This window comes from Erwinia aeris (genome assembly GCF_041224955.1).
In the GTDB taxonomy this organism is placed as follows: domain Bacteria; phylum Pseudomonadota; class Gammaproteobacteria; order Enterobacterales; family Enterobacteriaceae; genus Erwinia; species Erwinia aeris.
On record NZ_JBGFFX010000005.1, the window covers coordinates 115,344 to 230,686 of the forward strand.

The window sequence follows — 115,343 nt, forward strand, 5'->3', positions numbered from 1 at the left end:
TTACGCCGCTGCACCATCTGCTGATGCAGGCCTGCCGGGTGCCGCTGGTGATGACTTCCGGCAACGGCGCCGACCGCGCGCCGGCGCTGACCAACGAAGAGGCGCTGAGCCAGCTTGCTGGCATTGCCGATATCTGGCTGCTGCACGACCGCGATATCATCCAGCGCGCCGATGACTCTCTGGTTCGTCTGGGGCCGCAGGGATTGGAAATACTGCGCCGCGCCCGAGGCTATGTGCCGGATGCCGTCACGCTTCCTCCCGGCCTGACGGCCCGCTCGCCGCTGCTGGCGATGGGCGGCGACCTGAAAAACACCTTCTGCCTGGTACAGGGCGATCGGGCTATGCTCAGCACGCATTTCGGATCGCTGGCAAACAGCGATATTGCGTGCCAGCGGCAGCAGGCCGTTATCCATTTTCAGCAGCTGTATAACTGCACGCCCGCAACGATCGTGCAGGATGCGCATCCTGCTTACGTCGGCAGCCAGCAGAGCGAACGGCCGGTGCTGGAGGTGCTTCATCATCATGCGCATATCGCCGCCTGCCTGGCGGAACATCGCTGGCCGCTGGCGCACGGCCCGGTCATCGGCCTGGCGCTGGACGGGCTGGGCTACGGCGAAAACGGCGCGCTCTGGGGCGGTGAATGCCTGCTGGCAGACTATCACCGCTGTCAGCATCTGGGAGGGTTGCCCGCCGTCGCGCTGCCGGGCGGCGACCGTGCCGCGCGGGAACCCTGGCGCAACCTGTTGGCGCACTGGCTGGCCTTTGTCCCGGACTGGCAGCAGCGGCCAGAGTCTAAGGCGCTGCTGGGCAAGCCCTGGCAGCCGCTTGCGCGCGCGGTGGCCGCTGGCGTTAACTCCCCTTTGGCTTCTTCCTGCGGCCGGTTGTTTGACGCGATAGCCGCCGTGCTCGGCTGCGCGCCTGCCGTGCTTAGTTGGGAAGGAGAAGCCGCCTGCCGCCTGGAGGTTCTGGCCAGGCAGGCAGCAGACATAGCGCATCCCGTTACGCTGCCGCTGCGCCATACGGCAACGGGCACGCGGCTGGACCTGGCGGTGTTCTGGCAGCAATGGCTGGACTGGCAGGCAGCCCCTGCGGCGCGCGCGTTTGCCTTCCATGACGCGCTGGCGCGGGGATTTGCCGCCCTCGCCCATTATCATGCCGGACAAACGGGTCTGGATACCGTCGCGGCTGGCGGCGGCGTCCTGCAATCGCGCCTGCTGCGCCAGCTTTTACAACGCTATTTATCGCCTCTTCATGTGCTGATGCCGCAGCATATTCCCGCTGGCGACGGCGGGCTGGCGCTGGGCCAGGCCGTTATTGCCTGCGCCCGCTTGCACAACGCGGCTCCTCATACTGTTACCAGGGATTGTTATGACTAACTCTGCTTTTTTTCGTACTCATCGCCGGGCTTTCTGGCTGTTAAGCGCCCTGCTGATGGCCAATCTGCTGGCCTGGGGCTGGGCGCTGGTGCTTTTCCGCCACCATGCCACGCTGATTGCGGCGGCCGTGCTTGCCTATGGTTACGGCCTGCGCCATGCGGTAGACGCTGACCACATCGCCGCCATTGATAACGTCACCCGTAAACTGATGCAGCAAAATCAGCGGCCTGTGGCGGTCGGCGCGTTTTTCTCTCTCGGCCATTCCAGCATCGTGGTGTTGGCGTGCGTGGCGATTGCCGCCGCCGCTCTGCTCTCCGGCAGCGAAATCAGCTGGCTGCATCACTATGGCAGCGTTATCGGCACGCTGGTTTCCGCGCTGTTTTTGTTGCTGATGGCGCTGCTGAATACGCTGATCCTGCGTGATGTTTATCACCGTTTTCAGCAGGCGAAACAGAGAAAAACCTTCAGCGATCGGCCTCCCCTGCCGGGCGCTGTAATGAGCAGGCTGTTTGGCCGCGCCTTTACCCTGGTTAATAAAAGCTGGCAGATGTATCTGGTGGGTTTTTTGTTCGGTCTGGGCTTTGATACGGCTACGGAGATCGGCCTGCTGGGCCTCTCTGCGGCAGGCGCTTCCAGCGGGATGTCGGTCTGGAGCATTCTGGTGTTCCCGGCGCTGTTCGCCAGCGGCATGGCGCTGGTGGATTCCCTGGACAATTTTATGATGGTGGGCGCCTATGGCTGGGCGTTTAAGCAGCCGGTACGCAAGCTCTACTACAACATGATGATTACGGCGACCAGCGTGCTGATTGCCTTGCTGATCGGCGGACTGGAAGCGCTGGGATTACTGGCGGATAAGCTCGATTTACACGGCGGGATATGGACGATCGTCAACAATCTGAACGGCAATATGGGCAGCGTTGGCTACCTCTGCGTGGCAATTTTCGTCGCTGCCTGGGGCTTCTCGGTGCTGAACTATCGCCGTAAAAATTATGATGCGCTAAATATTACCCAGCCGTAACCGGGAGCGGCATTGCCGACAGCGGTCGAAAGGCTCGCGCTATCGGCAATGCTGTGAAAACAGCGGCCTCGGCCTCGCCGCCACGCGCTGACCGTAAAGCCAGGCATCATGCCGGTATCTTCATGCTCCAGCAGATGACAGTGCGCCATACAGGCCCGGTCCCTGTCCGCAAGATTTTCTAAGCTGCCTGTACGGCAGTGAACGGTCTTTAGCAGCATGAATCAGCACGCACTAATTTCTAAGCTGCCTGTACGGCAGTGAACTTACTTCGTCCAGGTGATCGCGATGCTTAATTTTTCTAAGCTGCCTGTACGGCAGTGAACATTCACATCGCCGAATGACACGCTATTCAACTTTTCTAAGCTGCCTGTACGGCAGTGAACAGCCATTTCCAGCACTGATTCAATAACTGCCGTTTCTAAGCTGCCTGTACGGCAGTGAACTTCTGCGGCCCGATTTTTATGCCGCCCGCCACTTTCTAAGCTGCCTGTACGGCAGTGAACATTAAAATTGGGTGCGTAATTGGTACTTTCACTTTCTAAGCTGCGCCTGTACGGCAGTGAACTTTACCCACGATCTGACCGTTCTGACGGAACATTTCTAAGCTGCCTGTACGGCAGTGAACTGAAGGGCTGGCGCTATACATTGCCGGTAGCTTTTCTAAGCTGCCTGTACGGCAGTGAACTTAAACGCCGAGTTCAGATCTACGACGTTGGTTTTCTAAGCTGCCTGTACGGCAGTGAACGCCTACACCGAAATCCAGCATGCCACCACGGCTTTCTAAGCTGCCTGTACGGCAGTGAACCCAGTACCCGCCACCCGTTTCTTTTGAGCGTTTTTCTAAGCTGCCTGTACGGCAGTGAACGTTCATCGCCCGAGGCGCAACAGAAAATCGCTTTTCTAAGCTGCCTATACGGCAGTGAACATTAGCGTATACCGACGCCACCCCTACTGTACTTTCTAAGCTGCCTGTACGGCAGTGAACTATTACTGCTGCAATATCTGGCGCTGCTCGACTTTCTAAGCTGCCTGTACGGCAGTGAACACGTCATGGCAGGCGGAGGTTTAGAGGATATCTTTCTAAGCTGCCTGTACGGCAGTGAACCGCACGCCTGAGCGTCAGCGCGAGCTGAAAGCTTTCTAAGCTGCCTGTACGGCAGTGAACACCGCCTGCACGTCGATCGAATTGATGCTGTCTTTCTAAGCTGCCTGTACGGCAGTGAACCGCGCTGTTCCAGCTCGCCCGGATTTTTTAACTTTCTAAGCTGCCTGTACGGCAGTGAACCTCTTCCAGTTGGGCGATCTGCTCTTTCAGCTTTTCTAAGCTGCCTGTACGGCAGTGAACGGCATGCACATAAATCCCAAACCTGGTCTCCATTTCTAAGCTGCCTGTACGGCAGTGAACAGAGCAAGGAGCGACCATATGCCGTGCTCACTTTTCTAAGCTGCCTGTACGGCAGTGAACATTTGCTGCTCTGTGACTCCGTACCTGCCGAGTTTCTAAGCTGCCTGTACGGCAGTGAACATCTTCATCACCGGCACGCTTGCCGACTGGCATTTCTAAGCTGCCTGTACGGCAGTGAACGCAATGGAGCAGCACGGCGCAATAGGCTGCGCTTTCTAAGCTGCCTGTACGGCAGTGAACAGTTGCCTCTTTAGCTTAACCCAATATTTTTTCAGCGAAATTGACCTTAGCCCTGTAAAAACCCTTTTTCAGCCACGTGATTCAATGCATTTGCAATCAATCACTTAAGCAAGCCACCAAAAAAAGGGTGCCGTCCGTCAGCCGCTACGCGCTGACCGTAAAGCCAAGCATCATGCCGGTATCTTCATGCTCCAGCAGATGACAGTGCGCCATATAGGCCCGCTCTTTGTCCGCCAGATGGTCAAAGCGCACCAGCACTTCGCTGCGCCAGCCTTCCACCCGAACCGTGTCTTTCCAGCCGCTGCGGTGCGGCGCGGGCGGCTTGCCGTTTTCAGAGATAATACGAAACTGCGTGCCGTGAATATGGAATGGATGCAGCATCTCGTCGCCCTCGCCGGAAATCGTCCACTTTTCCGTCACGCCCTGCTTTACATCGAAAGCGGGTTTGGTCATATCGAAAGCGACCCCGTTGATCTTATTGCCGTTATGAAAATCGTACTGCTCAGGCTGCTGATGCGCCATCGAGTGGTCTGCGCCGCCGTCCATAGCGTGGCCCTGCATTCCCGGCATTGCCGCGTGGTCTCCGCCCATGTCCTGCATTGATTCGCCGTCGTGCGCATCGCCGCTCATACCGGCCATCGCCGCGTGGCCGTATCTTTGCATCAATGCCACCATGCCGCGACGATCCAGCTCGGGATCCATCGACAGCTGTAGCCAGCGAGTTTTCAGGTCGGCCTGGGCGGGCAGCGGCGGCACGTCCACCAGCTTATCCGGCAGCGACCCGCTGGCCATCACCCGGAGTGGCTGAATGCTCAGCAGCGGCAGCGGCTGGTTGAACGGCGCCAGCGACATGCCCATCTGCCGCACCGGCAGCGTCTGCAAATCAAACGGCTTGCCGTCCAGCGTGTCGACCAGCACCTCAAAGCGCTCGCCCGGCATCATCGACAGCTCGGTCACTTTTACCGGCTCGCTCAGCAGGCCGCCGTCGCCGCCAATCACATAAAGCGGGCGCCGATCGCTGGCGGCAATATTCAGCGAGCGGGCGTTACAGCCGTTGAGCAGCCGCAGCCGCAGCCAGCCGCGCGGCACGGCGTGTTGTGGATAAATCGCGCCGTTGGTCAGCATCGTATTGCCAAACCAGCCTACGGCAGCGCTCATCACGTCCAGCTCGTAGTCAATTTTGCTGCCGTCCACCGACAGTTTTTTATCCTGGAGGATCACCGGAATATCGTCGATGCCCCAGATTTTCGGCAGCAGCAGTTTCTCCGTTGCGTCGTCTTTCAGGATAACCAGACCGGCCAGGCCCTGGGCGACCTGATAGCCGGAGCGGCCATGCTGATGAGGATGGAACCAGCAGGTCGCGCCGGGCTGATCGGGGGTAAAGCTGACGGTGCGCGTGGCGCCGGGGGCAATCTGCGCCTGCGGGCCGCCGTCTACGCCGCCAGGCAGCTCCAGCCCGTGCCAGTGAACCGTGGTGGCTTCCGGCAGCTGATTCCGCAGGTTGATGGTGACCGGCTTGCCGCGCTCCAGCTGGATCGCCGGGCCGAGCAGGCTGCCGTTATAGCCCCAGGTCGGCACCGCTTTATCCAGCCAGCGGGTGCTGCCCTGCTGCGCCGTTACGGTCATCTCGCCACGCGCATCCGGCGTTAATAAGGCCGGAATGGGCAGCGCGGGACGTGGCTGCGCGGCCATCAGCGATCGGCTCCACAGGGGTAGTGCGCTGGCCGCGCCCAGCGCGGTGCTCAGCTTTATAAAATCACGACGTTGCATCAGTCTTCCTCGACCCGGCTCTTATTTATTGCCTGCAGCATAAACCCTTCCCCCAAGGGAAGGTCAAGTTTCACCGCGCCCTGCTGGAAAATTGCGTTTTACGGACATTTCTCTGCTGAAATTGACTGTCGGCCGACGGTAACTGTGCTAACGTCAGAGTATTGACACCCTTTGAGTACAGTTATGAAGAAAAGCATCAAGGCTCTGTTGTTACTGGGCCTGTTTGGCTTCTCATCGACAAGTTTTGCGCTGAGCGAGTCGGAAGCGGAAGATCTGGCGGATCTGACCGCTGTTTTTGTTTACCTGAAAAATGACTGCGGCTATCAGGATCTTCCGGACGGACAGATCCGTCGCGCGCTGGTCTTTTTCGCCCGGCAGAACCGCTGGGATCTGAGCAACTACAGCAGTTTTAATATGAAATCGCTGGGCGCGGACAGCTATCGCGATTTAAGCGGCATCGCCGTGCCCAACGACACCAAATGCAAATCACTGGCCCGCGATTCGCTCAGCCTGCTTGCCTACGTGAAGTAACCCCCGCCGTTTTCCGCCGCCAGTTTGACCGTGCAAGCACGGTCAGAGTTGGCTATCATATCGCGCCCATTTTTCGTGGCTGCTACAACCAGGAGAGCCGTACCATGGCCGAAAAAGAGATGTGGTATGAAACGCTTCATACCGGTTTTGGGCAGTATTTTGCTGTCGATAAAATTTTATACCGCGAACAAACCGGACATCAGGATCTGGTTATCTTTGAAAACGCCGAGCTGGGTCGGGTGATGGCGCTGGACGGCGTGGTGCAAACCACCGAGCGCGATGAATTTATCTATCACGAGATGATGACCCACGTGCCGCTGCTGGCGCACGGCGCGGCGAAGCGCGTGCTGATTATCGGCGGCGGCGACGGCGCAATGCTGCGTGAAGTCAGCCGTCATCAAAACATTGAACAGATTACGATGGTAGAAATCGACGCGGGCGTGGTGACGTTCTGCAAAGAGTATCTGCCGAATCATAATGCGGGGGCTTATGAAGATCCGCGCTTCAGGCTGGTAATCGATGACGGCGTCAATTTCGTGCGCCAGTGCAATGAAAAATTCGACGTCATTATTTCTGACTGCACCGATCCGATTGGACCGGGCGAAAGTCTGTTTACCTCGGAATTTTATGAAGGATGCCGGCGCTGCCTCAATGAAAACGGCATTTTTGTGGCGCAGAATGGCGTCTGCTTCCTGCAGCAGGACGAAGCGGTCAACAGCCATCGCAAGCTGAGCCACTATTTCCGCGACGTCAGCTTTTACCAGGCGGCCGTACCGACCTATTACGGCGGCATCATGACCTTTGCCTGGGCAAGCGACAACCCGGCGCTGCGCCAGCTGGATACGGCCACGCTTGCGGCGCGTTACCAGCAGGCCGGCCTGACCTGTCGCTATTACAATCCGGCGATCCACACCGGCAGCTTTGCCCTGCCGCAATATCTGTTGAATGCGCTGGCTGACCAGCCGGGCATTTTAAGGGGGTGAACGAAATTGCAAAAGCTTAAACTACATGGCTTCAACAACCTGACGAAAAGCCTGAGTTTTTGTATCTACGATATCTGTTACGCGAATACCGATGCGGAGCGTGACGGCTACATTGCGTACATTGATGAGCAGTACAATGCCAACCGTCTGACGGAGATCCTTAGCGAAACCTGCTCGATTATCGGCGCTAACGTGCTGAATATTGCGCGCCAGGACTATGAGCCACAGGGCGCCAGCGTCACCATTCTGGTGAGCGAAGAGCCGATCGATCCGAAAGATATCGATAAGTCGGAGCATCCTGGCCCGCTGCCGGGTTCGGTGGTCGCGCACCTGGATAAAAGCCATATCTGCGTGCATACCTATCCGGAGAGCCACCCGGAAGGCGGACTCTGCACCTTCCGCGCGGATATTGAGGTGTCGACCTGCGGCGTGATTTCGCCACTGAAAGCGCTGAACTATCTGATCCACCAGCTGGAATCGGATATCGTCACCATCGACTATCGCGTGCGCGGCTTTACCCGCGACGTGAACGGCGTGAAGCACTTTATCGATCACGAGATCAATTCGATTCAGAATTTTATGTCGGAAGATATGAAGTCGATGTACGACATGATGGACGTCAACGTCTATCAGGAGAACATCTTCCATACCAAGATGCTGCTGAAAGATTTTGATTTAAAACATTATCTTTTCAATACCCGCCCGGAAGATCTGACACCGCAGGAGCACAAGCGCATTACCGACCTGCTGTGGAAAGAGATGCGGGAAATTTACTACGGCCGCAATATTCCTTCTGTAGGCTTTAAAACGCTGTAAGAAGCTGGTCTCTACCACGGGCGGCCTGCGGGCGGCCCGTTTTGCTCAGGGTTTCGCCAGCGTCAGCGTAAACGGCTGCCCGCTCAGCGTCTTCACTTCCTGCTCGCCCAGCAGCTCGTCGGTAATGATATCGGTCAGGCTTTGCAGCGGCGTGGCGCAGAACAGCGACCAGGAACCATATTTGCTGCTGTCCGCTAACAGCACCCTGCGTCGCGCGTTGATCAGCAAATCCTCTTTCAGCCCCGCTTTTTCTTCGGTCGGCGTGGTGATGCCCTTCTCCAGGCTCCACGAGTTACAGCTGACAAACGCGACGTCCGGGTAGATATTCCGCAGCAGCCTGCGCCCGTGCTCGCCAATGCAGGACTGGCTGGAGTCGTCGATGCGCCCGCCGATAATCGTCACCTCAATCTGCCTGAACTCCGACAGAAACAGCGCGATATGCAGGTCGGCGGTGATCACCCGCAGCGGCAGATGCGTCAGCTGACGCGCCAGTTCCAGCATGGTGGTGCCGGCATCCAGCACCACCGCGTCGTTGGCTTTCACCAGGCTGGCCGCCGCCAGGGCGATAGCCTGTTTTTCCGTGAGATGACGCTGCATCTTTTCCAGCGTGGTGGGCTGAGCGGGAATAAAGCGGTTAAGGGTAACGCCGCCGTGCGTCCGGCTGATTACCCCTTCCCGATCCAGTTTGATCAGATCCCGTCGGATCGTAGCCGGCGACGCGGAAATCGCCGCCACCAGCTGATCGACAGTCACCAGATTATGGCTTTTCAGATAGTCCATGATCTGGTCCAGGCGACTTTGTCCCTTCATAGGTCCTTATGCAAGCTGCATCGCTAGCTGAATGGAAATCGCCATGCTCTCAGACTTCGCTTTACCTGTCCAGGCAATATCAAACGCCGTGCCGTGGTCAGCCGAGGTGCGGATAAACGGCAGGCCAGCGGTAATATTCACGCCGTCGTAAAAGCCCAGCAGCTTAAGCGGAATATGCCCCTGGTCGTGGTACATCGCCACCACGATGTCGTACTGGCCTTCATAGCACTGCAAAAACACCGTATCCGGCGGGCACGGGCCGAAGGCGTTGACGCCCTGCGCTTTCATGGCTTCTATGGCCGGGCCGACGATGGCGATCTCTTCGTCGCCGAACAGCCCGTTTTCGCCCGCGTGCGGATTAACGCCCGCCACCGCGATACGCGGCTTATCATAGCCGACGCGCCTGAGGAAGGTTTCCGCCATGCCGATTACCGTCTCCACCCGCTCGCGGTTGAGCGTATCCAGGAACTTACGCAGCGCGATATGCGTGGTGACGTGGATCACCTTCAGGCGATCGGTATAAAGCACCATCGCGTAGTTTTTGCTGTCGGTCAGCTTCGCCAGCAGCTCGGTATGGCCGGGATAGAGATGGCCCGCCGAATGCAGCGCCTCTTTGTTCAGCGGCGCGGTGGCGATAGCCTGCACTTCGCCCGCCAGCGCCAGTTCGGTTGCGCGCTTCACGCAGCGGTAGGCCAAATCGCCTGCGGCTACCTGCACCACGCCGGGCTTTAACGCATCAGGATCGGCCAGCGGCTCGTCGATAACGTTAATAATGCCCGGCGCAAAGCGCGCTTCGGCCACGCTGTTAACTATCCGCAGCTCCGCCTGCGGCGTAATGCCCATCGCCATAATTCGCCGCAGCGTGCTGGCGCAGCCCACTACCACCGCAGGCGCGCCGGAAAGCTCGCCCTCCGCCAGGGATTTGATGATTATTTCCGGGCCAATACCCGCCGGATCGCCCATGGTAACCGCAATAATTTTACTCACTCGCCTTCTCCTCAATAAAACGAAAAACTTCTACCAGGGTGTTTTCATCACCAAAACCGCCAGCCTTGGTAAGCACCAGCAGGTTGTCGTTACCTTGCAGCAGATGGCCGTAAGGCACGCAGCCCGCCACCTGCCCTGAAATCTGAAAGCCCTGCGCGCCCAGCCCGCGCGCCACCGCTATCGCCACGTCGCCGCCGGAGAGATAAAGCGCTGAAGGCGTAACGTCGCGCAGCACGTCGGCGGTCAGTTCCGCCAGATAAGCGCAAATCTGTTCGCCAAGCTGCTGGCGGCTGAGATCGAGCCGTTCGCACAGCGAGGCGATAGCCTGACGCTGCTCCGCCTGCTGGCAGGTGCGGATCACGCAGTGTCGGCCCTGCTGTAGCGCCTCCGTCACCGCCTGTCGCCAGCGCTGTCCCGGCGCGCCGCCGCTAAAAAGCTGACTGATATCCACATCGATCAGCCGGATTGCCTTTTGCCGCATCAGCTGCGTTATCTGCCGCTGCGCGACTTCACTCATCGAGCCTATAACCGCCAGCCCGGCGTTTACCGGAGCGGGCGAGCCTGCCATCCCGCCCGGCGCCAGCCTCGTCAGCCGCCTGCCCAGCGCGTCGCTCAGCCCGGCGGCACCCACCAGCAAAGGGCGCTCGTCCAGCTCGTCCGCCGCCTGCATGATGCGTTGCAGATCGGCGTCCGTTTGCGCATCCAGCACGATCAGCCGCTTGCCGTCAGCAATAGCCGCTTCGATGCGTTGCCGCAGATCCGCCTGCGCCGACAGCGGGATCAGGCCAACCGGCAGCGTGGTTTGCTCGCCAAGGCGCGCCGCTATGCTGGCACTGCTTACCGGCGTTTTAGGATCGCTGGCATATTCCGTTTCCGTCAGCAGGCGGCCATCGATATAGCAGCAGCCTTCTACGGTGGTACGGCCCAGCGCGGGCACCGCTGGCGCTATCAGCGCCACGCGTTTATCGCCTGCCAGCAAAGCCGCTTCGATTTCCGCGCCGGGATTGCCGCGCAGCGTCGAGTCGATTTTTTTAAACAGCCAGCCGTCGCGGGCCACATCCCTTCTGCCCGCTATCGCCGCAGCGGTACGCCGGGCGGCCTGTTCCGCGCTGGTCGCCCGGCTGTCGGTATTGACGACCCAGGCATCGGCCTGTTCCACGGTGGGCGTGGCCGCATCAAACAGCACATGAACCCGCGCGCCGACGTTGGCAAGCCCGACCCCGGCATCGTTCGCGCCGGTAAAGTCATCCGCAATCACCAGCACAGGCATCTTCCATTTTGTGCGCATCTTCATCACTCCCTAAGTTCGACAAGCCGGTTTTCATTGGGAGTGATTATATTCAATCACAATTGATTATATGTGAGCACGGTCAAATTAATCAAAATCAATTTGCCCTATAAATTCCTCCTGCCTGCCGCGAATGAGCAGGTTAATGACCAAATGTAATCAATTCACCCTCAGCCAGGACAGGACTTATGACCATTAACAGCACCGTGATTGCTGGTTACCAGGCGCTTAGCGACATCGGCTATCTGTTGCAAAACCATCGGCACGTGCTGCTGGTGACGGATAAAAACATTGTCGGCATTCCGGCGGTGCAAACGCTGATCCAACAGATTGGCAGCAGAGCGACGCTGAGCATTGTGGACAGCGTGCCGCCGGAGCCGAGCCAGCATGACGTGGCGGCGATAGTGGCGTCGCTGCCGGGGAAAAAGGTGGATATGGTGGCTGGCGTCGGCGGCGGCAGCGTGCTGGACGTCGCCAAACTGCTTTCCGTGCTCTGCGTTGAGGACGCGCCTTCGCTGGAAGCGCTGCTGGCCGGTGAAAAACCGCTGCGCCGCACGGCCTCGCTGTTGATCCCAACGACCGCAGGCACGGGTTCCGAAGCCACGCCAAACGCGATCCTCGCTATCCCGGAGAAAGAAACCAAGGTCGGCATTATCTCGCCGGTGATGCTGCCGGATTACGTGGTGCTGGCGCCCGAACTGACCACCAGTATGCCCGCGCATATCGCCTCTTCCACCGGCATCGATGCGCTTTGCCATCTGATTGAGTGCTTCACCGCCACCGTCGCCAATCCGGTCAGCGACAACTACGCGCTGATCGGCATGAAAAAGCTGTTCGCCAGCCTGGAAAAGACGATTGCGGAGCCGGATAACCTGGCGGCGCGTCTGGATATGCTCTGGGCATCGTATTACGGCGGCGCGGCCATCGCCCATGCCGGTACGCACCTGGTGCACGCCATGTCCTATCCGCTGGGAGGCAAATATCACCTGCCGCACGGCGTGGCGAACGCCATTTTGCTGGCACCGTGTATGCGTTTTGTCCGTCCTGCGGCGGTCAGCAAGTTCGCCCAGGCTTACGACCTGCTGCCGGACGCCGACGCCTCGCTGAGCGAAGAAGCGAAGTCCGTGGCGCTGGTTGACTATTTCGCCGCGCTGGTGAAGCGCCTGAAGCTGCCTGCCAGCCTGGACGAGCTGGGCATCAACGCTGAGCATCTGCCTTATCTGGTCGAGGCCGCGCTGGACGTGCAGCGCCTGATGAAAAACGTGCCGTGTGCGGTCAGCGCCGACGACGTCCGCGAGGTCTATCTGACCCTGTTTCCGACCCTGAATCACTAACCGAATAATGAGGCCATGATGAACACAATCACCGGCGTACTGACCGCCATCGTCACCCCTTTTACCGCTGACGGCGACTACTGCGAGCAGGCGATGCGCCAGCAGATCCAGCGCCAGCTTGCCGCTGGCAACGGTATTTTTTGCGGCGGCACCAACGGCGAGTTTTTTGTGCTTAACGAGCAGGAAAAGCTGGCGGTCACCGCCACCTGCGTGGAGGAAGTCGCGGGCAAAGCGCCGCTGGTGGCGCACGTGGGCGAAATCTCCACCCGCGAAACCATTCGCCTGGGCAAGCAGGTCGCCAGACTGGGCGTGGATGCCGTTTCGGTTATCACGCCTTACTTCGTGCCGCTAAAACAGGAGGAGCTGATCGCCCATTACGAGGCGGTCGCCGACGCGCTGGAGGTGCCGGTCTTTCTGTATAACATTCCGGCCCGCACCGGCAACACGCTCCAGCCGCAGACGGTGCGCAAACTGGCCGCGCATCCCAATATCGTTGGCATCAAAGACAGCGCGGGCAGTTATGAGAGCCTGAGCGGCTTTTTGCAGGCGGCGCAGGGCACGGAAAATTTCAGCGTGCTGAACGGCCCGGACTCGCTGATCCATCAGGGCTTTGTTGACGGCTGCGCCGCCTGCATCTCCGGGCTGGCCAACGTCGCGCCGAAAGAGATCAACGCCATCTGGGCGCGTTTTAACGACGGCGATATCGAGGGGTCGCGCCGCGCGCAGGAAAACGTGACCGGTCTGCGCACCGACCTTTACAGCGTCGCCTTCTCGCCAGCGGCGGTGAAAAAAGCCGTGGCGCTGATGGGCTATGACGTAGGCGAAAGCCGCTATGCCGTGCGCTTCAGCGCCGAAGAAGAGCAGCGTATTCGCCAGATTGTTAATCAGTACACCCGGTAACCCGACCGTGGCGACGCGGCAAAAATGACCGCGCCCCGCTTCGTCGACCCTTTATTTTGCGGCGCGCCCGCTCTTCGACCAGGACAAGCAAAATGAAAGTGATCTGTACCTCGCCCTCGTTTGCCAAATATGACGCGCAGCCCATCGCCACGCTGAAGGCGCAGGGCTTTGAGCTGATAACGCTGCCCGCCGACGCGTCGCTGGACGCGCTGATGCCGCATCTGGCCAAGACGGTGGCGATGATCGTGGCCTTTACCGAGGTCGACGACGCGCTGCTGGCGCTGGCGCCGCAGCTGAAAATTGTCTGCAAGCACGGCGTCGGCGTGGACAACATCGATCTCGATGCGGCTAAGGCGCGCGGCGTGACCGTTACCAACGTGCCGGACGCCAACAAGCATGCCGTGGCGGACTTCGCCTTTGCGCTGATCCTCAACGCTGCCCGTCAGGTGACGCAGGCGGTGACGGAAACGCGCGCCGGGAACTGGCCGCGTATTTTCGCCACCGACGTCTATGGCAAAACGCTGGGCATTGTCGGCCTGGGCAATATCGGCAAGCAGGTCGCGCTGCGCGCCAGCGGCTTTAATATGCGCGTGCTGGCTTTTGACTACTATCCCGACGAGAAATTTGCCGCCGAACATAATATCCGGTTCGTCTCTCTGGATGAGCTGACCGAACAAAGCGACTTTATTACGCTGCACACGCCGCTGACCGCAGAGACGCACAGCCTGTTTGATGCCACGCGCATCCGCAGCATGAAGCAGTCCGCTTTTTTAATTAACGTCTCACGCGGCGGCGTGGTGAACGAAAACGATCTGTACCACGCGCTGGCCGACAACCTGATTGCTGGTGCCGCCGCAGACGTATTCGACCACGAGCCGCTGGAGCGCCATCCGCTGTTTTCACTGCCTAATTTTATGCCCACCTCGCATATTGCTGGCTATACCGACGGCGCTATCAGCGCCATCGGCGAGCGCTGCGTTCAGCAAATTATTCAGTGCGTTAAACAACAGCAGCGGCCGGTAAATGCCCTGTAGTCAAACGCGGGACGCCGTTTCCGTCCCGACTTAAAAAGCCGACCGTCGAGTCGGCCACTAACCTCTGAACGAGCCAGGACGATGAAAACTGCAAACCCAACCCGTATCCGCTGGTGGATCGCTGGCCTGATGTGGCTGGCTATCGCCATTAACTATATCGACCGCACCGTGCTGTCGGCCGCCGCGCCGCACCTGATCGACGAGCTGAAGCTCAGCCCCGAACTGATGGGCTTTATTATGGCGGCGTTCTTCTGGTCCTATTCGCTGTTGCAGATCCCGGCGGGCTGGTTTGCCGACCGCTTCGGACAGAAAAAAGGGCTGGGGCTGGCCGTTGCCTGGTGGTCCATCGCTACCTCCATGATGGGGCTGGCGACCGGCTTTAAATCGCTACTGGCGCTGCGCCTGGCGTTAGGCGTCGGCGAAGCGGCCGCCTATCCCAGCAATGCGGGCATTACGGCGCGCTGGTTCCCGGATAAAGAGCGCGCCACCGTCTCTGGTCTGTTCGACAGCGCCTCTAAATTCGGCGGCGCCGTGGCGATGCCGCTGATCGTCTGGATGATCTATCTGTTCGACTGGCGCCTGACCTTTCTGATTATCGGCGCGGTCGGGCTGCTGTGGGTGATCGCCTGGTATTTTATCTATGCGGAGAACCCGGAAGAGCACAAAGCTATCAGCGCTCAGGAAATCAGCCTGATCCGCGACGGCCAGGCCCGTAAGCACGGCGATAAAAACGTTCGCCCGATGAAGTGGTACAAGCTGCTGCGCTACCGCAACATCTGGGCCATGTGCATCGGTTTTTTCACCATCAACTACACCTCCTATTTCTTTATCACCTGGCTGCCCACTTATCTGGTGAAAGAGAAAGGCATGGATTTTATCAAGATGGGGATGATCGCCGCCCTGCCGCTGCTGTGCGGCATGATTATCGAAGTGGCAGCAGGCTGGGCTTCCGATCGGCTGGTGCATAAGAAGGTGCTGTCTCTGACCGCCACCCGCAAGCTTTTCCTGACTGTCGGCCTGCTGATGGCGCTCTGCATCGGCTTTGCGCCCTTTACCGATTCCGTGTTTATGACCGTGTTTCTGCTCTGCGTGGCGAAGTCCGGCACCACGGTAGCCGCCTCGCAGGTTTGGGCGCTGCCCGGCGACGTCGCGCCGAAAAACAGCGTCTCTATCGTGGCCGGCTTGCAGAACACCGTTTCCAATATGGGCGGCGCTATCGGGCCAATTGTGACCGGCGCTATCGTCGCCGCGACCGGATCTTTTACCTGGGCGCTGGTGTTCTCCGCCGCGCTGGTGATGATTGGCATCATTAACTACCTGTTTTTGATGGGTAAAGTTGAACCAATTAACGAAGAAGAGCACGCCTCGTCGCCCCAGGCGGTAGCGAGTCGGACATAATTTTCAGCCCGTGCGGCAGTATGCAGGCCGTACGGGGATCTACCTCCAGCGCTTTCGGCGCTTAACCCTACAAAGGCGTGAAAAGAGCCGCAAGGCCGCCGCGTCTGCTCATAGTGAGGCATCACAATGAAAGCGTTTTCTACTGAAGGCACGTTGATTATTATCTGTATGGTGGTCGCCTATATTTTATTTACCACCTGGCTGACTTACCGCTTAAGAAGTAAAAGCTCCGGCGACTTTATGGAAGGGTCGCGCGCTATGCCCGCTTTTATCGTGGGTATTATGCTGATGTCAGAATATATCGGCGCCAAATCCACCATCGGCACGGCGCAGGCCGCCTTTGAGGATGGTTTTGCCGCTTCCTGGTCGGTCATCGGCGCGGCAATTGGCTTTCCCATTTTCGGGCTGCTGCTGGTCAAGCGTATCTATAATACCGGCAAGATTACTATTTCCGGCGCGATAGCGGAAAAGTACGGCAGCACCACCAAGAATATTATCTCTATTATTATGATTTATGCGCTGCTGCTGGTGAACGTAGGGAATTACGTCAGCGGCGCGGCGGCTATTTCCACCGTATTAAAAGTTAATCTGCCCGTTGCGGCCTTTATTACCGCTATCGTCAGCACCTTCTATTTCGCCTTTGGCGGCATGAAAGGTATGGCGTGGGTCACCATGCTGCACAGCGCGCTGAAATATGTCGGCATCCTGATTATTCTTGGCGTGGCGCTGAAAATGACCGGCGGCATCACGCCGATGGTCGAGAAAATGCCGTCCTTTTACTGGACGTGGGACGGCCATGTCGGCGCCAGCACCATCGTCGCCTGGCTGATTGGCACCATCGGCTCGATCTTCTGCACCCAGTTTGTGATTCAGGCGATCTCTTCCACTAAAAGCCCGGCGGCGGCCAGACGCGCCACCTGGGTCGCCTTTTTCTTCTGCCTGCCTATCGGTATCGCTATCGCCATGATCGGCGTGGCGGCGAAATATCTGTACCCCGAGATCAACAGCCTCTATGCGCTGCCGGTGTTTTTGCAGGATATGAGCCCGTGGCTGGCCGGTATCGTCACCACGTCGCTGGTCGCGTCGATCTTCGTCAGCGTCGGCACCGTGGCGCTGGCTATCGCGTCGCTGATTGTAAAAGATTTCTATGTGCCGTACCGCAACCCCACGCCGGAGCGCGAATTCAAAATGACGCGCTGGCTGTCGCTGGCAATCGGCTTTGCGCCGCTGGTCTTTGTGCTGTTCGTGCCGGAAGTGCTTAAGCTTTCGTTCTTTACCCGCGCCATTCGCCTGTCGATTTCCGTGGTGGCGATCATCGCCTTCTATCTGCCGATGTTTAAAAGCGCGCGCGGCGCAAACTGGGGGCTGATTGGCGCCTGCGTAATGACCTCCGTCTGGTTTGTGCTGGGCGATCCTTTCGGCATCAACAACATGTATATCGCGCTGATTACGCCAGCGGTGATTATGGCTATCGACTATATGATCCCAAGCCGTCAGAGCGTGAAGAAAACCGACAACCGTATGCAAAAAAGTGGAGCCTGAGATGAGTGAAACCCTGACCGTAGAACGCAGCGGCCTTGTGCAGCCCGCGGATAACGCCACGCGACTGCGCAGCGCCATGCTGCCCTCGCCCTGCCCGCAAAATCACGCGGCTAATCTGCTGCCTTTGCCGGATGGCGATCTGCTTTGCGTCTGGTTTGGCGGCACTCAGGAAGGCATTGCCGATATCTCCATCTGGTGCTCGCGGCTGGCGAAAAACAGCGAGCGCTGGAGCGAACCGCAGAAACTTTCCGACGACAGCAGCCGCTCCGAGCAAAATCCGGTGCTGTTTTTAGCGCCCGACAACGTGCTGTGGCTGCTGTGGACGGCGCAGAAATCCGGCAATCAGGACACCGCCATCGTGCGTTTTCGTCAGTCGCAGGATTTCGGCAAAAGCTGGGGGCCGATCGCCACGCTGCTGGACAAGCCCGGCACCTTTATTCGTCAGCCAATTGTGGTGTTAGCCAACGGCAACTGGCTGCTGCCGGTGTTCTACTGCACCACGCGGCCAGGCGAAAAATGGGTCGGCAACGAGGATACCAGCGCGGTGAAAATCTCCGCTGACCACGGTAAAACCTGGCGCGACGTGGCGGTGCCGGAAAGCACCGGCTGCGTGCATATGAATATTACCCTGCTGAAAGATGGCTCGCTGCTGGCGCTGTTTCGCAGCCGCTGGGCGGATAATATTTACGCCAGCCGTTCCGTTGATAACGGCGAAAGCTGGTCGGCGCCGCAGCCGACGGAACTGCCGAATAATAATTCGTCAATCCAGGTCACGACGCTGACTAACGGCGATCTGGCGCTGGTATTTAACGCCATGAGCGCCGAAGGCGCCAGCGAGCGGCGTCTTTCCCTCTACGATGAAATTGAGGATGAGGAAGGCGATACTGCCGTTGCGCCCGTGACGCACGCCGGTAAAACGGCGTTCTGGGGGGCGCCGCGCGCGCCGATGACGCTGGCGATTTCAGCCGACGGCGGCCGCAGCTGGCCGTGGCAACGCAACCTCGACGAAGGCGACGGTTACTGCATGACCAATAATTCGCAGCAGAAGCTGAACCGCGAGTTCTCCTATCCCAGCATCAAACAGGGGCTGAATGGCGAACTGCATATTGCCTACACTTATTTCCGCCAGGCGATTAAATACGTCTGCGTGGACGAGGCCTGGGCTAAGGAGGCGCCATGATTACCGGTAATCTGTCGACGCTGAAAATGGCAACGCTGCCGCCCGTGCTTGCCGCGCTGCTTGCCAGGCCGGAACATCATCTGGCGGCGCTGAGCGCGCATGATGACGGCCGCATCCAGCCGGAAGGGGAAAGCTGGTTCTGCACGCTGAGCCCGGCGCGCACCGCACCGGCGGCAACGCGGCATACCGAATTTCACCGGCAGTATCTGGATATTCAGATCCTGCTGGCGGGCGAAGAGATCGTCCATTTTTCCTGTGCCGATGCCCGTAACCAGCAGGCGGAAGAGCGCAAGCCGGATTTGTTTATCGTTGAGCGCCCCTGGCTGCCGCATTCGGTGCGTTTGCAGCCCGGCGATTTCGTGATTTTCTATCCTGGCGAAGCGCATCAGGCGCTTTGCGCGGTCGGCGAACCGGCAGCGGTACGCAAGGCGGTATTTAAGATCCCGCTGGCGATGCTGGAGGCGCGCGCATGAGCCGTCACGCGTTGATCACGGGCGTCAGCTCCGGCATTGGCGCCGCCACCGCCGATAAGCTGTTGGAAGAAGGCTGGCGCGTAACCGGGCTGAGCCGCACGCTGGTTAAGCGCGACAGCGACGCTTTCGTCTCGCTTTCGGTGGATCTGTTTGACACCGCCGCGCTGAAGCGGGCGCTGGTTAGCTTGCCGCCGGTCGATGCGGTTATTCACGCCGCTGGCATGATGAAGGCCGCGCCGCTGGGCGATCTGGATGAGGAGACAAGCGAAAAGCTCTGGCAACTGCATATTCGGGTAGCAGAGGTGCTGGCGAATCAGCTGGCGCCGCAGCTACCCACGGGCGGGCGCATTGTACTGATCGGCAGCCGCACTTCAACCGGCGCGGCGGGACGTAGCCAGTATGTCAGTACCAAATCGGCGATGAAAGGCATGGTAAGAAGCTGGGCGGCGGAGCTGGCGCCGCGCGGCATTACCGCCAATATTGTCGCGCCGGGCGCAACGGCGACGCCGATGTTAAGCCAGCCCGGACGGGAAAGTTCGCCGCCGAAAATGCCGCCGATCGGGCGTTATATCCAGCCGGAAGAGGTCGCCGCGCTGGTCGGCTATCTGCTCTCCCCCGCCGCCGATGCTATCACCGGCCAGGAGCTGGTGATCTGCGGCGGCGGATCGCTGTAGCCGAGGTTTTAAGGGCAAGCAGCTGCCACCAACGGCAGCTCCTTTGATCTCAGGAAATATGGCAACGGTCAGAAATGCTATAGTGCCTGCCTGTTTTTTATTCAGCATGGAAAGGAAAAAACATGGCGATCCTGAATATTCTGGATTTCGGTGCGGTACCTGATGGAACAACCTTATCAACCGGCGCGATACAAAGCGCCATCAACCAGGCGGCGGCGGGCGACCGCGTCCTTATCCCTGCCGGACGCTATCTTACCGGCTCGCTGTTTTTAAAAAGCGAGATGACGCTGGAACTGGCTGAAGGCACGGTTTTGCTCGGCAGCCAGCGCCTGGAGGATTACCCTAAAATCGCCACCCGCGTTGCCGGTATTGATATGCTCTGGCCGGCGGGGATCGTTAATATCAACCGGTGTCAGGCGGTGAAAATCACGGGCGCGGGCACGATTGACGGCCAGGGCGCGGTCTGGTGGCATAAATTCTGGGGCGAGGATGAAAACGGCGGCATGCTGGCGGAATACAGTCGGCAGGGCTTGCGCTGGGTAGTGGATTACGAATGCGAGCGCCCGCGCAACGTGGTGGTTTACCAGAGCGAAGCGGTAGAGCTGAACGGTTTTCATTCACGCGAATCCGGCTTCTGGAATATTCATCTTTGCTATTCGCATCGGGTCTTTTTACAGGATCTGCGGGTGAGTAACGCGACCGGTCCCAGTACCGACGGCATTGATATCGATTCGTGCGAGCATGTTCGCGTGGAACGATGCGTGGTTTCCTGCAATGACGATAATATCTGCGTCAAATCGGGACGCGGCGCGGAAGCGCAGCGACTGGCAAAAACGACGAGCGATATTGTTATTCGCGACTGTGAACTGCATAAAGGCTCCGGCATTACGCTGGGCAGCGAAACGTCCGGCGGGATCGAAAATGTGCTGATTGAACATAACCGCTTTTTTGGCACCGGCGTCGGTTTTCGCATCAAATCTGCGCGTAATCGCGGCGGCTGGATCAGGAATATTACCGTGCGCCATCTGCTGCTGGAAGACGTCAGCTATCCCTTTATGATGCAGCTTAACTGGTTTCCGCAGTACAGCTACGGCCAGCAGGTGGGTGAGGATAGCCCCCCGCACTGGCGCAAACTCAGCGAAGGCGTGGAAGGGACAGACGGCCTCACGCGGGTTGAAAATATCACTATTTCTCACGTTACCGGCCGCTTAACCGCGCCGCACCATTTCTCTCGCGCATTTTTTATCGAAGGCGCAGAGGAACGTCCGATCGAACGGCTGCACTTCAGCCATATTACCTTGCAGGCGCAGGAGTTCGGCAAAATCGCTGGCGTGAATAAGCTGAGCTTTGAACAGGTTAGCGTGGATGCCCCCGCCGTTACGCTGGAAAAAAACGACGCTTACGAACGGTAAACCTGATGGGGATGCACATCATCCCCGTATCTTATCCGGCCTGCTGCAATAATTCTCGGGCGCACCGGATTTGCGTTGCTGCCGCAAAAACTTAACGGCAAAACGTGCGCCTGCCCTGCATCCCTCAGCCTGTCTATTGCTCGACCTTTTGGGCGGCAACGCTTTGCCGGACGTTGCGCCTGGCTATCCATGAGGTAAATAACGGGGTAAGGATGGCCGTGGTGATCACAGAAGCGGCAATCAGCGGCGTAGCGGCGGAAGCCACGTGCAGAAGAGAAGGATCGGCTTGCGCAATCGCCAGCGGGGTGGCAACCGCGTTCCCCGCCGTACTGGAGGCCGCGGCGCCTGCTATTCCCGTTCCGCCAACGAGGCGATCGATACGAACGTTAAAAAAGCCGCCGAAAAAAGTAGTCAGCAGGCCCAACGCGACGCCAGCCAGGCCGCCTTCAATCAGCATCGCCAGATCGATCCCCGTGCCCAGCGCAAAAGCGAAGAAGGGGATCAGCAGCGGCCCGCCAGCGGTAAGAAACTGCCGCATATCGGCATCAAGATTCCCCAGCATCATGCCGACCAGTAGCGGCACGATCACGGCAACCAGCGCCATCAGCGGGACGGAAGCCATACCGGCCGCGCCCAACGCAATCAGCGTGAAAAAGGGGCCATCGCTTAACGTCATCAGCGGGATCGCGCCGATATCACTTTCGCTGCCGAACTCCCCAACCAGCGCCGCATAGAGGCCGCCGTTGGCATTGCTCATCGCGGCAATAATCGCTACGCTGCTCAGCCCCCAAACGCCTTCCGCCCCCATGAACTTATCGACAGCAAACCCAAGCGCCACCGCGACGAGCAGCTTAACCAGCGTAATGCTGCCGCCCTGAAGAATGGCGCGAGGCGCCGCGCCAAAACCGATGTCGGCCCCCATGCAGATTAAAAAAGCGCCAATAAGCGGCGCAGCGCCCTGTTTAAACAGGGCCGTGGTGAAGCCGCCGATTTCCAGCAGCTGTGGCGCGAAGGTATTGAGGGTGGTTCCGGCAACCAGCGGCACGACCATCATGCCGCCGGGAATTTTCTCAATCATCCTTTTCAGTTTCATCAGCATCCTGCCTCGTTTTAAGGTTATCCCCCCGTTTGATTCTAATGAATCAAAAGTGAATAAAAACGATCACGATCGCAGATAAAAGCATCCAGATTGATTAAAAAATGTCAAAGAAGGCGGTTCAACGCCCCTGAAGAAAACCGCGATAGGCGGCAATCACCGCCAGAAAATCCTCGACGCCGCAGAAGCACAGGCTCTCTTCATCGTAGTAGCTCATGCCCTCTTCCATCTCGTCGCCTTCAATACTGAGCAGATTGGCGCGCACGATCACCTCTTCTTCATCCAGCCAGATCGTATATTCGCGGCCCACGCGCTGCCACTGGCGCTCGCTGCCTTTCACTTCGGCGACGGCGGCCTCTACCTCATCCAGCAGCGCTAAATTGTCCGCTGCCTCTTCATTAAACCAGTGGCCGATAGCTTCATGCCCCATCGACATGCGTACTTTTACCGTGCCGGTAACGTCGCGTAAAAATTCATATTCCATACTGCTTTCCTCTGACCTTACCGGGCTGCGGCCTCAATCTGCCGCCTGCGCCGGCCCGCTCCTGTGAACGGGTTAACCTTTCTATTATCGCAGCATAAGGGCCAAAGAAAAGGAAAGAGAGAAGAAATGAAACAACGATCTCGCAAAAACGGCAGACGTATGATCAACCGCTCGGGCGGCTCTGTCCGGGAACGTAAGATAAACTCGCTATAATGCATATACACTAAACTTCGGGCCGTTCGGCATACAGAAAAGGGCTAAAAACATTGGATTAATTAGCTTCAGTAAAGTAGATCGAGCTGCGAAGGTGGAGAAAGCACCACCAGCTTGCCTGAATTTTCTTTTCGGAAAACGATTTCATATCTGGCATGGCCTATTCCCATAACGTCATTATCCAGATCGGTATAGGCCACTCTGACGGCTTTGTTTTTAGCCCATGCGGGTAAAGCGGTTATCTGGTAGGTAAAATCAACGGTCACCGTGCCATCGTTATGATGATTGAGATCGGTTATCTTACTAACCTTAAAATTACCGTAGCAAAAGTCACCGGACTGGTTGAAAGCTTTTTGGCCGTATGTGGTCAGCCGCCAGTCTATTTTTCCGCCTGTAGTTTTTTTAGTAATCAGACCGGCCTCTTTTAACGCCTCCATTTTTGCATTTATCCAGCTATAGCCCTGCGTATTTGTAACGGCTGGCCAGGTTTTCTCGCCAAGACAAAGTGGCGGCTGGTTATCTAATGCCTGCTGTATCGCCGCTTTATAGTTATTATCATTCACGCCAGCGTTACTGGCATGACAAGATACAGTAAATAACGCTGCCGCCAGCATGATAATTGCTTTCATTTAAACTCATCCATATTAATATTTTTAAGCGCTTCGTCCACGTCGTTGAATTTTTCTTTGGTGATGTAGCTTCCCGCCAGGCTCCATTGAAACGCAGGGACGCCCGGATCGTTTTCCCCTTCCGTTATAACATAGCGATTTATCCTGACCAGGCCTGAGTTCAATACGTCGCTGCCATCATTATCAGTAGCGAATTTTTCAGCGCTAACTACAGAATATCCGTTGTGGTAAACGAGCAATCTGTAATCATATATTTTAACGCCAGAGGCGGAAAGCCTGATATCGGCCCATGTAAAACCGCTGGCCTGCGGGCAGGGAACGCTGTTGTAACCACCCTGCTTATTTTTTATAAAAACATTCATCGTCTGGCTGGGATGAGACGTGTTATTGTCATAATCCGCGATAAACAAAATATCTTTCAGACCATCGGCATTAATATCAATAACGTTCTGCCCGCTGTGTAAAGAAACGTATTCAGCCTGAGCGCTGGCGAATCCTGAAAAAAGCAGACACATCAGTAAAAATTTATTTTTCACTGACGGCATTCCTGACCAGGCGAAAACCGATATCAGACATGACGAATTTTGCACTATGCGAGTCACAGCTTGCCAGGGAAGCAGAATGGGCAATATAGCTTCCTCCGCAAAAATAGTGCATGGCAACGCCTGCCGTCTCACTTTTGTCGTTTATCCATTCATAGACGTTACCGCTCATATCATAAATATCCGCATCATTTGGTTTTAACGAACTTACTTTGGCCGTGCTAAATTGCTGACTGTTAAACGGTGGATACCAGGCAACGCTGTCGGCTCTGTCACTGCCAGAAAAACGATTGCCATAGCGACCTTTGGCTACTGCTTTTTCTCCGCCTCGCGCGGCTACCTGCCATTCATTAATATCAGGTAAGCGATAACCGTCTGCGTGGCTGTCCTCATGCAGGTTGTCAGTCTCTTCAACATTATAGACAATAGCTCCTTTGTTCGTCAGATAGACGGGCTGCAAATGCTGTAACACGCTTAACGCATTGGCAAAGACAACGGCATCGCCCCATTCGATATTAGTTACCGGATGCTTTCCCTGTTCGTAATCAGGCTCGCGACAATCTTCATAAATAGCGCCATTGCAGCCGGGGTTAAACAAATAGTTATTATTCTGCCCCCACGCATAGATCTGTTGATAAAGCGCGTAGCTAACCTCGGTTTGCATGATGTAAAAGCTTTTTATTTTTGCATTGGCATGCTGTGCATAGTCGTGTTTGCCAAAAACGTCGCCTACGTAATAATCACCGCCCTTTATTAAAACTTCAGAGGTATCGGGTTGAGCAAAAACCTTATAAGAAAAGAAGCATAGAAAGATGATGAGATTTCTTGCCAGGATGTTCATTGAGCCTCGACATATCAGAAGATAGTTACAGGATGTTTTTAAAATCAGTATAGGGACATTCCCACAATAACCGAACTGGTCTTTAAAAGGAAGGTTATGCGCTTACCTGCCCTTCCTGAAAAATAATGAGACGCTGTATCATTTTTTTTGCGTAGTGATTTATCATGCGCTAATTTATAAACAGGCAATGCGTGGTTTGTCGGCATAAGTCAGCTTTAGTTTTCAGCCCACATCTATATTATCTTTTCTTGTTGGACTGCGCTTTTATCCGACGTTATTTTTCCTGAGCGTTTGCCGCTACACTATTTTCCTTTTTAAATGGACGGCAAGGTAGCGGCTTATCTGAAGGGGCACAGAAATGTCTCCTGGCGTTCACTTTTGCCATAGGAGGGTAAGAGTGGTGCTTAGGGATAAAAATGGCGGATGCGTATCATTCCCTGATTTTAAACTGCCTGTAGGGCAGTGAACACTGAGCGCTTTAAAAGCTGCGTAACCGAAATTTTCTAAGCTGCCTGTGCGGCAGTGAACTGCGGCATCGCGCTGCACGACTGGCGCTACGTTTTCTAAGCTGCCTGTGCGGCAGTGAACTATGAGCCGTCTGGCTCCCGGAAAACCTCAAATTTCTAAGCTGCCTGTGCGGCAGTGAACCTATTCGGGCACGGCTCGTTCGGGCATCTGATTTTCTAAGCTGCCTGTGCGGCAGTGAACGGAAACGTGCCAGCTCAATGATTCCGGCTGCCTTTCTAAGCTGCCTGTGCGGCAGTGAACAAATAAATTCAGCATTGCGTTTCCATCTTTCTTTTCTAAGCTGCCTGTGCGGCAGTGAACAGTAACGCTTTCAGTTTAACATCATGTATTGCAGGGAAAATTGACCTATCTCGGGTAAAAACCCTTTTTTTAGCCCTTCATTAAAACCACTTAAAATCAATAGATTAAATAACCACTCTAAAAAAGGGTTTCAAAGAACCTGCCTGATTCCTTCACACGATCCTCTGATTTACGCCCATAAAAAATCCGGGACTGAAAACAGCCCCGGACTTTTATTTACCGCGAAAGCGCTATTCGGCTCTGAATAACGCTTATTGAGGATTTAAACCGCAGTCTGGAAAATCACGCCGTCGGCTTTCTCCGTATACTGGCTCAGCTGATCGAAGTTCAGATAGCGATAAGTATCCACCGCCGTCTTATCAACCTGCGCCATAAACTGCTGATATTCGTCCGGCGTTGGCAGTTTGCCCAACAGCGAAGCGACCGCAGCCAGCTCTGCTGAAGCCAGATAAACGTTCGCGCCGGTGCCCAGGCGGTTCGGGAAGTTACGGGTTGAGGTGGAAACCACCGTCGCACCGTCCGCCACGCGTGCCTGGTTACCCATGCACAGTGAACAGCCAGGGATTTCGATACGCGCGCCGCTCTTGCCAAAGACGCTGTAGTAACCCTCTTCCGTCAGCTGCGCCGCATCCATCTTGGTTGGCGGAGCCACCCACAGGCGCGTTGGCAGCTGGCCTTTATGACTGTCCAGCAGCTTACCGGCGGCACGGAAGTGACCGATGTTGGTCATACAGGAACCGATAAAGACCTCGTCAATCTTCTCGCCCTGCACGTCCGACAGCAGACGAGCATCATCCGGATCGTTTGGCGCGCACAGGATTGGCTCTTTGATTTCAGCCAGATCGATTTCGATAACCGCCGCGTATTCCGCATCCGCATCGCCTTCCAGCAGCTGCGGATCCGCCAGCCATTTTTCCATTCCCTGAATACGACGTTCCAGCGTGCGGCGATCGCCGTAGCCTTCCGCAATCATCCACTTCAGCAGCACGATATTGGAGTTGAGGTATTCAATAATAGGATCTTTGCCCAGCTTGATCGTACAGCCAGCCGCAGAACGCTCGGCGGACGCATCGGACAGCTCAAACGCCTGTTCGACTTTCAGATCCGGCAGGCCTTCGATTTCCAGGATGCGGCCGGAGAAGATGTTTTTCTTGCCCTTCTTCTCAACGGTCAGCAGGCCCTGCTTGATGGCATACAGCGGAATGGCGTGAACCAAATCGCGCAGCGTAATGCCCGGCTCCATTTTGCCCTTGAAGCGCACCAGCACGGACTCTGGCATATCCAGAGGCATCACGCCGGTTGCCGCCGCAAACGCCACCAGCCCGGAACCGGCCGGGAAAGAGATGCCGATTGGGAAACGGGTGTGCGAATCGCCGCCTGTTCCTACGGTATCCGGCAGCAGCATACGGTTCAGCCAGCTGTGGATAATGCCGTCGCCCGGACGCAGCGATACGCCGCCACGGTTCATAATAAAGTCCGGCAGCGTGTGGTGCGTAGAGACGTCAACCGGCTTAGGATAGGCTGCCGTGTGGCAGAAAGACTGCATCACCAGATCGGCAGAGAAGCCCAGGCAGGCCAGGTCTTTCAGCTCGTCACGGGTCATTGGGCCGGTGGTGTCCTGCGAACCCACGGAAGTCATTTTTGGTTCGCAGTATGCGCCCGGACGCACGCCTTCCGTACCACAGGCGCGGCCAACCATTTTCTGCGCCAGCGAGTAGCCGCGCGTGCTTGCCGCCACGTCTTTCGCCTGACGGAACACGTCGCTTTGCGGCAGACCCAGCGCTTCACGAGCTTTAGTCGTCAGACCGCGACCGATGATCAGCGGGATACGACCACCCGCACGAACTTCATCGAGTAGAACGTCAGTTTTCAGCGCAAAGTTAGCTAACACTTCGCCCGTCTCGTGGTTACGGACTTCGCCTTTATAAGGATAGATGTCGATAACATCGCCCATATGCAGGTTTTGCACATCCACTTCAATTGGCAGCGCGCCAGCATCTTCCATCGTGTTGAAGAAGATTGGCGCAATGTTGTTACCCAGCACCACGCCGCCGCCTTTTTTGTTCGGCACGTAAGGGATGTCGTCGCCCATAAACCACAGCACCGAGTTGGTGGCGGATTTACGGGAAGAACCGGTGCCGACTACGTCGCCGACATAAGCCAGCGGGAAGCCTTTGGCCTGAAGCGCCTCGATCTGTTTGATCGGGCCAACGGCACCAGGCTGATCCGGCTCGATGCCTTCGCGGGCATTCTTCAACATCGCCAGCGCGTGCAGAGGGATATCCGGGCGTGACCAGGCATCAGGTGCAGGAGAAAGATCGTCGGTATTGGTTTCGCCGGTGACCTTAAACACGGTGACGGTGATTTTTTCCGCCAGCTCCGGACGGGAAAGATACCATTCGGCATCTGCCCAGGATTGCAGGATCTGTTTTGCGTGTGGGTTGCCGGCTTTGGCTTTTTCTTCTACGTCGTAGAAGCTGTCGAACATCAGCAGCGTGTGGGACAAGGCTTTAGCGGCAATCGGCGCCAGCTTTTCGTCATCCAGCGCGTCAATCAGCGGATGGATGTTGTAGCCGCCCTGCATGGTGCCCAGCAGTTCAATCGCTTTTTCAGGAGTAACCAGAGGAGAGGTCGCTTCGCCTTTGGCGACAGCAGCCAGGAATCCGGCTTTTACATAGGCCGCTTCGTCAACGCCCGGCGGAACTCGATTAATCAACAGATCGGACAGGAATTCTTCTTCACCCGCTGGCGGGTTTTTCAGCAGTTCAACCAGCGCGGCCATTTGGGAAGCATCTAATGGTTTAGGAACGATCCCTTCGGCAGCACGCTCGGCAACGTGCTTACGGTATTCTTCTAGCACGACGTTCTCCTCGCTCACAGTGTAATGACCGGGCGCCTTCAGGCTTATCGCAAATGCTTTGCGCTCTTTTCTGTAGGGTAAGGTGCCCGGTTTCGCGAGGGCCAGCATAGCAGGATTTTGATGCGGTGTTAATCTGTTTACAAAAAAGCAACATCATTAACAGAGTGGATCAGGCACGGATTACTCGACCGGAAAGGCCTTTTAAGCGGCTTGCGGGGACGGCAACTGCACCGTGTTGCCTGGTTATCCGCACTTTTTGTATTGCGAGCGTGGCGGTGGATTAACTAGCCGTTATAGCGGTTTAGTAGGTGCCAGAGATTAGGGCGTGATGTTAATTGAGGCTGCCGAGCTGCCTGTGCGGCAGTGAACGAAACTTTCAATATCTGCGCCAGCTGCTGGCCGTTTCTAAGCTGCCTGTGCGGCAGTGAACACCCCAGCTGCGTGTATTCCCGCTGCGGATACTTTCTAAGCTGCCTGTGCGGCAGTGAACCATGACAAGGCGGGGATCGGCGTCGTTCTTGCTTTCTAAGCTGCCTGTGCGGCAGTGAGCGAGCCGAGCATCATTGTGCTGGGCGACGTTGATTTCTAAGCTGCCTGTGCGGCAGTGAACGATATGACGATTCTAACTGTGCATCATCACCGTTTCTAAGCTGCCTGTGCGGCAGTGAACGGCAGAACCGTAACCGCGTGAGCGACCAGGCCTTTCTAAGCTGCCTGTGCGGCAGTGAACTTTCCATAACCGTAACACCGGCTGCAGTATATTTTCTAAGCTGCCTGTGCGGCAGTGAACAACAGTAATATACAAATACACAATGTATCAGCTTTCTAAGCTGCCTGTGCGGCAGTGAACGCGATATTGACGAGACGCGATTTCGTTTTGCCTTTCTAAGCTGCCTGTGCGGCAGTGAACAGTCATCTATCTTACCGCGAGCAGTTCCAAGCTTTCTAAGCTGCCTGTGCGGCAGTGAACTTAAAGACGAGCTGGGCGACGAATGGTTTATTTTTCTAAGCTGCCTGTGCGGCAGTGAACAGTTGCCTTTGACCACTTAACTATTGAAAATAAAATAAATCATCCACTTTTTTCAAAAATACCCTTTTTTCAGCCTGATGAAATAACTATTTAATTTCAAGTTGTTATAAATACCACCAAAAAAAGGGTATCAACAGTTAAAACCAGGGGACGGTTGCTACAGCACTCAGGCCATAGCTGCTAAAAGTTCCTTCTGTCGGTTTTTCTCTTAGCGGCCCGTGCTCAAAAAAGAGCAACCATGAATGCCCGTTCGAGCGGCTTTTCATTGATAAAAATGGCAGCCTGCCTCTTTTTTCACTCAGCACGCTAATCTGCTGTTGCGCCTGTTCCTGGGTAAGCCAGCCCTTTTTCACTGAACGCCGCCGTAGTCTTTCCGCGTTACTTTTATACTGTACCCGACGTACGGTACGGTATCGGCAACCTTCGGGTACAGGACGCACCGATTTGCAAAAAATGTACTCCTTGAGGTTGTCATACCAGTCGGTTGCAGCAAGCTTTGTCAGATCGTCTTGCGAGCCATGTAGTCGTAACCGGTTTCCCGGTGTCAGGCCTACCGCTGGAAAACTGATCCCGATACGGCCTTCGCCAACATGGAACAATTTAAGATGCAGCTGAGCAAAAAGCGCCGCCATCAGCACCTGATCCGCTATCTCCGGATCGGGCAGAATAAGGATATCCTGATAATAATTCATACCTCCCCCTACTCGCTTTTCTCACCAAAGACGCCGCCGCGGATCAAGGTGGCAATAACATAGTGCTGCTGCTCTACCGCAGGCGCCTCGCCTTTGGTTACCCAGTTATCAAGCAGCGTATAAAAGTCCATCTTCTGTTTAGGCTGGCGATAAGCCAGGCCTCGACTGGTCACGGATCCATAGGGTTCTACCGCGATCGGCCCCATGTCTGGATCTTCCGCGTGTGGGTACCAGGTATCAATCGTACGTAATGCGTTGCCAATTTTTTGAGAATGCATAGCTGCCGTGCCATCAACCTGGTACAGCAGCTTGCTTTTCTTACTGTTGCTGTCCAGCACCAGTTCCTGAGAAGGATAAACTTCCTGACCGTTGCCTAAGCGGACAAAAGCCTCCACGTTTAACAAAACAAATGACTTTCCGGCCAGACCTTCACTGATAGCATCTGCCAGCTCCGCCAGATCGCCGTTCGGCTGAGTAAAGCTTCGCATGTTGTAACTATGAGCATTAAATACCCAGTTTTTTTCGCCCTGTTTTACGTGAACCTCTATCGACTCTGCACCGATTCGGTTACGCCACAGAAAACGACCATTGGCGATATTTTCGGCATAGCGTGCGGCCAGCTCGTTAAAGCCATGCTGCTCTACGTAACCATTAATGACTTTAGTCAGTTCAGCCTGATAAGCCTGATCGTTACAAACCGAAGGCGTAGCCAGATCGCCCAGAATACGCAGCGTAAAAACGACTTTTAGCGTGTTGGTATCCGCTGGCAGTGCAGCAACATCCACACGTTGAAGGTTGGCCTTTTGAATTTCTGCATCCAGCTTTAGCGGATCGCTGGCCAGCGTGTTTTTCAGGCGGTTGGAAATAGTGCCACGTACCGCTTTTTCCTTGATGACTACAGGCTGCCACGATTCTTTTTGCTGCCATTTTCCGGCAAACATCATGCCATCAGAGTTCGCTAATTTTTTTTCAAATGCTAATACGGAGGCGGTTTTCAAAGTTGCTTTAGCCATTTTCAATTTCCTTATCAGTTATTCGTCGTTAAATTCATCTTCAACATCGTCGTAAATCGTCTGGCTTACAGCCTGACTGCTGCGGCACAGGTAATGCCCGTTTTCATATGCGTGGCACCATATCAGCTCATCGATCCGGGTAATCCGATGCAGACTGCGCCATTCTCCTACGCCGTATACGGATTCGGCGAAGCAGAAAGGCGTGTCGTTATCACGTGAATTGGCAACCTGACCAGGTGCCAATACGGGCGAAATAGCGCGATAGCCTGTCATTAACGGCACCAAAAAACCGCCAGCCGGTTTGGGTTGATATTCCCAGCGAGCTTTGTCTCCTGGCTGCGGATCTTCGGTTTCCGCTACGGCGCGCATCTTCAGGCTGGCAAAGTCAAGCCAGGCATCCAGCATGTCCGCCGTCGGGTTGCTCTGCTGAAGCTGAGAAAAATGCTCCGCCAGTAACGACGAGCGATCCAACAGCGCAAAACCAGGCAATAAACGACGCAGAATTTTACGCGTTGCCTGTTCTTCTTCCGGCCAGCCAATAACGTTAACCCGTTCAAGCTGTACAACATTGCCGCCAGCCAGCCGTTGTACCTGGCAGAGCTGTTCAAGATACCGTGCCAACTCGGCCGCGCCATGTTCACCGCCCGCAATACTGCCTTCGCACTGCAACAACAGCGAGACGGTCAGATGCATACGGCCTTCTTCGTTAAAAGAAGCTGTTTTCGCCTCTTTGGTTAACGGATTGCGCGTCAGAGCAAATACGTGGTCATAACCAGAAGAGTGCGCATGAACTTGCTGCTGATGGCAAATGACGCCGCAGCCGCTCAGGCTTATCCCATGGCTTTTCTCCAGTTTGCGCGACAAAGCGTGAGTAAATCCCAGGAAATGAGTTATGGCGGGAAAACCCCAGGTGAATCCGGCGACGGCATTGGCATTTTCCACACGCAAACGGCGCAAAATAATCAGATGGCTCATAGCAGCTCCTCTTTTAAGTCCTGTTCCATTTCACGCAGGCGCTTTTTAAACAGTGCTGCCGTCGAGAAATAGCGCCGTTCCACTTCGCCCATATTAAGTGGATTAACGCTGAGCTGACGGCTTAGCCAATAGCCAAAATCTCTTGCGACCTCTTTTTGCCAGTCGCCCGCTTCACGCTCAAAACGGAAATGTTCGTCAGTTTTACTGCGTAAAGGATCAAGCCATAGCTGCTGCGATCGTTTTAGCTCACAGTTTGTATCTTTACTCCAGTTGGCGAATTCAGGCTGCTGAATACCGGTTACGTAGTTAAATAAAATATCGATAATTTCATCGACATAGCTCAGGCGCTGCTGGCGAATTTCCTCATTATTTTGTTTCGTGTAGCTGCTTAATAGATGGCGCTTAAGGCCCGCCACGCTTGCACGTGCTAACCAGGCAAATTCACTGCGGAAATGAAAAATGGTTTTATGTTGCAGAGGTGGTTTATTAATGGATTGCCAGACCGGCGCGGCGCTGGATAAGAGCCGGACTCTGCCGCCGCGAGCACTGTTAAGGTAAGAGATATTCTGCGGCTTGGTACCGCCAAACTTTTGCAAGGCAGTTTGAAGATAAGTGGTCCTGGGCTGGCTATGCCAGGTTCCGGCCTTAACGGCGGCGTTGATCTCTTTGGCCTCTTCGCTAAAACGCGATGCAGTAAGATGTTCATGTAACACATGAGCTAATGAGGTAGCAAATAATGGGCTGATAAGGTGGTACTGGCCGTCGCCGATTGGGAAATAGATTTGCTTTGCCAGCTTGTGCGAGGCGGGATTAGCGCTGGTTAGTACCTGCTTAAAGCCAGAAATCCACTCTGCCAGCTGCTGCTCATTTTCGGCCAGCTTAGCCAGGGCTGACGTATCATTACGGATCAGGCTGGCAATCAGCGAATCGCCCTGATATTCAGTTTGCAGCAGTTTGGCAATATCCAGTGCAGCTGCGTTTGCCACGGCATCTAACTCAGGATTTTTTAAAAAAGCCGAAGAAAAATAACTCTTATTAATATTGTCAGAAGATTGATAAACGCTGCTACCTTTAGCATAACCATTAAAATATTTTAGCGCATGAGTAACCAGGCTAATCTGGCTCGCTCGCCTTGCCGCATCGCTTAGCCAATTGCGTACTTCATACTTTTCATCCAGCTCCGCGTACTGGCGCGCATAATCGTTTTTGATAGCCGCCTGCTTCGCTGGCGAACCTGCGCCAGCCAACGCTTTTACCTCTTCCTTTTCCAGCGCTTCGCGCTTTGGCTGTTTGCGCTCGGATATATATTGAATAATAAATGATGTAAGTCCTTTTTCTGGCATCCTTTGCCTCCTGTGGGAAAATTACCTGTCAACAAAAACAGAAAAAATGAGAAGTAAATTGATTTATCTGAGCCCTGACCATCAAATACATTTAAAATTCCAATGCGAGATTTTGATGAGACTATGCAAGCCGCGGTTAAAGAAAATACGCTTAGCGCCATTAACAAAACCACTAATAAAAGACATTTTCTTCTTTGAAACCCCGCAGCATCATTGAGTCGGTAAAACCGCATGGCTACCACCTAAGTATCTTTATGCAAATCTTCTTAATTTTTATAAAAAACATTATTACCATCATCAATCGAGCAGTAAAGACTTTATAAAAACTTTAAGACTGAAACGTTTCTTCTTGTTTAAATCTGGCACCACCAACTGAATATTAAAGCAATAAGTTACCTGAAAATTAAATATATTTGTATAGTGAACTTAAGGCGCTATTATTATCAGCCTGCCGTGCAGGCAGCTTAGAAATAAGTTTCTTTCGCTTAAAGTAATACCCTTCTTTCCTGCCGTACAGGCAGCGGCGCACTCAGTCGAGTGCGCCAAACACGCCCAATAACGGGTGAAAATGCCACGCCTCTTCTTTTTTATCTAACCGTATCTCGCCAAACCTTTCACTCACCTCCACCAGCTCCATACCCAACTCGTCGGCCAGCCTCGTATAAATCTGCTGATAGTCTGGCGCTATCCATATCGCCACGCCCTCTGCCAGTTCCGGTATTGTCACATATTCCATCGCGCTGGCTTTCCGCCCGACGATACCGTCATCCGGCTGCCAGAAACGCCCTGCATCGCCCTCTTCCTTAATCAGCAGATAGTGCAGCTCATCCGGCGATGATTGCCGAAAAGGGCGTCGCTTCTGCATCTCTCCACACCAGCTGACGGGCTTACGCCACCACAGCGCCGCGCAATATTTATCCGGCTCGCGTTTTCTTCCCAACAGTTCTGTACGCAGCCTGGCATGCTCCAAATCAACAAAATGCGTAAAAGGCCCGTACGTTTGCATATTGTCAGGCTCCTGCACGCGTGGTCTGGCATCAATCACAAAATTTTCTTTCTCGTGTAATAAATCGTGCAGATCGTGACTGGCATACTGAAACTCGCCATCTTCAAATCCGGGACGGTTATAGGCGGCTTTATCCGGGAAGCGCAAGGCCCGATAATTTTTACGCAGTAAACAGATATTAGGTTCTGCAGGCACCCACTGCCGATGGCGCTGTACGCGGCCCGCCAGCTGGATAAGCGCACGCATTGAACTGGGTTCCGCAATGGCATAATCAAAATCAAAATCTCTTCCGACTTCAATGACGGGGCTGGCCAGCACCACAAACAGATGATCCCGCGCTGCGCTGTTTTCCAGCGCCTGCTTAATTTCTGCAACCTGCCACAGCGCCTGCTCATCGTGACGCGTCAATGCCACTTCCAGTCGGCTTTCTATATAAGATCGCATCGCTAAGGGATGCCTGCTGTGATAGATGCAGTAGTGGATTTGCGTATTTTCCGGTGCAGGCATAGTCAGCAAACGCTGCGCCACCGCTACCAACGGATCGATATTCGCCATGCGAATAACACCCAGCGAAACGCGCTTTCCACCGGGTTTATGCTGCTGATGATGTACAGAATGTAGCTGCTGCATGGCGTTATAAAACGTTGTTGCCAGCGCCGCCAGCACGTCGCTTTCTTTAAGGCTTACAGGGGTAATATCCAGCAGCGCGCCTTTCCTCAGCACCTCGGCATGTTGTAACTTAATAACCCGCTTCGCTACAAAAGCATCATGCTGCTGCCGGAAGTCCCTTCCTGAATCAATGTCCTGATGCAAAGCTTCATATTCATCGAACCACGCACAGCAAACCGCTGGCGCGACCTCTGTACGACCGGCGTTTTTATGCCATTCGGCGCGACCACAGCGGTAGGCGTTAAACAGCGCCAGCACCAGCGCGGGCGGCAACGTGGCGGAAGAGAGCAGCACGCGTGAGCCAAGCATTCCGGCCCAGTTCACCAGTCGGCAGAGCGCCGACAGATCGTTGATATCAAAATCGTCCGGCTCGTCCAGCACTAAATCAGCCGTAAGCAGCCTTAACATCGGCGCAATCTGCCTGCCGCCCCGCAACCCTTCCGTTGCCGGGATTAGATAATCAATCGTACTAACCAGCACCGGCGCGCTTACTAGCTTGTGCAGTTTACCCTTATTTTGCAGCCAGCGGCTGAGCCGCCCATCATCCAGACTGCCGTCATAACGAACATATTGATGCTCATGAAAAAACGCCCCGGCAGACTGGCTTCCGGCATCCGCTTCTTCTTCATCGCTGGCGCTGTAAAGCTGATGCAAATCTTTTACTGCCTGCGAGCCAACCATCACCGCCAGATCGTCCTCGGCAAGCCGCAGCCTTTCACGCAACGCGTCGCCTGTTTGCAGCGTCAGCGTACGTAACCCTAATGCGACAGAGAAACGACATCCCAACATTTCGTCGCTTAATGCATACATTATTCGGGCATTGGCGAATGTTTTTCCGCAACCGGTAGAAGCCATATTCACGCCGAAAAATCCCTGGCTTTCGGTTTGTTCACGCAGCGAAGCAGCCAGATCAAACACGCGATCCTGCCATCTGAACCTTGTGCTTGTCGCCCGCTCGCGAAAAGCCTTATGCCGGGTTATCGCCGGAAGGGTTTTACGTAGATGAGGCAGACTGGTTCCCAGCAATAATGCATTATGTGCAACGGCAAGATTGTGTTCATCCAGCTTTTGTCTGCCCACGCGCGGCTTCCCGGTATTGGCAAACAGCGAATAGTCGGCATCCTGCCAACCAGACGTGGCGGGCAAAGCAGAGTAATGATGATCGGCAAGCATCAACACCAACCGTGCCATATGACAGGTAAAGGCCTGATCCAGCCGGGCAAAACGCAGCAGCGAAGGCTGGGTAAGCGCACGACGACCCATTTTTTGCGCTTTAGCGCGCCAGGTATGGCTTTGCATTGGCGTTCCCTGCGAAAAAAGCCACTGCGCTTTTAACTCTTTGTCTTGCCACTCATGTTTCAAATGATTCAGCGCGTTCCAAATCGGTTCCAGCTGATGCGTCAACCAGCCATCCGCTTCCGCTAGCTGCGGTGGATTACTGCGTCCTGAAGGATAAGTCGGTAACCGGTGATGCGACAGGATAAGCCAGGCTACCGTTGCGGCGACGGGCGGCAGAGTCGCAAAGGGATTAAGGGAGGCCGGATCCTGTATCACTCTGGCCAGCATTTCCGCTTCGTCATTAGCGTCGACAGCGGCTAACGCCTGTAGCCACTGCGAGTCATTACGCTCCCCTACCCAGGCACAAAAAAGCCGTAACGATATCCATTCATGACGATAAGGCTGGAAGTTTTTCCCCTCGCCAAACAGGTTTTGCTGAAAAAGCCGGTTCGCTTTGCCAAAATCATGAAACAGCCCGGCAATAGCGGCTATCAGCCCAATAGCCTGAGCGCTTTGCCATTGATTTTCATCCTGACTTTTCAGCACGTCGCGCTCTGTCGAATGCGTTGGTGCACTACCATCGCGATTGAAGCGTCGCAGGTTGCCGATGATCCATAGCAGCTCGGTCTGACCGGAAGTTTTAATCCAGTGACAGGCAATAGCACTGTTTCGCCTGGCGGTTTTACGCAGCAGCTTCCGCAACGTATTAAGCCCTTCCAGCGTGATGGCCGTCTGCCAGGTTCTTTCTCCTTTACGCTCGGCAAATTGATCGATGATGCGTCTGGTTTCTACTAAAGCGCGCTTGCTACACTGAGAGATAAGTAAGATATTCATCAGACCGCCCGGCCAAAGTATTCAGCAGTTGATTGCAAAGTTTCGATCATCACATCCAGCGCATCGGCTTTTTGCAAACCGCTAATACAGCGCTGGCGAAATTCCTGCTCGTCTTCTCCGGCCATTGCGGAAATAAATGCCTGCGGCAAAATCAGCGCGTCTTTAATCATATCGGCCACATCAAAAACAAGACCGCCGCGTCGAGTTTTGCCATGCATGACTGCCAGACCATGCGGCAGCCCCGTTACCCAACAGGCCGTAGCGGCAAGTCCATAGGCCAGATAGTTGCCGTGATCCAGAAAACGATTAGCGATATCAGCGCCGCCGCCGCGTTTTGCACGAGTAAACTCGCCGTATTTCGTCGCCTCGGCGGCCAGCTTATAAAGCGCCTTTGTCAGTACCGCTTCCTGCGCCAGCAAATATTGCACGCTGGTACAGGTAATCAGGCTTTTTTCATAACGTTCCAATAAGGTTTGAAGAACGGGCAGCTGAATAACAAATTTTTCCTGTCTGCTCAGTCGCTCGCTAAGCCAGTGTTTTTGGATTTGTTTAATACGCTCTCGCTGAAAAGCTATTGCCGCCGCTAACCTTTTCTCGTCATCAAACCAGAAGCTCACCCAATGTTGCAGATATTCCGTAGGGCGATATTCACTCTGCGATGTCAGCCAGGAAACGGCGGCCTCAGCTTCATTAGCGGCATACAGCGGCGTGCCGTTGCCGCCACAAAAACCGACCAGTACGCCCGCTCTGGCGAATTCACGCATAGCGGCCTGGGTAACAGAAGTGCCGGTGCCAAGCATAATTACCGTGGTATTTGCGATGGGGATATTCCAGTAAAGCGAACGCTTGCCTTCATCTGTCACATATTCTACGCGTCCGCCGTTGACCAACACGCGGCAATACTGCAGGTAATAGATGTTGCTGCGTTTTGAATGAAGAATAGTTTTTAAATCGGAGGGTTTTAAGTGTTCCATACGCATTCCTTGCGTCAGCCTGGCCGTTGATTTCCATCAGGCAAGCAGTGTATTAAATCATCAGAAAAGGTAATGAGAGGTCAGTAGGGTTTTAGCGACAAGTTTAAGGATGGGAATAGCAGTATGGGGATATTTTTGGGCTGCCTGTACGGCAGTGAACCACCAGCCGCGCAACCAGCATCACTTCTTGGTCTTCTAAGCTGCCTGTACGGCAGTGAACTTTATTTAATTCAGATGCGGCAAGTTCGTTAGTGTTTCTAAGCTGCCTGTACGGCAGTGAACCTTCAGCCTTAGCAATCACAGCGCGCAGACGCTTTCTAAGCTGCCTGTACGGCAGTGAACCTGACAATAGCGCAGGTGACGCCGCTGGTTCAGTTTCTAAGCTGCCTGTACGGCAGTGAACTAATAACGTAAAAATGCTCCGGGCATTCGAACTTTCTAAGCTGCCTGTACGGCAGTGAACTATTGTCGTATGCATAGTCACACTTGAATTATGTTTCTAAGCTGCCTGTACGGCAGTGAACTAGTAGGCGTTACGCGGGTTACTGGCCTTCATTTTCTAAGCTGCCTGTACGGCAGTGAACGCAACAATCTGGCCGGATGACTTCAGCTTTTCTTTCTAAGCTGCCTGTACGGCAGTGAACAAAACTTGTCGTTGATTACACAACAGCAAAATTTTCTAAGCTGCCTGTACGGCAGTGAACAGTTGGCGATACAACATAACGCACTTATGTTAAAAGAATTTTGACCAAAACCCGATAAAACCCCTCTTTTTCATCCATTACTTAATCTCCTTATAAAACAGCCCGTTGAAATACCCCTCAAAAAAAGGGTTTCAGCGCCCTGCTTTAAACTCATCCGCGGCCTGCTACCCACTTTCGTGGCAAAAAACGCAGTTATAATCGGATAATCCTGCACACTATAAGTCTTGCATTTTTCATCAAAGGAATGGCGCTGCGCTGTTTTATTGAGTATTTGCAGGCGTTTAATCAGAAAATGACGCGGAAATAAGATAAAAAAACGGCCCCTTTCGGAGCCGCTTCGAATGCTTTTAGCGCTTACTTCTTCTTCGCTTTCGCATTTGGCAGATCGGTGATGCTGCCTTCGAAGATTTCCGCCGCCAGGCCTACCGACTCGTGCAGCGTCGGGTGAGCATGGATAGTCAGCGCGATATCTTCGGCGTCGCAGCCCATTTCGATAGCCAGACCGATTTCGCCCAGCAGCTCGCCGCCGTTGGTGCCGACAACGGCCCCGCCGATCACGCGATGCGTCTCTTTATCAAAAATCAGCTTGGTCATGCCGTCTGCGCAGTCGGAAGCGATAGCACGGCCTGATGCCGCCCACGGGAAGGTCGCCGTCTCGTAGCTGATGCCCTTCTCTTTCGCTTCTTTCTCGGTCAGGCCAACCCAGGCAACTTCCGGCTCGGTATAGGCGATAGATGGGATCACTTTTGGATCGAAGTAGTGCTTCTTGCCGGAGATCACTTCCGCCGCTACGTGGCCTTCGTGCACGCCTTTATGCGCCAGCATTGGCTGACCAACGATGTCGCCGATAGCGAAAATGTGCGGCACGTTGGTACGCATCTGCTTATCGACACGGATAAAGCCGCGATCGTCCACTTCCACGCCCGCTTTACCGGCATCCAGACCTTTACCGTTCGGCACGCGGCCAATCGCCACCAGCACCGCGTCGTAACGCTGTGGTTCAGCAGGCGCTTTTTTGCCTTCCATCGTGACGTAGATACCATCTTCTTTGGCTTCTACCGCGGTCACTTTGGTTTCCAGCATCAGGTTGAACTGCTTCTCGATGCGCCTGGTGAAGACTTTCACCACGTCTTTATCGGCCGCAGGGATCACCTGATCGAACATCTCAACCACGTCAATCTGAGAACCCAGCGCGTGATAAACGGTACCCATTTCCAGGCCGATGATGCCGCCGCCCATGACCAGCATACGCTCAGGCACTTCTTTCAGCTCCAGCGCGGCGGTGGAATCCCACACACGTGGATCTTCATGCGGAATAAACGGCAGCTGAATAGGACGAGAACCGGCAGCGATAATCGCGTTATCGAAGTTGATAGTGGTGCCGCCGTTTTCGCCGTCAACGAACATAGTGTTCGCGCCGGTGAACTTAGCTTCGCCGGTGACCACTTTCACTTTACGGCCTTTCGCCATACCGGCCAGACCGCCGGTCAGCTGATTAATGACCTTCTCTTTCCAGGTACGGATTTTGTTGATGTCGGTTTGCGGCTTGCCGAACACCACGCCGTGTTCTTCCAGCGCTTTGGCTTCTTCAATGACTTTCGCCACGTGCAGCAGCGCTTTGGAAGGAATACAGCCCACGTTCAGGCAAACGCCGCCCAGGGTGCTGTAACGCTCAACAATCACGGTCTCCAGACCTAAATCAGCAGCGCGAAATGCCGCAGAGTAACCTGCCGGACCTGCCCCAAGTACCACGACCTGAGTTTTAATTTCTGTACTCATCATGACCTCTTAGTTAACTGGCGGATATCCATCCACCGGTTCGTATTCAGGGCAAGAGTTTACAGAATTGTTAACAGAGTGCAAACAACCTGCCCCAAACCATCACAACTTGTCGACTAAAACAGCGAGAGTCGGCTATAAGAAGGCCGGCATAAGCCGGCCAGAGTACTTTTACATCACCAGTCGGCGAATATCGGCTAACAGATTGCCGACGATGGTGATAAAGCGGGCACCGTCAGCCCCGTCGATAACGCGGTGGTCGAAGGAAAGAGAGATTGGCATCATCAGACGCGGCACAAACTCTTTACCGTTCCAGACCGGCTCCATCGCGGATTTAGAGACGCCCAGGATAGCTACTTCCGGCGCGTTGACGATCGGCGCAAAGTGCGTGGTGCCAAGACCGCCAAGGCTGGAGATAGTGAAGCAGCCGCCCTGCATGTCGCTGGCCGTCAGCTTGCCGTCGCGCGCTTTTTTCGAGGTTGCCATCAGCTCGCGGGAAAGCTCGGTGATGCCTTTTTTATTCACGTCCTTAAAGACCGGAACCACCAGGCCGTTAGGCGTATCGACCGCCACGCCGATGTTGATATATTTTTTCAACGTCAGCTTCTGCGCGTCTTCAGAAAGCGAGCTGTTAAAGCGCGGCATCTGCTCCAGCGCGGCGGCAACGGCTTTCATAATGAACACAACCGGCGTGTATTTCACGTCCAGCTTGCGCTTCTCGGCTTCGGCGTTCTGCTGTTTACGGAACGCTTCCAGATCGGTGATATCGGTTTTGTCGAAGTGCGTAACGTGCGGGATCATCACCCAGTTACGGCTCAGGTTCGCGCCAGAGATTTTCTGGATGCGGCCCAGCTCGACTTCTTCGATTTCGCCGAACTTGCTGAAGTCCACTTTCGGCCACGGCAGCATGCCTGGCAGACCACCGCCGCTGGCGGCAGCCGCTGGCGCGGTCTCGGCGCGTTTCACCGCGTCTTTCACGTACGCCTGCACGTCTTCTTTCAGAATACGGCCTTTACGTCCCGTACCTTTTACCTTCGCCAGGTTAACGCCGAACTCGCGCGCCAGACGACGGATAACCGGCGTGGCGTGGACGTAGGCGTCGTTCTCGGAGAAGTCGCCTTTTGCTTCCGCTTTCGCCGGAGCCGGTGCCGTAGCAGGCGCCGCTTTGGCTTCCTGCGGAGCCGGAGCCGCTTCCTGTTTCGCTGCCGGAGCAGGCGCCGCGCCTGCCACTTCAAAGATCATAATCAGCGAGCCGGTGCTGACTTTGTCACCGGTCGCGATTTTGATCTCTTTTACCGTGCCGGCAAACGGCGCAGGCACTTCCATCGAGGCCTTGTCGCCTTCGACGGTGATCAGTGACTGCTCGGCTTCGACTTTATCGCCAACCTTAACCATCACTTCGGTGACTTCAACTTCGTCGCCGCCGATGTCCGGCACCTGCACTTCTTTCGCGCCGCTGGTCGCCGCAGGCGCCGCTGCCGCTTCTTCTTTCATCGCTGGCTTCGGCGCTTCGGCCGGTGCTGCGCCTTCCGCTTCAAAGATCATAATCAGCGAGCCGGTGCTGACTTTGTCGCCGGTAGCGATTTTGATCTCTTTTACCGTGCCGGCAAACGGCGCAGGCACTTCCATTGAGGCCTTGTCGCCTTCGACGGTAATCAGCGACTGCTCGGCTTCGACTTTATCGCCAACCTTGACCAGGATCTCGGTGACTTCAACTTCATCACCGCCGATGTCCGGTACGTTGACGTCTTTGCTTTCCGCTTTGGCAGCCGGCGCCGCTTCTTTCTTCTCTTCTTTTGCTTCCGCTTTGGCTGGCGCTGGCGCAGCCGCGTCGGCAGATTCAAAGATCATAATCAGCGAGCCGGTTTCCACTTTGTCGCCGGTAGAAATTTTAATTTCTTTGACCACGCCCGCTTCTGGCGAAGGCACTTCCATTGAGGCTTTGTCGCCTTCAACGACGATCAACGACTGCTCTGCTTCCACTTTGTCGCCGACCTTGACCAGGATCTCGGTGACTTCCACTTCGTCGGAACCGATGTCCGGTACTTTAATTTCGATAGCCATTACTCTTTACCTCTTATGCCAGACGCGGGTTGACTTTATCGGCATCGATATTGAATTTGGTGATGGCTTCCGCCACCACTTTCTTATCGATCTCGCCGCGTTTAGCCAGTTCGCCCAGCGCTGCAACCACCACGTAAGACGCGTCCACTTCGAAGTGGTGACGCAGATTTTCGCGGCTGTCGGAACGACCGAAACCATCCGTGCCCAGCACGCGATAGTCGCTGGCTGGAATATAGGTACGGATCTGCTCGGCGAACAGTTTCATATAGTCGGTTGAAGCCACGGCCGGTGCGTCGTGCATGATCTGCGCAACGTAAGGCACGCGAGGCGCTTCAGTTGGGTGCAGCATGTTCCAGCGCTCGCAGTCCTGACCGTCACGAGCCAGTTCGGTGAAGGAGGTCACGCTGTAAACATCGGAGCCAACGCCGTAGTCTTTCGCCAGGATCTGTGCCGCTTCACGAACGTGACGCAGGATAGAGCCTGAACCCAACAGCTGGACTTTACCTTTGCTGCCTTCTACCGTTTCCAGCTTGTAGATACCTTTACGGATACCTTCTTCTGCGCCCTGCGGCATCGCCGGCATGTGGTAGTTTTCGTTCAGCGTGGTGATGTAGTAGTAGATGTTTTCCTGCGCTTCGCCGTACATACGCACCAGACCGTCATGCATGATAACGGCGACTTCGTAAGCGTAAGCCGGATCGTAAGAGATGCAGTTAGGGATAGTCAGCGACTGAATGTGGCTGTGACCATCTTCATGCTGCAAGCCTTCGCCGTTCAGCGTGGTACGACCGGAGGTGCCGCCAACCAGGAAGCCGCGCGCCTGCTGGTCGCCCGCCGCCCAGCACAGATCGCCGATACGCTGGAAGCCAAACATCGAGTAGTAGATGTAGAACGGGATCATCGGCAGGTTGTTGGTGCTGTAGGACGTTGCCGCCGCCAGCCAGGATGCGCCTGCGCCCAGTTCGTTGATGCCTTCCTGCAGGATCTGACCTTTCTCATCTTCTTTGTAGTAGGCAACCTGCTCACGGTCCTGCGGCGTGTACTGCTGGCCGTTCGGGCTGTAGATGCCGATCTGACGGAACAGGCCTTCCATACCAAAGGTACGCGCTTCGTCGGCGATGATCGGCACCAGACGATCTTTGATCGACTTGTTCTTCAGCATCACGTTCAGGGCACGCACAAAGGCGATGGTGGTGGAAATCTCTTTGTTCTGCTCATCCAGCAGCTGACGGAAGTCTTCCAGCGCAGGCATCTCCAGCTTCTCGCTGAAGTTAGGCTGACGCGTCGGCAGATAGCCGCCCAGCTTCTCGCGCTGGCCATGCAGATATTTGTACTCTTCCGACTCTTTGTCGAAGGTGACGTACGGCAGGCTTTCGATTTTGTCATCTTCTACCGGCACGTTGAAACGATCGCGGATGTAGCGTACGCCATCCATGTTCATTTTCTTCACCTGGTGAGCGATGTTCTTGCCTTCTGCCGTGTCGCCCATACCATAGCCTTTAATGGTATGCGCCAGGATCACCACAGGTTTGCCTTTGGTGTCCTGCGCTTTTTTCAGCGCCGCGTAGATTTTCTTCGGATCGTGGCCGCCACGGTTCAGCGCCCAAATCTCGTCGTCGGTCATATCTTTGACCAGCTCGGCGGTCTCCGGATATTTACCAAAGAAGTGCTCGCGCACGTAGGCGCCATCGCGGGATTTAAAGGTCTGATAGTCGCCGTCAACGGTTTCATTCATCAGCTGGATCAGCTTGCCGCTGGTATCTTTGCGCAGCAGCTCGTCCCAGCGTCCGCCCCAGATAACCTTGATCACTTCCCAGCCTGCGCCGCCAAAGATGCCGCTCAGCTCGTTGATGATTTTGCCGTTGCCGGTTACCGGGCCGTCCAGGCGCTGCAGGTTACAGTTGATGATGAACACCAGGTTGTCCAGCTTCTCGCGGGTGGCGATGGTGATCGCGCCTTTGGATTCCGGCTCGTCCATCTCGCCATCGCCCAGGAAGGCGTAAACGGTCTGCTGTGAGGTATCTTTCAGGCCACGGTGCTCAAGATACTTGAGGAATTTCGCCTGGTAGATCGCGCCGATTGGGCCAAGACCCATCGAAACGGTCGGGAACTGCCAGAAATCCGGCATCAGTTTTGGATGCGGATAAGAAGAGAGGCCTTTGCCGTGCACTTCCTGACGGAAGTTGTTCATCTGCTCTTCGGTCAGGCGGCCTTCCAGGAAGGCGCGCGCGTAAACGCCCGGCGAAATGTGGCCCTGGAAGTACACCAGGTCGCCACCGTCTTTTTCGCTGCGCGCGCGGAAGAAGTGGTTAAAGCACACTTCATAAATGGTCGCCGAGGACTGGAAGGAAGACATATGGCCGCCCAGCTCCAGATCTTTCTTCGATGCACGCAGAACGGTCATGATGGCGTTCCAGCGGATGGCGGAACGGATACGACGTTCCAGCGAGGTATTACCCGGATAGTCAGGTTCGTCCTCAACGGCGATAGAGTTAATGTAGCTGCCGGCCCCAGTGCCCGCCGCTACCTTTACGCCGCCTTTGCGTGCTTCGCTCAATACCTGATCGATCAGGAACTGCGCGCGCTCCACGCCCTCTTCACGGATGACCGATTCGATCGCCTGTAGCCAGTCGCGAGTTTCAATCGGATCCACGTCATTGTGTAAACGTTCTGACATGGGGGTATTCCTTATCTGTGTCTAATACGTTGAATTGTCTGGAGCCTGTCTCTCTGTCCTCTGGCTCAGTGCAAAACACAGAGAGACAGGCCCTTCGTGGTTGTCGCGTTATGATTACGCGTTAATCCTTACGCTGCTGTAATCGGCGCAGGGAGCGCTCTCTTCGGCTCTGTTCCCGGCTTCTGTCCAGCAATATTTCCTCGATAAACGCCAGATGGCGGTGTGAGGCCTCGCGTGCCTTTTCGGGTTCGCGCGCCACAATCGCCTCGAAAATACTGGCGCGGTGACCGCTCACTTTCGCCAGCATTTCGCGGCGCGAGTAGAGCAATTCAAAATTCTGTCGGACGTTCTGTTGCAGCATCGGCCCCATTGAGCGTAGCAAATGCAGCAGCACCACATTATGCGCCGCCTCTGTGACAGCTATCTGATACTGCATGACCGCGTTGGCTTCGGCATCAAGGTCGCCGCTCTCCTGCGCGGTCTGGATTTGCAGATGGCAATCCCGGATACGTGCCAGATCTTCTTCCGTTCCTCGTAGCGCCGCATAGTAGGCCGCTATCCCTTCCAGCGCGTGGCGCGTTTCCAGCAGATCGAACTGCGATTCAGGGTGATCGGCCAGCAGTTCCACCAGCGGATCGCTCAGGCTTTGCCAGAGGTTAGTCTTTACAAAAGTGCCACCGCCCTGACGGCGCAGCAGCAGGCCTTTTGCTTCCAGACGCTGGATAGCTTCACGCAAAGAGGGACGGGAGACGTCGAACTGTTTAGCCAGCTCGCGTTCAGGGAGGAGCTTTTCACCGGGACGCAGCGTCCCTTCCATAATCAAGGACTCAAGCTGCTGCTCGATAGCATCGGATAGCTTTGGTTGGCGGATTTTGCTGTAGGCCATCATCCCTTCTTCGTGCCGTTTGCCCGAGTAAATTGGTCATACCAATTGCAAAAAGGAGCCCGTAAAGTAACAAAGTATTCACCTGATGTCTATATGGCAACGGCGCAAAACCAGACGCATGTCTCGTTTTACGGGCGCGAATTAACGCCTTATAACAGGTTAAACGCGTCAGAAAGAATGTTAAAAAAATTAACTTTTGTGAAGGAGACCAGGCAGTTAATGGCGCCCGATTAACGGCGTCATAAGTAAAATCGATTCGTCTTCAGGCATCCTTTATGACAAAAACAAACGTTGCCGAAACCTGTTTTTTTTGCAGCCGTCCCGGCTTAAACAGAAAGCGAGTGCATTACCCGGCGCTTATCATTATTCTTATCGCGAAAGTAGAGGCAGCCCCGCTTTTGCGGGGTTTCTTATGTAAACATTTAAGTACACCTATCGTAATAAAATGATGACAAAGGCTCGCCCTTAGTACAATAACGAGACCAAGAGGATCACTATGGAACAACAGCAGGGCGATATGCTGAAGCGCGGCCTGAAAAACCGCCATATTCAGCTAATTGCATTAGGCGGCGCCGTCGGCACCGGCCTTTTTCTGGGGATCGCACAAACCATTAAAATGGCGGGCCCGTCCGTCTTACTGGGCTACGCCATCGGCGGCTTTATCGCCTTTTTAATTATGCGCCAGCTGGGCGAAATGATCGTGGAAGAGCCGGTTGCCGGTTCTTTCAGCCATTTTGCCTATAAATACTGGGGCAACTTTGCCGGTTTCGCTTCCGGCTGGAACTACTGGGTGCTCTATATCCTGGTCGCGATGGCGGAACTGACCGCCGTCGGGCAGTATATTCAGGTCTGGTGGCCCGCGTTTCCTTCCTGGGCCGCCGCCGCCATCTTCTTTGTGCTGATTAACGCTATCAACCTGACCAGCGTAAAAATCTTTGGCGAAATGGAGTTCTGGCTGGCGATTGTGAAAGTGGTCGCCGTGGTGGCGATGATTGTGTTCGGCTGCTGGCTGCTGTTCAGCGGTCATGGCGGCCCGGATGCGAAGATCAGCAATATCTGGGCGATCGGCGGCTTTTTCCCGCACGGCGTGGGCGGACTGGTGATGGCGATGGCGATCATTATGTTCTCTTTTGGCGGCCTGGAGCTGGTAGGCATCACGGCGGCCGAAGCGGATGACCCGCAAAAAAGCATTCCGCAGGCCACCAACCAGGTGATCTGGCGTATCCTGATCTTTTATGTCGGCTCGATTATCGTGCTGCTTTCGCTTTATCCCTGGACAAAAGTTACCGCCAACAGCAGCCCGTTTGTGATGATTTTCCACGACCTGGGTGAAAGCCTGGCGGCGAACGTGCTGAACCTGGTGTTTTTAACGGCGGCGCTCTCCGTTTATAACAGCTGCGTCTATTCCAACAGCCGGATGCTTTACGGCCTGGCCCGTCAGGGCAACGGCCCGAAGGCGCTGCTGAAGGTTGACCGTCGTGGCGTGCCTTACGTGGCGCTGGCGCTCTCAGCCGCTACCACGGCGATTTGCGTGCTGGTGAACTATCTGATGCCGGGCGAGGCGCTGGGCCTGTTTATGGCGCTGGTGGTCTCCGCGCTGGTGATCAACTGGGCGATGATCAGCTACGCCCATCTGAAGTTCCGCCAGGCGAAAGCGCGCGAAGGCGTGCAGACTCGCTTCAAGGCGCTGCTCTATCCCGCCGGCAACTGGATTTGCCTGCTGTTTATGATCGGCATTCTGGTCATTATGGCGATGACGCCGGGCATGGCGATTTCCGTATGGCTTATTCCGCCGTGGATTATCGTGCTGGCCATTGGCTACGCGGTAAAAAACCGGCTGCAAAAAGCCTGATGACCCGGGGCGCTTCGGCGCCCTTTTTACTGCGCGCTAATCCTCCAGCCTGCCTTACCTTTTATGGCCCTCACCGCGCGAATTGCCAGCTTACTCACACTTTTCCGGTTACAGCCGTTTTGTCCATCTCTGCAACCTTTTGCGCCAGCGCAAGACGCTATTAAGCCAGTGATAATCTCTGCTTCATCCTGTGGGAGAGATTATCCATGAAGAGCGCGGCGCTTTCGGTAAAAGAGAAGATTGGCTATGGCATGGGAGACGCGGGCTGCAATATGATCGGCGGCGCGATCATGCTTTTCCTTAACTATTTTTATACGGATGTCTTTGGCCTTGCGCCCGCGCTGGTCGGCGTCCTGCTGCTTTCCGTGCGCGTGCTGGATGCGATTACCGATCCCATTATGGGCGCGCTGGCCGACAGAACGCAGAGCCGCTGGGGACGTTTTCGCCCCTGGCTGCTATGGATTTCCCTGCCCTATGTGCTGTTCAGCGTGCTGATGTTTACCACGCCGGACTGGAGCTATGACAATAAGGTTATCTACGCGTTTGCCACCTACTTTCTGATGTCGTTAACCTATACCGCTATCAATATTCCTTACTGCTCGCTTGGCGGCGTGATTACCAACGATCCCGGCGAACGCGTCTCCTGCCAGTCTTACCGCTTTGTAATGGTCGGCATCGCCACGCTGATCCTGTCGCTCTCCCTGCTGCCGATGGCGGAATGGTTTGGCGGCGACGACAAAGCGCGCGGCTACCAGATGGCGATGAGCGTGCTGGCCTTTATCGGCCTCTGCATGTTCCTTTTTTGCTTCGCCACGGTGCGTGAACGCATTCATCCTGCCGTACCGAGCAACAGCGATCTGAAATCCGATTTACGGGACGTGTGGAAAAACGACCAGTGGGTGCGCATCCTGCTGCTGACCTTTTGTAACGTCTGTCCCGGCTTTATCCGCATGGCGGCCACCATGTACTACGTCACCTGGGTCATGGGGCAAACGACCCATTTCGCCACGCTGTTTATCAGCCTGGGCGTAATAGGCATGATGCTGGGCAGCACGTTGGCCAAAGTGTTGACCGATCGCTGGTGCAAACTGAAAGTCTTCTTCTGGACCAATATCGTGCTGGCGCTATTCTCCTGCGGCTTCTATTTCCTGGATCCGCACGCTACGGTACTGATTGTGGTGATGTACTTCCTGCTGAATATTCTGCATCAGATCCCTTCGCCGCTGCACTGGTCGCTGATGGCGGACGTGGACGATTACGGCGAGTGGAAAACCGGCAAGCGCATTACCGGCATCAGCTTTTCAGGCAATCTGTTTTTCCTCAAGGTTGGCCTGGCCGTAGCGGGCGCGATGGTTGGCTTCCTGCTCTCTTTTTACGGCTACGACGCGGGCGCGAAAGCCCAGTCGCCGCTGGCCGTCAACGGCATCACGCTGCTGTTTACCATTATTCCGGGCGTCGGTTATCTGATTACCGCTGGCGTGGTCAGGCTGCTGAAGGTTGACCGACCAACGATGCAAAAAATCCAGCTGGATTTGGAACAGCGTCGCCATAATTTCCGCGAACTCAACGATTATCATCACGGCAAAGCGCCGGTTAAACCAGAAGGAACAGGAGCATGAGCAGTCACTGGCCCGTCCCCCTTATTGCACAGCGCGCCGATCCCTTTATTCTGCGCCATCGGCAGCATTACTATTTTATCGCCTCCGTACCTGAATACGATCGGCTTGAGCTGCGCCGCGCCGCGACCTTAGCCGATCTGGCGGCAGCCGAAGCCGTCGTGGTCTGGAAAAAACACGCCAGCGGCGAAATGAGCGAGCTGATTTGGGCGCCTGAACTGCATCTTATTGATAACGTCTGGGTCATCTATTTTGCCGCCGCGCCGTCCAGAGAAATCAAAGATGGGCTGTTCCAGCACCGCATGTTCGCTATCGCCTGTCATGACGACGATCCGCTTACCGGCGCCTGGCATGAATGCGGTCAGGTCATGACGCCCATCGACAGTTTTGCGCTGGACGCGACCCACTTCGTCCATCAGGACAGAAACTGGTATCTGTGGGCGCAAAAAGATCCGGCGATCCCCGGCAACTCCAATCTCTATCTGGCCGAACTGGAAACGCCGTGGTCGCTGAAAAGCGCGCCGGTGATGCTGAGTCGGCCTGAGTTCGACTGGGAATGCGTGGGCTTCAGCGTCAACGAAGGGCCTGCGGTTATTCGTCACGGCAACCGCCTGTTCGTCAGCTATTCGGCCAGCGCGACGGATGAAAACTACTGTATGGGCCTGCTGTGGATCGACGTTGCTGCCGATCCGATGAAAGCGGAAAACTGGCAAAAATCCCCTCAGCCGGTCTTTAAAACCAGTTGGGAAAACCGCCAGTTCGGGCCGGGGCATAACAGCTTTACGGTAACGGAACAGGGTGAGGACGTACTGGTTTATCATGCGAGAGACTACACGGAAATCGAAGGCGATCCGCTTTACGATCCCAACCGGCACACCTGCATTAAAACCTTTACCTGGGATAGCGACGGCATGCCGGTCTTTGGCGAACCGCCGGCGGCCGTGGATTAACAAAGCCGTTAATTTGATGCCGGGCAGGCGAGTTTATTGGCGCTGCGATCGGCAACCTGACGACTATCCCGGTTATTTCCACTTTGGTATCCAAAGCAACCGGCTATATTGGAAAACGGATCGGTAGCTGGATTGGCAGCAGCGTGGGTAATCTTATCGAGGGAGGGTTTGGCACCAACGACAGCGCGGCTGCCTGAGCAATAACCTGACAGCCAATAATCCGGCCTGCGGGCCGGATTATTCCTGCTATACCAGCGCGCCGTAAATAGTCAGCAGCGCCACCACTACCACGATCACCAGCGACACTTTCTTGGCCAGCGCAACGGCAATTCGCGGCGTTTGCACCTTGTCCGTATGCAGATCGCGCGCCAGCGAAAACTGCGCCAGTCGGGTCAGCACCTGATATTGCGAGGTATGCCGGTCGCCCAATGAAGCAAACCAGGCCGGCAGCGCGCGTTCGCCATGTCCCAATAAGGCATAGGCAACTCCCGCCAGTCTTACCGGGATCCAGTCAACGCAGTGCAGAATAGCATCCACGCCGGATTGCGACCGTTCCAGTGGCGTATAACGACGCGCCAGCCAGCTCTGCCACGCGCGCAGAAAAGCATATCCCACCAGCAGAACCGGTCCCCATGGGCCGCCCACGACAAACCAGAACAGCGGTGCCAGATAAAAGCGGTAGTTAATCCACAGCAGCGCATTTTGCAGTTCGCAGAGATATTCGCGCTCGTTACACTCCATCGGCAGGCCGTGGATCAGCGTCAGCTCTTCTGCCATGGCGCTGTGCGCGTCCGTATCGTTATGGCTGGCCGCTTTCAGATAGGCATGATAATGCAGCCTTACCGACCCCGCACCGATGCACAACAGCCCAACGGCAATCCAGAACAGCAGCTGTAAAACGCCGAAAAAAAGGCCCTTCAGCGCCAGTAAACAGAGTGCGACCACCGCCATCGCCGCCAGCGTCATCGCCAGCGTGCGCAGCAGCGAAAAGCGCCGCTGACGACGGAACAACCGGGCCAGATGGTGATCCAACTGCCAGTGCTCGCCCATTTTAAACAAGCGTTCCCAACCCAGAACCAATAACAAACTAAAAAGCGTCATGCCTGTTACTCCTGCTGTACAGCGGAGGGATCGTGCTCCAGCCCGCTCCGAAATCTTTCCCAGTCAAACGCCGGTCCGGGATCGGTTTTTCTTTCCGGCGCGATATCACTATGCCCGGTAATATTTTCGACTATTTGCGGATAGTGCTTTGCCAGTAAACGGGTCACCGCCTGCAAAGCCTGGTATTGCGCATCGGTATAGGGCAGCACATCGGTGCCTTCCAGCTCAATGCCAACAGAAAAATCATTGCAGGCCTCCCGTCCCTGATAGCAGGAAACGCCCGCATGCCAGGCGCGTAAATCAAAAGGCACGTACTGGATGATTTCACCATCGCGACGGATCAGGCAATGCGCGGAAACCCGCAGATGCGCGATATCCGCAAAGTAAGGATGGGCCCCGGCATCCAGCTGGCCGGTAAATAGCGCATCGATCCACGGGCCGCCGAACTCGCCCGGCGGCAGGCTGATATTATGAATAACCAGAAGCGTGGGCGTTTCGTTTTGCGGGCGCTGATTAAAATGCGGCGACGGCACCCGCTTCACGCCGGTCAGCCAGCCTGACTGCAACTGCATGGCCTGCTCTCCTTTTCTATAGATAACATCAGAGTAACATGAATCCCTGACGCGGGAAGCCTCGCCGCCGCAGAAACAGCTCGAGGGAAGTTTCGTCGCTTTTTGCCCTGTCAGGCGGCAAAAAATCGGCTGCCCTGGCGCAGTAACCGACTCGCCAGCCGCGGGTAAAAAAGCTAGCATGGTTCTCTCTTCAATCCGCCCTTTTGGAGTTTGACCATGACAACCCGTCGCTACGATGCGGACAGCCGCCGTGCCGCGCTGTTGGAACGTATTAAGGATGATATTCCTCCTGCCGTCGCCCTGGCGCTGCGAGAAGACCTGGGCGGCGAGATCGACGCCAGCCGGGATATTACCGCCAGCCTGTTACCAGAAGATGCCCGCTCTCATGCCGTAGTGATTACCCGTGAACCGGGTATTTTCTGCGGGAAACGCTGGGTCGAAGAAGTTTTTATCCAGCTTGGTAATAAGACGCAGATGATTTGGCACGTGGAGGATGGTGACGCGATCGTCGCCAACCAGCCGCTGTTTGAAGTAACCGGCCCTTCCTCGCTGATACTGACAGCGGAACGCACCGCGCTGAATTTTGTCCAGACGTTATCCGGCGTGGCGACCGAGGTCAGCCGCTATGTGGCGATGCTTGAAGGTACCAAAACGCAGCTGCTGGATACGAGAAAAACGCTGCCGGGACTGCGCACCGCGCTGAAGTATGCCGTGCTGTGCGGCGGCGGCGCTAACCACCGACTGGGCCTTTCCGACGCTTTCCTGATCAAGGAAAACCATATTATCGCCACCGGTTCAGTACGCCAGGCCGTGGAAAAGGCGTTTTGGCTGCATCCGGACGTGCCGGTGGAAGTTGAGGTTGAATCGCTGGACGAGCTTAGTCAGGCGATCGAGGCCGGGGCGGATATCATCATGCTGGATAACTTCAGCGTTGAGCAGATGCGGGAAGCGGTGCGCCTGACCAACGGCCGCGCGCTGCTGGAGGTTTCCGGCAACGTCACCGACGAGACGCTACGGACTTTCGCCGAAACGGGCGTGGATTACATCTCGGTCGGCGCGCTAACCAAGCACGTGCGGGCGTTGGATCTCTCCATGCGCTTTCGCCCCGCTGCCGCCCATTAATTTTACCTGTCATTTTAACGCCGTCTCCGGATGGCGTTTTCGCTCCCATCACTGAATTTTGCGAGCCGTCTTCCCGCCTTTTTGTCTGCTGATGTAATAGCGAAAGAATTCCTGCTGCCCTTCTTCGGAAACGTTTTTTTGCCGCTGGCCTGCGTTTTTTTTCAGCGGTACGTTGCTGACTCCTTAAACACATGGAAGTCAACATCATGAAAAATCAGCAGGGATTTACCCTGGTCGAACTAATGATAGTTATCGCTATCATCGCCATTCTCAGCGCTATCGGCCTGCCGGCTTACCAGAACTATCTGCAAAAAGCCGCGCTGACCGATATGCTGCAAACGGCGATGCCTTTTAAAACCGCCGTGGAACTGTGCGCCATCGAGCACGGCGGCGCGGAAAGCTGTAGCGCAGGCAGCAACGGCGTGCCGTCCGGGAAAGGGTCGCGCTATGTTGCCACTGTGGCCGTGCAGGGCGGCGCGCTGACGCTGACGGGCCAGGAGAGCCTGAATGGCCTGACGGTAACAATGAAACCGCAGTGGGACGGTGCCGAAGGCCAAATCGGCTGGCAGCGCACCTGCGCCACCCAGCAAACGGGGCTGAAAGAAGCCTGTGAAAATATCTTCCGCTTTGACGATGACAGCGAGGTGGCGGAATGACAGCGTCTTCCTCTCTGCAGGCCGTCGAGGCCCTTTGTCAACGTCATCACGCCGTGGTGCTTTCGCTTACGCCGCAGCGGCTGCACATCGCGATGGCGACGCCGCCCTCGGCCGATATGATGGCGGCGCTGCGTTTTACCGCTCAGGGCGCGATTGAGATTGAGTACTGGCCACCGGCGCGACTGGAACAGTATCGACAGGATCGTCCGGCCGCCTCGGAACCTGCGGCGGCACATAGCGAAACCACCATCCAGCGTATCGACAATCTGTTGGCGCTGGCGATACAGCAGCGCGCGTCAGATATCCACATCGAACCTCAGGCCGACGCGTTACGCATCCGTTTTAGGGTGGATGGCGTGCTGCAAAACGTGCCGACTTCGCCAGCCGACAACGCCGCGGCGCTGCTGGCAAGGCTGAAAATAGTCGCTAACCTGGATATCGCCGAACGCCGGATCCCGCAGGATGGCCAGTTCACGCTGGCGCTGTTGGGAAAACCCGCTTCCTTTCGCCTCTCGACGCTGCCCACGCGCTGCGGTGAAAAAGCGGTTATCCGACTGCTGCAAACTGACACCCAGTCCGTGTCGCTGGAGAATCTCGGCATGTCGCCAGCGGCGCTGCGCTGCTTTCGCGAGGCACTGGCGAGGCCGCAGGGGCTGATTCTGGTTACCGGCCCTACCGGCAGCGGGAAAACCTTTACCCTTTACAGCGGGCTGAGCTCGCTTAACACGCCGGGCCGCAACCTGTGCAGCGTGGAAGATCCCGTGGAAATCCCGCTGCCGGGCGTTAATCAAACCCAGGTACATCCTAAAACCGGACTTGATTTCAACCGCGTGCTACGCGCTCTTCTGCGTCAGGATCCCGACGTAATTATGATTGGCGAAATCCGCGATGCGGAAACGGCGGAAATCGCCATCAAGGCGGCGCAGACCGGCCATCTGGTTCTGTCGACTTTGCATACCAACTCCACGGCGGAAACGCTGACCCGGCTAAGGCAAATCGGCATTCCCGGCTACCAGCTTGCCTCCGCGCTAAAGCTGGTTATCGCCCAGCGTCTGGTACGCCGTCTCTGCCCGCACTGTCGCGAACCCGCCGAAGCGCTGGCCCATTTCCCTCAGGTTCTCTGGCCGGGTACGGTGCAAAACTGGCGCGCCGTCGGCTGCGAACGCTGCTATTCCGGCTTTTATGGCAGGCTGGCGCTGTTCGAGCTGCTTCCCGTTAATGCGCGGCTGCAAAATGCTATCGCGACCGACAGCGCTCAGGAGGCGCTGCTGAAAATTACCCGGCAGCAAAATATAAACTCGCTGTTTGTAGAAGGACTACATAGCGTGAATAAAGGCGAAACCACGCTGGCAGAGCTGAATCGAATTGTCGGTAATGACGATGACTGATCCGCTGTTAGTGGAATGGCAGGCCATGGACAAAGAAGGCGCTTTTCATCAGGGAGCCTGTTTTTGCCGTGGCCGCCAGGAAGCAACAGAACGGCTCATGGCGCTCGACCTGCTGCCGCTAAAGGTTAGCAAAGGACGCCGCTATCGCGCCGGCGACTGGAAATGGCAGCACAAGATTACCTTTTTCCGCGAGCTGGCTACGCTTTTGCAGGCAGGCATGACGCTTTCTGCCAGCCTGCGGCTGACGGCTGAAGGCCATGCCGATCCCGGCTGGCAGGCTTTACTCACGCAGATAGAGCAAAGCGTGTCGGAAGGCATACCCTTTTCACAGGCGCTGGCCGACTGGCCTGTAGTTTTCCCACCGCTCTACCCTGCCCTGATCGCGGTTGGCGAACTGACCGGCAGAATGGACGAATGCTGTCTGCGGCTGGCCGGTCAGCAGGAAAGAGAACAACAGCTGCAAAAGAAAGTAATGAAAGCGCTGCGCTATCCGCTGTTTGTGGTCGCCGTCGCGCTGCTGGTCAGCATCGGAATGCTGGTGTTCGTTTTGCCGGAGTTTGTAGCTATCTATCATTCCTTTAACGCGCCGCTACCGGCCTTTACCGCAGCCATAATCGCCCTTTCAGAGGGGCTACAGCGTTATGGCATGCTTATTTTGCCGCTGGCCTTCGGCGGCCTCGCTTACTGGCGCTGGCAAAGCCGCCGCCTGCCCGTCTGGCAGCGTAACGAGCAGCGATGTCTGTTACAGCTGCCGCTTATCGGCAGGCTTTATCGCGGCGGCCAGCTCAGCCGTATCTTTCTGACCCTGACGCTGACGCAGCAGGCTGGTCTGACGCTGTTGCAGGGGCTGCAGGCGGTAGAGAAAACGCTCGATCATCTGCTGTGGCGGGAGGCGATAGTCGCCCTGCAGCAGCATATCGCCGCCGGTAACCCGCTGTATCGGGCGCTGGCACAGCACGAGCTTTTCACGCCGCTGTGCTACCAGCTGATAAAAGTGGGCGAAGAGGCTGGCGCGCTGGACAGCCTGCTGCTGCGGCTGGGGGAATGGCATGAGGCCAGCACGCATGAGCTGGCGGATAATCTGGCCGCCGCGCTGGAACCGTTAATGATGATCGTTACCGGCGTGCTGGTCGGCACGCTGGTAGTCGCGATGTACTTGCCCATCTTTAACCTGGGCGATGCTTTGGGATAGTGACCGTTTTGACCAGGCGATGTATTCACACAGAGGACGTATTAAGACAGACAACGCTTTGAGACAGGAGACGCCTTGAGACAGACAATGCTTTAAGGCAGACAATGCTTTGAAGCAGGCAACATTTTGGGACAGGCGACGCTTTAAGGCAGGCAAAGTGATGCCGTTCTACCAGACAGGGTGTGAAAGCGACAGCGTAAAAGCCTGCCGCTCAGCGCAAGCGGCAGGCCGGTTAGCAATATTACTTATCGATTGAACACCCGGTTTTCCTGCTCCGCCACGCGGATAAAGGTCGTGCGCTTGGTCAGCTCTTTCAGCCGCTCAGCGCCAACGTAGGTACAGGCAGAGCGCAGGCCGCCAAGAATGTCTCGCGCCGTGTTGTCTACCGGGCCGCGAACGGGAAGCTTAACGGTTTTGCCTTCTGCCGCCCGATAGCCCGCCACGCCGCCAACGTGCCGGTTCATCGCAGATTCAGAACTCATGCCGTAAAACAGCATAAACTGCTCGCCGTCCTCTTCCACCAGCGTGCCTTCGCATTCATCATGCGCGGCCAGCATCCCGCCGAGCATCACAAAATCGGCGCCGCCGCCGAAGGCTTTCGCCACGTCGCCCGGTACCGAACAGCCGCCGTCGCTGACAATTTGACCGCCCAGCCCATGCGCCGCATCCGCACATTCAATTACGGCGGAAAGCTGCGGATAGCCTACGCCAGTTTTCACCCTTGTAGTACAGACAGATCCGGGGCCGATGCCCACCTTCACGATATCGGCACCGGAAAGGATAAGCTCCTCCACCATTTCGCCCGTCACTACGTTACCCGCACAGATAGTTTTATCCGGGCAGGCCTCGCGAGCGCGCTGTAAAAACTCGACAAAGTGTTCGGAGTAGCCGTTAGCAACGTCAATACAAATGAAATTTAACGCGGGCGACAGCGCGAGGATCTGCTGCATTTTAACGAAATCGGCATCGGAAGTGCCGGTAGAAACCATCACGTATTGCAGTACGCTTTCAGGTACGCGAGCGATAAAGGCCTGCCATTGTGCCACGCTATAATGCTTGTGAACGGCGGTAAGGACCTGGAATGAGGCCAGCGCTTCCGCCATGCTGAAGGTGCCGACGGTATCCATATTGGCGGCAATGATCGGCACGCCTGACCAGGCGACGCCGGAGTGTTTGAAGGTGAACTGACGGTTCAGGTCAACCTGTGAACGACTCTTCAACGTGGAACGCTTGGGGCGGATCAGGACATCTTTAAAACCTAGCTTAATATCTTCTTCAATACGCATAAATCACTTCCTGGTTGATGGCGCAATCTGATGATTGGGTGCTGCTGCCAGCTCCAGTAGCCTTATCATACGCGCTAAAAACGCACGGACAAGACTGCGAAAACAGGTTTATTTAGGCTACAATCCCATAAATTTATCTGTGATTCTCTTATGTGATCTGCACCCCACTTTTAGCGGCCGCGTCAATGCTGGCCTGAGCGGATGCGGCCACATCGGAGCCGTGAGAATCGGGACTATGAGCTATACTGTTGCGCTGACCGGCGGTATCGGCAGCGGGAAAACCACTATCGCTAACGCCTTCGCGGCCAGAGGCGTGGATATCGTTGACGCCGATATTATTGCCCGTCAGGTCGTGGAGCCCGGTCAACCCGCGCTGAAAGCGATACAAGAGCGGTTCGGTGCGGCGGTCATTCGCCCGGACGGCTCGTTAGATCGCGCCGCGCTGCGTCAGCGGATTTTTAGTTCCGCGCAGGAAAAAGCCTGGCTGAACGCCCTTCTGCATCCGCTGATCCATAGTGAGACCCGTCGCCAGCTGGCGTTAACCCGCTCCGTCTGGTGCCTGTGGGTCGTTCCTTTGCTGGTTGAAAACAATCTGCAACAGCTGGCCGATCGGGTGCTGGTTGTGGATGTCGATCGCGAAACGCAGCTGGCGCGTACCATGAGCAGAGACCACATCAGCCGTGAACAGGCTGAACATATTTTGGCTGCGCAGGCCACGCGTGAAGCGCGACTTGCCGTAGCCGACGACATTATCGATAACGGCGGCACACCTGATGATGTGGTCGCCAAAGTTGCCCGGCTGGATCAGCGCTATCGCCAGCTTGCCGGAGCAACAGATCAGGATTAAAGCATGAGCACAACGGTTTTATTTGAGTACCCATTAAATGAAAAAATGCGGACCTGGCTGCGCATTGAATTTTTGATGAATCAGCTGGACAGCAGCCGCACCATCGTCGATTCAGTCAGCGCGCTAACTTTTTTCCGCAATGCGGCCGAGCTGCTGGATGTATTTGAACGCGGCGAACTGCGTACCGAAATTGTCAAAGAGCTGGATAAGCAGCAGCAGAAGCTGCGCTCCTGGGCAGAAGTGCCGGGCGTGGATATGGATCTGGTGCATAAGCTGCACGACAGTCTGAAAACGCGTTCGACTGCGCTGATGGCCGCTCCGCGTATGGGACAGATGATGCGGGAAGATCGGTTGATCGGACTGGTGCGTCAGCGCTTAAGTATTCCCGGCGGCTGCTGCAGTTTCGACCTGCCTACGCTGCATATCTGGCTGCATATAGAACAGGAGAAACGGGACAGTCAGGTTGCGCTGTGGATGAACTCGCTGGCGCCTATCCGCGACGCGCTGACGCTGATTTTGGACTTAATTCGCCAGTCGGGCGCTTTTCGCCATCAGACCAGCCTGAACGGATTTTATCAGGACAATGCGGAAGGCGCCGATCTGCTGCGCCTGCAGCTGATGCTGGAGGACTCGCTTTATCCGCAGGTTTCCGGCCATAAAAGCCGCTATGCTATCCGCTTTCTGCCGCTCGACAGCGAGCACGGCGAGGTGCCGGCGCGCCTCGATTTTCAACTTGCCTGCTGCTGAGGTAACGATCAATGAATGAAGTCATCACTGTAAACTGTCCAACCTGTGATAAAGAGGTTATCTGGGATGAGCTGAGCCCCTGGCGGCCCTTCTGCAGCAAGCGCTGCCAGCTGATCGATTTGGGCGAATGGGCTAACGAAGAGAAACGTATTCCCAGCGAGGGCGATCTTTCCGACAGCGATGAATGGAGCGAAGAACCGAAAGATCGCTACTGAAAGCCTACTACCAGGAAGATGACCGCTGGCTGAATATGGCCCTTTTCAGCCAGCAGCGAGGCAATATCGTCTACGTTGACCCGCTCTGAAGACGAACAATATCGCCTGTATCAGCCCCGGCCTGCAGATGAGAAATATCGCTCAAATTAGCCTGTGTCTGCAGGCAACGATATTGCCTGAATCAGCACGGCCTGCACACGAGAAATATCGCTCAAATTAGCCCGGTTTGCAGGCAACGATATCGTCTGAATCAGCACGGCCTGCGAGCGATATCGCCTGAATCCACCCAAGCCTACGGGCAACGATCGCGTCTAAATCAGTCCGGCCTGCAGGCGAGCGATCAGTTCTGCATTGGCGGGAGGAAATTCTTGCGCCACCAGCGCCTGCTGCGCGACCCAACGTTGCGGCTGCCCTTCACGTCCCCACGGTTCGCCCTGCCAGGCCTCTACCAGAAAGAAATGCAGCGTGACCTGTAGCTCGCTGTCCGTATGGCTGGCCATACCGCAGGCCGATGCGCTCAGCGGAGTGATGCCCGTTTCTTCCTGTAGCTCGCGCTTCAGCGCCTGTTCCGGCGTTTCGCCTGCTTCGATTTTCCCGCCGGGAAATTCCCATCGGTTAGCCATATGGGATTTAGCGGAGCGCTGGGTTAGAAATATTCTTTTCTGCCCGTCACGAATGATGCCTACTGCCACCTGTAAATGCTTCATAACTGTTCTCTGGATTGCCTGAAGTACGCCGCCACTATTCCAGCGTTGCGGCACAATCGCAAGCCCGATTGTAAACTGCGAGCCGTTACGAAAATCAGCTATGTAACAGCATGAAAATGGCCGAAGGCCGGTACGGCAGTAAAAACAAAGCGTAGAATTTCGTTTCAGGGAAGCCCGTCTTAAGCAAAGCAGACAGGCACGGCGACGTCTGCCGACTCACGGATAAGAGGAGAGAAATATGCGCCGCATCTTTAGCCTTCAGGTAAACATGCTCATGCTGCCAGCGCTACTGGCAGTGACAACAATCGTCATAGCGCAGCTGCCTCTGAGGCTGTGGCTGCCGGCGCTGCTGCTAAGCTGGACGTTATTAGCACTGGCAGTCGTGGATTATCGCCTGTTTCTGCTGCCGGATATGCTGACGCTGCCGCTGCTCTGGCTTGGACTGCTTGCCAGCACGATCGGATTGCTGCCGGGCCTGACGCCGGAGCAGGCCGTTTATGGCGCAGCGGCGGGTTACAGCACGCTTTGGCTGCTCTCGCGCGGCTATTGGCTGCTGAGAAACAAAGAGGGGCTGGGGCTGGGCGATGCCAAATTACTGGCGGCGCTGGGCGCCTGGACGGGCCTGGAGCGGCTGCCCTGGATCGTGCTGCTGGCGACGCTTATCACCTCAGCCGCGCTTTTTGCCGCGTGGCTGATGTTCAGGCATCCGCTTAATGCGCCTTTCCCTTTTGGGCCTGCGCTGGCCTTTGCAGGCTGGACGATATTTCTCTGGCTCTATGGATAACGGCCAGGAGGCCGGCCCTGACGTGGCAAAGACTATAACTGGCATAACACGGCCTCGCTTTGGCAAAGACTATAACTGACGCAAGGTGAGCTGGCTTTAGTAAAAATTATGTGGCTGTGGCTGTGGCTGTGGCTGTGGCTGTGGCTGTGGCTGTGGCTGTGGCTGTGGCTGTGGCTGTGGCTGTGGCTGTGGCTGTGGCTGTGGCTGTGGCTGTGGCTGTGGCTGTGGCTGTGGCTGTGCAAGAGCGTACTGGTTTGCCCTGTCTCTCCGCCATAAAAAAAACCGGGGAATTCCCCGGTTTTTTAAAGCGTGGTCAGCAATACCCGTCAGGCCAGGCGGCCGTGACACTGCTTATATTTTTTTCCTGAGCCGCAAGGGCAAGGATCGTTACGTCCGACTTTGCGCTCGCCGGTCTGCTCAGCCAGCGCCATCGCTGCTTCCGTTTCGGTATCCACATGGCTCAGCTGCTGCTGCTGCGCCAGACGCTCGGCTTCTTCACGACGCTGCTCTTCCATCGCTTCGACTTCTTCCGGCATCCGCACCTGCACCTTGCTCAGCGTGCTGATCACCTCATACTTCAGCGACTCCAGCATTGCGGCGAACATGGCGAAAGACTCGCGCTTGTACTCCTGCTTAGGATCCTTCTGCGCATAGCCACGCAGATGGATGCCCTGACGCAGATAGTCCATTGCAGCCAGATGCTCTTTCCACAGCGAATCCAGCGTTTGCAGCATCACGCCTTTTTCAAAGTTGCGCATCATCTCAATGCCGACCACTTCTTCTTTACGCTGATACTGCTCTTTGGCCTGCGTCATAATACGTTCGCGCAGCGTCTCTTCATGCAGGTCAGGCTCTTTGTCCAGCCACTCTGCAATCGGCAGCTCCAGGTCGAAATCGTTTTTCAGACGTTCCTGCAGGCCTGGCACATCCCACATCTCTTCCAGCGACTGCGGTGGAATGTAGGTATCGATCGTGGTTTTAAACACGTCTTCACGGATGCTGGTGATAGTTTCCGATACGTCGGAAACGTCCAACAGCTCGTTACGCTGGGTGTAGATAGCGCGACGCTGATCGTTAGCCACGTCATCATATTCCAGCAGCTGCTTACGAATATCAAAGTTACGGCTTTCCACTTTGCGCTGTGCATTGGCAATAGCTTTGGTCACCCACGGATGCTCAATCGCTTCGCCCGGCTTCATGCCCAGTTTACGCATCATATTAGAGACGCGATCGGAGGCGAAAATACGCATCAGCGCATCTTCCATCGACAGATAGAAGCGTGAGGAGCCGTTATCGCCCTGACGACCGGAGCGGCCGCGCAGCTGGTTATCGATACGGCGTGATTCATGACGCTCGGTGCCGATGATATGCAGACCGCCGGAAGCCAGTACCGCATCGTGACGCACTTTCCAGGCGCTCTTGATCGCTTCGATCTGCTCAGGGGTTGGATCGGTCAGCGCGGCGATTTCCGCCTGCCAGCTGCCGCCCAGCACGATATCCGTACCGCGACCCGCCATGTTGGTTGCGATGGTAACCGCGCCCGGCTGACCAGCCTGCGCCACGATATCCGCTTCACGGGCGTGGAACTTGGCGTTCAGCACCTCGTGTTTGATCCCGGCGCGAGTCAGCTCGGCTGACACCACTTCCGATTTCTCAATAGAGATCGTTCCCACCAGCACCGGCTGGCCGTTAGCGGTACGCTCGCGGATATCTTCAATGATCGCGTCGATCTTCTCTTTCTCGGTCATATAGACCAGATCCGGCAGATCTTTACGCACCATTGGGCGGTTGGTCGGCACGACAATCGTTTCCAGCTTGTAGATAGAGCTGAACTCAAAAGCCTCGGTATCTGCCGTACCGGTCATACCGGCCAGCTTGTCGTAAAGGCGGAAATAGTTCTGGAAGGTAATAGAAGCCAGCGTCTGGTTTTCGTTCTGGATCTCCACGCCTTCTTTCGCTTCTACCGCCTGATGCAGACCATCCGACCAGCGACGGCCCTGCATGGTACGACCAGTATGTTCATCGACGATAATCACTTCGCCGTCTTTCACGATATAGTCCACGTCGCGGGTAAAGAGCGCATGGGCGCGCAGCGCCGCCGTGACGTGGTGCATCATCATGATGTTGCCTGGCGAATAAAGCGACTCGCCCTCTTCCATGATGCCTTCGCTGACCAGCAGCTCTTCCACCTTCATCAGGCCGCGCTCGGTCAGATGCACCTGACGCCCTTTTTCATCCACGGAGAAGTCGCCTTCGCCCTGGAAGGTGTCGGAGTCTTCTTTGTCCTGACGGATCAGGTGAGGGATGATTTTGTTAACTTTGATATAGAGTTCGGAGCTGTCTTCCGCCGGGCCGGAGATAATCAGCGGCGTACGCGCTTCATCGATCAGGATGGAGTCGACCTCATCTACCAGCGCATAGTTGAGCTTGCGCTGTACGCGATCCTCAGGGCTGAACGCCATGTTATCGCGCAGATAGTCAAAGCCATATTCGTTGTTGGTGCCGTAGGTAATATCGGCAGCGTAGGCTTCACGTTTGGCCGGAGCAGGCATTCCCGGCAGGTTGATGCCGATGCTCAGTCCCAGGAACTCGAACAGCGCGCGGTTGTTTTCCGCATCACGCTGCGCCAGATAGTCGTTGACCGTGACGACGTGCACGCCTTTGCCGCTAAGGGCGTTCAGGTAAGCAGGCAGCGTAGCGGTCAGGGTTTTACCTTCACCGGTACGCATTTCCGCGATGCAGCGATCGTTCAGTACCATGCCGCCCAGCAGCTGCACGTCAAAGTGACGCATGTTAAAGACGCGCTTGCTGGCCTCACGTACGGTCGCAAAGGCTTCCGGGATCAGGTTTTCCAGCACTTCGCCTTTTTCCAGACGCGCGCGGAACTCGGCGGTCTTCGCCTTCAGCTCATCATCGGACAGCTTCTCAAAGTCCGGTTCCATCTTGTTGATCTGCTCAACCACTTTGCGCATACGGCGCAGCGTACGGTCGTTACTGCTACCAAAAACCTTGGTTAATAATTTGATTAACATAAACAATATTCTCTCAGCCACTGCTTCTACAGCGCATCACTAAACTTTTAATGGGGGAACTATAGTCGATTTATGCGAGAGAGACAGGCCCGGCGCGAATGCCCTGCACGCTGGCCAGCCACAGGCCGGTCTGATAGCGAGGCGCGTCGGTTGTTTGCTGCGGCGTGGTCTGGCGAACAATCGCGGGCGGTCTGGCTTCATGCGTGAGTAGCGCATTCAGCGTGTCCAGCAGCGCCAGCCGATGCACCTCAAGCGGCGTGGCCTGCTCAATAACGGCAGCGGGCGTCAGCGTAAAAGAGAGATGGCGAATAACGGTGCGGATGGCGTGTTGATGCCAGTAATCCACATTAAAGCTGGCGCGACGCGCGTTCAACAACGCAAGGCTGTCGAAGCGCACGCTATTATTGATATTCAGGCTTCTGGAAGCCGTTTCTGGTAAGGTATCACCTGAGGCGTGAGGCAGACCAAAGCTCGCCGCGACCATCCCCAACAGGAGATGCGGCCAGAAGTAACGTCTGCCAAATTGTCGCCAACAATTAAGAATACCCACTGTTTTCCGCCGGAGCCTGCTATGCGCGATAGTCGCCCGCAATCAATTGAAAGTTTTTTCGAAGCTGCCGAAGGCCAGAGTATGCTGCAATCCATTCAGCAACGCGCTATTGCGCTGAATAAGCTGAACCGTGCGTTGCAGGGTATTATCCCGGCTCAGCTGCATCCCTGGTGCCGCGTGGCGAATTTCCGCCAGGGCGTTCTGGTGCTTGAAACCGCTAATGCCAGCTGGATGATGCGCTTACGCTATGAACAATCCAGCCTGCTGTCAGCTTTACGAGCGCAAATATTACCATCATTGACGTCAATCGACATCAGGATAAATCCAACGATGGCGGCAAAAGCTCAGGAAAACGCGCAGGAAAACAGCGTTCGGCCAGCAAAAGAGAATAATCTGGGGCGTCAGCTTAGCGAAGAGAGTGCGGAAATTTTACGGGGAGTCGCGAGCCGTAGCCCGGAAAAACTAAAGAAAACATTAGAACGACTGGCCTTGCTGGCCGGAGAGAGTACCCGCTCAACCAGTCGTCATAAATAGTGCTTAAGCCAGCACCAGGTTTGGCGCACGGAAGGTCACCGGCAGCTCGGCTTCGTCTTCAAACGTTGCCCATTCCCAGGCTTCCTGCTTCGCCAGCACGGCCTGCAGCAGCTTGTTGTTCAGCGCGTGACCACCTTTGAACGCGGTAAACGCGCCAATGATGTTGTGTCCGCACATAAACAGGTCGCCGATCGCATCCAGCATTTTGTGACGCACGAACTCGTCCTCAAAACGCAGGCCGTCTTCGTTCAGCACGCGATAGTCGTCCACCACGATGGCGCAGTCGAAGCTGCCGCCCAGGCAAAGACCGCGAGACTGTAACGCCTCGATGTCGCGCATAAAGCCGAACGTACGGGCACGGCTGATTTGACGCGCAAAGGCTTCAGCGGAAAAATCCATGCTGTAGCGCTGTGAGCTGGCGTCGATAGCCGGGTGCTTAAAGTCGATGGTGAAATCGAGCTTAAAGCCGTTGTGCGGGACCAGTTCGGCCCATTTGTCGCCGTCTTCAACCCGGACAGGCTGTTTGATGCGTACAAATTTTTTCGCGCAGTTCAGCTCCTGAATACCCGCGTCCATCAGCAGATAAATAAAGGGCGCCGCGCTGCCATCCATAATAGGGATTTCAGGCGCGTTAACTTCCACCACGATATTATCAATGCCGAGGCCGGCAAGGGCCGCATTCAGGTGCTCGACCGTGGAAATACGCACGTCATGCTCGTTGACCAGACAGGTACAGAGCATGGTATCACGCACGGATTTGGCATCAGCCGGGAAATCAACCGGTGGATTCAAGTCAGTGCGACGATAGATGACCCCGGTGTTAGCCGGCGCAGGGCGTAGCGTCAGAGTGACTTTCTTGCCGGTATGCAAACCGACGCCAGTCGCCTGAACAATACGTTTTAATGTCCGTTGTTTGATCATCGCATTATCTCGCAAAATTACTCATCCGACCGCCAGTATAAATCACTGACGGGCGAACACTTTAACACAAAGAGCGGAGAACCCCAACCTTCAGGGAATTCTTAGTCCGCCTGCTTACGCAGGAAGGCCGGAATATCCAGATAGTCAGGCTCTTTGTTGGTTTGCGTGCCGGGCTCGTTGACCACCTTCGCCGCAGGCTTTTGTTCCTGAGGCAGCGGCGCCATACCGTGCTGCTGATAACGATGATCCATAACAGGCTGAGTCTGTGCCTGCTTGTTGGTCACCAGCGTGATTTCCGGACGTTTGTCCATGCCGATGCCGGTTGCGACCACGGTCACACGCAGCTCGTCGTTCATTTCCGGATCCAGCGAGGTACCGATAACCACGGTCGCGTTGTCGGAAGCGAAGGCGCGGATAGTGTTACCCACGGTTTCAAATTCATCCAGACGCAGGTCGAAACCAGCCGTGATGTTGACCAGTACGCCGCGCGCGCCGGAAAGGTCGATATCTTCCAGCAGCGGGCTGGAGATCGCCATTTCGGCCGCTTCTTCCGCACGGTCTTCGCCGCACGCCACGCCGGAGCCCATCATTGCATAGCCCATTTCGGACATCACGGTGCGCACGTCGGCAAAGTCGACGTTCATCAGGCCCGGACGGGTAATCAGTTCGGCAATGCCCTGCACTGCGCCTTTCAGCACGTCGTTAGCCGCGCCGAACGCGTCCAGCAGAGAAATACCGCGACCCAGCACTTTCAGCAGCTTGTCGTTTGGAATAGTAATCAGAGAATCGACATGCTTGGAGAGCTCGGCAATACCCTGCTCCGCGAAAGCCATACGCTTCTTGCCTTCAAAATTGAAAGGCTTGGTCACGACGGCCACGGTCAGGATACCTAAATCTTTGGCTACTTCGGCCACGACCGGCGCGGCGCCGGTACCGGTGCCGCCGCCCATACCTGCGGCGATAAACACCATGTCCGCGCCTTCCAGCGCCTGACGTAATGCTTCACGATCTTCTTCCGCTGAATTGCGTCCTACTTCCGGGTTTGCCCCGGCACCCAGACCCTTGGTAATCCCGTTACCGATTTGGATGGTCTGGCCTACTGCCGTTTTGCGCAACGCCTGAGCGTCGGTGTTAACGGCAAAGAATTCTACGCCTTCGATGCGCTCACGCACCATATGCTCTACGGCGTTACCGCCGCCGCCGCCGACGCCGATGACTTTAATCACCGCGTCATTGGTTAATTCCATAGGTTCAAACATAATTTCTCTCCGTTATGTGCCTGTCGCCTGGAGATCATAAAATAAGCCTAGCATGATCTCCTTTTCTCTAAATTAAAACTCTTTTTTCAGCCAGCTGTTGATTCGCTTGAACCAGTTGCCCACTGACGCTCTTTTTTCCACATCCGCCTCACCGTTAAGATGAGACTCTTTTCCGTAGTGCAGCAGCCCGACAGCCGTCGAGTAGTAAGGCTCCTGCGCATAATCTGTTAAGCCGGTGATATTCAGCGGCTGGCCGATGCGTACCTGCGTATGAAACACGCGCTGCGCGCAGGCCGCCAGGCCTTCAATCTGCGCTGCACCGCCGGTCAGGACGATGCCTGCGGCCAGGTGATGCTTGACGCCCTGCTGACGCAGCTGCTCCTGCAGCTGTAAAATCTCGTCGTTGACCAGGTTCAGCAGCTCGGTATAGCGCGGCTCAATGACCTCTGCCAGCGTCTGGCGCTGCAGGCTGCGCGGCGGCCGACCGCCCACGCTGGGCACCTCGACGTTTTCGTCTTTGCCGACGATGGAGCCGAGCGCGCAGCCGTGACGCACTTTAATGGCTTCCGCATCGGTCGGCGGCGTGCCGAACGCATAGGCGATGTCGCTGGTGACCACGTTGCCCGCATACGGGATAACCTTGGTGTGGCGCAGCGCCCCGCCAGTATAGACCGCGATATCCATTGTGCCGCCGCCGACGTCCACAACGCAAACGCCCAGCTCGCGTTCATCTTCGGTCAGCACGGCGAAACTGGAGGCCAGACCGGCGAAAATCAGTTGGTCAACTTTCAGGCCGCATCGTTCAACCGCTTTAACGATGTTTTTCGCCATATCGTTATGGCAGGTGATCAAATGGACTTTCGCCTGCATACGCACGCCCGATAAGCCTACCGGATTTTTGATCCCTTCCTGATAATCGATCGCATATTCTTGCGGAATAACGTGCAAAATCCGGTGTTCGTCACGAACACGCACGGATTTCGCGGTGTGCACCACGTTTTCCACATCTTCCTGGGTCACTTCCTCTTCTGAAATAGGAACCATCCCTATTTCGTTCTGACAACTGATGTGTTTTCCGGACAGCGCCAGATAAACCGACGAAATCTGGCAGTCCGCCATCAGTTCGGCCTGGTCAATTGCACGCTGTACGCACTTGACGACCGACTCCAGGTCGTTGACGCCGCCTTTATCCATGCCGCGAGAAGGACAGCTACCCACCCCGATGATATTGACCATACCATCGGGCAAAACTTCCCCTACCAAAGCGGCGACCTTCGCGGTGCCGATTTCCAGTCCAACTACCAGTTTTCTGTCCGTCGCCTTGATCATTGTTGTTTAACCTGTGCCTGATTCTGTTGCTTATTACCGTCAGTGGTCTGAATAAGTGGCGGTGCCCAGCCTACTGCCGCGCCAGAGTCGTATCGCAGGTCCACATAACCGATCCGCTTATTTTCCGCTTGCGCCTGCTGCTGGAGCGTCGGCCAGAGCTGAATGAAGCGTTTCAGCCGCTTCATATCCTCGTTGCGTCCCAGTTCCAGACGCGTATCGTCATCCAGCACCAGCTGCCATGAACGCCGCGCCGTCATTGACGCCGCCTTCAGCTTAAATTTTCCGGCGGCCAGCATAGCGTCCATCTGATGGTAGCCTGCCAGCACTTCGGATTCGCTGCCTTCCGGCCCGTAAAGCATCACCATCTTCTCTTTGCCGAGGTGATTAGCCGGCACGCTGAACGATTTTCCCGTTGCATCAACCAGATGCAGGTCATTCCAGCGGGCAACGGGCACATATTCAACCAGATGAATCTTTAATTCGTCCGGCCACTGCTTACGCACGCTGACCTGTTGGATCCAGGGCAGCCGTTCGATCTGCTGCTGGATAACATCCACGTCCTGCGACATAAAAGTGCCAGGCTCGCCCAGCGACAGGATAGCCTGACGAATATCGTCGTTGGTGGTGTAGTGCATTTGCCCCGTCACCACCAGCCTGGACAGCGGCAGCCGGGACGCGTCGTTCATCCAGCGTACCACTACGTAACCGCCTGCCGACATCACGCCAAGCACTATCAACAGGAAAAGAATGCCGGCCAGCCGCGAGCCGTTGCTGCGGCCGGTGCGCGCTTTTTCCTGCGCCTCGCGATTGCGAACATTCAGAGCAGCCTGGGACATATCAGTCCGCCAGTTCCAGAATGCGGGCTACCAGCTGCGAAAAGCTCATGCCGGCCTGCTTAGCGGCCATCGGCACCAGGCTGTGGCTGGTCATGCCGGGCGAGGTATTCACCTCCAGCAGGTAAAACTGGCCGTCGCCGCCCATCATCAGATCGACGCGTCCCCAGCCGCTACAGCCCAGCGCGCGCCACGCTTTAATCACGATCTCGCTCAGTTCCGCTTCCCGCTCGGCCGATAAACCGCTTGGACAGAAGTACTGCGTTTCGTCAGAAAAGTATTTTGCTTCATAGTCATAGAACTCCGAAGCCACCTGAATACGAATGGAAGGCAGAATATCGTCGCCGATCACCGCTACGGTGTATTCCGGGCCGCTCAGAAACGCCTCTACCAGCACGTCGTCGTCGTGACGGAAAGCCTCGGTCAGCGCAGCCTGAAGCGAGTCAGCGTCGTTAACGCGGCTGATGCCGACGCTGGAGCCTTCGCTGCTGGGCTTAACGAAAACCGGCAGGCCCAGCGCTGCGATACGGGCGCGGATCTCGTCGTTAAGCCCGGCGTCCATCTCTTTACGGGTAATCGCCACGTAAGGCGATACCGGCAGGCCGCAGCCCTGCCACAGGCATTTGGTGCGCAGCTTGTCCATGGTAATGGCGGAAGCCATCACGCCGCTGCCGGTATAGGGAATAGCCAGAAACTCCAGCAGCCCCTGCAGGGTGCCGTCTTCGCCGCCGCGACCGTGCAGCGCGATAAAAGCTTTATCGAAGCCTTCTTCTTTCAGGCGCGTTACCGGAAAATCACGGATATCGACGGCATGCGCGTCGATGCCCGCCTCAAGCAGTCCGCTCACCACGGCGTTGCCCGACATCAGGGAAACGTCGCGTTCCGCAGAAGTGCCACCCAGCAATACCGCTACTTTCTCAGCCATGATGTTTACCTTCTTTCTGCGGTTGTAACTTATTTTCAGCAAGCGTGCGGGCAATACGACCAACGTTGCCCGCGCCCTGCACCAGAATTAAATCGTTGCCGGACAGCTTCGGCGCCAGCATTTCCAGCACGGCGTCATGGTCCGACACCAGGATAGGATCCACTTTGCCGCGCCCACGGATGGTGCGGCACAGCGAGCGACTGTCGGCACCGGGGATCGGCGTTTCGCCAGCGGAGTAAACGTCCAGCATCAGCAGCACATCCACCTGAGACAGCACGTTCGCGAAATCGTCATAGAGATCGCGGGTGCGCGTATAGCGATGCGGCTGGAAGATCATTACCAGCTGCTTGTCCGGCCAGCCCGCGCGGGCCGCTTTGATCGTGGCGTCAACTTCCGTGGGATGATGACCATAATCGTCAACCAGCATCGCGGTGCCCTGCACGCCGTTCACTTCCTGTAGCGGATACTCGCCCAGGAAATCGAAGCGACGACCGGTGCCCTGGAAGCTTTCCAGCGCGCTCAGGATTTCTGCATCGTCAATGCCCTCTTCCGTCGCGACGGCTACCGCGGCGGCGGCGTTCAGCGCATTGTGGCGGCCAGGCGCGTTCAGCGTCACCTGCATCAGCGGCTTATCTTGGCGGGCCAGCGTGAAGTGGCCCTGCGCGCCGTGCTGCTCGTAGCTGGCGATACGCACGTCGGCATCTTCGCTAAAGCCGTAAGTGGTGATCTGGCGGCCTACGCGCGGGATCAGATCGCGGATCACCGCGTCATCCACGCAGAGCACCGCGCGGCCATAGAACGGCAGGTTGTGCAGGAAATTGATAAAGGTCTGCTTCAGGTTCTCAAAATCGCCCTGATAGGTATCCATGTGGTCAGCTTCGATATTAGTGACGATAGCCACCATCGGCTGAAGGTGCAGGAAGGACGCATCGCTTTCATCCGCTTCCGCAATCAGATAGCGGCTGCTGCCCAGACGCGCATGGGTGCCGGCCGCTTTGACCAGGCCACCGTTAACGAAGGTCGGATCCAGGCCGCCTTCCGCATAAATGCTGGATACCATGGCCGTGGTCGTGGTTTTTCCGTGCGTCCCGGCGACGGCGATGCCGTGACGGAAGCGCATCAGCTCGGCCAGCATTTCCGCCCGACGGATCACCGGAATGCGGGCTTCACGCGCCGCGATAAGTTCCGGGTTATCCTGCGACACCGCGGTGGATACCACCACCACGCTGGCATCGCTGACATTTTCAGGACGATGGTTAAAATAGATGGTCGCTCCCAGCGCGCTCAAATGCTGCGTGACCGCATTCGGCGCCAGATCGGAACCGCTGATTTCATAGCCTTCGTTGGCCAACACTTCGGCAATACCGCCCATGCCGGCACCACCGATGCCAACAAAGTGAATGTGCCGGACGCGACGCATCTCGGGCACGATAGAACGCAGTTTTGCCAGTTGTTGTGTATTCATCTCTTTCTGCCTGTCGGTACCTGCTGGCACCCTGTTCCGGGACAAGTCTCGTCCTGTGCTATAGCGCCGCTTTGCTGACTTCGGCTGCGACACGCTCGGTCGCATCCGGGATCGCCACGGCACGGGCCTTCGCTGCCATCGCCATCAGCGTTGGGCGCTCCCATGCGGCCAGCGTCTGCGCCACGGTGTCAGCCGTAAACTGCGGCTGCTCGTAAATTTTTGCCGCGCCCGCTTTTTCCAGCGGCAGCGCGTTCCAGTACTGCTGACGATCTTTATGCTGAAACGGCACGAAGATCGCCGGTAAGCCTGCGGCGGCCACTTCGCTGACCGTCAGCGCGCCGGAGCGACAGACGATAACGTCCGCCCAGGCGTAGGCCGCTGCCATATCGTCAATAAATTCGGTGACTTTATGCTGCGTCTGTCCAACCTTACCGTAGGCGTCGTTGACTTCAGCCAGCGCGCCTTTGCCCGTCTGGTGCCACAGCGTAATGCTGTCGCCCAGCTTCGCGGCCACCTGAGGCAGCGTCTGGTTCAGCACGCGGGCGCCCTGGCTGCCGCCGATAACCAATACGCGAACCGGGCCGCTGCGATCGGCCATACGTTCAGCAGGCAACGGCAGAGCAAGCACGTCTGTCCGTACCGGGTTGCCGACCACATCCGCATCAGGGAACGCGCCGGGAAACGCCTGCATCACTTTTTTGGCGATTTTCGCCAGCCACTTATTGGTTAATCCGGCGATGCCGTTTTGTTCATGCAGCACCACCGGAATACCGCAGCTCCACGCCGCCAGGCCGCCCGGCCCGGAAACGTAGCCGCCCATGCCCAGCACCACGTCCGGTTTATAAGCCTTCATGATCGCGCGGGCCTGGCATACGGCGTGGAAAATCCGCAGCGGCGCGGCCAGCTGCGCCTTCAGCCCTTTGCCGCGCAGGCCGCTGATGCGAATAAAATCGATGTCGATGCCGTGTTTCGGCACCAGATCGGCCTCCATACGGTCAGCCGTGCCGAGCCAGCGCACCTGCCAGCCCTGCGCCATCAGATGGTGCGCCACCGCCAGCCCCGGAAAAACGTGTCCTCCGGTGCCGCCGGCCATAACCATCAGTCGCTTCCCTTTCATCGACTACCTCGCGTAAACGCCTGGGCTTTTGCCAGACGCGTTTCATAATCTATGCGTAACAAAAATACGATGGCGGTTGACATAATTATCAGGCTGGAGCCGCCGTAACTGATCAGCGGCAGCGTCAGGCCTTTGGTCGGCAGCATACCTGCTGCGGCGCCAACGTTAACCAGCGCCTGGAAGCTAAACCAGACGCCGATAGAGCAGCCCAGAAAACCGGCGAAGCGCTGGTCAAGCTCCAGCGCGCGGCGCCCGATAGACATCGCGCGAAAAGCGACGAAGAATACCATTAACAGCGCTAAAACCACACCGATATAACCCAGCTCTTCACCGATAATCGAGAAGATAAAGTCGGTGTGCGCTTCCGGTAAATATTCCAGTTTCTGTACCGAGTTGCCCAGCCCCTGGCCCCAGAATTCGCCGCGGCCAAACGCCATCAGCGACTGGGTCAGCTGGTAGCCGCTGCCAAAGGGATCTTCCCACGGGTTCCAGAAAGAGGTGACGCGCCGCATACGGTAAGGTTCGGCAATAATCAGCAGGCAAACCGCAAAAATACCGGAGCCGATGATCGCCAGAAACTGCCATAATTTTGCGCCAGCCAGGAACAGCATCGCCAGCGTGGTGACAAACAGCACCACCACGGTACCCAGATCGGGCTGCGCCAGCAGCAGGACCGCCAGCACCACCATCACGCCCATCGGCTTGCAGAAACCCCAGAAGTTGTTGCGCACTTCCTCTACCTTGCGCACCAGATAGCTGGCGAGATAGCAGAACAGCGAAAGCTTGGAGAGCTCCGCAGGCTGGATACGCAGCGGGCCGAGCGCAATCCAGCGCGAGGCGCCGTTTACCGAACTGCCCACCACCAGCACAATCAGCAGCATCACCACCGTGACCAGCAGCATAATGTTGCTGTAGCGCTGCCAGAAAGCCATCGGCACGCGCAGCGTGACCAGCCCGATGCCGAACGCCAGCACGATGTAAAAGGCATCGCGCTTGGCGAAGTAAAAAGGATCGTCCGATAAACGCTGGCCCACCGGCATGGAGGCCGACGTCACCATCACGAAGCCGATAATCGCCAGCCCTATCGTCAGCCAGAGCAGCGTGCGGTCGTAAAGCACCATGGTGCTGGCATCGCTCTCGCGCGAGCCCATCACCCACTCTTTCAGGCGTTCTGACAGCCAGCTGGCAACGCTTAAACCCGGAACACGCATCAGCCCAGCTCCTTTGCCAGTCGAGTGAACACGTCGCCGCGCTGCTCGAAGTTTTTAAACTGATCGAGGCTGGCGCAGGCCGGCGACAGCAGCACCATATCGCCCGACTGCGCTTTGGCGGCAATCTGCTGCATGGCTTCCTGCATCGTTGCGGTCTGCACTGCCCTTTCCGGGCGCAGCGCCGCCAGCGCGGCCGCATCCCGACCAAAGCAGTAAATTCTGATGTTATTGCCCTGTAAGTAGCGAGCCAGCGGAGTGAAGTCGGCGGATTTGCCGTCGCCGCCCAGCAGCAGCCAGAGCGTGCCCTGCACGGTCAGACCGTTCAGCGCCGCTTCGGTGCTGCCGACGTTGGTCGCTTTGGAGTCGTTGATCCAGCGAATGCCGTTACGCTCGTGCGCCAGCTGGAAGCGGTGCGCCAGGCCGGTAAAGGTAGTCAGCGCTTTCAGGCTGGAGGCGCGAGGCAAACCCACGGCATCGGCCAGCGCAAGGGCCGCCAGCGCGTTAGTGTAGTTATGCTGGCCGACCAGGGACATCTCGCTGGTGTTCAGCACTTTTTCGCCCTTAACGCGCAGCCAGGTGCTGCCCTGCTGGCGCGTCAGGTGATAGTCGCCGACGTCGACGCCAAAGCTGATGCAGCGTTTATCCGCGCCGCGTACCGGCATGGTCATCGCATCGTCCGCATTCACAATGCACGCGTCTGCCTGTTCGTAAACGCGCAGCTTGGCCGCCCGATACTGCTGCATCCCGAACGGATAGCGATCCATATGATCTTCCGTCACGTTCAGGATGGTCGCCGCCGCCGCTTTCAGGCTGTGGGTCGTTTCCAGCTGGAAGCTGGAGAGTTCCAGCACGTAGAGCCGGGCGGGCTGAGCAAGCAGCATCAGCGCCGGCAGGCCAATATTGCCGCCCACGCCGACCTGCCAGCCTGCGGCTGTAGCCATCTCGCCCACCAGCGTGGTCACGGTGCTTTTGCCGTTAGAGCCGGTGATCGCCACAATCGGCGCCTGCGCCTCGCGGCAAAACAGCTCGATGTCGCCTACGATCTCCACGCCCGCTTTCGCCGCCGCCGTCAGGGACGGATGCGACAGCGCCAGCCCGGGGCTGGCGACAATCAGATCGGCGCTTTGCAGCCAGTCGTCGTTCAACGAACCCAGCCAGCGTTCCACTTCTGCTGGCAGCTTTTCCAGGCCCGGCGGAACAAGTCGGGTATCCATGACGCGCGGCGTGACGCCACGCGCTAAAAAGAAGTCAACGCACGACTGCCCGGTCAATCCCAGACCGATAATGACGACTTTTTTACCCTGGTAATCAGTCATTATTACCGCACCTTCAGCGTCGCCAGGCCAATCAGCACCAGCATCAGTGAAATGATCCAGAAACGTACGATAACGCGCGGTTCCGGCCAGCCTTTAAGTTCGTAATGATGATGAATAGGCGCCATGCGGAAAATTCGCTGGCCGCGCAGCTTGAACGACCCCACCTGTAGGATCACCGACAGGGTTTCCACCACAAAGACGCCGCCCATAATCACCAGCAAAAACTCCTGACGCAGCAGCACGGCGATGGTGCCCAGCGCGCCGCCCAGCGCCAGCGATCCGACGTCGCCCATAAAGACCTGCGCCGGATAGGTGTTAAACCATAAAAAGCCCAGCCCGGCACCGACGATTGCCGTACAGACAATCACCAGTTCGCCAGCGTGCCGCAGATAGGGAATATGCAGGTAGTTAGCGAAGTTCATATTACCGGTGGCCCAGGCAACCAACGCAAAACCGGCGGCCACAAAAACGGTAGGCATGATCGCCAGACCGTCCAGCCCGTCGGTCAGGTTCACCGCATTACCGGTGCCGACGATAACGAAGTAGGCGAGCACCACGTAAAACAGGCCAAGCTGCGGCATGATGTCCTTGAAGAACGGCACCACCAGCTGCGTCGCCGGCGTGCCTTTTCCTGTCGCATAGAGCGTAAAGGCGACGCCCAGCGAAATCACCGACATCCAGAAATATTTCCAGCGCGCGATCAGCCCTTTCGTGTCTTTACGCACCACCTTGCGGTAATCGTCCACAAACCCAATGATGCCAAAACCCACCAGCACCACCAGCACGCACCAGACGTAAGGGTTGGACGGATAGGCCCACATCAGCACCGAGACGGTAATGGAGAACAGGATCATAATGCCGCCCATGGTCGGCGTGCCGCGCTTGCTGAAGTGCGATTCCGGGCCGTCGTTACGCACGACCTGACCGAAGGACATTTCCTGCAGGCGGGCGATCATGCGCGGCCCCATCCACAGCGAGATAAACAGCGCGGTCAGCAGGCTGACGATGGCGCGAAACGTCAGATAGGAAAAGACGTTAAAGCCTGAATAAAAAGCGACCAGATGTTCGGCCAGCCAGACTAGCATGCTCTTTTCTCCTGTAAGCTCTGTACTACCTGCTCCATGGCGGCACTACGTGAACCTTTAACTAAAATGGTGATCGTCGGCTGTTCCGCCAGCAGCGTCCGCAGACGCGCCGTGACGGCAGCCTTATCGGTAAAATGTTCGCCCACGCCGCTGGCCTCGCCGATAGCGCGGCTTAATGTGCCCACGCTAAGCACCTTATCAATACCGGCGCGCCGCGCCGCTTCGCCCACTTCGCGATGGCACGCTTCGGCCTCCTCGCCCAGCTCCGCCATATCGCCGGTGACCATCACGCGATAGCCCGGCATATCCGCCAGCACCTGAGCCGCTGCGGTCATCGAGCCGACGTTGGCGTTATAGCTGTCGTCCAGCAGCAGCTGATTTTCCGCCAGCAGAACCGGGAAAAGGCGGCCCGGCACGGCTTCAAGCTGGCCTAAGCCAAGCTGTACCGCTTCCAGGGAAGCGCCGACGGAGATAGCCAGCGCGGCGGCGGCCAGCGCATTCGCGATATTGTGACGCCCCGGCAGCGGCAGCTGAACGGCTACGCTGCCTACAGGCGTTTTCATCACAAAATGGGTGCCAGAGCTGGTGATTTGCACATCGCTGGCGGCGAACTCGCTTTCGGCCTGCGGTTGGGAAGAGAAGTGCCAGACCGTTTTGCCCTTCAGCATCGGCTGCCAGTTAGCCTCGTCGTTGCTGTCGGCGTTCAGAATGGCGGTGCCGTTGTCCGGCAGCCCCTGAAAAATTTCGCCTTTGGCTTTGGCCACGCCTGCCAGCGAGCCGAACCCTTCCAGGTGCGCGGCCGCCAGGTTGTTGACCAGCGCCGTTTCCGGTCGCGCCAGGCTGGTGGTCCAGGCGATTTCGCCCTGATGGTTAGCGCCCAGCTCAATCACCGCGTACTGGTGCTGCGCGCTCAGACGCAGCAGCGTCAGCGGGACGCCGATATCGTTATTCAGATTGCCTGCGGTATACAGCGTTTCGCCGCACTGGCGCAGAATGGCGGCGGTCATCTCTTTGACCGAGGTTTTGCCGGAAGAGCCGGTCAGCGCCACGACGCGCGCCGTCGACTGCTGGCGAACCCAGCCGGCCAGCCGGCCCAGCGCTATGCGCGTATCGCTGACCACCACCTGAGGAACCGCAACAGGTAAGTGCTTACTGACTAACAGAGCCGCCGAACCGGCCGCTATTGCGTCGCCGACCAGCTCGTGCGCGTCAAAACGCTCGCCCTTCAGCGCGATAAACAGACAGCCGGCGCTTATCTTGCGCGTATCGGTGGTCACTTCGCTAAAGGTAAGGTCGCTGCCGATTAGTTCACCGCCGGTGATCTCAGCCAGCTTTTGCAGAGAGAGTGCGATCATGCCATCACCCCCAGCAAACGCGCCACGGTTTCGCGGTCGGAATAGTCCAGCCGACGGTTGCCGACGATTTGATAATCTTCATGACCTTTACCGGCAACCAGCACGATATCTTCTTCTTTAGCCTGCATGATGGCGTTAGTGACCGCCTGTGCTCGTCCGGCTACCACGCGGGCGCGGCCCGGATCGAGCAGGCCGGTCAGAATGTCGGCCACGATAGCGGCAGGATCTTCGCTGCGCGGGTTATCGTCGGTGATCACCACCACGTCGGAGAACTGCTCGGCAATGGCGCCCATCAGCGGACGCTTGCCTTTGTCGCGATCGCCGCCGCAGCCGAAGACGCACCACAGCTTGCCTTTACAGTGCAGGCGAGCGGCCTCCAGCGCTTTTTCCAGCGCGTCCGGCGTGTGGGCATAATCCACCACTACCGTTGGCTTCTCGGGCGAGCTGAAGACTTCCATACGGCCGGTGACAGGCTGTAGTCGGTTGCCGGTCGCCACCAGCTCGTTGAGCGGATAACCCAGCGCCAACAGCGTAGCCAGCGCCACCAGCAGATTGCTGACGTTAAACGCGCCCATCAGACGGCTTTCCAGCTCGCCGCCGCCCCAGCTGGAGTCAAAACGGATGGCGGCGCCGTTGTCGTGATAGCGCACGTCCGTCGCCTTCAGCCAGCGGCCATGACAGCCCGGCTCCAGGTTATCTTCCAGCGTAACGGCAACGGCGTCCGGCAGGTTCGCCAGCCAGCGGCGTCCCGTCTCGTCATCGGCATTGATAATGGCCTGGCCGACCATGTGCTCGGAGAAAAGCAGCCATTTGGCGGACTCATAGCGCGTCATATCACCGTGGTAGTCCAGGTGATCGCGGCTGAGGTTGGTAAAGGCCGCAGCGGCAAAAGGCAGCGCCGCTACGCGATGCTGCACCAGACCGTGGGAGGAAACCTCCATCGCGGCCAGCGTCGCGCCCTGCTCCACCAGCGAAGCCAGCGTCTGCTGTACCTCAACCGCCGAGCCGGTCGTGTTTTCAACCGGCGCCAGATGCCCGTAAAGGCCGTTGCCGACGGTGCCCATCACCGCGCCGGTTTCGCCCAACAGCTGCGCCCATTGCGCCAGCAGCTGAGTGGTGGTGGTTTTGCCATTGGTGCCGGTCACGCCAATCAGGCGCAGTTTTTCGCCCGGCTGCTGGTAAAAGCGCCCGGCCAGCGCGGAAAGCCGCTGGCTCAGCTGCGCCAGATAAATCACCGGCACGCCGTGCACGGTAGTGATGTCGCCATCTTCCGCTTCGCCTTCCGCTTCGGCGATAATCGCCGCCACGCCCTGCGCGATAGCCTGGGGAATAAAACGACGGCCGTCTGCCGTATGGCCTTTTACGGCGACAAAGAGATCGCCGGCAGCCGCTAAACGGCTGTCCAGGATCATTTCACGCAGCGGCAGCGCGGGCGCGCCAGGCACCCACGGCGCCAGTAAGTCGTGCAGATTACGATCTGTCACTTGATCCCTCACTTATTGTCTACCAGCTCGTTTTTCTCAACGACCGGTAGCGCATCAGGTTCGATATTCATGGTGCGCAATACACCGCCCATAATGGCGCCAAACACCGGAGCCGAAACCGCGCCGCCGTAATATTTACCGGCCTGGGGATCGTTGATCACCACCACCAGCGCAAAACGGGGACGGCTTGCCGGTGCAACGCCGGCGGTGTAGGCAATATATTTGTTAACGTAGCGCCCGTCCGGCCCGACTTTTTTCGCCGTACCGGTTTTAATGGCGATGCGGTAGCCTTTGATGGCCGCTTTTACGCCGCCGCCGCCGGGCAGCGCCACGCTCTCCATCATATGCATGACGGTGCGAACCACTTCTTCAGAAAATACGCGCTGTCCGCCCACGGGCGGATCGACTTTGGTAATCGACAGCGGGCGATAGAGACCATAGCTGCCGATTGTGGCGTAGACTCGCGCTAACTGTAACGGCGTTACCATCAGCCCGTAGCCGAAAGAGAAGGTGGCCCTCTCTATGTCAGACCACCGTTGTTTTTGGGGATATAAGCCACTACTTTCTCCGACCAGTCCCAGATTGGTCGCTTTACCCAGTCCAAAGTGCGAGTAGGTTTCTACCAGCGCCGAGGACGGCATCGCTAACGCCAGCCTGGAAACGCCGACGTTACTCGATTTTTGCAGAACGCCGGTCAGCGTCAGCTCGTTATAGCGGGCCACGTCTTTGATCTCATGGCCGTTAATGCGGTAAGGCACGGTGTTCAGCACGCTGTTTTCCCGCACCACGCCGCGCTGTAGCGCGGTCATGACCACCATCGGTTTGACGGTTGAACCCGGCTCGAAAATATCGGTGATGGCGCGGTTGCGCATTACGTCTTTGGTAACGCCGGTAAGGTTGTTCGGGTTATAGGCCGGGCTGTTGGCCATCGCCAGCACTTCGCCGGTGTTAACATCCACCAGCACGGCGGTGCCCGACTCCGCCTTGTTAAAGGCGACGGCGTTGTTCAGTTCGCGATAGACCAGCGCCTGCAGGCGTTCGTCAATGCTCAGCGCCAGGTTGTGCGCCGCCCGGCTGTCTACGGAAGAGACATCCTCAATCACGCGGCCATGGCGGTCTTTGCGCACGGTGCGCTCGCCCGGCTCGCCCGTCAGCCATTTATCAAAGCTCTTTTCGACGCCTTCAATGCCCTGACCATCAATGTTGGTAAAGCCGATCAGATGTGACGTGACCTGCCCTGCCGGATAGTAGCGACGCGACTCTTCCCGTAAAAAGATGCCGGGAAGCTTGAGTTTTTTAATGTAGTCGCCGATGGCCGGATTGACCTGGCGCGCCAGATAGACGAAGCGCCCTTTGGGGTTGGCGTTAACGCGCGCCGCCAGCTGATCCAGCGGAATGGAAAGCGCATCGGAAAGCGCCTGCCAGCGGCTGTCCAGCGTGATGCCGCCTTTGGCGTGCAGCTCTTTCGGATCGGCCCAGATAGCGTTGACCGGCACGCTGACGGCCAGCGGACGCCCGGCGCGATCGGTGATCATGCCACGAGAGGTCGGAACGGCCTGGACGCGCAGCGAGCGCATATCGCCTTCCCGCACCAGCTTATCCGGGTTGATCACCTGCAGATAAGCCATGCGCGCCAGCAGTCCGCCCAGCGCGAGTAAAATACAGCCGCACAACAACGCAAAACGCCAGCTGACAAAGCTGGCCTGATCTTCCTGACGTTTTGTCTTAAGCGTCTTAACTGCGGCTTTCATTTATGCCCTTATGGCTGTACCACAATATTTTCCTGCGAAGGATCGACATGCTGCATTTGCAGTTTTTCCATCGCCGTTCTTTCCACGCGGCTGTGATCGCCCAGCGCATTCTCTTCCAGAATCAGGTTGCGCCATTCGATATCCAGCGCGTCGCGTTCCAGCACCAGCTGCTCGCGCTGCGCGGTGAGCAGGCGGGTTTTATGCGCCGTGGTCACCACCAGCACCGCAGACACCAGCACGGCAACAGCCAGGATCAGCGGGATTTTGCCGTGGCGTAAAAGATCGCCTGCAATCACGCCGGGTAAACTGTGTCGCTCGTTGCCGATCATGCGTCTGTTCTCTCAGCGATGCGTAATACGGAACTGCGCGCGCGCGGGTTTTCCGCCACTTCCGCTTCGCCCGGCATCATTTTGCCCAGCGCTTTAAGCTGACGGCCGCCGAGTTTGCTCAGCTGCGCTTCCGTCATCGGAATACCGGCCGGAACCTGCGGGCCACGGCTCTGTTCGCGCATAAAGCGTTTGACGATACGGTCTTCCAGCGAGTGGAAGCTGATCACCGACAGGCGGCCCTGCGGCGCCAGCGCGGAAAGCGCGCCTTTCAGCGCTTTTTCAATCTCTTCCAGCTCGCTGTTGACCCAAATACGGATAGCCTGGAAGCTACGCGTCGCCGGATGCTTGAATTTATCTTTTACCGGCGTAGCGGCATAAATCACGTCCGCCAGCTCTTTGGTGCGGGTCATTGGCTGCTCGCGGTTGCGCTCAACGATGGCGCGCGCGATGCGTTTTGCGAAGCGCTCTTCGCCAAAGGTTTTCAGCACAAAGGCGATATCGCTCTCCTCTGCCTGAAGCAGCCACTGCGCAGCAGATAAGCCTTTGGTCGGATCCATGCGCATATCCAGCGGGCCGTCGCGCATAAAAGAGAAGCCGCGTTCGGCATCATCCAGCTGCGGCGAAGAGACGCCCAAATCCAGTAAAATGCCGTCGATGCGGCCGGTCAGCCCGCGCGCGTCAACATACTCCGCCAGCGCGGAGAAAGGCCCATGTATAATGGTAAAGCGCGGATCGGTAATAGCGGCGGCGGCGGCAATAGCCTGCGGGTCGCGGTCGATGGCGTACAGACGCCCCTGTTCGCCCAGCGCGGAGAGGATCAGTCGGGAATGCCCGCCTCGTCCAAAGGTGCCATCAATATAGATGCCGTCTGGTTTGATATTGAGGCCGTTGACCGCCTCGTCCAGCAGCACCGTGGTATGTTTAAAATTTTCCTGCATAGCTATAATGACAAGTCCTGCAAGCGCTCAGATAGCGGTTCCTGAGACGACTGCTCCGCGTCAATATCCTCCCTGACTTGTTGATACCAGGTCTGTTCATCCCACAGCTCAAACTTGTTAAACTGTCCAACCAGCATCACTTCTTTGGTCAGATTCGCGTGCTGACGGAGCGTACCCGCAATCAGCAAACGGCCTGCATTATCCATCTGGCATTCGCTGGCATGACCAAGCAACAAGCGCTGAATACGGCGCTCTACCGGGTTCATGCTCGATAAGCGAGCCAGCTTACGTTCAATAATTTCCCATTCAGGCAGGGTGTAAAGCAGCAGGCATGGCTGATGGAGGTCAATAGTACACACCATTTGCCCCTGAGATTCCCCGATCAGCGTTTCGCGGTAGCGCATGGGCACAGCCAGTCGCCCTTTGCCGTCGAGATTGACTAACGTTGCTCCACGGAACATGCCAGTCTTCCCCTTTGGTTACCCTTAAGTCCCACTTTACACCACAAATTCCCACCCGGAGGAGTGTACGGAGCGGAGGAAATCATTGTCAAGCGACAGCGCAGGCCCTGAAGAATTATTTCTTTTCCAGAAAAAACAGCAAAGAGTTAAAAAAGAAGCGCCTTTAGCGCGCTATCGAAAATTAAACTAATGAATAGTGACGGGAAATTGATGAGAAAGTCTGAGTTGTTCAAAAATATACCAGCCGTTACCCGTAAAATTCCGGCCGCCAACTTTAGCCGTTGACCGGTATTTTAAGGAATTTCCTAAGAAAATGGCCTGATAGTGCCGTTCTGCCTGATGCGGCAGCGAAGGCGTGTCGCTAACGTTTTAATAAGCGTGCATTTTCGGAAAGTTAAAATCATTTGAAACTTTATCTTTACTTTTATTTACGCTAACGACAAACCAAAAACGCACCGGTCTTATTTGGGCATCCGGCACCGCGCGAAAAGTTGCGAAACCAGAAAAATAAAAGGTGCCAATAAAAGACACCCTTTTAGCAACTGATTAACTTCCTTTACGGCTCAGGCGTCCACGCCGGTAAAGATTGCGACGGATACGCGTCAGGCCGGGTTTTGGCTTACGCGGCTCGTCCAGGCTGGCCAGCACCAGTTCCAGCACCCGCTCGGCCACGTCGCGATGACGCTGACCTACCGCCAGTACCGGACAATCCAGAAAATCCAGCAGCTCATGATCGCCGAAGGTGGCTATTGATAAATCGGTCGGCATCCGCCCTTCCCGCTTCAGCGCCACGTCCATCACGCCCTGCAGCAGACCAAAAGAAGTGGTAAACAGCGCATCGGGCATGGCGTGCGTTTCCAGCCAGGTTTCAAACAGCGCCGCCGCCGCCGTGCGCTCAAAGCTGTTGGCATAGATATAGTCGATATGGCGCTCGTCGCCCTGCCACGCCTGGCGAAAGCCCATTTCACGCAGGAAGCTGACGGACAGCTCCGGCAGCGCGCCGAGGTAAAGAATGGATTCAGCCGGCTGCTTGCGCAGTTCGGCCGCCAGCATCTCGGCATCATCCTGATCGGCGCCGACGACGCTGGTGAAGTGTTCGCGATCCAGTGCGCGATCCAGCGCTACGATCGGCAGCGGATCGTTAATCCAGCGCTGGTAAAAAGGGTGTTCCGGCGGCAGGGAGGTCGAAACGATAATCGCGTCTACCTTGCGCTGTAACAGGTGTTCCACGCAGCGCATTTCGTTATCCGGCTGATCTTCGGAGCAGGCGATCAGCAGCTGATAGCCGCGCTGACGGGCCTGGCGCTCCAGATAATTCGCGATCCGCGTATAGCTGGTATTCTCTAAATCGGGAATAACCAGGCCTATCGAGCGGGTACGCCCTGCCCTTAAACCTGCGGCGACCGCATTAGGGTGATAATTATGCTCGCGAACCACCGCCATGACTTTTTCTACGGTCTTGTCGCTGACACGATACTGCCGGGCTTTTCCGTTTATAACGTAGCTGGCCGTCGTGCGCGATACACCAGCAAGACGCGCAATTTCATCCAGTTTCACAATAACTCCACGCTTCAGGCACCATGACGGCGCAGAAAAAATAGCCATGTCGCGGCTAAGGATAAGATAATCTTACATCTAACGGCTGCGCCAGCAACCTCTTTTAGCCCCAGTCGGGAGCTTTCTGGCAAAAATAAAAAAACCCGGCATTACGCCGGGTTAGAAGCTTTTCGCAATTATCACGCGGGGCAATCAGCGCATAATTCGCTCGCCGCGCGCAACGCCGACAACGCCTGAACGTGCAACCTCAACGATTTCCGCCACTTCACGAACGGTGCTTAAAAAAGCGTCCAGCTTGTCGCTGGTGCCCGCCAGCTGAACCGTATAAAGCGAAGGCGTCACGTCGACGATCTGCCCACGGAAGATTTCCGCGCTGCGCTTAACCTCTTCACGCCCGTAGCCGGTCGCCTGAATTTTCACCAGCATGATCTCGCGCTCGACAAACGCGCCCTGGCCCAGCTCCGTGACGCGCAGCACGTCCACCAGCTTGTGCAGCTGCTTTTCAATCTGCTCCAGCACCTTCTCGTCGCCCACGGTCTGAATAGTCATCCGCGACAGCGTCGGATCGTCAGTAGGCGCGACGGTCAGGCTTTCGATGTTGTAACCGCGCTGAGAAAAAAGCCCCACTACCCGCGATAATGCGCCGGATTCGTTTTCCAGCAGTACCGATAAAACACGACGCATAATTATGTCCTCTCCGTTTTGCTCAGCCACATTTCGTCCATTCCGCCGCCGCGGATCTGCATCGGGTAAACGTGCTCGCTGCCGTCAACGTTAACGTCCACAAACACCAGGCGGCCTTTACGCAGCTCTACCAGCGCCTGGCTCAGTTTTTCTTCCAGCTCATGCGGATGATTAATGCCGATGCCGACATGGCCGTAAGCCTCCGCCAGCCTGATAAAATCGGGCAGCGACTCCATATAGGATTGCGAATGCCGTCCCGAATAGATCATATCCTGCCACTGCTTCACCATGCCCAGATAGCGATTGTTAAGGCTCAGCACCAGCACCGGCAGATTATATTGCAGCGCGGTCGACAGCTCCTGAATATTCATCTGAATACTGCCGTCGCCCGTGACGCAAACCACGGTTTCCTCCGGCAGCGCCAGCTTGACGCCCAGCGCGGCAGGCAGGCCGAAGCCCATCGTGCCCAGACCGCCCGAGTTGATCCAGCGGCGCGGCTTGTCAAAGGGGTAATAAAGCGCGGCGAACATCTGATGCTGCCCCACGTCGGAGGTCACGTAGGCGTCGCCGTTGGTCAGACGCCAGATCGTTTCGATCACCGCCTGCGGTTTGATTTTCTCGCTGCTGCGATCGAACGCCAGGCACTGACGCGCTCGCCACTGTTCGATGCTCTGCCACCAGTCGCGCAGGCTGTCGCAATCCTGCTCGCTGTGCTGTTTTAACATCTCCAGCATCTGCTTCAGCACATCGCGGGCATCGCCGACGATCGGCACATCTGCCGGCACGGTTTTGGAGATAGTCGCGGGATCAATATCAATATGCAGCACCGTCGCGTTCGGACAATACTTCATTAAATTATTGGTGGTGCGGTCATCGAAACGCACGCCAACGGCGAAAATAACGTCGGCATTGTGCATCGTCATATTCGCTTCATAGGTGCCGTGCATCCCCAACATGCCTAAACACTGGCGATGGGTGCCGGGGAAAGCGCCCAGGCCCATCAGCGAGCAGGTCACCGGCAAATTGAGTTGTTCGGCGAACTCGCGCAGCTCGTTGGCGCAGTCGGCATTGATTACGCCGCCGCCCGCATAGAGAACGGGTTTTTTCGCCGCCAGCAGGCTTTGCAGCGCGCGCTTGATTTGGCCCCGATGCCCCTGCGTCGTGGGATTGTAAGAGCGCATACTGACCGATTCCGGCCACTGATACGGCAGCTTGTTCGCCGGATTCATCATATCTTTTGGCAGGTCGATCACCACCGGGCCGGGACGCCCGCTGGCCGCCAGCCAGAAGGCTTTTTTCACGACGGTGGGGATATCTTCAACCTGCCTCACCATAAAGCTGTGTTTGACGATCGGCCGCGAAATACCGACCATGTCGCACTCCTGGAAGGCGTCATAGCCAATAAGGGAGGAAGGAACCTGCCCGGAGAGCACGACCATAGGAATAGAATCCATATAGGCGGTGGCAATGCCGGTAATAGCGTTGGTGGCGCCCGGCCCGGACGTGACCAGCACCACGCCGGTTTCGCCGGTAGCGCGTGCGTAGCCATCGGCCATATGTACAGCGCCCTGCTCATGGCGCACCAGCACGTGGTCAATGCCGCCCACGGTTTGCAATGCGTCATAGATATCCAGTACTGCCCCGCCGGGGTAGCCGAACACATGTTTTACGCCCTGATCGATTAACGATCGGACCACCATCTCGGCTCCTGACAACATCTCCATTTTTGCCTCCAGGCTTTAAGGTGCTGATTTACCGACGTGCTTAACGCGCTTATGCAGAAAATAACGCCTGCCTGCCGATAAGTTCAAAACCTGTGTTTATTCAACCGCTAAAAATATTTTCAGCGGCCAGGTACAGGGCGATGCCCGTTTTATTTTTGCTTTGAGTGAAGATTTACCATAACCGCAGAAAACCCGACAGGCAAACGTCCTGCACGTGACTGATGAATGAAAGCCCTCATTAAGGCACTACCTGTTTCGCCAACGCGTCGACGTTTACACTAACTATTCGCCAGGAAAAAAGCGGTTTATGCTGACTGCGCTTTATTTTCCAGTGTGATCGTTTCGTTATTAATGAGTGAACTTCTTTGAATAAAGTTTACCTGTTCAAACATCGCGGCGGATTTAGTTTTTTCTGCTGCTTCCCGATCTATCTGAAAAAGAATGCGCTAACTAACCGGGCATTGCCGGTGAAAGTTATTTATAAAAAAAACCTATGTAACAAACTGATAAAAAAGGCTATTTTTTCTAAAATCCGCCAGCACTCCCTTTTGTTTTTCGATGGTTTTCTGCTGGGCGGCCTGCCGTACGCCTTTTTGTTCTGTCTGCCTTTGCTGAGCCAGAATAATTTCTCTGCGCTGATTTTACGTCGCTAATTATAACCTTGTGACTCGCCTTGACATCGCCCCCCGCTTTCAAGTATCAATAAAGGAACAGCAAATTTATGAGGCCTGACTCAATGATCCGTACCCTCCTCCTACCTGGTCTACTACTAAACGCATATTTATGCGCGGTAGACTTGTGGGCGGAATGAATCACTGATTCAGGCTTGCAAACTAAAAAACCCGCGCTACTGCGCGGGTTTTTTTATGCTCGTAGCATTAGCGATGCAAACATGAAAGGAATTATCTGATGAGCCAACAAGTTATTATTTTCGATACCACGCTGCGTGATGGCGAACAGGCATTGCAGGCCAGCCTGAGCGTGAAAGAGAAATTGCAGATAGCGCTGGCGCTGGAGCGTATGGGCGTTGACGTGATGGAGGTCGGTTTTCCGGTTTCTTCGCCAGGCGACTTCGAATCCGTGCAGACTATCGCTCGCCAGGTAAAAAACAGCCGTGTTTGCGCGCTGGCCCGCTGTGTGGAAAAAGATATCGATGCGGCTTACGAAGCGCTGCGCGTGGCCGAAGCCTACCGCATCCACACCTTTCTGGCGACGTCGCCCATGCATATCGCCACCAAGCTGCGCAGCACGCTGCCGGAAGTGATCGAGCGCGCCGTGCGCATGGTAAAACATGCGCGTAACTACACCGACGACGTCGAATTTTCCTGCGAAGACGGCGGTCGGACGCCAATCGACGATCTGTGCCGCGTCGTGGAAGCCGCCATCAACGCCGGCGCCACTACCATCAATATCCCTGACACCGTGGGCTACACCCTGCCGAGCGAGTACAGCAACATTTTCACCCAGCTGCGCAACCGCGTACCCAATATCGACAAAGCGATCCTGTCAGTGCATACCCATGACGATTTGGGCATGGCGGTCGGCAATTCTATCGCCGCCGTGCAGGCTGGCGCGCGCCAGATTGAGGGCACCATTAACGGTTTGGGCGAGCGTGCGGGCAACTGTGCGCTGGAAGAAGCCATCATGGCGATAAAAACCCGCAGCCAGCTGATGAACGTGCATACCCATATTCACCATCAGGAAATCTACCGCACCAGCCAGCTGGTCAGCCAGATCTGCAATATGCCAATCCCGGCCAATAAAGCCGTGGTGGGCAGCGGCGCTTTCGCCCACTCCTCCGGTATTCACCAGGACGGCGTGCTGAAAAACCGCGAAAACTACGAAATTATGACGCCGGAATCGATCGGCCTGCACCAAATCCAGCTGAACCTGACCTCTCGCTCCGGTCGTGCGGCCGTGAAACACCGCATGGAGGAGATGGGTTACAAAGAGCAGGATTACAATCTGGACAGCCTGTACGACGCCTTCCTGAAGCTGGCCGATAAAAAGGGCCAGGTGTTCGATTACGATCTGGAAGCGCTGGCCTTTATTAACAAGCAGAACGAAGAGCCGGAACATTTCCGCCTGGACTACTTCAGCGTGCAGTCCGGCTCCAGCGTGATGGCAACCGCTTCGGTCAAGCTGAACTGCGGAGAAGAATCTATCGCCGAAGCCGCGACGGGCAACGGGCCGGTGGATGCCGTTTACCAGGCGATCAACCGTATTACCGACTTTGATATCGAGCTGGTGAAATATCAGCTGACCGCCAAAGGCCATGGCAAAGACGCGCTGGGCCAGGTTGATATCGTGGTGAACTATAACGGCCGTAAATTCCACGGCGTGGGCCTGGCGACGGATATCGTGGAATCCTCCGCCAAAGCCATGATCAACGCCCTGAACAATATCTGGCGCGCGCGTCAGGTCGAGCAGGAATTGCAGCGCAAAGCCAACGAAAAGGAAGCCGTATAATGACAAGGACTTATCATATTGCCGTATTGCCGGGCGACGGCATCGGGCCGGAAGTCATGGCGCAGGCCGCGAAGGTGCTGGATGCGGTACGTCAGCGTTTCGATCTGCGCATCACCACCAGCGAGTATGACGTCGGCGGCATTGCCATCGACCGTCACGGCGAGCCGCTGCCGCCAGCCACCGTGGCGGGCTGCGAACAGGCGGATGCGATCCTGTTTGGCTCCGTCGGCGGCCCGAAATGGGAACACCTGCCGCCAGCGGAGCAGCCGGAGCGCGGCGCGCTGCTGCCGTTGCGTAAGCACTTCAGACTGTTCAGCAACCTGCGGCCGGCCAGCCTGCATCAGGGGCTGGAAGCGTTCTGCCCGCTACGCGCAGATATCGCCGCCAAAGGCTTCGATATTCTGGTGGTGCGCGAGCTGACCGGCGGCATCTATTTCGGCCAGCCGAAAGGCCGTGAAGGCAGCGGCCAGCACGAGCGCGCCTTTGATACCGAGGTTTATCACCGCTTCGAGATCGAACGCATCGCCCGCATCGCCTTTGAATCTGCCCGCAAGCGCCGTAAAAAAGTGACGTCGATTGATAAAGCAAACGTGCTGCAATCGTCCATTTTATGGCGGCAGATCGTAACGGAAGTGGCGCAGGATTACCCGGATGTCGAGCTGCATCATATGTATATTGATAACGCCACGATGCAGCTGATCAAAGAACCTTCACAGTTCGACGTTATGCTTTGCTCTAACCTGTTTGGCGATATTCTCTCCGACGAGTGCGCGATGATTACCGGCTCGATGGGGATGCTGCCTTCCGCCAGCCTTAACGAACAGGGTTTTGGCCTGTTTGAACCGGCAGGCGGCTCCGCGCCGGATATCGCCGGAAAAAATATTGCCAATCCTGTCGCTCAGATCCTGTCGCTGGCGCTGCTGCTGCGCTACAGCCTGCAAGCCGCCGACGCGGCCGATGCCATTGAGCAGGCCATCAGCCGCGCGCTGGCAGAAAATTACCGTACCGGCGACCTGGCTGGCGACGGCGATGCCGTCGGCACCGAGGAGATGGGTTCCGTTATCGCCCGATTTATCCGCGAAGCCTGATTATGAAAACATTATACGAGAAGCTGTTTGACGCCCATGTCGTGTATGAAGCGCCTGACGAGACGCCGCTGCTTTATATCGACAGGCACCTGGTGCATGAAGTGACCTCGGCGCAGGCTTTTGACGGTCTGCGCGCGCACGGCCGCCCGGTGCGTCAGCCGGGTAAAACTTTCGCCACGATGGATCACAACGTCTCTACGCAAACGCGGGATATCAACGCCAGCGGCGAGATGGCGCGCATTCAGATGTCGATGCTGATCAAAAACTGCGAAGAATTCGGCGTGCGGCTGTACGATCTGAAGCATCCTTTTCAGGGCATTGTGCACGTTATCGGGCCTGAACAGGGCATGTCGCTGCCCGGTATGACCATCGTCTGCGGCGATTCGCATACTTCTACCCACGGCGCTTTCGGCGCGCTGGCGTTTGGCATCGGCACGTCAGAAGTCGAACACGTGCTGGCAACGCAGACGCTGAAGCAGTCGCGCGCTAAAACCATGAAGATCGAAGTCGTGGGGCAGACGGCGCCGGGCATTACCGCCAAGGATATCGCGCTGGCGATCATCGGTAAAACCGGCAGCGGCGGCGGCAACGGGCACGTGGTGGAGTTCTGCGGCCCGGCCGTGGAGCAGCTCAGCATGGAAGGCCGCATGACGCTGTGCAATATGGCGATTGAGCTGGGCGCGAAAGCGGGCCTGGTCGCGCCGGATGAGACCACGTTTAATTATGTGAAGGGCCGCCAGTTTGCGCCCAAAGATCGGGCCTGGGAACAGGCAGTCGCCTACTGGCGCACGCTGAAATCCGATAGCGGTGCCCGCTTTGATAAAGTCGTGACGCTTAATGCCAGTGAGATCGCGCCGCAGGTCACCTGGGGCACCAATCCCGGCCAGGTGATCGCCGTCAACGACGTCATCCCCGATCCCGCCAGCTTCAGCGATCCCATTGAACGCGCCTCGGCGGAAAAAGCGCTGGCCTATATGGATCTCAAACCGGGCATCAGGCTGACTGACGTGCGGATCGATAAGGTATTTATCGGCTCCTGCACCAATTCCCGTATTGAGGATCTGCGCGCGGCGGCCTCCGTGGTCAAAGGACATAAAATCGCCGCTGGCGTGCAGGCTTACGTCGTGCCCGGCTCCGGGCCGGTCAAAGCACAGGCCGAAGCGGAAGGTCTGGATCAAATCTTTCTGGCTGCCGGTTTCGAATGGCGCCTGCCCGGCTGCTCGATGTGTCTGGCGATGAATAACGATCGCCTGAGTCCGGGCGAGCGCTGCGCCTCAACCAGCAACCGTAATTTCGAAGGCCGTCAGGGCCGTGGCGGACGTACGCATTTGCTCAGCCCGGCGATGGCAGCCGCTGCGGCGGTAGCCGGTCGCTTTGCCGATATCCGCGAGCTGGATAAGGAGTAACTATGGCGAAAAAATTTACGCAGCATACGGGCGTGGTGGTACCGATGGACGCCGCCAACGTCGACACCGACGCCATTATCCCGAAGCAGTTTTTACAGATGGTGACGCGCACCGGTTTTGGCCGCAACCTGTTTTACGACTGGCGCTACAAGGATGCGGAAGGTCAGATCCCTGACCCTGACTTTATCCTGAATAAACCGGCCTTTCGCGGCGCCAGCATTATGCTGACGAGGGAGAACTTCGGCTGTGGATCTTCGCGCGAACACGCGCCCTGGGCGCTGACCGACTACGGTATCCAGGCGATTATCGGCAGTGATTTCGCCGATATTTTTGCCAATAACGCGTTTAATAATCAGCTGCTGCTGGTGACGTTAAGCGAAGCCGAAATGGATGCGCTGTTTCAACGGGTCGCCGCCGAGCCGGGCGTCAGCTTTACCGTGGATTTGGACAGGCAGGAAGTGGTGGCAGGCGACAAGCGTTACGCTTTCAGCATCGATCCTTTCCGTCGTCACTGCCTGCTGAACGGGCTGGATAGTATTGGCCTGACGCTGCAGCACGAAGCCAGCATCAGCGAGTACGAACGGCGGCAGCCAGCGTTCTTGCGCTAGCTTCAGTCGGGTTAAAAGCGGCCCGAGCGGGCCGCTTCCCTCCACTCAAACATCCTTCACCTTAGCCGACATCGCCAAAGCCGCGACGGCGAGGATCAGCGCGCCCCAGTAAACCGAATAGTGGCCGAACGTTTCTGCCAGCGCGCCCTGCAACACGCCCGCCAGGATCACGCCGGTCGAAATGCTGTTGGTAAAAAGCGTGGTGGCCGCACCCGGTCTGCCGGGCATCAGATCCTGAAAATAGAGCATGCCAATCCCGGCGATGATGCCGATAAAAATAGCGTTGAAAATCTGTAGCGCCAGCAGCGCCGCACGCGAGTGAAACAGCACCAGCCCCAGATAAAACAGCACGCCCGCCGCCACGGCAAACAGCATCATATTGCGCTTGCCGAAGCGCTTAACATAGTGCCCGGCCAGCAGCATCGCCGGGATCTCCAGGCCCGCCGCCACGCCCATCAGCAGGCCCGCCAGCCTGTCCGGCAGGCCCAGCACGCTGCTGATATAAAGCGGCATATCAATGATATACATGGTGTTGCAGGTCCACATCAGCAGCGAGGCGATAAACAGCAGCCGCACGTCTCTGTTTTTCCACGCGCTGATTTGCGTGATAACCACCTCCGGCGACTGTTCCACCCGTGGTACAGAAGGCAGCGCAAACCAGATCAGCGCGATGCAGAGCACAAACAGCGCGGCGGCAACGGAAAACATGGTGGTAAAGCCGTAGTTCAACGCCAGCGCGAAAGAGAGCGGCGGGCCAATCACCCACGCCAGCGAAAGCTGGGCGCGCATTACCGAACTGAACATCACGACTTCACGCGCAGAGCTGTCCGCATACTCGCGCGCCAGCGCAAAAATTTGCGGCATGGCGACGCTGGCCAGCGCCGACAGCAGCACGCCAAAAGTGATTAGCGTCAGATAATCGCGGTTAAAAGCGAACAGCAGCGCGTTGCCTGTCGCCATCAGACAGCAAAAGAGGATCAGCATACGTCGATCGCCACGGTTGTCCGATCGTTTCGCCAGCAGCAGGCTGACCGCAATACCGGCAATTGCGTTCACGGTATAAAACAGCCCCACCCAGAATGGCCGCTCGCCCACTTCGCGCGTCAGAAACAGGCTCAGCGTTGGCGCCTGTAGCGCCCCCGCGATACCCACCATAAAAGAGACAGCCATAAAAGCGAGGTAAACCGGGTTAATACGACGTTGACGCGTAAGCAACGATTTCATACCACATCCCTTGCAAATAAAGAGGCCCGCACGCGGGCGCAAACAGCAAGCATAGAAGAAAACGGGAAATGAAAAAAGCCAGCGGGCAAGACGCCTGCTGGCTGGTGAAAGCACACCCTACTCAGATATAAAGTCTTGAAAGCGCGCCATTCAAAAGAATGCCTCCCGCACTTTCATCGCTAACCAGTATTGCCTTAATATAGGGCAAGAAAAACAGGCGACTTTTCAGCAAGAGTTCCCCTTTTATGCAATCAACGCGTTTACAGCAGCAGTTTATCCGGCTCTGGCAGAGCTGCGAGGGCCAGCCGCAGGAAACCACGCTCGACCAGCTGGCGCTCCAGCTTAGCTGTTCGCGTCGCCATATGCGTAACCTGCTTGGCGCCATGCAGCAGGCGGGCTGGCTAACCTGGCAGGCAGAAGCCGGGCGCGGCAAGCGCTCGAAGCTGACGTTTCACTATACGGGCCTGGCGCTTCAGCAGCAGCGCGCGGAAGACCTGCTGGAGCAGGATCGCATCGATCAGCTGGTGCAGCTGGTCGGCGATAAAAATACCGTGCGGCAGATGCTGCTCTCTCATCTCGGCCGCAGCTTTCGCCAGGGAAAACATATCCTGCGGGTGCTCTATTATCGCTCGCTGCTGAACCTGAATCCCGCCACCGCGTTGCGTCGTTCGGAAACGCATCTGGCCCGGCAGATCTTCAGCGGCCTGACGCGCATAAATGAGGAAAACGGGGAAATCGAGCCGGATATCGCCCACCACTGGCAGTCGGTTTCTTCGCTGCACTGGCGCTTCTATTTACGCCCTGCGGTGCATTTCCATCACGGACGCGAGCTGGAGATGGCGGATGTGATCGCCACGCTGGAACGCGCGCGGACGCAGCCGCTTTTCGCCAATATCGTCCGTATTCACTCTTCCACGCCCTGGACGCTGGATATTCATCTGCACCAGCCCGACCGCTGGCTGCCGTGGCTGCTGGCGGGCGTCGGCGCGCTGATCGTGCCGAAAGAGTGGCCTTTTCTGCCCGATTTCAGCCGTCAGCCCGTCGGCACCGGGCCCTATGCCGTGGTGCGTAATCAGCAGAGCCAGCTTAAGATCGAAGCCTTCGACGCCTATTTCGGCTACCGCGCGCTGCTTGATGAGGTCAACATCTGGGTATTACCGGAAATCAGCGAGGAGCTGGTCTATTCCGGCGTCAGGCTGGAAGGCGGCAGCCTGGATGAAAAATCGGAAGAGAGCCGCCTTGAAGAAGGCTGCTATTTTCTGCTGTTCGACCAGCGTTCGCCGCTGGGACGGGACGAGCAGATCCGTCGCTGGGTCAGCGCCATCGCCAACCCGATAGCGCTGCTGAACCGCGCCGGAGCGGGCTATCAGCGCTACTGGTTTCCGGCCTACGGGCTGCTGCCGCGCTGGCATCATCGACGCGATCTGGACGCGCCGGAAAAGCCGACGGGCCTGACCTCGCTTACGCTGACCTGGTATGGCGATCATCTTGAGCATCAGGCTATTGCTAATTTGCTCCATCCGCTGCTGGCTGCGCAAGGGGTGACGCTGGTCACGAAGCAGGTCGATTACGCCAGCTGGCATCAGGGCGAAGCGGAAAGCGACATCTGGCTGGGCAGCGCTAACTTTACCCTGCCGCTGGAGTTTTCGCTGTTTGCCCTGCTGTATGAGATCCCGCTGCTGCAACACTGCGTGCCGATTGACTGGCAGCAGGATGCGCAGCGCTGGCGCGAACAGCAGCTGCCGCTGGCCGACTGGAGCAGGCAGCTGATCGCCGACTGCTACTTTCATCCGCTTTTCCATCACTGGCTGCTGCTGGAAGGCGAACGCAGTATGCGCGGGGTGCGCATGAATACGCTGGGCTGGTTTGACTTCAAGTCCGCATGGTTTGCACCGCCCGAATCATGATGCTTTCGCTACCCTGTAGAAATCATTAGAATAAGCCGTTCTCAACGGGGTGCGCGGCATTGGCCGACGCTGAGATAAACCCGTCGAACCTGACCCGGCTAATACCGGCGTAGGGATTTGAGAGTGCTTCACCTGCTCAGATCGCGCGTCGCCTGACCCTCAAGGAACTCCAGGTGCTAAAAAAAATCCTGCCTCTGCTGCTGCTCTGCTCGCTTTCCGCCGTTGCCGCCAAACCCGCGCTGACGGTCTATACCTATGACTCTTTCTCTTCCGAATGGGGACCCGGTCCGGCCATTAAAAAGGCTTTTGAGGCCGACTGCGGCTGCGAGCTGCGCTATGTCGCCCTGCCCGACGGCGTCGCGCTGCTGAACCGCCTGCGTATGGAAGGGAAAAACAGCCGCGCCGACGTGGTGCTGGGGCTGGATAACAACCTGCTGGACGCGGCGGAAAAAACCGGCCTGTTTGCCGCCAGCGGCGTCGATACGCGCAGCGTCACCGTGCCGGGCGGCTGGTCAAACAGCACTTTCGTTCCCTACGACTACGGCTGGTTCGCCTTTGTCTATGACAAAACTAAACTGCAAAACCCGCCCAAAAGCCTGAAAGAGCTGGTCGAGGGCAGTCAGCCGCTGAAAATTATCTACGAAGATCCGCGCACCAGCACGCCGGGACTGGGCCTGCTGCTGTGGATGCAGAAAGTCTATGGCGATAACGCGCCCGCCGCCTGGCAGAAGCTGGCGCAGAAAACCGTGACCGTGACCAAAGGCTGGAGCGAGGCTTACGGCCTGTTTCTGAAGGGCGAAGCCGACATGGTGCTGAGCTACACCACCTCACCCGCTTATCATTTGATTGCCGAGAAAAAAACGCAGTATGCCGCTGCCGACTTTAGTGAAGGTCATTACCTCCAGGTGGAAGTCGCCGGGCAGCTTAAAACCAGTAAACAGCCGCAGCTGGCGCAGAAGTTTATGCAGTTTATACTGGCTCAGCCTTTCCAGCAGACCATTCCGCAGGGCAACTGGATGTATCCCGCCGTGGCGGGCAAGCTGCCGGCAGGCTTTGACACGCTGACCCTGCCGAAAACCACGCTGCAATATTCGTCGCAGAACGTTGCCAGCCATCGCAGCCAATGGATCAGCGAATGGCAACGCGCCGTCAGCCGCTAGCCAGCTATCAGCCTTCAGGCAGCCTCGTTCCTGGCTGCCTGGCCGCCACGCTGCTGGTCGCCGTGGCGCTGCTCGCCTTTATCGCGCTGGGGCGCAACGCGCCGGTCAGCGCCCGCGCGCTTTGGGAAGACAGCTATCTGTGGCACGTCCTCCGCTTTTCCTTCTGGCAGGCGTTTCTCTCCGCTTTGCTGGCGCTGACGCCCGCCGTGCCGCTGGCGCGGGCGTTGTATCGCCGCCGCTTTCCGGGCAGGCAACTCGTGCTGCGCCTTTGCGCGATGACGCTGGTGCTGCCGGTGCTGGTGGCGGTATTCGGTATCCTCAGCGTTTACGGGCGTACGGGATGGCTGGCGTCGCTGTGCGCCTGGCTGGGCGTGGACTATCACTTTACGCCTTATGGTTTGCAGGGCATTTTGTTGGCGCACGTCTTTTTTAACCTGCCGCTGGCCGCCAGGCTGCTACTGCAAACGCTGGAGCAAATCCCCACCGAACAGCGCCAGCTGGCCGCGCAGCTGGGCGTCACGGGCTGGCATCAGTTTCGCCTGGTTGAGTGGCCCTGGCTGCGGCGCCAGCTGCTGCCGGTCGGCTCGCTGATCTTTATGCTCTGCTTCGCCAGCTTCGCCACCGTGCTGGCGCTGGGCGGCGGCCCTAAGGCCACCACTATCGAGCTGGCGATTTTTCAGGCGCTGAATTTTGATTACGATCCCGGCCGCGCCGCCTTACTGGCGCTGCTGCAAATGATCTGCTGCCTGAGCCTGGTGTTGCTGAGCCAGCGGCTGAGTAAAGCGCTGCCGTCAGGCACCACTCATCTGCAAGGCTGGCGGGATAAGCAGGAAGCGCCGGGCGCGAAGCTGCTGGACGGCGTACTGCTGTTGCTGCTGCTGCTGCTGATCGCGCCGCCGCTGTTGGCCGTGATTGCCAGCGGCCTGAACAGCAACCTGTTTAGCGTCCTGCAACAGCCCGCGCTCTGGCAGGCGACCTTTACCTCGCTACGCATCGCCCTGGGCGCCGGCGTGCTCTGCGTGCTGCTGACCACGATGCTGCTGTGGAGCAGCCGCGAGCTGCGCCTGCGCCAGCAGCCTTTCGCGGGCCAGCTGATGGAGCTGAGCGGAATGCTGATCCTGGCGATGCCGGGGATCGTGCTGGCGACCGGTTTTTTCCTGTTGCTGAACGATACCCTCGGTCTGCCGCAGTCTGCGGACGGCATTGTTATCTTTACCAATGCGCTGATGGCCGTGCCCTACGCGATGAAAGTGCTGGAAAATCCTTTGCGCGATATCGCCGAGCGCTACAGCCGCCTTTGTCTGGCGCTGGATATTCGCGGGCTGAACCGTCTGCGGCTGATCGAGCTGCGCGCGTTAAAACGGCCGCTGGCGCAGGCGCTGGCGTTTGCCAGCGTGCTGTCGGTCGGCGATTTCGGCGTGGTGGCGCTGTTCGGCAACGAAGATTTCCGCACCCTGCCGTTCTGGCTTTACCAGCAGATGGGCGCCTATCGCAGCGAGGATGGCGCGGTGACCGCGCTGCTGCTGCTGCTGCTCTGCTTTCTTTTGTTTACCCTGATTGAAAAACTGCCGGGACGCCATGCTGACGTTGACTAACCTTACCTGGATCTACCAGCATCTGCCGATGCGCTTTTCCCTGTCGATGCAGGCCGGGGAGCGCCTGGCGATACTTGGCCCCAGCGGCGCAGGTAAAAGCACCCTGCTGAGCCTGGTAGCGGGTTTTCTTACCGCCGACAGTGGCGAACTGCGGCTGAACGGCGAAGATCATCGCGCTACGCCGCCGGCCAGGCGGCCGGTTTCCATGCTGTTTCAGGAAAATAACCTGTTTCCCCATCTTACCGTGGCGCAAAATATCGGGTTGGGGCTGCATCCGGGGCTGCGGCTGACGGCGGAACAGCAGCGAAGCTTGCAGACGATTGCGGAGAGGGTCGGTCTGGAAGACTATCTGACCCGTCTGCCGGGCGAGCTTTCCGGCGGGCAGCGTCAGCGCGCCGCGCTGGCCCGTTGCCTGGTGCGCCAGCAGCCGATCCTGCTGCTGGACGAACCGTTCTCGGCGCTGGATCCGGCGCTGCGTAAAGAGATGCTGGCGTTGACGGATGAAGTTTGTCGGGAAAGAAAGATGACGCTGCTGATGGTGTCGCACAGTATTGAGGATGCGGCGCGCATCACGCCGCGCAGCGCCCTGGTGGTCGATGGCCGGATTTTCTGGGACGGCAGCACTTCCGCCTTGCTTAACGGTGAGGTCAAAGAGGCGGCCATATTAGGCATTAGCCTGCGGTAACGGCGGCGGCGCCTGGTTTACATACCGGGCCTCTCTGCCTTAAGCCGAGCCACGTCATAAGCATTCACTGGCATAACTACAGTCCACATTAAACTGGCACTGCTAACTAAGTCATCTTTCCTGCAACGGCACAGATATATTGATATCAACAGGGCCAGACGGCTTTATTTACTTATTAAATAATTTCCTTTTTATTGCCATATATTAACGTACAGGAATAATCACCTTATTCATCTGTTAATTCAACTCAGAAACAAACTATTATCCTGCCATAAATAAAATGAATGATGAATGTCATGTAAGTTACATAAAGATATGTTACTAATGCGATATAGCAAGCATGACCAGAAATCTATTTTATTAAAGGAAAACAGGCAATGATTGATGCGCAAAAAAAGACGATATTAATCACCGGTGGGTCTAAAGGGCTTGGCCTGTCCTATGCCAGAGCGCTGGCGAAAGATCATCGGGTTATTATTACCGGCAGAGATGCGCAAAGACTGGCCGAACTTGAAGAGGAGTTTGGCGGTGCCGTTCACTGCCTCCAGTGCGACGTTACCGATCGGGTCGCGGTTGCCGCCTGCTTTGCCAGCATAGCCGACAAGTTTGGTCATATTGATGTTGTGATCAACAACGCCGGCGTCTGGGGGCCGGTAGATAAATTTGCCGATATCGAACTGGACGACTGGTTTGAGGCCATCAATATTAACCTGCTTGGCCTTTCTTATTGCACGCATGAGGCGCTAAAGCCAATGCGTGTGAAAAAGCGTGGGATTATTATTAATATCGTCAGTAATGCCGGGGTTTACCGCTGGCCTTATTGTACCTCTTATTCCGTAACCAAAGCGGCCGTGATTAAATTAACCGAAAATCTTGCGGTTGAAATGAAGCGTGAAAATATCTCTCTTTACGCCTATCACCCCGGCCTGGTTCATTCCACCGGCATGGTAACGAATCTGATTGATACCATCACCGACAGCAACAGCGCTCGTGGAAAAGCCTTGCAGTGGGTATATGATGAAAAAGATGCCGGGAATACCGTTGATGAAACGCAAAGCCTGATCAATATTGAAAAACTGTGCAGCGGGAAATACAGGTCGTTAAGCGGACTTTATCTTACCGTCAGAGACGATCTCGATTTGCTGCTGGAAAGAAAAAGGGAAATCCGGGAAGGCGACCTGTTTATGTTAAGGGTCAACGGGCTGGCTGTTTAGGCCCGCCGTTTCTTCGTCTGAAAACCGCCTCGTATCTTCAGTCTGCAAAGTATTCACCTGGCCGCTTGCGTTTATGGCAAACGGCCGGGTTTTGTGTAAAACATCATGCCATCTTGTGCGTCATTCCCCGCTGTTTTATGTTTAATCCTCCCTGGCAATTAACCGGAGCAGCCTGATGGTCGAAAACCACACTGTCTGTACTATTTTTCAGGGGCGTGCCGGAGACCATAACGATCTTGCGATCCCAGCGGCCAAATCCCTTGGTAACGCGCTGGCATCCTGCCTCGGCCAGCGGCCGACTGTTATCGGTACGCCCAAACCGGCGCTGAGCGCAGGCTGGCGCGAAGAGCTGGACGCGGCCATGCCCGATTTGCACGCGGTACAACAACATTTTGCCGCCGTGTTTGCCTCCGGAGCCGTTTCCGTAGCGGCCACCAGCCGCTGTGCCGTGTCGCTGGCGACGCTGCCCGCGCTGGCGCAACATTATCCCGACGCTTGTCTGGTGTGGTTCGACGCGCACGCCGATCTCAATACGCCGGCTTCTTCCACCAGTGGATTTCTGGGCGGACTGGCTCTGGCCGGGCCGCTGGGCCTTTGGGACACCGGCCTGGGCAGCGGTATCAGGATGGAACAGGTCGTGCTGGTCGGCCAGCGCGATCTCGATCCTTTTGAAGTGAACCTGATCGAGCAGCACAATATTTCCTGCCTTCCGCCCGGTGAAGATTTGCCGGATCGCCTGCGTAAGGCCGTTGCTGGCCGTGCGGTTTATGTGCATCTGGATTGCGACGTGCTGGCCCCGGGCACGGTGCCGACAGATTATCAGTCAGAGGGAGGATTAACGCTGGCGGAACTGACGGCCTGCTGCGAAGTGCTCGCCTGTTCGTCTTTAATCGGTATAGAGATAGCGGAATTGCAGAACGCCTGGCAGCCGGAAGGGCCGCCAGTTTCGCCTGAAAAATTGGTAGCCGCGCTGATGCCGCTACTGCAATAGCCGCGGCCCGATGGGATCCTGCGGCATTGCGCCGCAGGAAAGCGATGATTATGCGAACTGTTTGAGAAGCAGCGCGGCCGTTGCCGCTGAGGAGCCAGGGTTCTGGCCGGTAATCAATAATCCATCCTGAACCACGTAGGAGCCCCAGTCGGCGCCCTTAGAGTAGATGCCGCCCTGCGCCACCAGCTCATCCTCTACCAGGAAAGGCACCACGTTGGTCAGGCCGACGCCTTCTTCTTCGCTGTTGGCGAAGCCCGTGACCTTTTTCCCTTCCACCAGCGGACGGCCCGCCGGCGTTTTCACATGGCGCAGCACGCCAGGCGCATGACAAACCAGCGCTACCGGTTTTTCTGCGGCGAGGAAAGATTCAATCAGGGCGATGGAATGCTTGTCCTCAGCCAGATCCCACAGCGGGCCGTGGCCGCCCGGATAAAATACCGTGTCGTAATCGGCCTGGGAAATCGTGTCCAGACGCACGGTAGCGGCAAGCTGCGCAACAGCGTCGGCGTCAGCCTCAAAGCGATGCGTCATCTCAGTCTGAAAATCCGGCTCGTTGCTTTTCGGATCCAGCGGCGGATTGCCGCCGGCCGGCGAAGCCAGAGTTACTTCGGCGCCCGCATCTTTAAAGGCATAATAAGGCGCGGCCAGCTCTTCCAGCCAGAAACCGGTTTTACGGCCGGTGTCGCCCAGTCGATCGTGTGAGGTCAGAACCATTAAAACTTTCATCGTGTCTCTCCGCATGGTGGCATTAATATATAGTAGACCAGTCGTCTAATCTCGGGGTAAAAACACAGGCCAGCCTGCTGGCCCTGTCGATCGTAAACCTGTAATAAAACTATCCGCCTGGCTTAGCGGCGCTTCAGCCAGCCAGGCCCAGCGTTTGCCAGGTCAGCAGCATTACTGACGCAAACGGCGCTTCAGCCTGCCAGGCCCAGCGTGTGCCAGGTCAGCAGCATTACTGAGGCAAACGGCGCTTCAGCCTGCCAGGCCCAGCGTGTGCCGGGTTAACAGCATGGCTGAGGCAAACGGCCCTTTGTGGCGAACGATTTTCACCATCACGCTCGCGCCCAGCCAGAGCTGGTAAAGACTTTCCGCGACCCGGCCTGGCTCGTCGATAATCCGCAGTGACCCCTCCTCTGCGCCAGCCTCAATGGCTTCAGCCAGCCGCGCCACAATTTGCGAAGTGCCTTTTTCCAGCGCAAGTCGCATATTTTCCGACAGGTCGGCCACTTCCGCCCCCAGCTTTACCGCCAGGCATTTGCCCTGACAGTCCTGGAAGGACTGTGTATCCTGCCACTGCTGCCAGTAGTTCATCAGCCGCTGCGCCATATTGGCACCGGGCTGGCTCATCGTGTGGTCAAGCCCGGCCAGGTAGTCGGCAAAATAGCTTTCCAGCATGGCGACAGCAAAGGCATCCTTGGAGCCGAAATAGTGATAGAAGGAGCCTTTAGGCACGCCCGCTTCGGTCAGGATTTCGTTCAGCCCGACGGCCGAATAGCCTCTGCCCGCCATGATGCGCTGTCCGGTGGCGAGGATATGCTCGCGGACATCGTCTTTGTGTTTATGCGTCGCTGTGTTCATGAACTAACCTTACACCTGATTAGACCGGTCGTCTAGAATATCTTGGTTTTTTTTTGACAGCGCTTTTAACATGGTAAAATGCTCTGAAAGCGACTCTTTTGACGCGTTGCGTTCTCCGGAAAATGAGTCGGTTAATTTACGCGCCCGTGAGCACTCCCTAACGCTATCGGTTTCGGCACCGACGGCCTTGGATTGATCTGCGTACTTATGGGCACGCCATCGCCTTTGTCCGTGCGGAAAAATTTAGTAAACCACTAAGCAAAAGCGACATGGCGCAGGCTTGAACGGCAGAAAGTCGCGCGTTCTGTATTGCCTCATATATGATCCGTTTAATACTTCAGCACGGCGGCATTAGCCGGGCCTGGGATTGTATTCTACCGGAAGAAGAGTTTGGAATGTCGTCTGCTCCGCGTGGTGTCAGCCCTTTCGCGCATATAAGTTGTATTATCGCAGCCGTAAGCAACCTTCTTCCGTATTTTTGGGGACAAACCTCGCCATGCCTGTTAGTAGCAAATTGGAAAAGTGTGTTCACCTGAGCGGGGAACACCAGAGCCAGACGGCACAGACAGAAATTAAGGCCGGTTTATCCCCGCTGGCGAGGGGAACACGCCCGGCTGGAGTTACCACGCAATTACGTGGACGGTTTATCCCCGCTCACGCGGGGAACACGAGTCGGTGCGCCGTCTGATTACCGGACAGGACGGTTTATCCCCGCTGGCGCGGGGAACACGCATGAACTGGGTATGGTCAGTTATTCCGGAATCTTACTCATTCGTTGCCGATGTGCTGGCACAGCGTGCGCAGGATGGCCAAACGTTCTTTGCCCTGAAACAGCCGCAGACATTGAAGCCTGAAAATGCTCCCAATTTTTCTGACTATATAGATATAGATAAAAAATCAGGATCACCTGTTAAGCCAGTAAGGGCGCGGCCTCAAACCGACGAGCAAACCTTGTCCTTGTGGTTCAGTATTTTTAATATGTATCATATTTAAACAAATCTGGATCACAGCCCCCAAAAGGAGAAAGGGAATGAACGCAACAATGCTGGCCAAGTCGATAATGTCGGGCGTTATATCGGTACCAATGGATTTTTATCTGGGGCTTGAACGCACCTTCCAGGATCTGAACCTTTCCGACGGTGGCCGCCGCATACAGTACCGCAACATGCAGGACGATATTCGCGTGGGGCGGGCTATCAGGAATGCTTTCAGGGACAGAAACGAAATAACCCAGATCGCAAAAATCATCATTGACGACTCGCTAAAAAATTTGCCAGAACCGGCGTTAAAGAAGGTGTACGACAAACTGATCGGCGGTGCCACCTCGATGACCAGCCGAACAACGACCCAGCTTGCGCTCTCTTCTTATCTGGGATCAAAAGTGGTCAGCGGCGTGATGCTGTCTTTTATTTCCCGGATTGCCTTGCGGGGACTGACGGGAACCATGACCGGCGGCATGGTGGCTCAGGGGGTGATCTCGCGGGCCTGTGAGTCGTCCAGGCGTTTACACATGCAAAACCCCCAGCTGTGGCAAAAATTGCGGGTTTAAAGATTACGATATGCTCTATTTTTTCTTTGAAGAGCCGTTGCAAAACTACATCAAGATGGGCGAAACGCTGCGCAAAAATCCGACAGCCTCACAGGAATTTATTAATGCTATCGAAAATTATTAGGCTGGTTCGCAAGTTGATAGCCGAGATTTCTGGCGGTCTGGTGCTTATGGCCGTCGTTATAGGTATTTTTCTGGCCGCAACACTCAGCGAAGGGGCGATGCGCGTCATTAACCCCTTATTGGTTTTGATCGCTGGCCTTGTGGTTTATGGACTGACTTATCTGATCGCCGAAAAGGCAGACCGGCGATAATATGCCGCTATAGAATTTTACAGAAGGCCGGATAATTCCGACCTCTGTATGGGTTACTTGCTGCTAGTGACTGAAATATTAAGGAAGTTGTCCGCGTGGATGTTAATCGCTGGCGTATCTCCTCCGAAAGATTTCAGTACTGCAAGCAGGACAACAAAAGCAAAGAAAAATTTGTCCATTTTTCAGCCTCAATCGCTTGGGGCTGCGTAGCTCATTTGTAGCAGACGGATAACTCACTAACGACAAGAAATAACGCAATCTCTGTGGGGGGCGTTTTTTTAACAAAGATGCGTAGTAGGTAAATCTTACTGCCTGACTGATAAACCCACAACCCACGGGCTATATCGCCGCCCATCGTCCGGTTTATCCCCGTTCACGCGGGGAACACATCAAATCTAAAAGCGGCTGAATATACAGTTTCGATTTATCCCCGCTGGCGCGGGGAACACCCGGGGCTGTGATTGGCATTCAGGGCGCTAACCGGTCTATCCCCGCTGGCGCAGGGAGCACTTCATAAGGAGAAGTGCCATGAATAATCAGGTTCTATCCGCTGCGTCTGAAGGACGCGTGCTGTCATTCAGCGAAACGGTAAAAAGAAGGTCGTCAGCGGGCAGCGGCCCATAACCACTCGTTCTTCAACGCGCCACATGTCGCGCTGCTCTTTATGCCTTCCTTTTGTGAAGCTACTGCCTGGCATCTCATTTTGCTACCCGGCCGAAACCGCACCGGGCAACCGCATGAAGATGGATCGCGTTAATATCAGCGAATCCGTCACGTTTCACGGCGGATCTCGTGGCATGGTTGGCGAACTAGCCGATAAACACCTGCCACAGCAGATGGCGGAAGATGGGCATCATCGGATGGAACTGGATCGCCACGAAGCTGGCGACGCCCGCCGCCATCATCAGCGGCGCGAGCCAGCGCAGGCGGCTCTCCGGCAAATAGGCCGTCGCCCAGTCATGTTGTTTTTTGGCGCGCAGCCAGCGCCAGCCCAGCCAGCCGCCCAGCCACACCAGCAGCGCTACCGCCAGCAGCAGCCATTTAAACAGGCTGCTGCTGGCGTCCTTCGGCACGTCAATCGCCACGCCAGCCAGGATGCCTGGCAGCAGGTACAGAGGCGGCCACAGCACGCAGCCGATTAAATTAGGCGGGATAAACTTCTTTACCGGCAGCTCCAGCATCCCCGCCACCAGCGGGATCAGCGGCCGCGTCGGGCCGATAAAGCGACCGATAATAATGGTGAACATGCTGTGCTGATGCAGCGCGTGTTCGGTTTTATCCATCAGCGGCTGATGCTTTTTAATAAATGACCAGCGGTGCAGCGGCCCTTTGAACTGCCAGCCGATAAAGTAGGAGATCCAGTCGCCCAGCAGGCAGCCGATAATCCCCACGCCCCAGGCCGGATAGAGACTGATTTGTCCGCTGCCGACCAGTGCGCCCAGCGAGGCCATCAGCACGGTGCCCGGCAGCAGCAGCCCAACCAGCGCCAGCGACTCGAAAAAGGCGACCAGGCCTACTGCCAGTAAAGACCAGGCAACTGATTGAGTTATAAGGTGTTCCAGCCAGGCTTCCATAGATTTCACATTCTGTTTATTGGAAAGCCGGATTGTCCTGGCCCGTCCGGGATCCGTCAAGCGCTGTTTTGTATGGGAATGCGGATATTTCTTCTGTTCAGGTAAAGAAGAAAAGCGCTTGCCGGTGAGCGGCGCCGGCGAAGTAAGAACTGTATAAATAAACATGCTATTATAGGCCCGCATGGCGGTGAACAGCCCCGTATCCCATTTCCAGCCGCTCAGGAGGTTCAGGTGAACGACGCGCGCGCAGGCTTTCTGCTGACCCGACACTGGCGGGATACGCCCAGCGGTACGGAGATCGTGCTGTGGCTGGCCACGGACGACGGCCCGCAGCGGGTCGTGCTGCCGCCGCAGGAGTCGGTCGCCTTTATTCCGCAGCAGCAGCTGGCGCAGGCGGAAACCCTGCTGCGTGCCGAAAAAGATATTCGGCTGACGCCGCTGACGCTGAAGGACTTCCGCCAGCGTCCGGTCGCCGGGCTTTACTGCAAACAGTATCGGCAGCTGCAAAAGCTGGAGAAGCTGCTGCGCGAAAACGGCGTGATGGTTTATGAAGCCGATATCCGCCCGCCCGATCGTTTCCTGATGGAGCGTTTTATCACCGCGCCGGTGTGGTTCAGCGGCCAGCAGGTCGGCGGCAGCCTGACGCAGGCGCGGCTTAAACCTAACCCGGACTATCGCCCGCCGCTGAAATGGGTGTCGCTGGACATTGAAACCACGCGCCACGGCGAGCTTTACTGCATCGGGCTGGAAGGCTGCGGCCAGCGCGTGGTTTATATGTTAGGGCCGGAAAACGGCGACGCCAGCCGCCTGGACTTCAGGCTGGAATATGTCGCCAGCCGTCCTGCGCTGCTGGAAAAACTCAACGCCTGGTTTGCCGAACACGATCCGGACGTGCTGATCGGCTGGAACGTGGTGCAGTTTGATCTCAGGATGCTGCAAAAACATGCCGACCGCTATGGCATCCCGCTGCGGCTGGGCCGCAACAGCGAAGCGCTGGAGTGGCGCGAGCACGGCTTCAAGCCGGGGATCTACTTTGCGCAGGCGACCGGGCGGCTGATTATCGACGGCATCGAGGCGCTGAAATCCGCCTTCTGGGATTTCCCCTCCTTTAGCCTGGAATCGGTCTCGCGCGAGCTGCTGGGCGAAGGCAAAGCCATTAATAATCCGTGGGACAGGATGCAGGAGATCGACCAGCGCTTTGCGGAAGACAAACCGGCGCTGGCGCATTACAACCTGAAAGACTGCGAGCTGGTCACGCGCATTTTCCAGCGTACCGAGATCATGCCTTTTCTGCTGGAGCGCGCCACCGTCAACGGCCTGCCTGCGGATCGGCATGGCGGCTCGGTCGCCTCTTTCAGCCATCTTTATCTGCCGCGTATGCATCGCGCCGGCTACGTTGCGCCGAATATGGGCGAAGTCGCGCCGGAGGCGAGTCCGGGCGGCTACGTGATGGACTCGCGGCCAGGCCTTTATGACTCGGTGCTGGTGCTGGATTACAAAAGCCTTTATCCCTCGATTATCCGTACCTTTCTGATTGACCCGGTCGGGCTGGCCGAAGGCATGGCGCATCCCGACGACAGCGAGTCGGTCAGCGGCTTTCGCGGCGCGCGTTTCTCCCGCACCCTGCACTGCCTGCCGGAGATCGTCGGTCAGATCTGGCAGGGCCGCGAAACGGCCAAAAAGCACGGCAACAAGCCGCTGTCGCAGGCGCTGAAAATCATTATGAACGCGCTGTACGGCGTGCTGGGCACCAGCGCCTGTCGCTTTTTCGATCCGCGGCTGGCCTCCTCCATCACGCTGCGCGGCCATGAAATCATGCGCCAGACGCGGGAGCTGATAGAGGCGGAAGGCTATGACGTGATTTATGGCGATACCGACTCCACCTTCGTCTGGCTGAAAACGCCGCACGACGAGGCGTCGGCCGCCGCGATTGGCCGTCGGCTGGTGGAAAAAATCAACGCCTGGTGGCAGCAGCATCTGCAGGAAAAGCTGGGGCTGACCAGCGCGCTGGAGCTGGAGTACGAAACCCACTTCAGTCGTTTTCTGATGCCGACCATTCGCGGCGCGGAACAGGGCAGCAAAAAACGCTACGCCGGTTTGATCCGCGAAGGCGACCAGGAGCGCATGGTGTTTAAAGGGCTGGAGACGGTGCGCACCGACTGGACGCCGCTGGCGAAAAATTTTCAGCAGGCGCTTTATCTGCGGATTTTCAAACGGCAGCCCTATCAGGATTACATCCGCGAAACCGTGCGTCAGCTGCTGGATGGCGAACTGGACGAGCAGCTGACCTACAGCAAAAAGCTGCGCCGCCCGCTGGAGGATTATCAGCGCAACGTACCGCCGCACGTGCGCGCCGCGCGCCTTGCCGATGAGCAGAACCGCCAGCTGGGCCGCCCGTTGCAGTATCAAAAAGGCGGCCGGATCCGCTACGTTATCGCCACCTCAGGGCCGGAGCCGCTGGAGGCACGCCTGACGCCGCTTGACTACGATCACTACCTTTCCCGCCAGCTGCAGCCCGTTGCGGAAGGCATTTTGCCTTTCGTGCAGGATGACTTTGCTACACTGGTAACAGGTCAGTTGGGGCTTTTTTGACAGGTGACGAACGCGCCACCTTCCAGTACCATAGCGCCCTTCCTGCAAAACGAAATGAATCTGCCGGGCTTTATTGCCGGGCAGCCGTGCTATTGCCTGAAATAACCTCTACGAGAATCGAGCCGAATATCTATGCCTTTTACACTTGGTCAACGCTGGATCAGCGATACGGAAAGCGAACTGGGATTAGGAACTATTGTTGCGGTAGATGCGCGCATGGTCACACTGCTTTTCCCCGCCACCGGCGAGAACCGTCTTTACGCTAAAAATGATTCGCCTATTACTCGTGTGATCTTCAACCCGGGCGACACCGTTACCAGTCACGAAGGCTGGCAGCTGGAGGTGGCGGAAGTCGTGACCGAAAACGGTCTGGTCAGCTACATCGGCACCCGGCTTGATACCGAAGAGTCCGGCGTGATGCTGCGTGAAGTCATGCTCGACAGCAAGCTGGTGTTCAGCAAGCCGCAGGACCGCCTGTTTGCCGGCCAGCTGGATCGTATGGATCGCTTCGCGCTGCGTTTTCGCGCGCGTAAATACCAGAGCGAACAGTATCGCCTGCCGGTCAGCGGCCTGCGCGGCATGCGCACCAGCCTGATCCCGCACCAGCTGCATATCGCGCACGACGTAGGCCGTCGCCACGCGCCGCGCGTGCTGCTGGCTGATGAAGTGGGCCTTGGCAAAACCATCGAAGCGGGCATGATTATTCATCAGCAGCTGCTGGCCGGTCGCGCCGAGCGCGTGCTGATCGTCGTGCCGGAAACGCTACAGCACCAGTGGCTGGTGGAAATGCTCCGCCGCTTTAACCTGCGCTTTGCCCTGTTTGACGACGATCGCTACGCGCAGGCGCGCCTGGACAGCGACAACGCTTTCGATACCGAACAGCTGGTAATCTGCTCGCTCGACTTTGTGCGCCGCAACAAGCAGCGTCTGGAGATGCTGGCGGAAGCCGAGTGGGATCTGCTGATCGTGGACGAGGCGCATCACCTGGCCTGGGAAGAGGGTCAGCCAAGCCGCGAATATCAGGTAATTGAGCAGCTGGCCGAGCAGATCCCCGGTGTGCTGCTGCTGACCGCGACGCCGGAGCAGCTGGGCATGGAGAGCCACTTTGCCCGTCTGCGCCTGCTGGACCCGGATCGCTTCCACGACTTCGCCACTTTTGTTGAAGAACAGCAACATTTTCAGCCGATTGCCGATGCGGTTTCCGGCCTGCTGGCCGATAAGGCGATCGATAACGACGCCCTGAATATGCTGAACGATCTGATGGGCGAGCAGGATATCGAGCCGCTGCTCCAGGTCGCCAACAGCGATCGCGAAGGCAAGCTGGAAGCGCGTCAGGAGCTGATCAGCATGTTGATGGATCGCCACGGCACCAGCCGCGTGCTGTTCCGCAACACCCGTAACGGCGTCAAAGGCTTTCCGAAACGCGAACTGCATCAGATCCGCCTGCCGCTGCCGACGCAGTATCAGACGGCGATCAAGGTGTCCGGCATCATGGGCGCGCGTAAGGCGGCCGATGAGCGCGCGCGCGACATGCTCTATCCGGAGCAGATTTATCAGGAATTTGAAGGCGACAGCGGCACCTGGTGGAACTTCGATCCGCGCGTCGAATGGCTGATGGGCTTTTTGACCAGCCATCGCGACAGCAAAGTGCTGGTTATCTGCGCCAAAGCCACCACCGCGCTTCAGCTGGAGCAGGTGCTGCGCGAACGTGAAGGCATCCGCGCCGCCGTGTTCCATGAAGGGCTGTCGATTATTGAACGCGACCGCGCGGCGGCCTGGTTCGCCTCCGAAGAGGATGGCGCGCAGGTGCTGCTCTGCTCGGAAATCGGTTCCGAAGGCCGTAACTTCCAGTTCGCCAGCCAGATGGTGATGTTCGATCTGCCTGCCAACCCGGATCTGCTGGAGCAGCGTATTGGCCGTCTTGACCGTATCGGTCAGGCGCACGATATCCAGATCCACGTGCCTTATCTGGAAAAAACCGCCCAGTCGGTGCTGGTGCGCTGGTATCACGAGGGGCTGGACGCCTTTGAGCATACCTGCCCGACCGGCCGCGCTATTTACGATACGGTCAGCGACCAGCTGGTGAACTATCTGGCCTCGCCGGAAAACAGCGAAGGGCTGGACGACTTTATCAGCGACTGCCGCGAGCAGCATAACGCGCTGAAAAGCAAGCTGGAACAGGGCCGCGACCGCCTGCTGGAGCTGAACTCCAACGGCGGTGAAAAAGCGCAGGCGCTGGCGGAAACCATCAGCGAGCAGGATAACCATATCGAGCTGGTTAACTTTGCGCTCAACCTGTTTGATATCGTCGGTATTAATCAGGAAGATCGCAGCGACAACCTGATCGTGCTGACGCCGGGCGATCACATGCTGGTGCCGGATTTCCCTGGCCTGCCGGAAGATGGCTGCACCATTACTTTCGATCGCAATCAGGCGCTGTCGCGCGAAGACGCACAGTACGTCACCTGGGAGCATCCAATCATTCGCAACGGCCTGGATCTGATCCTGTCCGGCGATACCGGCAGCTGCGCGCTCTCGCTGTTGAAAAACAAGGCGCTGCCTGTCGGCACGCTGCTGGTGGAGCTGATCTACGTGGTGGAAGCGCAGGCGCCGAAACAGCTTCAGCTGACGCGCTTCCTGCCGCCGACGCCGGTGCGGATGCTGGTTGATCGCAAGGGTACTAACCTGGCGGGTAAGGTCGAGTTCGAGAGCTTCAACCGTCAGCTGAACGCGGTCAATCGCCATACCGGCAGCAAGCTGGTTAACGCCGTACAGCAGGATGTGCACGAGATCCTGAAGCTGGCGGAAGGCCAGGCTGCCGAAGAAGCGCGCAAGCTGATCGAGATTGCCCGCACGGAAGCAAACGAGAACCTGAGCGCGGAGCTGTCGCGTTTGCAGGCGCTGAGCGCGGTTAATCCTAACATCCGTCAGGATGAGATCGACGCGCTGGAAAGCAATCGCGAGCAGGTGCTGGCGGCGCTTGATAGCGCGGGCTGGCGTCTTGACGCACTGCGCCTGATCGTTGTCACGCATCAGTAATTAGCACGGGGCGGCTGCGGTCGCCCCACACAGGCAAAAAGATGGAACCCTATAATCCTCCGCAAGATCCCTTAGCCGTTCTTTATCAGGACGAGCATATTATCGTGGTCAACAAACCGAGCGGTCTGCTGTCGGTGCCCGGTCGGCTGCCCGAGCATAAAGACAGCGTGATGACGCGTCTTCAGCGCGATTTTCCGCTTGCGGAATCCGTACATCGCCTGGATATGGCAACCAGCGGTATTATCCTGGTCGCACTGACCAAAGCGTCCGAGCGGGAGCTGAAACGCCAGTTCCGCGAGCGCGAGCCGAAAAAAACCTATCTGGCACGCGTCTGGGGTCATCCCGCGCAGGAAGAAGGGCTTATCGATCTGCCGCTGATCTGCGACTGGCCGCTGCGACCAAAGCAGAAAGTCTGCTTTGAAACCGGTAAACCGGCGCAGACCGAATATCAGGTGCTGGAGTATGCGGCGGATAACAGCGCACGCGTGCGGTTAAAGCCGATTACCGGCCGTTCTCATCAGCTTCGCGTGCATATGCTGGCGCTGGGGCATCCGATTCTGGGCGATAACTTTTACGCGCATGAAGAGGCCAGAGCGATGGCGCCGCGCCTGCTGCTGCACGCCGAGATGCTCACCATCACCCATCCCAAATACCAGACGCCGATGACTTTCCGTCAGCCGGCGGACTTCTGAACAAAGGCCTCTGTCGCCAGAGGCCTTATTCAGCCGATGCAGTGGGACAGCGTTGTCGTGCTTAACCCATACCGCACGGCCATTTTCTCCAGCTCCGCCACCCGCGGCTTGCCGCGATCGGGGTGCATTTCCTCATAAAGACACCGCCTGTCCGTCAGCGCGTACTTGCGCAGGCCGAAATTGTGATAAGGCAGCAGATCGATGCCCTGAAAGCAGCGGCTGCCCTGCGTCATGCTGGCGATGGCGCGCATCATCTTCTCCGCCTCTTTTCTGCTGTCGTTCACCTCAGGTATGACCGGAATGCGGATGCGCAGCGGGATCGTCTGCGCCAGCAGGCGCGTCAGGTTCTGCCAGATGCTGCGGTTGCTGACGCCGGTGTAGCGCTGGTGCAGGACGTCGTCGGCCAGCTTAACATCGTACAGGATCAGCTGGCTGGCTTCGCAGACCTGCCAGAGCGCGGGCCAGGCGGCGAAGCCGGAGGTTTCAACGGCGGTGTGGATCCCCTCCTGCCTGGCGCGGCGCAGTAAGGCACGGGAAAAATCAGGCTGCATGGCGGCCTCACCGCCGCTGAGCGTCATCCCGCCGCCTGAAGTACGGTAATAAAGCGCATCCGCCGCCACCGTGCGCATCACTTCGTCGACGCTAAGCGTTTTGCCCACCTTGCGCAGCGCCGCCGCCGGGCACTTCTGGTCATCCGGCCAGCTTTCATAGCCGACCGCCGCCATTTTAACGGCCGATCGGCCCGGACAGTGCTGCTCGCAAGGCGCTTTTGCACAGCGTTGCCGATCGAACAGGACTTCCGGCTGCGGTGCCAGGCTTTCCGGGTTGGCGCACCAGGCGCAGCGCATCTGGCACCCTTTCAGAAACACCACGGTGCGCACGCCGGGGCCGTCATGCAGAGAAAAGCGCTGAATATTGAACACGCTCCCGCTGGCGGCCTCAGAAAGACTGGAGCTGGGTACGGCTGATGATTTCATCCTGAACCTCGCGGCTGAGTTCAACGAAAAAGGCGCTGTAGCCCGCCACCCGGATCATCAGGTTGCGATACTGCCCGGGGTTTTCCTGCGCTTTTTTCAGCGTTTCGTTGTCCACATAGCTGAACTGCATCTGCGCGTTGCCCAGCAGGCTGGCGCTGCGCAGCAGGGTAATAATGCCCTGCTCGCCCTCTTCCGTATCCAGAATGCCGTGCAGCAGCTTAAAGTTATGCACCATGCCGATCTCCATCTCTTCGACATTGATCCGGCCAACGGAATTAATAATCGCCGTAGGGCCTGTATAGTCCGTCTGCTGGGAAGGGCTGATGCCGTCAGCGAGCGGCATACCGGCCAGTCGTCCGCTGGGCAGCGCGCCGGTGGTCAGGCCGAACGGCGTATTGTTAGAGATAGAAAGCGTCCCGTGGGTGAACGGCCCGTACAGCATCGAGTACCGGCGGTGCTCGCTTTCGATAAAGCGGATCAGATCGCGCGCGATCAGATCGACCTCTTCAATATCGTTGCCAAATTTGGCGACGTTCAGGCAGGCGTTGCGCAGCGTTTCGTGCCCGGAGAAATTATCACGCAGCGCCTGCGCCATCTGCGCTGGCGTCACCTGCTGCTGCTGATAAACCAGCTCGCGCATCACCATCATGGCGTTGGCGTAGTCCGCCATTCCCGTCCAGATCAGTCCTGGCCCGTTGTTAATTGCCGCGCCGCCGTGCATCACATCCTTGCCCTGCTCCAGACAGCCTTCGACCAGGCAGGAGATAAACGGCTTGGGCGCCAGCTCTTTATGCAGTTTTTGCATCATCAGCGTGGCTTCTGCGGCCTGCTTCACAATGTGGCGCAGCTGCTGCCTGACTGCCTCCTCAAAGGCTTCCCAGCTTTTCAGCGTAGCGGCCTCGCCGGTCTGCGGCCCCATCTGGCTGCCGCTGGCGCTTCTGCCGTTATTTAGCGCCAGCTCAATGGCGCAGGTAAAGGTGGTATAACCTACCGAGGTCCACTGATAGATGCGGCCAGAACGCTGCGGCTCTACGCAGCCCATCAGGCAGTAGTCGCGCGCATCGTCGTAATCGAAGCCTTTACGCAGCATCATTTTGATATGCGCGTCGTCAAAGTGACAGGCAGGGAAACCGATCCCGGCGCGGATCACCTCGACGATTTTGCGCATAAAAGGCTGCGGCGACTGGTTATGGAT

Annotated in this window: 93 protein-coding genes, 4 pseudogenes, 5 CRISPR repeat arrays and 1 riboswitch (2 of these 103 cut by a window edge); of the genes and pseudogenes, 44 read left to right on the plus strand and 53 right to left on the minus strand. The window is 56.7% G+C overall.

The window, feature by feature from the left end:
• Together hypF and AB6T85_RS10400 are read left to right on the plus strand one after the other, a co-directional pair.
• Positions 1-1,376: the 3' portion of a carbamoyltransferase HypF gene (gene hypF / locus AB6T85_RS10395; RefSeq protein WP_369895499.1), read on the plus strand. Its footprint begins 928 nt before the window's first position; only the last 1,376 of its 2,304 coding nucleotides appear in the window; its start codon lies off the left edge, out of view; it ends in the stop codon at positions 1,374-1,376.
• Positions 1,369-2,394 (plus strand): HoxN/HupN/NixA family nickel/cobalt transporter, encoded by a 1,026-nt coding sequence (locus AB6T85_RS10400; RefSeq protein WP_301251406.1) that lies wholly within the window; start codon positions 1,369-1,371, stop codon positions 2,392-2,394. The genes hypF and AB6T85_RS10400 overlap by 8 nt, the downstream gene beginning before the upstream one ends.
• Positions 2,395-2,483: 89 nt before the next feature.
• Here the strand turns inward: AB6T85_RS10400 and AB6T85_RS10405 are convergent.
• A pseudogene (locus AB6T85_RS10405) lies at positions 2,484-2,564 on the minus strand (multicopper oxidase domain-containing protein); the annotation flags it as partial.
• A 5-nt stretch (positions 2,565-2,569) separates the two neighbouring features.
• A CRISPR array of direct repeats spans positions 2,570-2,898; the repeat unit is 28 nt; unit sequence TTTCTAAGCTGCCTGTACGGCAGTGAAC.
• Positions 2,899-2,991: 93 nt separating this feature from the next.
• A CRISPR array of direct repeats spans positions 2,992-4,039; the repeat unit is 28 nt; unit sequence TTTCTAAGCTGCCTGTACGGCAGTGAAC.
• A 144-nt stretch (positions 4,040-4,183) separates the two neighbouring features.
• On the minus strand, positions 4,184-5,809 hold the full coding sequence (gene cueO, locus AB6T85_RS10410; protein ID WP_301730695.1) for a multicopper oxidase CueO: 1,626 nt from the start codon (positions 5,807-5,809) through the stop codon (positions 4,184-4,186).
• A gap of 183 nt (positions 5,810-5,992) precedes the next feature.
• On the opposite strand from cueO, the gene AB6T85_RS10415 reads away from it, so the two are divergent.
• The 3 genes from AB6T85_RS10415 to speD all read left to right on the plus strand — a co-directional run bounded on the left by AB6T85_RS10415 (position 5,993) and on the right by speD (position 8,139).
• Positions 5,993-6,340: a YacC family pilotin-like protein gene (locus AB6T85_RS10415; protein ID WP_125289041.1), complete on the plus strand. Its 348-nt coding sequence runs from the start codon at positions 5,993-5,995 to the stop codon at positions 6,338-6,340.
• Between the two features lie 104 nt (positions 6,341-6,444).
• Complete coding sequence (gene speE, locus AB6T85_RS10420; RefSeq protein WP_301251408.1) at positions 6,445-7,323, plus strand: polyamine aminopropyltransferase; 879 nt, start codon at positions 6,445-6,447, stop codon at positions 7,321-7,323.
• 6 nt (positions 7,324-7,329) lie between these two features.
• On the plus strand, positions 7,330-8,139 hold the full coding sequence (gene speD, locus AB6T85_RS10425; RefSeq protein WP_369895500.1) for an adenosylmethionine decarboxylase: 810 nt from the start codon (positions 7,330-7,332) through the stop codon (positions 8,137-8,139).
• 45 nt (positions 8,140-8,184) lie between these two features.
• Here speD and AB6T85_RS10430 read toward each other — a convergent pair whose 3' ends face one another.
• Genes AB6T85_RS10430 through dtnK form a run of 3 tightly spaced genes read right to left on the minus strand, consistent with a single transcriptional unit; the run spans position 8,185 to position 11,224 of the window.
• Positions 8,185-8,949 carry a DeoR/GlpR family DNA-binding transcription regulator gene (locus AB6T85_RS10430; protein ID WP_301251410.1) on the minus strand — a complete coding sequence of 255 codons (765 nt, stop codon included), beginning with the start codon at positions 8,947-8,949 and terminating at the stop codon, positions 8,185-8,187.
• A 6-nt stretch (positions 8,950-8,955) separates the two neighbouring features.
• On the minus strand, positions 8,956-9,936 hold the full coding sequence (locus AB6T85_RS10435; RefSeq protein WP_369895502.1) for a D-threonate 4-phosphate dehydrogenase: 981 nt from the start codon (positions 9,934-9,936) through the stop codon (positions 8,956-8,958).
• Positions 9,929-11,224, minus strand: a complete 1,296-nt coding sequence (gene dtnK / locus AB6T85_RS10440; protein ID WP_369895503.1) for a D-threonate kinase — start codon at positions 11,222-11,224, stop codon at positions 9,929-9,931. The genes AB6T85_RS10435 and dtnK overlap by 8 nt, the downstream gene beginning before the upstream one ends.
• A gap of 188 nt (positions 11,225-11,412) precedes the next feature.
• Here dtnK and AB6T85_RS10445 point away from each other — a divergent pair, with 188 nt between their 5' ends.
• From AB6T85_RS10445 to AB6T85_RS10485, 9 genes are all read left to right on the plus strand, one after another.
• Positions 11,413-12,558: an iron-containing alcohol dehydrogenase gene (locus AB6T85_RS10445; protein WP_301251414.1), complete on the plus strand. Its 1,146-nt coding sequence runs from the start codon at positions 11,413-11,415 to the stop codon at positions 12,556-12,558.
• A 15-nt stretch (positions 12,559-12,573) separates the two neighbouring features.
• A complete protein-coding gene (locus AB6T85_RS10450) occupies positions 12,574-13,458 on the plus strand; it encodes a dihydrodipicolinate synthase family protein (protein ID WP_253455243.1) in 885 nt (294 codons plus the stop codon).
• Between the two features lie 92 nt (positions 13,459-13,550).
• Positions 13,551-14,492, plus strand: a complete 942-nt coding sequence (locus AB6T85_RS10455; RefSeq protein ID WP_253455244.1) for a phosphoglycerate dehydrogenase — start codon at positions 13,551-13,553, stop codon at positions 14,490-14,492.
• Positions 14,493-14,573: 81 nt separating this feature from the next.
• Positions 14,574-15,890 (plus strand): MFS transporter, encoded by a 1,317-nt coding sequence (locus tag AB6T85_RS10460; protein WP_253455245.1) that lies wholly within the window; start codon positions 14,574-14,576, stop codon positions 15,888-15,890.
• Positions 15,891-16,016: 126 nt separating this feature from the next.
• Complete coding sequence (locus AB6T85_RS10465) at positions 16,017-17,432, plus strand: sodium:solute symporter family protein (RefSeq protein WP_369895504.1); 1,416 nt, start codon at positions 16,017-16,019, stop codon at positions 17,430-17,432.
• A 1-nt stretch (position 17,433) separates the two neighbouring features.
• Complete coding sequence (locus tag AB6T85_RS10470) at positions 17,434-18,612, plus strand: sialidase family protein (RefSeq protein WP_369895505.1); 1,179 nt, start codon at positions 17,434-17,436, stop codon at positions 18,610-18,612.
• Positions 18,609-19,085 carry a NanQ anomerase/TabA/YiaL family protein gene (locus AB6T85_RS10475; protein ID WP_369895506.1) on the plus strand — a complete coding sequence of 159 codons (477 nt, stop codon included), beginning with the start codon at positions 18,609-18,611 and terminating at the stop codon, positions 19,083-19,085. Before AB6T85_RS10470 ends, AB6T85_RS10475 begins: the two co-directional genes overlap by 4 nt.
• Positions 19,082-19,759: an SDR family NAD(P)-dependent oxidoreductase gene (locus AB6T85_RS10480; protein WP_253455249.1), complete on the plus strand. Its 678-nt coding sequence runs from the start codon at positions 19,082-19,084 to the stop codon at positions 19,757-19,759. Before AB6T85_RS10475 ends, AB6T85_RS10480 begins: the two co-directional genes overlap by 4 nt.
• A gap of 122 nt (positions 19,760-19,881) precedes the next feature.
• Positions 19,882-21,171: a glycoside hydrolase family 28 protein gene (locus AB6T85_RS10485; protein WP_301730702.1), complete on the plus strand. Its 1,290-nt coding sequence runs from the start codon at positions 19,882-19,884 to the stop codon at positions 21,169-21,171.
• 133 nt (positions 21,172-21,304) lie between these two features.
• Here AB6T85_RS10485 and AB6T85_RS10490 read toward each other — a convergent pair whose 3' ends face one another.
• The 16 genes from AB6T85_RS10490 to pdhR form a co-directional block, all read right to left on the minus strand.
• Positions 21,305-22,264, minus strand: a complete 960-nt coding sequence (locus tag AB6T85_RS10490) for a 2-keto-3-deoxygluconate permease (protein ID WP_369895509.1) — start codon at positions 22,262-22,264, stop codon at positions 21,305-21,307.
• 124 nt (positions 22,265-22,388) lie between these two features.
• Entirely contained in the window at positions 22,389-22,751 is a 363-nt protein-coding gene (gene yacL / locus AB6T85_RS10495) for a protein YacL (protein ID WP_369895511.1), read from the minus strand.
• A 281-nt stretch (positions 22,752-23,032) separates the two neighbouring features.
• The gene (locus AB6T85_RS10500; protein ID WP_253455253.1) at positions 23,033-23,593 is read right to left on the minus strand and encodes an SEN1982 family lipoprotein; all 561 of its coding nucleotides are present in this window, start codon (positions 23,591-23,593) and stop codon (positions 23,033-23,035) included.
• A complete protein-coding gene (locus AB6T85_RS10505; protein WP_369895512.1) occupies positions 23,590-24,129 on the minus strand; it encodes a carbapenem self-resistance protein CarG family protein in 540 nt (179 codons plus the stop codon). Before AB6T85_RS10505 ends, AB6T85_RS10500 begins: the two co-directional genes overlap by 4 nt.
• Positions 24,119-24,976 (minus strand): SUMF1/EgtB/PvdO family nonheme iron enzyme, encoded by an 858-nt coding sequence (locus AB6T85_RS10510; RefSeq protein ID WP_369895513.1) that lies wholly within the window; start codon positions 24,974-24,976, stop codon positions 24,119-24,121. The genes AB6T85_RS10505 and AB6T85_RS10510 overlap by 11 nt, the downstream gene beginning before the upstream one ends.
• Before the next feature lie 440 nt (positions 24,977-25,416).
• Positions 25,417-25,804: direct repeats of the CRISPR family, unit length 28 nt; unit sequence TTTCTAAGCTGCCTGTGCGGCAGTGAAC.
• 262 nt (positions 25,805-26,066) lie between these two features.
• Positions 26,067-28,664 carry a bifunctional aconitate hydratase 2/2-methylisocitrate dehydratase gene (gene acnB / locus AB6T85_RS10515; protein ID WP_253455256.1) on the minus strand — a complete coding sequence of 866 codons (2,598 nt, stop codon included), beginning with the start codon at positions 28,662-28,664 and terminating at the stop codon, positions 26,067-26,069.
• Between the two features lie 341 nt (positions 28,665-29,005).
• A CRISPR array of direct repeats spans positions 29,006-29,694; the repeat unit is 28 nt; unit sequence TTTCTAAGCTGCCTGTGCGGCAGTGAAC.
• A gap of 137 nt (positions 29,695-29,831) precedes the next feature.
• Entirely contained in the window at positions 29,832-30,386 is a 555-nt protein-coding gene (gene cas6f, locus AB6T85_RS10520) for a type I-F CRISPR-associated endoribonuclease Cas6/Csy4 (RefSeq protein ID WP_301251430.1), read from the minus strand.
• 8 nt (positions 30,387-30,394) lie between these two features.
• On the minus strand, positions 30,395-31,399 hold the full coding sequence (gene csy3, locus AB6T85_RS10525) for a type I-F CRISPR-associated protein Csy3 (protein WP_369895515.1): 1,005 nt from the start codon (positions 31,397-31,399) through the stop codon (positions 30,395-30,397).
• Between the two features lie 18 nt (positions 31,400-31,417).
• Positions 31,418-32,374, minus strand: coding sequence for a type I-F CRISPR-associated protein Csy2 (csy2, locus tag AB6T85_RS10530; RefSeq protein WP_369895518.1), 957 nt, complete (start codon positions 32,372-32,374; stop codon positions 31,418-31,420).
• On the minus strand, positions 32,371-33,717 hold the full coding sequence (gene csy1 / locus AB6T85_RS10535; RefSeq protein WP_369895519.1) for a type I-F CRISPR-associated protein Csy1: 1,347 nt from the start codon (positions 33,715-33,717) through the stop codon (positions 32,371-32,373). The genes csy2 and csy1 overlap by 4 nt, the downstream gene beginning before the upstream one ends.
• Positions 33,718-34,246: 529 nt before the next feature.
• The gene (cas3f, locus tag AB6T85_RS10540; RefSeq protein ID WP_369895520.1) at positions 34,247-37,504 is read right to left on the minus strand and encodes a type I-F CRISPR-associated helicase Cas3f; all 3,258 of its coding nucleotides are present in this window, start codon (positions 37,502-37,504) and stop codon (positions 34,247-34,249) included.
• Positions 37,504-38,478 carry a type I-F CRISPR-associated endonuclease Cas1f gene (cas1f, locus tag AB6T85_RS10545; protein ID WP_369895522.1) on the minus strand — a complete coding sequence of 325 codons (975 nt, stop codon included), beginning with the start codon at positions 38,476-38,478 and terminating at the stop codon, positions 37,504-37,506. Before cas1f ends, cas3f begins: the two co-directional genes overlap by 1 nt.
• Positions 38,479-38,610: 132 nt before the next feature.
• Positions 38,611-39,182: direct repeats of the CRISPR family, unit length 28 nt; unit sequence TTTCTAAGCTGCCTGTACGGCAGTGAAC.
• Positions 39,183-39,536: 354 nt separating this feature from the next.
• Entirely contained in the window at positions 39,537-40,961 is a 1,425-nt protein-coding gene (gene lpdA, locus AB6T85_RS10550; protein WP_125289022.1) for a dihydrolipoyl dehydrogenase, read from the minus strand.
• A 171-nt stretch (positions 40,962-41,132) separates the two neighbouring features.
• Entirely contained in the window at positions 41,133-43,025 is a 1,893-nt protein-coding gene (gene aceF, locus AB6T85_RS10555; RefSeq protein ID WP_301251440.1) for a pyruvate dehydrogenase complex dihydrolipoyllysine-residue acetyltransferase, read from the minus strand.
• 13 nt (positions 43,026-43,038) lie between these two features.
• The gene (gene aceE, locus AB6T85_RS10560; protein ID WP_253455258.1) at positions 43,039-45,702 is read right to left on the minus strand and encodes a pyruvate dehydrogenase (acetyl-transferring), homodimeric type; all 2,664 of its coding nucleotides are present in this window, start codon (positions 45,700-45,702) and stop codon (positions 43,039-43,041) included.
• A gap of 121 nt (positions 45,703-45,823) precedes the next feature.
• On the minus strand, positions 45,824-46,588 hold the full coding sequence (gene pdhR / locus AB6T85_RS10565) for a pyruvate dehydrogenase complex transcriptional repressor PdhR (RefSeq protein ID WP_253455259.1): 765 nt from the start codon (positions 46,586-46,588) through the stop codon (positions 45,824-45,826).
• 496 nt (positions 46,589-47,084) lie between these two features.
• Between pdhR and AB6T85_RS10570 the strand changes: the two genes are divergently transcribed.
• From AB6T85_RS10570 to AB6T85_RS10580, 3 genes are all read left to right on the plus strand, one after another.
• Positions 47,085-48,440, plus strand: a complete 1,356-nt coding sequence (locus AB6T85_RS10570) for an amino acid permease (protein WP_253455260.1) — start codon at positions 47,085-47,087, stop codon at positions 48,438-48,440.
• A gap of 206 nt (positions 48,441-48,646) precedes the next feature.
• Positions 48,647-50,059: a glycoside-pentoside-hexuronide (GPH):cation symporter gene (locus AB6T85_RS10575; RefSeq protein ID WP_253455261.1), complete on the plus strand. Its 1,413-nt coding sequence runs from the start codon at positions 48,647-48,649 to the stop codon at positions 50,057-50,059.
• Positions 50,056-51,006, plus strand: coding sequence for a glycoside hydrolase family 43 protein (locus AB6T85_RS10580; RefSeq protein WP_301251441.1), 951 nt, complete (start codon positions 50,056-50,058; stop codon positions 51,004-51,006). Before AB6T85_RS10575 ends, AB6T85_RS10580 begins: the two co-directional genes overlap by 4 nt.
• A gap of 246 nt (positions 51,007-51,252) precedes the next feature.
• Here the strand turns inward: AB6T85_RS10580 and ampE are convergent, their stop codons facing one another.
• Both ampE and ampD read right to left on the minus strand, forming a co-directional pair.
• Positions 51,253-52,107, minus strand: coding sequence for a beta-lactamase regulator AmpE (gene ampE, locus AB6T85_RS10585; RefSeq protein WP_253455263.1), 855 nt, complete (start codon positions 52,105-52,107; stop codon positions 51,253-51,255).
• A gap of 5 nt (positions 52,108-52,112) precedes the next feature.
• Positions 52,113-52,679, minus strand: coding sequence for a 1,6-anhydro-N-acetylmuramyl-L-alanine amidase AmpD (gene ampD, locus AB6T85_RS10590; protein WP_253455264.1), 567 nt, complete (start codon positions 52,677-52,679; stop codon positions 52,113-52,115).
• Positions 52,680-52,895: 216 nt separating this feature from the next.
• On the opposite strand from ampD, the gene nadC reads away from it, so the two are divergent.
• The 4 genes from nadC to hofC all read left to right on the plus strand — a co-directional run bounded on the left by nadC (position 52,896) and on the right by hofC (position 57,037).
• Positions 52,896-53,801, plus strand: coding sequence for a carboxylating nicotinate-nucleotide diphosphorylase (gene nadC / locus AB6T85_RS10595; RefSeq protein ID WP_301730707.1), 906 nt, complete (start codon positions 52,896-52,898; stop codon positions 53,799-53,801).
• A 206-nt stretch (positions 53,802-54,007) separates the two neighbouring features.
• On the plus strand, positions 54,008-54,457 hold the full coding sequence (ppdD, locus tag AB6T85_RS10600) for a prepilin peptidase-dependent pilin (RefSeq protein WP_253455266.1): 450 nt from the start codon (positions 54,008-54,010) through the stop codon (positions 54,455-54,457).
• Entirely contained in the window at positions 54,454-55,845 is a 1,392-nt protein-coding gene (gene gspE, locus AB6T85_RS10605) for a type II secretion system protein GspE (protein ID WP_369895524.1), read from the plus strand. Before ppdD ends, gspE begins: the two co-directional genes overlap by 4 nt.
• On the plus strand, positions 55,838-57,037 hold the full coding sequence (gene hofC / locus AB6T85_RS10610) for a protein transport protein HofC (RefSeq protein WP_369895525.1): 1,200 nt from the start codon (positions 55,838-55,840) through the stop codon (positions 57,035-57,037). Before gspE ends, hofC begins: the two co-directional genes overlap by 8 nt.
• Before the next feature lie 245 nt (positions 57,038-57,282).
• Here the strand turns inward: hofC and AB6T85_RS10615 are convergent, their stop codons facing one another.
• Positions 57,283-58,323, minus strand: coding sequence for a GMP reductase (locus AB6T85_RS10615; protein ID WP_369895527.1), 1,041 nt, complete (start codon positions 58,321-58,323; stop codon positions 57,283-57,285).
• A 235-nt stretch (positions 58,324-58,558) separates the two neighbouring features.
• Here AB6T85_RS10615 and coaE point away from each other — a divergent pair, with 235 nt between their 5' ends.
• From coaE to yacG, 3 genes are read left to right on the plus strand one after another with little or no spacing between them, the layout of a single operon-like run.
• Positions 58,559-59,170, plus strand: coding sequence for a dephospho-CoA kinase (gene coaE / locus AB6T85_RS10620; RefSeq protein WP_369895528.1), 612 nt, complete (start codon positions 58,559-58,561; stop codon positions 59,168-59,170).
• 3 nt (positions 59,171-59,173) lie between these two features.
• Positions 59,174-59,917 carry a cell division protein ZapD gene (zapD, locus tag AB6T85_RS10625; protein ID WP_125289008.1) on the plus strand — a complete coding sequence of 248 codons (744 nt, stop codon included), beginning with the start codon at positions 59,174-59,176 and terminating at the stop codon, positions 59,915-59,917.
• Between the two features lie 11 nt (positions 59,918-59,928).
• Positions 59,929-60,132: a DNA gyrase inhibitor YacG gene (gene yacG / locus AB6T85_RS10630; protein WP_253455270.1), complete on the plus strand. Its 204-nt coding sequence runs from the start codon at positions 59,929-59,931 to the stop codon at positions 60,130-60,132.
• A gap of 311 nt (positions 60,133-60,443) precedes the next feature.
• Here yacG and mutT read toward each other — a convergent pair whose 3' ends face one another.
• The gene (gene mutT, locus AB6T85_RS10635) at positions 60,444-60,839 is read right to left on the minus strand and encodes an 8-oxo-dGTP diphosphatase MutT (protein WP_253455271.1); all 396 of its coding nucleotides are present in this window, start codon (positions 60,837-60,839) and stop codon (positions 60,444-60,446) included.
• Between the two features lie 238 nt (positions 60,840-61,077).
• Between mutT and AB6T85_RS10640 the strand changes: the two genes are divergently transcribed.
• Complete coding sequence (locus AB6T85_RS10640) at positions 61,078-61,623, plus strand: prepilin peptidase (protein WP_253455272.1); 546 nt, start codon at positions 61,078-61,080, stop codon at positions 61,621-61,623.
• A 108-nt stretch (positions 61,624-61,731) separates the two neighbouring features.
• Complete coding sequence (locus AB6T85_RS10645; RefSeq protein WP_301730710.1) at positions 61,732-61,899, plus strand: hypothetical protein; 168 nt, start codon at positions 61,732-61,734, stop codon at positions 61,897-61,899.
• A gap of 50 nt (positions 61,900-61,949) precedes the next feature.
• On the opposite strand, the gene secA is transcribed toward AB6T85_RS10645, so the two are convergent.
• Both secA and secM read right to left on the minus strand, forming a co-directional pair.
• Positions 61,950-64,655, minus strand: a complete 2,706-nt coding sequence (secA, locus tag AB6T85_RS10650) for a preprotein translocase subunit SecA (protein WP_253455274.1) — start codon at positions 64,653-64,655, stop codon at positions 61,950-61,952.
• Between the two features lie 70 nt (positions 64,656-64,725).
• Positions 64,726-65,205 (minus strand): secA translation cis-regulator SecM, encoded by a 480-nt coding sequence (secM, locus tag AB6T85_RS10655; protein WP_253455275.1) that lies wholly within the window; start codon positions 65,203-65,205, stop codon positions 64,726-64,728.
• Between the two features lie 21 nt (positions 65,206-65,226).
• Here secM and AB6T85_RS10660 point away from each other — a divergent pair, with 21 nt between their 5' ends.
• A complete protein-coding gene (locus AB6T85_RS10660; RefSeq protein WP_125289002.1) occupies positions 65,227-65,739 on the plus strand; it encodes a DUF721 domain-containing protein in 513 nt (170 codons plus the stop codon).
• A gap of 3 nt (positions 65,740-65,742) precedes the next feature.
• On the opposite strand, the gene lpxC is transcribed toward AB6T85_RS10660, so the two are convergent.
• From lpxC to ilvI, 19 genes and pseudogenes are all read right to left on the minus strand, one after another.
• On the minus strand, positions 65,743-66,660 hold the full coding sequence (lpxC, locus tag AB6T85_RS10665) for a UDP-3-O-acyl-N-acetylglucosamine deacetylase (protein WP_125289001.1): 918 nt from the start codon (positions 66,658-66,660) through the stop codon (positions 65,743-65,745).
• A gap of 101 nt (positions 66,661-66,761) precedes the next feature.
• Positions 66,762-67,919 (minus strand): cell division protein FtsZ, encoded by a 1,158-nt coding sequence (gene ftsZ, locus AB6T85_RS10670; RefSeq protein ID WP_125289000.1) that lies wholly within the window; start codon positions 67,917-67,919, stop codon positions 66,762-66,764.
• A 72-nt stretch (positions 67,920-67,991) separates the two neighbouring features.
• Complete coding sequence (gene ftsA / locus AB6T85_RS10675) at positions 67,992-69,248, minus strand: cell division protein FtsA (RefSeq protein ID WP_125288999.1); 1,257 nt, start codon at positions 69,246-69,248, stop codon at positions 67,992-67,994.
• Complete coding sequence (ftsQ, locus tag AB6T85_RS10680) at positions 69,245-70,084, minus strand: cell division protein FtsQ (protein WP_253455276.1); 840 nt, start codon at positions 70,082-70,084, stop codon at positions 69,245-69,247. Before ftsQ ends, ftsA begins: the two co-directional genes overlap by 4 nt.
• Position 70,085: 1 nt before the next feature.
• The gene (locus tag AB6T85_RS10685; RefSeq protein ID WP_253455277.1) at positions 70,086-71,006 is read right to left on the minus strand and encodes a D-alanine--D-alanine ligase; all 921 of its coding nucleotides are present in this window, start codon (positions 71,004-71,006) and stop codon (positions 70,086-70,088) included.
• Positions 70,999-72,471: a UDP-N-acetylmuramate--L-alanine ligase gene (gene murC / locus AB6T85_RS10690; RefSeq protein ID WP_301730712.1), complete on the minus strand. Its 1,473-nt coding sequence runs from the start codon at positions 72,469-72,471 to the stop codon at positions 70,999-71,001. The genes AB6T85_RS10685 and murC overlap by 8 nt, the downstream gene beginning before the upstream one ends.
• A 58-nt stretch (positions 72,472-72,529) precedes the next feature.
• Positions 72,530-73,588, minus strand: a complete 1,059-nt coding sequence (murG, locus tag AB6T85_RS10695) for an undecaprenyldiphospho-muramoylpentapeptide beta-N-acetylglucosaminyltransferase (protein WP_369895531.1) — start codon at positions 73,586-73,588, stop codon at positions 72,530-72,532.
• On the minus strand, positions 73,585-74,799 hold the full coding sequence (gene ftsW, locus AB6T85_RS10700) for a cell division protein FtsW (protein WP_253455280.1): 1,215 nt from the start codon (positions 74,797-74,799) through the stop codon (positions 73,585-73,587). The genes murG and ftsW overlap by 4 nt, the downstream gene beginning before the upstream one ends.
• Positions 74,799-76,115, minus strand: a complete 1,317-nt coding sequence (gene murD, locus AB6T85_RS10705; protein ID WP_369895533.1) for a UDP-N-acetylmuramoyl-L-alanine--D-glutamate ligase — start codon at positions 76,113-76,115, stop codon at positions 74,799-74,801. Before murD ends, ftsW begins: the two co-directional genes overlap by 1 nt.
• 2 nt (positions 76,116-76,117) lie before the next feature.
• Entirely contained in the window at positions 76,118-77,200 is a 1,083-nt protein-coding gene (gene mraY, locus AB6T85_RS10710) for a phospho-N-acetylmuramoyl-pentapeptide-transferase (protein ID WP_253455282.1), read from the minus strand.
• Positions 77,194-78,555, minus strand: coding sequence for a UDP-N-acetylmuramoyl-tripeptide--D-alanyl-D-alanine ligase (murF, locus tag AB6T85_RS10715; protein ID WP_369895535.1), 1,362 nt, complete (start codon positions 78,553-78,555; stop codon positions 77,194-77,196). The genes mraY and murF overlap by 7 nt, the downstream gene beginning before the upstream one ends.
• A complete protein-coding gene (gene murE, locus AB6T85_RS10720) occupies positions 78,552-80,039 on the minus strand; it encodes a UDP-N-acetylmuramoyl-L-alanyl-D-glutamate--2,6-diaminopimelate ligase (protein WP_369895536.1) in 1,488 nt (495 codons plus the stop codon). The genes murF and murE overlap by 4 nt, the downstream gene beginning before the upstream one ends.
• A pseudogene (locus AB6T85_RS10725) lies at positions 80,026-81,790 on the minus strand (peptidoglycan glycosyltransferase FtsI). The gene murE and the pseudogene AB6T85_RS10725 overlap by 14 nt, the downstream one beginning before the upstream one ends.
• Positions 81,791-81,798: 8 nt before the next feature.
• Positions 81,799-82,119: a cell division protein FtsL gene (gene ftsL / locus AB6T85_RS10730; RefSeq protein ID WP_253455285.1), complete on the minus strand. Its 321-nt coding sequence runs from the start codon at positions 82,117-82,119 to the stop codon at positions 81,799-81,801.
• Positions 82,116-83,057, minus strand: a complete 942-nt coding sequence (gene rsmH, locus AB6T85_RS10735; RefSeq protein WP_253455286.1) for a 16S rRNA (cytosine(1402)-N(4))-methyltransferase RsmH — start codon at positions 83,055-83,057, stop codon at positions 82,116-82,118. The genes ftsL and rsmH overlap by 4 nt, the downstream gene beginning before the upstream one ends.
• Before the next feature lie 2 nt (positions 83,058-83,059).
• Positions 83,060-83,518 (minus strand): division/cell wall cluster transcriptional repressor MraZ, encoded by a 459-nt coding sequence (gene mraZ / locus AB6T85_RS10740; RefSeq protein ID WP_125288986.1) that lies wholly within the window; start codon positions 83,516-83,518, stop codon positions 83,060-83,062.
• A gap of 546 nt (positions 83,519-84,064) precedes the next feature.
• Positions 84,065-85,075 carry a catabolite repressor/activator gene (gene cra / locus AB6T85_RS10745; protein WP_253455287.1) on the minus strand — a complete coding sequence of 337 codons (1,011 nt, stop codon included), beginning with the start codon at positions 85,073-85,075 and terminating at the stop codon, positions 84,065-84,067.
• A 192-nt stretch (positions 85,076-85,267) separates the two neighbouring features.
• Positions 85,268-85,759: an acetolactate synthase small subunit gene (gene ilvN, locus AB6T85_RS10750; RefSeq protein ID WP_125288984.1), complete on the minus strand. Its 492-nt coding sequence runs from the start codon at positions 85,757-85,759 to the stop codon at positions 85,268-85,270.
• A 2-nt stretch (positions 85,760-85,761) separates the two neighbouring features.
• Positions 85,762-87,483, minus strand: coding sequence for an acetolactate synthase 3 large subunit (gene ilvI, locus AB6T85_RS10755; protein WP_253455288.1), 1,722 nt, complete (start codon positions 87,481-87,483; stop codon positions 85,762-85,764).
• 365 nt (positions 87,484-87,848) lie between these two features.
• On the opposite strand from ilvI, the gene AB6T85_RS10760 reads away from it, so the two are divergent.
• The 5 genes from AB6T85_RS10760 (at position 87,849) to leuD (ending at position 93,054) form a co-directional block, all read left to right on the plus strand.
• Positions 87,849-88,136: a hypothetical protein gene (locus tag AB6T85_RS10760; protein ID WP_369895538.1), complete on the plus strand. Its 288-nt coding sequence runs from the start codon at positions 87,849-87,851 to the stop codon at positions 88,134-88,136.
• Positions 88,137-88,392: 256 nt separating this feature from the next.
• Entirely contained in the window at positions 88,393-89,952 is a 1,560-nt protein-coding gene (leuA, locus tag AB6T85_RS10765) for a 2-isopropylmalate synthase (protein WP_253455290.1), read from the plus strand.
• Positions 89,952-91,040, plus strand: a complete 1,089-nt coding sequence (leuB, locus tag AB6T85_RS10770) for a 3-isopropylmalate dehydrogenase (RefSeq protein WP_253455291.1) — start codon at positions 89,952-89,954, stop codon at positions 91,038-91,040. Before leuA ends, leuB begins: the two co-directional genes overlap by 1 nt.
• A 2-nt stretch (positions 91,041-91,042) precedes the next feature.
• A complete protein-coding gene (leuC, locus tag AB6T85_RS10775; RefSeq protein ID WP_301251461.1) occupies positions 91,043-92,446 on the plus strand; it encodes a 3-isopropylmalate dehydratase large subunit in 1,404 nt (467 codons plus the stop codon).
• Positions 92,447-92,448: 2 nt separating this feature from the next.
• A complete protein-coding gene (leuD, locus tag AB6T85_RS10780) occupies positions 92,449-93,054 on the plus strand; it encodes a 3-isopropylmalate dehydratase small subunit (protein ID WP_253455293.1) in 606 nt (201 codons plus the stop codon).
• Positions 93,055-93,099: 45 nt separating this feature from the next.
• Here leuD and AB6T85_RS10785 read toward each other — a convergent pair whose 3' ends face one another.
• Positions 93,100-94,278, minus strand: a complete 1,179-nt coding sequence (locus tag AB6T85_RS10785) for a sugar efflux transporter (protein ID WP_253455294.1) — start codon at positions 94,276-94,278, stop codon at positions 93,100-93,102.
• A 245-nt stretch (positions 94,279-94,523) separates the two neighbouring features.
• On the opposite strand from AB6T85_RS10785, the gene sgrR reads away from it, so the two are divergent.
• The 6 genes from sgrR to AB6T85_RS10815 all read left to right on the plus strand — a co-directional run bounded on the left by sgrR (position 94,524) and on the right by AB6T85_RS10815 (position 101,830).
• The gene (sgrR, locus tag AB6T85_RS10790) at positions 94,524-96,185 is read left to right on the plus strand and encodes an HTH-type transcriptional regulator SgrR (protein WP_369895541.1); all 1,662 of its coding nucleotides are present in this window, start codon (positions 94,524-94,526) and stop codon (positions 96,183-96,185) included.
• A gap of 35 nt (positions 96,186-96,220) precedes the next feature.
• Positions 96,221-96,319: riboswitch (TPP riboswitch) on the plus strand.
• Between the two features lie 39 nt (positions 96,320-96,358).
• Positions 96,359-97,345: a thiamine ABC transporter substrate binding subunit gene (gene thiB, locus AB6T85_RS10795; RefSeq protein ID WP_301251463.1), complete on the plus strand. Its 987-nt coding sequence runs from the start codon at positions 96,359-96,361 to the stop codon at positions 97,343-97,345.
• Positions 97,321-98,940, plus strand: coding sequence for a thiamine/thiamine pyrophosphate ABC transporter permease ThiP (gene thiP, locus AB6T85_RS10800; protein WP_301251464.1), 1,620 nt, complete (start codon positions 97,321-97,323; stop codon positions 98,938-98,940). The genes thiB and thiP overlap by 25 nt, the downstream gene beginning before the upstream one ends.
• Positions 98,924-99,625, plus strand: a complete 702-nt coding sequence (thiQ, locus tag AB6T85_RS10805) for a thiamine ABC transporter ATP-binding protein ThiQ (protein WP_301251466.1) — start codon at positions 98,924-98,926, stop codon at positions 99,623-99,625. Before thiP ends, thiQ begins: the two co-directional genes overlap by 17 nt.
• Positions 99,626-100,002: 377 nt before the next feature.
• Complete coding sequence (locus tag AB6T85_RS10810; protein WP_253455299.1) at positions 100,003-100,839, plus strand: SDR family oxidoreductase; 837 nt, start codon at positions 100,003-100,005, stop codon at positions 100,837-100,839.
• 175 nt (positions 100,840-101,014) lie between these two features.
• Positions 101,015-101,830 carry an arginase family protein gene (locus AB6T85_RS10815; protein ID WP_301251468.1) on the plus strand — a complete coding sequence of 272 codons (816 nt, stop codon included), beginning with the start codon at positions 101,015-101,017 and terminating at the stop codon, positions 101,828-101,830.
• A gap of 48 nt (positions 101,831-101,878) precedes the next feature.
• On the opposite strand, the gene AB6T85_RS10820 is transcribed toward AB6T85_RS10815, so the two are convergent.
• Positions 101,879-102,556, minus strand: a complete 678-nt coding sequence (locus AB6T85_RS10820) for a type 1 glutamine amidotransferase domain-containing protein (protein ID WP_253455301.1) — start codon at positions 102,554-102,556, stop codon at positions 101,879-101,881.
• Positions 102,557-102,805: 249 nt separating this feature from the next.
• Positions 102,806-103,411 (minus strand): TetR/AcrR family transcriptional regulator, encoded by a 606-nt coding sequence (locus AB6T85_RS10825; RefSeq protein WP_369895544.1) that lies wholly within the window; start codon positions 103,409-103,411, stop codon positions 102,806-102,808.
• 732 nt (positions 103,412-104,143) lie between these two features.
• Here AB6T85_RS10825 and AB6T85_RS10830 point away from each other — a divergent pair.
• The 3 genes from AB6T85_RS10830 to AB6T85_RS10840 all read left to right on the plus strand — a co-directional run bounded on the left by AB6T85_RS10830 (position 104,144) and on the right by AB6T85_RS10840 (position 105,274).
• Entirely contained in the window at positions 104,144-104,404 is a 261-nt protein-coding gene (locus AB6T85_RS10830) for a hypothetical protein (RefSeq protein WP_253455303.1), read from the plus strand.
• Positions 104,405-104,441: 37 nt separating this feature from the next.
• Positions 104,442-104,960 carry an Ssp6 family T6SS pore-forming effector gene (locus AB6T85_RS10835; RefSeq protein ID WP_369895546.1) on the plus strand — a complete coding sequence of 173 codons (519 nt, stop codon included), beginning with the start codon at positions 104,442-104,444 and terminating at the stop codon, positions 104,958-104,960.
• A 104-nt stretch (positions 104,961-105,064) separates the two neighbouring features.
• Entirely contained in the window at positions 105,065-105,274 is a 210-nt protein-coding gene (locus AB6T85_RS10840; protein WP_253455305.1) for a hypothetical protein, read from the plus strand.
• Between the two features lie 211 nt (positions 105,275-105,485).
• On the opposite strand, the pseudogene AB6T85_RS10845 reads toward AB6T85_RS10840, so the two are convergent.
• Positions 105,486-105,635: pseudogene (locus AB6T85_RS10845) on the minus strand (type II toxin-antitoxin system RelE/ParE family toxin); the annotation flags it as partial.
• A gap of 448 nt (positions 105,636-106,083) precedes the next feature.
• Positions 106,084-106,848 carry a DedA family protein gene (locus AB6T85_RS10850; protein WP_253455306.1) on the minus strand — a complete coding sequence of 255 codons (765 nt, stop codon included), beginning with the start codon at positions 106,846-106,848 and terminating at the stop codon, positions 106,084-106,086.
• A 231-nt stretch (positions 106,849-107,079) separates the two neighbouring features.
• On the opposite strand from AB6T85_RS10850, the gene polB reads away from it, so the two are divergent.
• The 3 genes from polB to rluA all read left to right on the plus strand — a co-directional run bounded on the left by polB (position 107,080) and on the right by rluA (position 113,171).
• Positions 107,080-109,440, plus strand: a complete 2,361-nt coding sequence (gene polB / locus AB6T85_RS10855) for a DNA polymerase II (protein ID WP_369895549.1) — start codon at positions 107,080-107,082, stop codon at positions 109,438-109,440.
• A 132-nt stretch (positions 109,441-109,572) separates the two neighbouring features.
• The gene (gene rapA, locus AB6T85_RS10860) at positions 109,573-112,479 is read left to right on the plus strand and encodes an RNA polymerase-associated protein RapA (RefSeq protein WP_253455308.1); all 2,907 of its coding nucleotides are present in this window, start codon (positions 109,573-109,575) and stop codon (positions 112,477-112,479) included.
• A 41-nt stretch (positions 112,480-112,520) separates the two neighbouring features.
• Positions 112,521-113,171: a bifunctional tRNA pseudouridine(32) synthase/23S rRNA pseudouridine(746) synthase RluA gene (rluA, locus tag AB6T85_RS10865; protein ID WP_253455309.1), complete on the plus strand. Its 651-nt coding sequence runs from the start codon at positions 112,521-112,523 to the stop codon at positions 113,169-113,171.
• 29 nt (positions 113,172-113,200) lie between these two features.
• Here rluA and AB6T85_RS10870 read toward each other — a convergent pair whose 3' ends face one another.
• Both AB6T85_RS10870 and cutC read right to left on the minus strand, forming a co-directional pair.
• Positions 113,201-114,148, minus strand: a complete 948-nt coding sequence (locus tag AB6T85_RS10870) for a glycyl-radical enzyme activating protein (RefSeq protein WP_301251477.1) — start codon at positions 114,146-114,148, stop codon at positions 113,201-113,203.
• A pseudogene (cutC, locus tag AB6T85_RS10875) lies at positions 114,111-115,343 on the minus strand (choline trimethylamine-lyase); its annotated part runs 1,134 nt beyond the window's last position; the annotation flags it as partial. The pseudogene cutC and the gene AB6T85_RS10870, both read right to left, overlap by 38 nt.

Coding starts and splice junctions, on each gene's coding strand:
- AB6T85_RS10400 (WP_301251406.1), top strand. CDS start 1,369: ATGACTAACTCTGCTTTTTTTCGTACTCATCGCCGGGCTTTCTGGCTG.
- cueO (WP_301730695.1), bottom strand. CDS start 5,809: ATGCAACGTCGTGATTTTATAAAGCTGAGCACCGCGCTGGGCGCGGCC.
- AB6T85_RS10415 (WP_125289041.1), top strand. CDS start 5,993: ATGAAGAAAAGCATCAAGGCTCTGTTGTTACTGGGCCTGTTTGGCTTC.
- speE (WP_301251408.1), top strand. CDS start 6,445: ATGGCCGAAAAAGAGATGTGGTATGAAACGCTTCATACCGGTTTTGGG.
- AB6T85_RS10430 (WP_301251410.1), bottom strand. CDS start 8,949: ATGAAGGGACAAAGTCGCCTGGACCAGATCATGGACTATCTGAAAAGC.
- dtnK (WP_369895503.1), bottom strand. CDS start 11,224: ATGCGCACAAAATGGAAGATGCCTGTGCTGGTGATTGCGGATGACTTT.
- AB6T85_RS10445 (WP_301251414.1), top strand. CDS start 11,413: ATGACCATTAACAGCACCGTGATTGCTGGTTACCAGGCGCTTAGCGAC.
- AB6T85_RS10450 (WP_253455243.1), top strand. CDS start 12,574: ATGATGAACACAATCACCGGCGTACTGACCGCCATCGTCACCCCTTTT.
- AB6T85_RS10455 (WP_253455244.1), top strand. CDS start 13,551: ATGAAAGTGATCTGTACCTCGCCCTCGTTTGCCAAATATGACGCGCAG.
- AB6T85_RS10460 (WP_253455245.1), top strand. CDS start 14,574: ATGAAAACTGCAAACCCAACCCGTATCCGCTGGTGGATCGCTGGCCTG.
- AB6T85_RS10465 (WP_369895504.1), top strand. CDS start 16,017: ATGAAAGCGTTTTCTACTGAAGGCACGTTGATTATTATCTGTATGGTG.
- AB6T85_RS10470 (WP_369895505.1), top strand. CDS start 17,434: ATGAGTGAAACCCTGACCGTAGAACGCAGCGGCCTTGTGCAGCCCGCG.
- AB6T85_RS10475 (WP_369895506.1), top strand. CDS start 18,609: ATGATTACCGGTAATCTGTCGACGCTGAAAATGGCAACGCTGCCGCCC.
- AB6T85_RS10480 (WP_253455249.1), top strand. CDS start 19,082: ATGAGCCGTCACGCGTTGATCACGGGCGTCAGCTCCGGCATTGGCGCC.
- AB6T85_RS10485 (WP_301730702.1), top strand. CDS start 19,882: ATGGCGATCCTGAATATTCTGGATTTCGGTGCGGTACCTGATGGAACA.
- AB6T85_RS10490 (WP_369895509.1), bottom strand. CDS start 22,264: ATGAAACTGAAAAGGATGATTGAGAAAATTCCCGGCGGCATGATGGTC.
- yacL (WP_369895511.1), bottom strand. CDS start 22,751: ATGGAATATGAATTTTTACGCGACGTTACCGGCACGGTAAAAGTACGC.
- AB6T85_RS10500 (WP_253455253.1), bottom strand. CDS start 23,593: ATGAAAGCAATTATCATGCTGGCGGCAGCGTTATTTACTGTATCTTGT.
- AB6T85_RS10510 (WP_369895513.1), bottom strand. CDS start 24,976: ATGAACATCCTGGCAAGAAATCTCATCATCTTTCTATGCTTCTTTTCT.
- cas6f (WP_301251430.1), bottom strand. CDS start 30,386: ATGAATTATTATCAGGATATCCTTATTCTGCCCGATCCGGAGATAGCG.
- csy3 (WP_369895515.1), bottom strand. CDS start 31,399: ATGGCTAAAGCAACTTTGAAAACCGCCTCCGTATTAGCATTTGAAAAA.
- csy2 (WP_369895518.1), bottom strand. CDS start 32,374: ATGAGCCATCTGATTATTTTGCGCCGTTTGCGTGTGGAAAATGCCAAT.
- csy1 (WP_369895519.1), bottom strand. CDS start 33,717: ATGCCAGAAAAAGGACTTACATCATTTATTATTCAATATATATCCGAG.
- cas3f (WP_369895520.1), bottom strand. CDS start 37,504: ATGAATATCTTACTTATCTCTCAGTGTAGCAAGCGCGCTTTAGTAGAA.
- cas1f (WP_369895522.1), bottom strand. CDS start 38,478: ATGGAACACTTAAAACCCTCCGATTTAAAAACTATTCTTCATTCAAAA.
- lpdA (WP_125289022.1), bottom strand. CDS start 40,961: ATGAGTACAGAAATTAAAACTCAGGTCGTGGTACTTGGGGCAGGTCCG.
- aceF (WP_301251440.1), bottom strand. CDS start 43,025: ATGGCTATCGAAATTAAAGTACCGGACATCGGTTCCGACGAAGTGGAA.
- aceE (WP_253455258.1), bottom strand. CDS start 45,702: ATGTCAGAACGTTTACACAATGACGTGGATCCGATTGAAACTCGCGAC.
- pdhR (WP_253455259.1), bottom strand. CDS start 46,588: ATGGCCTACAGCAAAATCCGCCAACCAAAGCTATCCGATGCTATCGAG.
- AB6T85_RS10570 (WP_253455260.1), top strand. CDS start 47,085: ATGGAACAACAGCAGGGCGATATGCTGAAGCGCGGCCTGAAAAACCGC.
- AB6T85_RS10575 (WP_253455261.1), top strand. CDS start 48,647: ATGAAGAGCGCGGCGCTTTCGGTAAAAGAGAAGATTGGCTATGGCATG.
- AB6T85_RS10580 (WP_301251441.1), top strand. CDS start 50,056: ATGAGCAGTCACTGGCCCGTCCCCCTTATTGCACAGCGCGCCGATCCC.
- ampE (WP_253455263.1), bottom strand. CDS start 52,107: ATGACGCTTTTTAGTTTGTTATTGGTTCTGGGTTGGGAACGCTTGTTT.
- ampD (WP_253455264.1), bottom strand. CDS start 52,679: ATGCAGTTGCAGTCAGGCTGGCTGACCGGCGTGAAGCGGGTGCCGTCG.
- nadC (WP_301730707.1), top strand. CDS start 52,896: ATGACAACCCGTCGCTACGATGCGGACAGCCGCCGTGCCGCGCTGTTG.
- ppdD (WP_253455266.1), top strand. CDS start 54,008: ATGAAAAATCAGCAGGGATTTACCCTGGTCGAACTAATGATAGTTATC.
- gspE (WP_369895524.1), top strand. CDS start 54,454: ATGACAGCGTCTTCCTCTCTGCAGGCCGTCGAGGCCCTTTGTCAACGT.
- hofC (WP_369895525.1), top strand. CDS start 55,838: ATGACTGATCCGCTGTTAGTGGAATGGCAGGCCATGGACAAAGAAGGC.
- AB6T85_RS10615 (WP_369895527.1), bottom strand. CDS start 58,323: ATGCGTATTGAAGAAGATATTAAGCTAGGTTTTAAAGATGTCCTGATC.
- coaE (WP_369895528.1), top strand. CDS start 58,559: ATGAGCTATACTGTTGCGCTGACCGGCGGTATCGGCAGCGGGAAAACC.
- zapD (WP_125289008.1), top strand. CDS start 59,174: ATGAGCACAACGGTTTTATTTGAGTACCCATTAAATGAAAAAATGCGG.
- yacG (WP_253455270.1), top strand. CDS start 59,929: ATGAATGAAGTCATCACTGTAAACTGTCCAACCTGTGATAAAGAGGTT.
- mutT (WP_253455271.1), bottom strand. CDS start 60,839: ATGAAGCATTTACAGGTGGCAGTAGGCATCATTCGTGACGGGCAGAAA.
- AB6T85_RS10640 (WP_253455272.1), top strand. CDS start 61,078: ATGCGCCGCATCTTTAGCCTTCAGGTAAACATGCTCATGCTGCCAGCG.
- AB6T85_RS10645 (WP_301730710.1), top strand. CDS start 61,732: ATGTGGCTGTGGCTGTGGCTGTGGCTGTGGCTGTGGCTGTGGCTGTGG.
- secA (WP_253455274.1), bottom strand. CDS start 64,655: ATGTTAATCAAATTATTAACCAAGGTTTTTGGTAGCAGTAACGACCGT.
- AB6T85_RS10660 (WP_125289002.1), top strand. CDS start 65,227: ATGCGCGATAGTCGCCCGCAATCAATTGAAAGTTTTTTCGAAGCTGCC.
- lpxC (WP_125289001.1), bottom strand. CDS start 66,660: ATGATCAAACAACGGACATTAAAACGTATTGTTCAGGCGACTGGCGTC.
- ftsZ (WP_125289000.1), bottom strand. CDS start 67,919: ATGTTTGAACCTATGGAATTAACCAATGACGCGGTGATTAAAGTCATC.
- ftsA (WP_125288999.1), bottom strand. CDS start 69,248: ATGATCAAGGCGACGGACAGAAAACTGGTAGTTGGACTGGAAATCGGC.
- ftsQ (WP_253455276.1), bottom strand. CDS start 70,084: ATGTCCCAGGCTGCTCTGAATGTTCGCAATCGCGAGGCGCAGGAAAAA.
- AB6T85_RS10685 (WP_253455277.1), bottom strand. CDS start 71,006: ATGGCTGAGAAAGTAGCGGTATTGCTGGGTGGCACTTCTGCGGAACGC.
- murC (WP_301730712.1), bottom strand. CDS start 72,471: ATGAATACACAACAACTGGCAAAACTGCGTTCTATCGTGCCCGAGATG.
- murG (WP_369895531.1), bottom strand. CDS start 73,588: ATGAAAGGGAAGCGACTGATGGTTATGGCCGGCGGCACCGGAGGACAC.
- ftsW (WP_253455280.1), bottom strand. CDS start 74,799: ATGCGTGTTCCGGGTTTAAGCGTTGCCAGCTGGCTGTCAGAACGCCTG.
- murD (WP_369895533.1), bottom strand. CDS start 76,115: ATGACTGATTACCAGGGTAAAAAAGTCGTCATTATCGGTCTGGGATTG.
- mraY (WP_253455282.1), bottom strand. CDS start 77,200: ATGCTAGTCTGGCTGGCCGAACATCTGGTCGCTTTTTATTCAGGCTTT.
- murF (WP_369895535.1), bottom strand. CDS start 78,555: ATGATCGCACTCTCTCTGCAAAAGCTGGCTGAGATCACCGGCGGTGAA.
- ftsL (WP_253455285.1), bottom strand. CDS start 82,119: ATGATCGGCAACGAGCGACACAGTTTACCCGGCGTGATTGCAGGCGAT.
- rsmH (WP_253455286.1), bottom strand. CDS start 83,057: ATGCAGGAAAATTTTAAACATACCACGGTGCTGCTGGACGAGGCGGTC.
- mraZ (WP_125288986.1), bottom strand. CDS start 83,518: ATGTTCCGTGGAGCAACGTTAGTCAATCTCGACGGCAAAGGGCGACTG.
- ilvN (WP_125288984.1), bottom strand. CDS start 85,759: ATGCGTCGTGTTTTATCGGTACTGCTGGAAAACGAATCCGGCGCATTA.
- ilvI (WP_253455288.1), bottom strand. CDS start 87,483: ATGGAGATGTTGTCAGGAGCCGAGATGGTGGTCCGATCGTTAATCGAT.
- leuA (WP_253455290.1), top strand. CDS start 88,393: ATGAGCCAACAAGTTATTATTTTCGATACCACGCTGCGTGATGGCGAA.
- leuB (WP_253455291.1), top strand. CDS start 89,952: ATGACAAGGACTTATCATATTGCCGTATTGCCGGGCGACGGCATCGGG.
- leuC (WP_301251461.1), top strand. CDS start 91,043: ATGAAAACATTATACGAGAAGCTGTTTGACGCCCATGTCGTGTATGAA.
- leuD (WP_253455293.1), top strand. CDS start 92,449: ATGGCGAAAAAATTTACGCAGCATACGGGCGTGGTGGTACCGATGGAC.
- AB6T85_RS10785 (WP_253455294.1), bottom strand. CDS start 94,278: ATGAAATCGTTGCTTACGCGTCAACGTCGTATTAACCCGGTTTACCTC.
- sgrR (WP_369895541.1), top strand. CDS start 94,524: ATGCAATCAACGCGTTTACAGCAGCAGTTTATCCGGCTCTGGCAGAGC.
- thiP (WP_301251464.1), top strand. CDS start 97,321: ATGGCAACGCGCCGTCAGCCGCTAGCCAGCTATCAGCCTTCAGGCAGC.
- thiQ (WP_301251466.1), top strand. CDS start 98,924: ATGCTGACGTTGACTAACCTTACCTGGATCTACCAGCATCTGCCGATG.
- AB6T85_RS10810 (WP_253455299.1), top strand. CDS start 100,003: ATGATTGATGCGCAAAAAAAGACGATATTAATCACCGGTGGGTCTAAA.
- AB6T85_RS10815 (WP_301251468.1), top strand. CDS start 101,015: ATGGTCGAAAACCACACTGTCTGTACTATTTTTCAGGGGCGTGCCGGA.
- AB6T85_RS10820 (WP_253455301.1), bottom strand. CDS start 102,556: ATGAAAGTTTTAATGGTTCTGACCTCACACGATCGACTGGGCGACACC.
- AB6T85_RS10825 (WP_369895544.1), bottom strand. CDS start 103,411: ATGAACACAGCGACGCATAAACACAAAGACGATGTCCGCGAGCATATC.
- AB6T85_RS10830 (WP_253455303.1), top strand. CDS start 104,144: ATGAACTGGGTATGGTCAGTTATTCCGGAATCTTACTCATTCGTTGCC.
- AB6T85_RS10835 (WP_369895546.1), top strand. CDS start 104,442: ATGAACGCAACAATGCTGGCCAAGTCGATAATGTCGGGCGTTATATCG.
- AB6T85_RS10840 (WP_253455305.1), top strand. CDS start 105,065: ATGCTATCGAAAATTATTAGGCTGGTTCGCAAGTTGATAGCCGAGATT.
- AB6T85_RS10850 (WP_253455306.1), bottom strand. CDS start 106,848: ATGGAAGCCTGGCTGGAACACCTTATAACTCAATCAGTTGCCTGGTCT.
- rapA (WP_253455308.1), top strand. CDS start 109,573: ATGCCTTTTACACTTGGTCAACGCTGGATCAGCGATACGGAAAGCGAA.
- rluA (WP_253455309.1), top strand. CDS start 112,521: ATGGAACCCTATAATCCTCCGCAAGATCCCTTAGCCGTTCTTTATCAG.
- AB6T85_RS10870 (WP_301251477.1), bottom strand. CDS start 114,148: ATGAAATCATCAGCCGTACCCAGCTCCAGTCTTTCTGAGGCCGCCAGC.